The sequence below is a fragment of the Paraburkholderia sp. 2C genome, from assembly GCF_054589215.1.
Genome location: NZ_BAAILL010000068.1, coordinates 1 through 92,589, shown reverse-complemented (window position 1 = coordinate 92,589; position 92,589 = coordinate 1). Strand labels below are relative to the sequence as shown.

At 64.2% G+C, this 92,589-nt stretch carries 77 protein-coding genes, 1 pseudogene and 1 riboswitch; of the genes and pseudogenes, 44 read left to right on the top strand and 34 right to left on the bottom strand.

Features of this window, described 5'->3' with window-relative positions; all coding sequences use genetic code 11:
- From ACYPXD_RS31315 to ACYPXD_RS31305, 3 genes are all read left to right on the top strand, one after another.
- Positions 1-466: hypothetical protein (locus ACYPXD_RS31315; protein ID WP_459721235.1), on the top strand; the 466-nt coding region annotated here is incomplete at its 5' end.
- 128 nt (positions 467-594) lie between these two features.
- Complete coding sequence (locus ACYPXD_RS31310) at positions 595-1,029, top strand: CHRD domain-containing protein (RefSeq protein WP_459721232.1); 435 nt, start codon at positions 595-597, stop codon at positions 1,027-1,029.
- A 199-nt stretch (positions 1,030-1,228) separates the two neighbouring features.
- Positions 1,229-2,161: an alpha/beta hydrolase gene (locus tag ACYPXD_RS31305; protein ID WP_459721229.1), complete on the top strand. Its 933-nt coding sequence runs from the start codon at positions 1,229-1,231 to the stop codon at positions 2,159-2,161.
- On the opposite strand, the gene ACYPXD_RS31300 is transcribed toward ACYPXD_RS31305, so the two are convergent.
- Positions 2,158-3,000: an EcsC family protein gene (locus tag ACYPXD_RS31300; RefSeq protein WP_459721224.1), complete on the bottom strand. Its 843-nt coding sequence runs from the start codon at positions 2,998-3,000 to the stop codon at positions 2,158-2,160. The genes ACYPXD_RS31305 and ACYPXD_RS31300 overlap by 4 nt on opposite strands.
- A gap of 140 nt (positions 3,001-3,140) precedes the next feature.
- On the opposite strand from ACYPXD_RS31300, the gene ACYPXD_RS31295 reads away from it, so the two are divergent.
- Both ACYPXD_RS31295 and ACYPXD_RS31290 read left to right on the top strand, forming a co-directional pair.
- Positions 3,141-4,736, top strand: a complete 1,596-nt coding sequence (locus tag ACYPXD_RS31295) for an MDR family MFS transporter (RefSeq protein ID WP_459721221.1) — start codon at positions 3,141-3,143, stop codon at positions 4,734-4,736.
- A 77-nt stretch (positions 4,737-4,813) separates the two neighbouring features.
- Positions 4,814-5,278 carry a MarR family winged helix-turn-helix transcriptional regulator gene (locus ACYPXD_RS31290; RefSeq protein WP_459721217.1) on the top strand — a complete coding sequence of 155 codons (465 nt, stop codon included), beginning with the start codon at positions 4,814-4,816 and terminating at the stop codon, positions 5,276-5,278.
- A 54-nt stretch (positions 5,279-5,332) separates the two neighbouring features.
- Here ACYPXD_RS31290 and ACYPXD_RS31285 read toward each other — a convergent pair whose 3' ends face one another.
- Positions 5,333-6,610, bottom strand: coding sequence for an amino acid deaminase (locus tag ACYPXD_RS31285; protein ID WP_459721214.1), 1,278 nt, complete (start codon positions 6,608-6,610; stop codon positions 5,333-5,335).
- A gap of 205 nt (positions 6,611-6,815) precedes the next feature.
- Here ACYPXD_RS31285 and ACYPXD_RS31280 point away from each other — a divergent pair, with 205 nt between their 5' ends.
- From ACYPXD_RS31280 to ACYPXD_RS31270, 3 genes are read left to right on the top strand one after another with little or no spacing between them, the layout of a single operon-like run.
- Positions 6,816-7,706, top strand: coding sequence for a MurR/RpiR family transcriptional regulator (locus ACYPXD_RS31280; protein WP_459721207.1), 891 nt, complete (start codon positions 6,816-6,818; stop codon positions 7,704-7,706).
- A gap of 3 nt (positions 7,707-7,709) precedes the next feature.
- On the top strand, positions 7,710-9,224 hold the full coding sequence (locus ACYPXD_RS31275; protein ID WP_459721204.1) for an N-acyl-D-amino-acid deacylase family protein: 1,515 nt from the start codon (positions 7,710-7,712) through the stop codon (positions 9,222-9,224).
- Between the two features lie 35 nt (positions 9,225-9,259).
- Positions 9,260-9,646, top strand: coding sequence for a RidA family protein (locus ACYPXD_RS31270; RefSeq protein ID WP_459721202.1), 387 nt, complete (start codon positions 9,260-9,262; stop codon positions 9,644-9,646).
- A gap of 122 nt (positions 9,647-9,768) precedes the next feature.
- Here the strand turns inward: ACYPXD_RS31270 and ACYPXD_RS31265 are convergent, their stop codons facing one another.
- Positions 9,769-10,710, bottom strand: a complete 942-nt coding sequence (locus ACYPXD_RS31265; protein ID WP_459721195.1) for a helix-turn-helix domain-containing protein — start codon at positions 10,708-10,710, stop codon at positions 9,769-9,771.
- A gap of 318 nt (positions 10,711-11,028) precedes the next feature.
- On the opposite strand from ACYPXD_RS31265, the gene ACYPXD_RS31260 reads away from it, so the two are divergent.
- A complete protein-coding gene (locus ACYPXD_RS31260) occupies positions 11,029-12,189 on the top strand; it encodes an NAD-dependent formate dehydrogenase (protein WP_459721191.1) in 1,161 nt (386 codons plus the stop codon).
- A gap of 300 nt (positions 12,190-12,489) precedes the next feature.
- Here the strand turns inward: ACYPXD_RS31260 and queF are convergent, their stop codons facing one another.
- The 3 genes from queF to ilvA are packed head-to-tail and all read right to left on the bottom strand — an operon-like array spanning position 12,490 to position 15,781.
- Positions 12,490-13,314, bottom strand: a complete 825-nt coding sequence (gene queF / locus ACYPXD_RS31255) for an NADPH-dependent 7-cyano-7-deazaguanine reductase QueF (RefSeq protein ID WP_459721188.1) — start codon at positions 13,312-13,314, stop codon at positions 12,490-12,492.
- Positions 13,311-14,219 carry a 5'-nucleotidase gene (locus tag ACYPXD_RS31250; RefSeq protein WP_459721183.1) on the bottom strand — a complete coding sequence of 303 codons (909 nt, stop codon included), beginning with the start codon at positions 14,217-14,219 and terminating at the stop codon, positions 13,311-13,313. The genes queF and ACYPXD_RS31250 overlap by 4 nt, the downstream gene beginning before the upstream one ends.
- 38 nt (positions 14,220-14,257) lie before the next feature.
- A complete protein-coding gene (gene ilvA, locus ACYPXD_RS31245; protein WP_459721180.1) occupies positions 14,258-15,781 on the bottom strand; it encodes a threonine ammonia-lyase, biosynthetic in 1,524 nt (507 codons plus the stop codon).
- Between the two features lie 637 nt (positions 15,782-16,418).
- Between ilvA and ACYPXD_RS31240 the strand changes: the two genes are divergently transcribed.
- The 17 genes from ACYPXD_RS31240 (at position 16,419) to ACYPXD_RS31160 (ending at position 38,262) form a co-directional block, all read left to right on the top strand.
- The gene (locus ACYPXD_RS31240; RefSeq protein WP_459721176.1) at positions 16,419-20,555 is read left to right on the top strand and encodes a DUF3683 domain-containing protein; all 4,137 of its coding nucleotides are present in this window, start codon (positions 16,419-16,421) and stop codon (positions 20,553-20,555) included.
- Between the two features lie 34 nt (positions 20,556-20,589).
- Positions 20,590-21,018: an HIT family protein gene (locus ACYPXD_RS31235; RefSeq protein ID WP_459721173.1), complete on the top strand. Its 429-nt coding sequence runs from the start codon at positions 20,590-20,592 to the stop codon at positions 21,016-21,018.
- A gap of 7 nt (positions 21,019-21,025) precedes the next feature.
- Positions 21,026-21,448, top strand: coding sequence for a gamma-butyrobetaine hydroxylase family protein (locus tag ACYPXD_RS31230; RefSeq protein WP_459721170.1), 423 nt, complete (start codon positions 21,026-21,028; stop codon positions 21,446-21,448).
- An 88-nt stretch (positions 21,449-21,536) separates the two neighbouring features.
- Entirely contained in the window at positions 21,537-22,268 is a 732-nt protein-coding gene (ubiE, locus tag ACYPXD_RS31225) for a bifunctional demethylmenaquinone methyltransferase/2-methoxy-6-polyprenyl-1,4-benzoquinol methylase UbiE (RefSeq protein ID WP_459721166.1), read from the top strand.
- 38 nt (positions 22,269-22,306) lie between these two features.
- Positions 22,307-23,311: a Tim44 domain-containing protein gene (locus tag ACYPXD_RS31220; RefSeq protein ID WP_459721162.1), complete on the top strand. Its 1,005-nt coding sequence runs from the start codon at positions 22,307-22,309 to the stop codon at positions 23,309-23,311.
- Positions 23,312-23,480: 169 nt separating this feature from the next.
- Entirely contained in the window at positions 23,481-24,125 is a 645-nt protein-coding gene (locus ACYPXD_RS31215; protein ID WP_459721159.1) for a ubiquinone biosynthesis accessory factor UbiJ, read from the top strand.
- Between the two features lie 15 nt (positions 24,126-24,140).
- A complete protein-coding gene (gene ubiB, locus ACYPXD_RS31210; protein ID WP_459721156.1) occupies positions 24,141-25,721 on the top strand; it encodes a ubiquinone biosynthesis regulatory protein kinase UbiB in 1,581 nt (526 codons plus the stop codon).
- Between the two features lie 283 nt (positions 25,722-26,004).
- Complete coding sequence (locus ACYPXD_RS31205; protein ID WP_459721790.1) at positions 26,005-26,433, top strand: FmdB family zinc ribbon protein; 429 nt, start codon at positions 26,005-26,007, stop codon at positions 26,431-26,433.
- 84 nt (positions 26,434-26,517) lie between these two features.
- Positions 26,518-27,177: a DUF502 domain-containing protein gene (locus tag ACYPXD_RS31200; protein ID WP_459721153.1), complete on the top strand. Its 660-nt coding sequence runs from the start codon at positions 26,518-26,520 to the stop codon at positions 27,175-27,177.
- 64 nt (positions 27,178-27,241) lie between these two features.
- A complete protein-coding gene (gene aspS / locus ACYPXD_RS31195; protein ID WP_459721150.1) occupies positions 27,242-29,047 on the top strand; it encodes an aspartate--tRNA ligase in 1,806 nt (601 codons plus the stop codon).
- 154 nt (positions 29,048-29,201) lie between these two features.
- Positions 29,202-29,690, top strand: a complete 489-nt coding sequence (nudB, locus tag ACYPXD_RS31190; protein WP_459721146.1) for a dihydroneopterin triphosphate diphosphatase — start codon at positions 29,202-29,204, stop codon at positions 29,688-29,690.
- The gene (gene clsB, locus ACYPXD_RS31185; protein WP_459721143.1) at positions 29,687-30,946 is read left to right on the top strand and encodes a cardiolipin synthase ClsB; all 1,260 of its coding nucleotides are present in this window, start codon (positions 29,687-29,689) and stop codon (positions 30,944-30,946) included. The genes nudB and clsB overlap by 4 nt, the downstream gene beginning before the upstream one ends.
- A 213-nt stretch (positions 30,947-31,159) precedes the next feature.
- Positions 31,160-31,765: a TetR/AcrR family transcriptional regulator gene (locus ACYPXD_RS31180; RefSeq protein WP_459721140.1), complete on the top strand. Its 606-nt coding sequence runs from the start codon at positions 31,160-31,162 to the stop codon at positions 31,763-31,765.
- 62 nt (positions 31,766-31,827) lie between these two features.
- Positions 31,828-33,615, top strand: a complete 1,788-nt coding sequence (locus ACYPXD_RS31175; protein ID WP_459721137.1) for an acyl-CoA dehydrogenase C-terminal domain-containing protein — start codon at positions 31,828-31,830, stop codon at positions 33,613-33,615.
- Between the two features lie 129 nt (positions 33,616-33,744).
- Positions 33,745-36,195, top strand: a complete 2,451-nt coding sequence (locus ACYPXD_RS31170) for a 3-hydroxyacyl-CoA dehydrogenase/enoyl-CoA hydratase family protein (protein WP_459721134.1) — start codon at positions 33,745-33,747, stop codon at positions 36,193-36,195.
- A 22-nt stretch (positions 36,196-36,217) separates the two neighbouring features.
- Positions 36,218-37,426 (top strand): acetyl-CoA C-acyltransferase, encoded by a 1,209-nt coding sequence (locus ACYPXD_RS31165; RefSeq protein ID WP_459721129.1) that lies wholly within the window; start codon positions 36,218-36,220, stop codon positions 37,424-37,426.
- A gap of 71 nt (positions 37,427-37,497) precedes the next feature.
- Positions 37,498-38,262 carry an enoyl-CoA hydratase gene (locus ACYPXD_RS31160; protein ID WP_459721126.1) on the top strand — a complete coding sequence of 255 codons (765 nt, stop codon included), beginning with the start codon at positions 37,498-37,500 and terminating at the stop codon, positions 38,260-38,262.
- A 78-nt stretch (positions 38,263-38,340) separates the two neighbouring features.
- Here ACYPXD_RS31160 and fdhD read toward each other — a convergent pair whose 3' ends face one another.
- Positions 38,341-39,177, bottom strand: a complete 837-nt coding sequence (fdhD, locus tag ACYPXD_RS31155) for a formate dehydrogenase accessory sulfurtransferase FdhD (protein WP_459721123.1) — start codon at positions 39,175-39,177, stop codon at positions 38,341-38,343.
- A gap of 142 nt (positions 39,178-39,319) precedes the next feature.
- On the opposite strand from fdhD, the gene ACYPXD_RS31150 reads away from it, so the two are divergent.
- On the top strand, positions 39,320-39,796 hold the full coding sequence (locus ACYPXD_RS31150) for a nitrate reductase associated protein (protein ID WP_459721120.1): 477 nt from the start codon (positions 39,320-39,322) through the stop codon (positions 39,794-39,796).
- 199 nt (positions 39,797-39,995) lie between these two features.
- Positions 39,996-43,121, top strand: a complete 3,126-nt coding sequence (locus ACYPXD_RS31145) for a sensor domain-containing protein (RefSeq protein ID WP_459721117.1) — start codon at positions 39,996-39,998, stop codon at positions 43,119-43,121.
- 58 nt (positions 43,122-43,179) lie between these two features.
- On the opposite strand, the gene ACYPXD_RS31140 is transcribed toward ACYPXD_RS31145, so the two are convergent.
- Positions 43,180-43,575, bottom strand: a complete 396-nt coding sequence (locus tag ACYPXD_RS31140) for an acyl-CoA thioesterase (protein WP_459721114.1) — start codon at positions 43,573-43,575, stop codon at positions 43,180-43,182.
- Positions 43,576-43,818: 243 nt separating this feature from the next.
- Between ACYPXD_RS31140 and ACYPXD_RS31135 the strand changes: the two genes are divergently transcribed.
- On the top strand, positions 43,819-45,735 hold the full coding sequence (locus tag ACYPXD_RS31135) for an ABCB family ABC transporter ATP-binding protein/permease (protein WP_459721109.1): 1,917 nt from the start codon (positions 43,819-43,821) through the stop codon (positions 45,733-45,735).
- Positions 45,736-45,871: 136 nt separating this feature from the next.
- Here the strand turns inward: ACYPXD_RS31135 and murU are convergent, their stop codons facing one another.
- Both murU and ACYPXD_RS31125 read right to left on the bottom strand, forming a co-directional pair.
- Positions 45,872-46,609 (bottom strand): N-acetylmuramate alpha-1-phosphate uridylyltransferase MurU, encoded by a 738-nt coding sequence (gene murU, locus ACYPXD_RS31130; protein WP_459721106.1) that lies wholly within the window; start codon positions 46,607-46,609, stop codon positions 45,872-45,874.
- 8 nt (positions 46,610-46,617) lie between these two features.
- Complete coding sequence (locus ACYPXD_RS31125) at positions 46,618-47,694, bottom strand: aminoglycoside phosphotransferase family protein (protein WP_459721103.1); 1,077 nt, start codon at positions 47,692-47,694, stop codon at positions 46,618-46,620.
- Positions 47,695-47,923: 229 nt separating this feature from the next.
- On the opposite strand from ACYPXD_RS31125, the gene ACYPXD_RS31120 reads away from it, so the two are divergent.
- The 7 genes from ACYPXD_RS31120 (at position 47,924) to gloA (ending at position 57,951) form a co-directional block, all read left to right on the top strand.
- Complete coding sequence (locus ACYPXD_RS31120; protein WP_459721100.1) at positions 47,924-50,293, top strand: LPS-assembly protein LptD; 2,370 nt, start codon at positions 47,924-47,926, stop codon at positions 50,291-50,293.
- A 97-nt stretch (positions 50,294-50,390) separates the two neighbouring features.
- On the top strand, positions 50,391-51,767 hold the full coding sequence (locus ACYPXD_RS31115; protein ID WP_459721097.1) for a peptidylprolyl isomerase: 1,377 nt from the start codon (positions 50,391-50,393) through the stop codon (positions 51,765-51,767).
- A gap of 21 nt (positions 51,768-51,788) precedes the next feature.
- On the top strand, positions 51,789-52,811 hold the full coding sequence (gene pdxA, locus ACYPXD_RS31110) for a 4-hydroxythreonine-4-phosphate dehydrogenase PdxA (protein WP_459721091.1): 1,023 nt from the start codon (positions 51,789-51,791) through the stop codon (positions 52,809-52,811).
- Positions 52,812-52,842: 31 nt separating this feature from the next.
- On the top strand, positions 52,843-53,712 hold the full coding sequence (gene rsmA, locus ACYPXD_RS31105) for a 16S rRNA (adenine(1518)-N(6)/adenine(1519)-N(6))-dimethyltransferase RsmA (RefSeq protein ID WP_459721088.1): 870 nt from the start codon (positions 52,843-52,845) through the stop codon (positions 53,710-53,712).
- 285 nt (positions 53,713-53,997) lie between these two features.
- A complete protein-coding gene (locus ACYPXD_RS31100; protein WP_459721085.1) occupies positions 53,998-56,121 on the top strand; it encodes a YadA family autotransporter adhesin in 2,124 nt (707 codons plus the stop codon).
- A gap of 201 nt (positions 56,122-56,322) precedes the next feature.
- Entirely contained in the window at positions 56,323-57,477 is a 1,155-nt protein-coding gene (locus ACYPXD_RS31095; protein ID WP_459721082.1) for a porin, read from the top strand.
- 87 nt (positions 57,478-57,564) lie between these two features.
- Complete coding sequence (gene gloA, locus ACYPXD_RS31090; protein WP_459721079.1) at positions 57,565-57,951, top strand: lactoylglutathione lyase; 387 nt, start codon at positions 57,565-57,567, stop codon at positions 57,949-57,951.
- Between the two features lie 11 nt (positions 57,952-57,962).
- Here gloA and ACYPXD_RS31085 read toward each other — a convergent pair whose 3' ends face one another.
- The 12 genes and pseudogenes from ACYPXD_RS31085 to ACYPXD_RS31030 form a co-directional block, all read right to left on the bottom strand.
- Positions 57,963-58,820 carry a M48 family metallopeptidase gene (locus ACYPXD_RS31085; protein WP_459721076.1) on the bottom strand — a complete coding sequence of 286 codons (858 nt, stop codon included), beginning with the start codon at positions 58,818-58,820 and terminating at the stop codon, positions 57,963-57,965.
- Between the two features lie 65 nt (positions 58,821-58,885).
- Positions 58,886-59,644: a lysophospholipid acyltransferase family protein gene (locus ACYPXD_RS31080; RefSeq protein ID WP_459721073.1), complete on the bottom strand. Its 759-nt coding sequence runs from the start codon at positions 59,642-59,644 to the stop codon at positions 58,886-58,888.
- A gap of 40 nt (positions 59,645-59,684) precedes the next feature.
- Entirely contained in the window at positions 59,685-60,377 is a 693-nt protein-coding gene (gmhB, locus tag ACYPXD_RS31075) for a D-glycero-beta-D-manno-heptose 1,7-bisphosphate 7-phosphatase (protein ID WP_459721788.1), read from the bottom strand.
- Positions 60,275-62,362 (bottom strand): annotated as a pseudogene (gene glyS / locus ACYPXD_RS31070) (glycine--tRNA ligase subunit beta); the annotation flags it as partial. The gene gmhB and the pseudogene glyS, both read right to left, overlap by 103 nt.
- Positions 62,363-62,379: 17 nt before the next feature.
- A complete protein-coding gene (gene glyQ / locus ACYPXD_RS31065; protein WP_459721070.1) occupies positions 62,380-63,387 on the bottom strand; it encodes a glycine--tRNA ligase subunit alpha in 1,008 nt (335 codons plus the stop codon).
- Between the two features lie 163 nt (positions 63,388-63,550).
- Positions 63,551-65,377 (bottom strand): apolipoprotein N-acyltransferase, encoded by a 1,827-nt coding sequence (gene lnt, locus ACYPXD_RS31060; protein WP_459721065.1) that lies wholly within the window; start codon positions 65,375-65,377, stop codon positions 63,551-63,553.
- A 216-nt stretch (positions 65,378-65,593) separates the two neighbouring features.
- Positions 65,594-66,490 (bottom strand): HlyC/CorC family transporter, encoded by an 897-nt coding sequence (locus ACYPXD_RS31055; protein WP_459721061.1) that lies wholly within the window; start codon positions 66,488-66,490, stop codon positions 65,594-65,596.
- A gap of 342 nt (positions 66,491-66,832) precedes the next feature.
- The gene (locus ACYPXD_RS31050) at positions 66,833-67,561 is read right to left on the bottom strand and encodes a gamma-glutamylcyclotransferase (RefSeq protein ID WP_459721058.1); all 729 of its coding nucleotides are present in this window, start codon (positions 67,559-67,561) and stop codon (positions 66,833-66,835) included.
- A 129-nt stretch (positions 67,562-67,690) separates the two neighbouring features.
- A complete protein-coding gene (gene ybeY / locus ACYPXD_RS31045; protein ID WP_459721055.1) occupies positions 67,691-68,152 on the bottom strand; it encodes an rRNA maturation RNase YbeY in 462 nt (153 codons plus the stop codon).
- Positions 68,149-69,267, bottom strand: coding sequence for a PhoH family protein (locus tag ACYPXD_RS31040; RefSeq protein ID WP_459721051.1), 1,119 nt, complete (start codon positions 69,265-69,267; stop codon positions 68,149-68,151). The genes ybeY and ACYPXD_RS31040 overlap by 4 nt, the downstream gene beginning before the upstream one ends.
- Positions 69,268-69,316: 49 nt before the next feature.
- Complete coding sequence (gene miaB, locus ACYPXD_RS31035; protein WP_459721046.1) at positions 69,317-70,693, bottom strand: tRNA (N6-isopentenyl adenosine(37)-C2)-methylthiotransferase MiaB; 1,377 nt, start codon at positions 70,691-70,693, stop codon at positions 69,317-69,319.
- A 192-nt stretch (positions 70,694-70,885) separates the two neighbouring features.
- Positions 70,886-71,872, bottom strand: coding sequence for a LysR family transcriptional regulator (locus tag ACYPXD_RS31030; RefSeq protein WP_459721784.1), 987 nt, complete (start codon positions 71,870-71,872; stop codon positions 70,886-70,888).
- 130 nt (positions 71,873-72,002) lie between these two features.
- On the opposite strand from ACYPXD_RS31030, the gene ACYPXD_RS31025 reads away from it, so the two are divergent.
- The 4 genes from ACYPXD_RS31025 to ribB all read left to right on the top strand — a co-directional run bounded on the left by ACYPXD_RS31025 (position 72,003) and on the right by ribB (position 75,834).
- A complete protein-coding gene (locus ACYPXD_RS31025) occupies positions 72,003-72,407 on the top strand; it encodes a VOC family protein (protein WP_459721043.1) in 405 nt (134 codons plus the stop codon).
- Between the two features lie 68 nt (positions 72,408-72,475).
- Complete coding sequence (locus ACYPXD_RS31020; RefSeq protein ID WP_459721040.1) at positions 72,476-73,645, top strand: MFS transporter; 1,170 nt, start codon at positions 72,476-72,478, stop codon at positions 73,643-73,645.
- Between the two features lie 243 nt (positions 73,646-73,888).
- Positions 73,889-74,626 (top strand): helix-turn-helix domain-containing protein, encoded by a 738-nt coding sequence (locus ACYPXD_RS31015; RefSeq protein ID WP_459721037.1) that lies wholly within the window; start codon positions 73,889-73,891, stop codon positions 74,624-74,626.
- Between the two features lie 110 nt (positions 74,627-74,736).
- A riboswitch (FMN riboswitch) is annotated at positions 74,737-74,941 on the top strand.
- 122 nt (positions 74,942-75,063) lie between these two features.
- Entirely contained in the window at positions 75,064-75,834 is a 771-nt protein-coding gene (ribB, locus tag ACYPXD_RS31010; protein WP_459721034.1) for a 3,4-dihydroxy-2-butanone-4-phosphate synthase, read from the top strand.
- Positions 75,835-75,961: 127 nt separating this feature from the next.
- Here ribB and ACYPXD_RS31005 read toward each other — a convergent pair whose 3' ends face one another.
- The 3 genes from ACYPXD_RS31005 to glpD form a co-directional block, all read right to left on the bottom strand.
- On the bottom strand, positions 75,962-76,648 hold the full coding sequence (locus tag ACYPXD_RS31005; RefSeq protein WP_459721031.1) for an HAD family hydrolase: 687 nt from the start codon (positions 76,646-76,648) through the stop codon (positions 75,962-75,964).
- Positions 76,645-78,147 (bottom strand): glycerol kinase GlpK, encoded by a 1,503-nt coding sequence (gene glpK / locus ACYPXD_RS31000; RefSeq protein ID WP_459721028.1) that lies wholly within the window; start codon positions 78,145-78,147, stop codon positions 76,645-76,647. The genes ACYPXD_RS31005 and glpK overlap by 4 nt, the downstream gene beginning before the upstream one ends.
- Positions 78,148-78,403: 256 nt before the next feature.
- Positions 78,404-79,996 (bottom strand): glycerol-3-phosphate dehydrogenase, encoded by a 1,593-nt coding sequence (gene glpD / locus ACYPXD_RS30995; protein WP_459721026.1) that lies wholly within the window; start codon positions 79,994-79,996, stop codon positions 78,404-78,406.
- A 216-nt stretch (positions 79,997-80,212) separates the two neighbouring features.
- Between glpD and ACYPXD_RS30990 the strand changes: the two genes are divergently transcribed.
- Positions 80,213-80,572 carry a hypothetical protein gene (locus ACYPXD_RS30990; RefSeq protein WP_459721023.1) on the top strand — a complete coding sequence of 120 codons (360 nt, stop codon included), beginning with the start codon at positions 80,213-80,215 and terminating at the stop codon, positions 80,570-80,572.
- A gap of 222 nt (positions 80,573-80,794) precedes the next feature.
- Here ACYPXD_RS30990 and ACYPXD_RS30985 read toward each other — a convergent pair whose 3' ends face one another.
- Positions 80,795-80,992: a hypothetical protein gene (locus ACYPXD_RS30985; protein WP_459721021.1), complete on the bottom strand. Its 198-nt coding sequence runs from the start codon at positions 80,990-80,992 to the stop codon at positions 80,795-80,797.
- A gap of 330 nt (positions 80,993-81,322) precedes the next feature.
- On the bottom strand, positions 81,323-82,102 hold the full coding sequence (locus ACYPXD_RS30980; protein ID WP_459721018.1) for a DeoR/GlpR family DNA-binding transcription regulator: 780 nt from the start codon (positions 82,100-82,102) through the stop codon (positions 81,323-81,325).
- Positions 82,103-82,553: 451 nt separating this feature from the next.
- On the opposite strand from ACYPXD_RS30980, the gene ACYPXD_RS30975 reads away from it, so the two are divergent.
- Positions 82,554-83,381 carry a ferritin-like domain-containing protein gene (locus ACYPXD_RS30975; protein ID WP_459721015.1) on the top strand — a complete coding sequence of 276 codons (828 nt, stop codon included), beginning with the start codon at positions 82,554-82,556 and terminating at the stop codon, positions 83,379-83,381.
- A gap of 164 nt (positions 83,382-83,545) precedes the next feature.
- Positions 83,546-84,082, top strand: coding sequence for a hypothetical protein (locus ACYPXD_RS30970; protein ID WP_459721012.1), 537 nt, complete (start codon positions 83,546-83,548; stop codon positions 84,080-84,082).
- A gap of 97 nt (positions 84,083-84,179) precedes the next feature.
- On the opposite strand, the gene ACYPXD_RS30965 is transcribed toward ACYPXD_RS30970, so the two are convergent.
- The 4 genes from ACYPXD_RS30965 to ACYPXD_RS30950 all read right to left on the bottom strand — a co-directional run bounded on the left by ACYPXD_RS30965 (position 84,180) and on the right by ACYPXD_RS30950 (position 88,792).
- Positions 84,180-85,832 (bottom strand): DEAD/DEAH box helicase, encoded by a 1,653-nt coding sequence (locus ACYPXD_RS30965; RefSeq protein ID WP_459721009.1) that lies wholly within the window; start codon positions 85,830-85,832, stop codon positions 84,180-84,182.
- Between the two features lie 205 nt (positions 85,833-86,037).
- The gene (gene trhA, locus ACYPXD_RS30960) at positions 86,038-86,658 is read right to left on the bottom strand and encodes a PAQR family membrane homeostasis protein TrhA (protein WP_459721006.1); all 621 of its coding nucleotides are present in this window, start codon (positions 86,656-86,658) and stop codon (positions 86,038-86,040) included.
- An 82-nt stretch (positions 86,659-86,740) separates the two neighbouring features.
- A complete protein-coding gene (locus ACYPXD_RS30955; RefSeq protein WP_459721003.1) occupies positions 86,741-88,039 on the bottom strand; it encodes a c-type cytochrome in 1,299 nt (432 codons plus the stop codon).
- A gap of 21 nt (positions 88,040-88,060) precedes the next feature.
- Positions 88,061-88,792 (bottom strand): c-type cytochrome, encoded by a 732-nt coding sequence (locus ACYPXD_RS30950; protein ID WP_459721000.1) that lies wholly within the window; start codon positions 88,790-88,792, stop codon positions 88,061-88,063.
- A gap of 568 nt (positions 88,793-89,360) precedes the next feature.
- Between ACYPXD_RS30950 and ACYPXD_RS30945 the strand changes: the two genes are divergently transcribed.
- On the top strand, positions 89,361-90,290 hold the full coding sequence (locus ACYPXD_RS30945) for a CopD family protein (protein WP_459720997.1): 930 nt from the start codon (positions 89,361-89,363) through the stop codon (positions 90,288-90,290).
- Between the two features lie 56 nt (positions 90,291-90,346).
- Here ACYPXD_RS30945 and ACYPXD_RS30940 read toward each other — a convergent pair whose 3' ends face one another.
- From ACYPXD_RS30940 to dgoD, 3 genes are all read right to left on the bottom strand, one after another.
- Entirely contained in the window at positions 90,347-90,544 is a 198-nt protein-coding gene (locus ACYPXD_RS30940) for a YodC family protein (RefSeq protein ID WP_459720994.1), read from the bottom strand.
- A gap of 82 nt (positions 90,545-90,626) precedes the next feature.
- Positions 90,627-90,929: a hypothetical protein gene (locus ACYPXD_RS30935; protein WP_459720990.1), complete on the bottom strand. Its 303-nt coding sequence runs from the start codon at positions 90,927-90,929 to the stop codon at positions 90,627-90,629.
- 303 nt (positions 90,930-91,232) lie between these two features.
- Positions 91,233-92,468 (bottom strand): galactonate dehydratase, encoded by a 1,236-nt coding sequence (gene dgoD / locus ACYPXD_RS30930; RefSeq protein WP_459720987.1) that lies wholly within the window; start codon positions 92,466-92,468, stop codon positions 91,233-91,235.
- Between the last annotated feature and the right edge of the window lie 121 nt (positions 92,469-92,589).

Genomic DNA, 92,589 nt, shown 5'->3' with positions numbered 1-92,589 from the left:
CGCGGCGGACGGGCATCGCCGGCCGCCGCGCGAGCGCGCGTCGGTTGCCCACAGCGATGCCGCTTCAAAATCCCCCGTCGCGGCGCCGGCCAATACGGAAAGCCGCGTTGCATTCGCGGAGCCGTTCGTGCCTGTCGATCTCGTGCATCTGACGCGCATCTGGGGCAGCGAATCGACCGTCAAAGCGTTGCTCGATTCGTTCGTCTCGTCGGTCCGCGACGACGTGCGCGCGCTGCCGCCGCTGCTCGAAGACCCGGACGTCGACGCTTTGCGCGCCTGGCACCATCGCGTCGCGGGCGCGGTCGGCGTGCTGCAATATCCGCCGCTCTTTAGCGTGCTCGAAGACTATCGCCGCGGCATCGCCGGCAGCGAACCCGAGCGTCTGCGCGCCGATGGCCTTGCGCTCGTGCGCAAGTGCAACGCAATGCTCGACGGCATCGAAGGGCAAGCGGCACTGCTTGCCTAGCGCGGCACGGCAAACTGCGCTTCCATCGCATGTCGCGGAACGCGCGCGCGACACTGCCATATGCGTGTCGTCGAATTCAACTAGTATGTCCGCACACGTTCGATACGGACACGGATTCGGAGATAACGATGATGGCCATTCGTAAGTTGAAGCTGGCTGCAATGTTGTTCGTACTTGCCTCGAGTGCCGCATGGGCGGATAGCGTTGCGCTGAAGGCCGATCTCGAGCCGTCGAGCGAAGTGCCGCCGCGCGTGAGTCACGGCCACGGCATGTTGAACGCCACCTTCGATACGACGACGAGTTCGCTGCAATGGACGGTTACCTATGAAGGCTTGTCCGGACCCGCGACGGCCGCGCACTTTCACGGCCCGGCGCCGGTCGGCCAGAATGCGTCGATCGTCGTTCCGATCGACAAAAAGGCGCTGGCGAATCCGATCAAAGGTTCGGCGACGCTCACCGAACAGCAGGTGACGGACCTGATGGCCGGGCAGTGGTACTTCAACATCCACACCGCGCAGAATCCGATGGGTGAAATCCGCGGGCAGGTGATGCCGGCGAATTGAGCGCCGCGAACCCTGCATCGCAACGCCGTCAAAAGGACCGGCAAACGAACCTGCAAAAGAACCGGCAAACGAGCCGCCTCGTTTTGATCTGACGCGGTTCTTTCTTCCTGCCGGCAGTTTCCGTTGCGCTTCGCTGCCGACCTACCCATCGCGAACGCACGTACCATATATCGATGTCCTGTCGATGGAGCGTGCCCCGATGAGTTGGCAAAGCGCATTGGCCTGCTGGATTCTGCGCCGGCAGTTTCTGCCGCACACGCAGCATGCCGACGTCAGTGCCGAACACGCACGCGCCATGACCGCGAGACGCGTCTGGTCGCCGCGTGTGCCGCGCGGCTGGCGGTTGCGTGAGCAATACGAAGAAAGCGACTGGCCGCTGCACGGCGAATGGCTCGATCCGGATGCCGCAGTCGGCTCGGCGCGCGTGCCGACCATCCTCTATCTGCACGGTGGCGGCTATTACTTCTGCTCGCCGCGCACGCATCGCGCGGTGTCGTTCGGCCTTGCGACGCGCACGGGTGCGCGTGTCTTTTCGCTTGACTACCGGCTCGCGCCCGAGCATCGCTTCCCCGCTGCGCTCGACGATGCGATTGCCGCGTACCGCCGCCTCATCGCGGCGGGCGCCTTGCCGCAAACGGTTGTGATGGCGGGCGATTCCGCCGGCGGCGGCCTCGCGCTCGCAGCGCTTGTCGCGTTGCGCGACGCGGGCGATCCGCTGCCCGCCGGCGCACTGCTGTTTTCACCCTGGACCGATCTCGCCGCAACAGGCGCGTCGATCAGCGCGAACGACGGCGCGGACCCGATGTTCAGCGGCGCTTCGATTGCCCGAGCGGCAAAACTTTATCTTGGCGACACCGCCGCGACGCATCCCTATGCATCGCCGCTCTATGCGGACATGCAAAAGCTGCCGCCGCTTTTCATTCAGGCCGGCAGTACCGAAGTGTTGCTCGACGACGCGCGGCGCGTCGCCGCGCGTGCGACGCAAGCGGGCGTCGCGGTCGAATTCGAGGTCTGGCCGAAGGTGCCGCACGCGTGGCACCTGTGGACGCCGTTCATGCCCGAAGCGCGTCGCGCGCTCGACGATGCCGCGCATTTCGTGCGTCGCGTCACGCCGTTGCGCGACGGTGCTTAGGCGCGAGGCGAGGTATCGATCGCCTGATACGCTGACCGCACCGCGTCCAGTCCATACCGCCGCTCGAGCCGCCGCACCGTGAAGTGGCCGTGCGCGATGTGCTGAAAGTGGTCCATGAACACGGTGTTGACCATCGCGCCCAGCACCGCGCCGATCGCCGGAATCGACTTTGCCGCGACCTGTTCGCTGACCTGCACCGAGAAGCGCGACGCGATTGTGTTCAACAGACGCAGCAGCGCCGCCGATCCATGCGACGTGAACCCCTTCGATGTGATTTCCGACGATGCCTTCGACACGGCCTGCGCCAGCGCACCGCGCATGATGAAGTAACCGTAGTCGGCATCGTCGTCGGCTTTCGACGTGCCGCCCATGCCGAGCACGGTCAGGCACTGCAGCTGCGTATCGATCGACGCGAGATCTTCGCCTTCGCTGCGCGCGATATCGCAGATCGAGCGGAACATCAGCGTCGTCGTGACCGGCAGTTCGACCGGCAACGCGAGCATGCCGAACGCGCCGCCCGCGGCGCCTGTCGTCGCCACCGCGAACTTGTGCAGCAGATTGCTCGGCTTGTCGCTGGCCGCGAGCGGCACCGCACGGCCCAACGTGCGCAGCGCGATCTGCAGGCACTTGCGCAACGCCGCCTGCGTCGCGTCGTTGACCTTTTCGTTCGCGGCGGCCGGTATCTTTGAGATCAGCTTCTCGATCGGTGAGCCGACGATGCCCGCGAGCTTCATCGCGAGCGCCGGGCTTTCGAGCTCGTGCTTCGCGCGCCGCAGCGCGTTCAGGTCGTCGGACGACAGCGTTTCTGCTTCAGACGATTCAGTTGAAATCGGATCCATGTCACTCCTCGAGACAGGCGGATAGCGGGCACGTGTGGATGTGTCTGCGCGACATCGCCGCCAGGTTCCCCGCAAGATTAGAGCCTGTCGGCATGGTATGATTCCGTATCGTTGACAAGTCAACAGTTGCGCCGACAAAAATGGCTGTCCACACCGCCGCTCACCATTCGAGTGGGCAAGTTTTACCGTTCCGGGAATCGCTGCTCGCGATGCTCGGCGTGTCGTTTGTCTCCATGCTCGTCGCGCTCGACCAGACCGTGGTCGGCACCGCGCTGCCGACCATCGTCGCGGAACTCAGAGGCTTCGAGCTCTACGCGTGGGTCGCCACCTCGTATCTGCTGACCTCGGTCATCACCGTGCCGATCTTTGGGCGCCTCGGCGACTACTACGGACGCAAGCCGTTCGTCATCGCGTCGATCGTCGTGTTTACCGGTGCGTCGGTGCTGTGCGGTGCCGCCAACAGCATGCTGTTTCTGGTGCTCGCGCGCGGCCTGCAAGGTATCGGCGGCGGCATGCTGGTCGGCACCGCGTTCGCGTGCATTCCCGACCTCTTCCCCGACTCGGTCGTGCGTTTGCGCTGGCAGGTGTTGATGAGCACAGCGTTCGGCATCGCGAATGCGATCGGGCCGTCGCTCGGTGGTTTTCTCACGCAGTATTACGGCTGGCGTTCGGTGTTTTACGTGAACATTCCGGTCGGCCTGATCTCGCTGTTCTTTGTGTGGCGCTATTTGCCGCATCTGCGGCACGTCAAGCACGAGGGCAAGATGCGGCTCGACTGGCCCGGTGCGTTGCTGATCGCGCTTGCGCTCGGAAGCTTGCAGCTCTTTGTCGAGATGCTGCCGAAACACGGCTTCAACTTTTCGTCGGGCACGTTGCTGGCCGTCAGCGTCGCGTCGTCGTATGCGCTATGGCAATGGGAAAAACGCTTCCCGCAGGCGATTCTTCCTGCCGACATGTTCAAGAACCGGAGTCTCAACGCGCTCTTCGTGCTGGCGGTGCTAGCCGGCTTCTCGATGTTCTCGATTCTGTTTTACGCGCCGTTGCTGTTTCAGGGCGGTTTCGGCATGACGCCGAACGAGGCGGGACTGGTCATTACGCCGCTGGTCGTGTTTATTACGATCGGCAGCATCGCGAATGGACGGGTCGTTTCGCGTGTGCGCAACCCGAACCTGATGCTGTATATAGGCTTTGTGCTGTTGAGCGTCGCGTGTCTCGGCGCCGCGATTTCGATGCGCACGATGCCGCACTGGCTGCTCATGATGTTGATGGTGCTGGCGGGTCTGGGCCTCGGCTTCGTGTTGCCGAACCTGACGATCTTCGCGCAGCAGACCGCGGGCCGCGAGCACTTCGGCATTGCCACCGCGCTGCTGCAGTCGCTGCGGATGATCGGCGGCATGATGGGCACGGCGATCACCGGCACGCTGGTTACGCAGATGTACACGCGCGGTGTGCGCAATGCGCTCGAGAACGATAATGCAAGCCACTGGTACAACGCGCTCGGCGATCCGCAGATCCTGATCGATCACGGCGCGCAGGCGAGCCTGCTCGATCAGCTGCATCGCGCGGGCCACGACGGCGCGATTCTGCTCGAAGCGGCGCGCGGCTCGCTGGTCCACGCGATCCATATGGGCCTCGCGATTGCCACGCTGGTTGCGTTCGTGTCGGTCTGGCAAAGCCGGCGCGTGCCGCCGGTGAAGCTGACGCGCAAGCTCGAACCGACGGTCGCCGCGGAATGACCGGTCGATTGGCGCGCCGCATTGACGTGCATGGACGCGCATTGATCTATCTATGACTTGAGTCGGGTAGCCACTACATGGAAGAACAGGACCGGATCGCGATCCTTCATCAGTTTGGCCGCACGTATCGCGCGTTCATGTCGGCGTTCGAGGCGCAGGTCGGGCATCCGATGCCGCGCTGGCGGATCATGCTCGCGTTGTACGAGCAGGACGGCGAGTCGTCGCAAAAGCGGCTTGTCGAAAAGTTGCGCGTCGATCCGGGCGCGCTGACGCGGCAGTTGAAATCGCTCGAAGCGCTTGGCTGGATCGAGCGCAGCATGGACGCGCGCGACAATCGCGTCACAAACGTGCGGCTCACCGACGACGGCCGCGCGACGATCGAGGCGAGCCTGCCGAGCCGCAACGCGTTTCTGCACGAGACGATGGCAACGCTGCCCGACGACGCGCTCGCGGCATTGTCGAGCGCGCTGGGCATGCTTGAAGCGCGTATCGGCGAAGTGGCGGCAGGGGTGCCGGCACGGGCAGCTGAAACTGGCAACTGATCTGGCAACTGAGCTGGCAACCGAAGCGGGCTACCGAACCGGCAACCGAGCCGATCAGAAAAACGTCTCGATCACTTCCGTCACGCGATACGACCGATCGACGACGAGCACCTGGCGCCACTTGTCGAAAGTCAGGCACGGATGCGAGATGTCGAACGCGATCATGTCGCCGACTTTCAGATCGGCACCCGCGGGTATGCGCATATAGGCGTGCTGGTCCATCATATTGAACACTTCCCAGCCTTCGCCGGCGGCGACATCGCGCGGCGCCGTATTGCCGGGCCGAAAGTGGCGCGCCGGTTCCGGCAGCCCGGAATCGAACGCCGCATCGCGCTTGCCGAAGCCGATGATCGCGCGGTCCGGTTCGGGAATCGACTGCACGTAGGCCCACAACTGCAGCGCGGGCAGCAGGCCTTCGCCCATCTTTTTTGCCACCGGATTGCGCGCGAAGATGTCGGTCTGCGCCTTGCGATAGACGCCGACGTCATGCGTCAGATAGCAGCCGGGCCGCAACACGATTTCGATCTGGCTTGCGTCGGCCGCTTGCGCAAACTCTTCGGCGACGACGTCGTACCACGCGGACCCCGCGCCCGACAGAATGGCCGGCGTGCGCGCGAAGCGCTTCGCGTCAAGCAGCGCGCGCGTCGTCGCGACCGCGGCGCGCAAGAACGCGCGCACCTGCGGCTCTTCCTTCAGCACGCCCTCATAAAGTTCGATACCCGCGAGCTGCAGCGAATCGGGGTAGCGCGCGATCGCGTCGAGCACGGCTTTCAGTTGCGCGCCGTCGCGCACGCCGGTGCGGCCGCCCGGCACGCCGAGCTCGATCAGCACGTTCAGCTCCTTGCGCACCGAACCGAAAAACTGGCCTAGCTGCTCGACGCCGTCGACCGAATCGACGAGGCAGTAGAACTCGAAGTCCGGATCGCTGAGCAGTTCGGCGACCATCAGCATGTTGCGCTTGCCGACCAGCTGATTGGCCATCAGCACTCTTGAGATGCCGCCATGATAGGCGGCGCGCACCTGATGCGCCGTGGCGAGCGTGATGCCCCATGCGCCGGTTTCGATCTGCTTGCGAAAGAGTTGCGGCGCCATCGTGGTCTTGCCGTGCGGCGCGAGCTTCACGTTGTATTCGGCGACGAACGCCTGCATCCATTTGAGGTTGTGTTCGACGCGATCCGCGTAGAGCACGGCGGCCGGCAGACTCACATCTTCGTCGAGCAGATTCCATTCGAGACGGCCCGCGTCCGTCAGCTGGATGCTGGTGCCCGGAACATTGCCGAGCCCTTTACTGAATGGATCGATCGTTGGACCCTGATAGTTTGTAACTTTCATCTCGTGCTACTCCATCGTGCGGTTCGTCCTGCAGTTATCGCGCAGTGATTATGTGGTTCTACAGCAGCCAAGTTGACTTCGACATGTTACAGAAAGTACGATGCCCCGGAGCAATGTTATTTATTATCAACGTCCCTCTTGCGCGGGCCAGTGCGTGTGTCATGCGGCACTGCATTCTGCTTGTGTTGACTTTCAGCGACCTTCAATGAACTCCAGCGCCGAACCGCTCGCATTCGATATCGTCGCGCGTATCGCCGAATGCGCGCCCGAATTGCGCTGCGCCGAACGCAAGGTTGCCGCATTGATTCTCGACGATCTGACCGGCGCATCGCATGCGAGTATCGGCGAAATCGCGCAACGTGCGGACGTCAGCATTGCAACCGTCACGCGCTTTGCAAAAGCAACCGGTTGCCGCGATGTGCGCGAACTGAAACTGCGGCTCGCACAGGCGGCTGCGGTCGGCCAGCGCTTCTTGCCGCGCGGCGCGCCGGCCGCCGCGCCCGAGCCGATCGCCACGCGCGTGTTCGACGAAGTGCAGACCGCGCTCACGCACAATCACCAGTTGCTGCTGCAAGCGCCGCTCGCCGACGCGGCTGCCGCGTTGCGCGCCGCGCGCATGATCTACGTGTACGGCATGGGCGGCGGTTCGACCGCGCTCGCCGACGAGATGCGCTTTCGGCTCGTGCGACTGGGCCGGCCGGTCGCGACGTATCAGGACGGCCTGCTGCAGCGCATGGTGGCGAGCACGGTATCACGCGATTGTGTCGTGATCGCGTTGTCGGCCACCGGGCGCGTGCCCGAAATGGTCGACAGTTGCCGGCTAGCGCGCAGCTATGGCGCGACGCTTATTGCATTGACCGCGCCCGCGTCGCCGCTGGCGAAGCTCGCGGACTGGCTGATTCCGATCGTTGCGTTCGAAACCGATTTCATCTACAAGCCGTCGTCGTCGCGTTACGCGATGCTGCTGGCGCTCGACGTGCTCGTCACCGAACTCGCGGTCAGTCAGGGCGACGAAAGCCGCGAACTGCTGCGCCGCATGAAGCACGCGCTCGATGCGCATCGCGGCGGCGGCGAGCGTCAACCACTAGGAGACTGACCCATGCACTCGCATCCCGAAGCGGCGGATACGCTGATCGTCGACGTGCAGCTCTATGACGGCACGGGCGCGCCGCCGGTGCAGCGCGACGTTGCGCTGCGCGACGGGCGCGTCGCCGCGATCGGCAACCTGTCGAACTGGCTCGCGGAAGAAGTAATCGAAGCGAACGGCCGCGCGCTCGCGCCCGGTTTCATCGACGTCCACACGCACGACGATACTCACGTGATTCGCGCGCCGCAGATGCTGCCGAAAATCTCGCAAGGCGTGACGACGGTGATCGTCGGCAACTGCGGAATCAGTGCGTCACCGGTTACGCTGAAAGGCGATCCGCCCGACCCGATGAATCTGCTCGGCGCGCGCGACGCGTTCCGCTATCCGACGTTTGCCGCGTATGTCGAGGCGGTCAATGCGGCGCGACCGTCGGTCAATGTCGCGGCGCTGATCGGCCATACCGCGTTGCGCAACAACCAGATGGACCGGCTCGATCGCGCGGCGAGCGCGCCGGAAATCGAACAGATGCGCGCGCAACTAAAAGAAGCATTGGCGCATGGCGCGCTCGGCCTCAGTTCGGGCCTCGCGTACGGTTCCGCATTCGCCGCGCCGACCGAAGAGGTGATGGCGCTGGCCGAGCCGCTCGCCGAAGCGGGCGCGCTGTACACGACGCATATGCGCACCGAGTTCGACGCGATTCTCGATGCGATGGACGAGGCGTACCGCATCGGCCGCCATGCGCGCGTGCCGGTGGTGATCTCGCATCTGAAATGCGCGGGGCCGACGAACTGGGGGCGCAGCGGCGAAGTGCTCGCATCGCTCGAAGGCGCGCGGCGTATGCAGCCGGTCGGTTGCGATTGCTATCCGTACAGCCGCAGTTCGTCGACGCTCGACGTCAAGCAGGTGACCGGCGATATCGACATTACGATTACGTGGTCGACGCCGCATCCGCGGATGGCGGGCAAGCTGATCAAAGACATCGCGAACGAGTGGGGCGTCACGCAGCAGGAAGCGGCGAGGCGCCTGCAGCCGGCCGGCTCCGTCTATCACAACATGTCCGAAGACGACGTGCGGCGCATCCTGTCGCACCCGGCGACAATGATCGGCTCCGATGGCCTGCCGAACGATCCGCTGCCGCATCCGCGCCTGTGGGGCGCGTTTCCGCGCGTGCTCGGTCACTATGCGCGCGATCAGCAACTGATTTCGCTCGAAGAAGCGGTGCGCAAGATGACGAGCCTGTCGGCACGCCGCTTCGGATTGACGCAGCGTGGCGAAGTGCATGTCGGCTATCACGCCGATCTCGTGCTGTTCGATCCGGCGCGCGTGCGCGATGCCGCGACGTTCGACAAGCCGCAGCAAGCGGCCGACGGCATCGACGCGGTGTGGGTGAACGGCGTGCTGTCGTATCGCGACGGCGCGCCGACCGGCGAGCGCGCCGGTCGATTTGTCGCGCGCGGTGCGCGGCCCCTGGCGACTGAAGCGGACCAGACGGCCGGAAAGGGCGATCAGTCGCCGCGCGATTTTTAAACCGTATCTGACTATCTTTTCGAAGGGAGTGGGCGATGAAACGTTATGGCGTTGAGGGCGGTAAGGGAACGGGCGGTCAGCATATGCCGTTTGCTCGCGCGGTCGAAGCGGACGGCTGGCTCTATGTGTCCGGGCAGACGCCGATGGAAAATGGCGAAGTGATCAACGGCGGCATCGTCGAGCAGTCGCACAAGGCGCTGCAGAATGTGTTCGCGATCCTGAAGGAAGCGGGCTATAGCGCCGAGCATGTCGTGCGTTGCGGCGTGTGGCTCGATGACCCACGCGACTTCGCATCGTTTAACAAGGTGTTTCGCGAGTATTTCGGCGAGCATCCGCCGGCACGCGCGTGCGTCGTGTCGAGCATGGTGATCGACTGCAAGGTCGAAGTGGATTGCGTTGCATATAAGGCGCCGCAGCGCTGATCGATGCGCATTGGCGAGTCGCGTCGAGGGACTTCGATCGCGGTGCGGCTCGCTGGTGCGCGGGTGCGAATGTTTTTGTGCCGGCCGCTGCCGGTTCCACTCAAATCCCGCGCGTATTCCACTTATATGCCGCAATTCAAGCTGCGCTGACACTCGCGCCATCGCCCCGGCGACCGGCCGTCGAGTTCCTTGAATACCGCGGTGAAATGCGCTTGTCCTTGAAATCCCACCGCAAGCGCGACGTCGACAATCGGAATGCCCTGCATCAGTAGCGTTTTGGCACGCTCGATGCGCCTCATCCGCAGAAAGCTGTGCGGTGTACATCCCATCGCAAGCCGGAATTGCGCTGCAAAGTGCATGCGGCTCAAGCCCGCATGCCGCGCAATATCTTGCAGCGTGATCGGTTCGGCGAGGTTCGCGTCGATATAGTCGACCACGCGCCGCATACGCGGCTCCGAAAGACCGCGTGCGTCCGATGCGCCGGGCCGCTCGTGCGCATAGCGCGACAGCACGTGATGCAGCACCTCCTGCACGATGCCGTTGACGGAAACGACGTTATCCTGACGGTCGTCGTTGCGCGTGGCGGCGAGTGTCCGCGCGATCGGCACGAGCGCGGGGTCGACGCGAAAGGCGGGGTCTTCGAGCCGCAACGCCGACGCGTTCGCGCGCAGACTGCCGTATGCCGATTCGACGAGATCGCTCGGCAGAAACAGATGAATCGCTTCGTTGGCTCCGCGAAAACTGCATGTCACCTGTTCGCCGGGCGCGGTCAGCTGCACGCCGCCCGGTCCGCCCGTGCCGCGATCAAGCAGGCGACCGTTCTTGTAGCAATCGACGGTTGCCTTGCCGAGCAGAATGCTGACCGTGTAATGCCGATCCGACATTGGCGCGGTCAGTTCGCGCCGGACGACACGCTCGTCGCTCCAATGCCCGATCACGACGTCGCTTACCGGTGCGGGGTTCGTGCCGAGCGGCATTTCTCGCCAGCTGTGTTCGTCTGCGAGAACCTGTTGCAGCGAAGAATGCGCACCCGATGCGCGGACGTGCTTGCCGTCGGTCTGCATGAATCTGTCTCCTGAGCCCGAATTCGCCCGGAACTGGAAAATAAGCGGAATTGCAAATTGGAAGACATAGCGAAATATACGGAGAAATATAACGCTAAGTTTTCCCTTGCATGCTGAAAATTAGCGTTTGCACGAATCCCGCTTCGCATTGCGCGCGATTCCATTGCCAGTCAAGGCCATCGGGCATGTCGATCGATTTGTCCGCGGGCGCAACCGTGCGTTTCCGAAATCAATCGCTCAGCTCAAGCCCGCAGACTAGCCACGCAGTGCAGCCGGCACTGATCCGATATCGGACATATCCCATTGAAGGAGATAAGAATGGCCAAGGTTCTATGCGTGCTCTATCCGGACCCCGTTACGGGCTACCCGCCGAAGTACGCACGCGATAGCGTTCCGCAGATCAAGGGTTATCCGAACGGACAGACCGTGCCGACGCCGGAAGGCCCGCTCGGCTTCAAGCCGGGCGAACTCGTCGGCTGCGTGTCGGGCGAACTGGGCTTGCGCAAATATCTGGAGAGCCACGGGCATGAACTGGTCGTGACGAGCGACAAGGACGGCGCCGATTCGACGTTCGACCGCCATCTGCCCGACGCCGATATCGTGATTTCGCAGCCGTTCTGGCCGGCGTACCTGACGCCCGAGCGCATCGCGAAGGCGAAGAAGCTCAAGCTCGCGCTGACGGCTGGCATCGGCTCCGACCACGTCGATCTGAAAGCCGCCGCGAAACATGGCGTGACGGTCGCCGAAGTGACGTTCTCGAACAGCATCAGCGTCGCGGAACACGTCGTGATGATGACGCTGTCGCTCGTGCGCAACTATTTGCCTTCGCATCAGTACGCGGCGAACGGTGGCTGGAATATCGCCGATTGCGTGAGCCGCAGCTACGACATCGAAGGCATGCATTTCGGCACGATCGCGGCAGGCCGTATCGGCCTCGCGGTGCTGCGTCGCATGAAGCCGTTCGACGTGCATCTGCACTATTACGATCCGCATCGTCTGTCGCCCGAGATCGAGAAGGAATTGAATGCGACGTACCACGAAACGCCGATGTCGCTCGTCAAGGCGTGCGACGTGATCAATCTGCAGATGCCGCTCTATCCGTCGACCGAGCATATGTTCGACGACAGGATGTTCGACCTCATGAAGCGCGGCAGCTATCTGATCAACACGGCGCGCGGCAAGCTGTGCGATCGCGACGCAGTGGTGCGCGCGCTCGAGTCGGGCAAGCTTGCCGGTTACGCGGGCGACGTCTGGTATCCGCAGCCGGCGCCGGTTGATCATCCGTGGCGCCGCATGCCGTACGAAGGGATGACGCCGCATATCTCGGGCAGTTCGTTGTCCGCGCAACATCGCTATGCCGCCGGTACGCTCGAGATTCTGCAATGCTTCTTCGAGAAACGGCCGATCCGCTCGGAGTATCTGATCGTCGACGGCGGCAATCTGGCGGGCACGGGCGCCGGCTCGTACAAGCTGGACTGACGGCTTTTTCGTCGGAATGTCGGGCAAGTCCTGCAAGCGAATCAGGGACGCCCGATAGTGTTTATGCGCGGCTTATGCGACTCTACGCGTCGCCGGCCCAGCCGCAGGGGAAAACTGACACGGCGTATTCGATGCGCGAGCATCGGGCGGGTACGCCGTGTCAGCGTCGATAAGGTGTGGGCCGGCGCCTTGTTGCAGTCTCGCTTGTAGGTCCTTCTGCAGGCCCTTGCGCAGGCCCTTGCGCAGGCCCTTGTGTAAGCCCTTGTGTAAGCCCTTGTACAGGCCGTTTCTAGCGCCGCGTTACTGCCGCGCGGTGCGCAGATTGTCCGGCATCGGCAGATTGAAATTCGTGCGGAACGGATTGATATCGAGCCCGCCGCGCCGCGTATAGCGCGCGTAGATCGCGAGCTTCACGGGCTGACACGCGCTCAGCAGATCGACAAACATCTTCTCGACGCACTGCTCGTGAAACCCCGTGTGGTTCCGGTACGAGATGATGTAGCGCAGCAGCGACGCCTGATCGATTTGCGGTCCGACGTAATGAATCTGCACGCTGCCCCAATCGGGCTGGCCGGTGACCGGGCAGTTCGACTTCAGCAGGTTCGAATACAGCGTTTCTTCAACGGGCGCTTCGCCGTGCGCGGCTTTGAGCAGCGATGCGTCGGGCAGGTAGATATCCGTGTCGAGATCGAGCCGGTCGAGCGACAGCCCGTCGAATTCCTCGAGCCCGAGCTTGCCGAATTCTGCCGCGCCGGACAGATGCACCGAAACCGTCGCGCCGCACGATGCCGAGACGTCGCGCCTGATCGTATCGCGCACGACGTCGATCGAATCGAACTGCGTCTGCGCGAACGAGCCGAGATACAGCTTGAACGACTTCGATTCGACGATATTCGGTGAATCGGCCGGCACATAAAACGTGGCGATCGCGATCTGCGGCTTGCCGCGCGCGTTGAGCCAGGAAAGCTCGTACGCATTCCAGATGTCGGTGCCGAAGAACGGCAGGCGCGCCGTGATGCCGATCTGCTCGCGCGCGTTGCTGCGCGCAATCGGAAAGAGCAGCGAGGCGTCGTACTGTTCGGTGTACGTGGCGGGCTTGCCGAGCGGGGATTGGTCGGGTGTCATGATGCGTTCACGATGCCGCTGACGACATGCCCGGTTGCGGTGACGCCGTGCGCCCGGGCCGTATCGCAGTAGCGAATTTGATCGTCGAAGAAAAAGTCGGGCTCGAACTCGCGCAGAAACGCGCCTTTGTCGAGGCCGCCGAGGAACATCGCTTCGTCGATTTCGATGTTCCAGGCCATCAGGGTGCGGATCGCGCGTTCATGCGCGGGCGCGGAACGCGCAGTGACGAGCGCGGTGCGGATGCGCATCGGCGCGGCATCGTCGGCGAGTTTTTGCAGGCGGTGCAACGCTTCGAGGAGCGGCTTGAGCGGCCCGTCGGCAAGCGGCAAATCGCGGTTGTCTATCTCGTGACCGACGAACGCCTGCAAGCCGTCCTGCTGAAACACGCGCTCCGCTTCGTCGGAAAACAGTACGGCGTCGCCGTCGAACGCAATGCGGATTTCGTGCGGATACTTGTTCGCCATCCGGGCCGATTCGGGCAGCACGCGCGCGGCGGGAAAGCCGGCCGTCAGCGCATCGCGCACGTCGTGCTGATTCGCGGATAGAAACAGCGAGGCGTTCAGCGGGTGCAGATAGCCGAACGGCGCGCGGCCGCGAGTGAACACGCCGCGCTCGATGGCCAGCCCGTGCTCGCGCGCCGAACTGAACGCGCGCAATCCGCTGATCGGATCGCTGCGCGACAGGATCACCACTTCAACCTGCCGCGTACCCGTGTTTAGCGCAAGCAGTTTGCGGATCAGCGGAAACGCGACGCCGGGCTTCGCCGGTACATCGAGGCGCGCGCGCTGCAGCGCTTCGTATGCGCGCAGGTCGCCTTCCTCGTAGACGCGGTTTTCCTCCTCGAAGTCGAACAGCGCGCGCGACGAGATCGCGACCACCAGTTTGTCTTCGAGCGTGAAAGCCATCGTCAAAGCGCCATGATGAATGGTTGGCCGCCGTCCGGTCAGCCAAGGAACAGACGGTACACCGGGTTTGCGGTTTCTTCCCAATGTGGATAGCCGAGCGTCGCGAGAAAACGCGCGAATTCCGCGTCCTCGCTTGCCGGCACCTGGATGCCGACGAGAATCGAGCTGTAGTCCGCGCCCTGATTCCGATAGTGGAAGAGACTGATATTCCAGTTCGGCGCCATCGACGACAGAAACTTCATCAGCGCACCGGGCCGCTCCGGAAACTCGAAGCGGAACAGGCGCTCGTGGTGCGCGAGCGGCGAGCGGCCGCCCACCATATAACGGATGTGCTGCTTCGACAGTTCATCGCCGGTCAGGTCGACGGTGGCGAAACCGTGCGCCTCGAGCGAACCCGCGATGCGCGCGGACTCGTCGCGGCTCCTGATCTGCACGCCGACGAAAATGTGCGCGGATTTCGCATCGGCGATCCGGTAGTTGAACTCGGTGACGCTGCGCGTGCCGATCAGCTCGCAAAAGCGCTTGAAGCTGCCGCGCTCTTCGGGAATCGTCACCGCGAAGACTGCTTCGCGCGCTTCGCCGACTTCCGCGCGTTCGGCAACGAAGCGCATGCGGTCGAAGTTCATGTTCGCGCCGGACGTGACCGCGATCAGCGTCTGGTTTTCGATGCCTTCGCGCTCCGCGTATTGCTTCGCGCCGGCCACCGCGAGCGAGCCGGCCGGTTCGAGCACGCTGCGCGTGTCCTGGAATACGTCCTTGATCGCGGCACACAGGGCATCTGTATCGACCGTCAGGACTTCGTCGAGATATTGCTGGCAGAGCCGGAACGTCTCTTCGCCGACCAGCTTCACGGCCGTGCCGTCCGAAAAGAGGCCGACTTCGTTGAGCGTCACGCGCTTGCCCGCCTTGATCGACTGCGCCATCGCGCAGGAATCGTCCGTCTGCACGCCGATCACCTTGATCTCGGGGCGCACTTCTTTCACGTATGCGGCCACACCGGCCGCGAGCCCGCCGCCGCCGATCGGCACGAAGATCGCGTGAATCGGACCTTGATGCTGGCTCAGCACTTCCATCGCGACCGTGCCCTGGCCGGCGATCACATACGGGTCGTCGAACGGATGAACGAAGGTCAGACTGTGCTCTTCCTGCAGTCGCATCGCATGCGCATACGCATCGCTGTACGATTCGCCGGCCTGCACGACTTCGACGGTCGGCCCGCCGTGCGCGCGCACCGCATCGACTTTCACTTGCGGCGTCGTAACCGGCACGACGATGATCGCCTTCACGCCGAGACGCGCAGCCGACAGCGCCACGCCTTGCGCATGATTGCCCGCCGACGCCGTAATCACGCCGCGCGACAGCGCCTCCGCCGGAATATGCGCCATCTTGTTGTACGCACCGCGCACCTTGAACGAGAAGACCGGCTGGTTGTCCTCGCGCTTCAGATAAATCGCGTTGCGCATCCGGGCGGACAGGTTCCGCGCATGTTCGAGTTCGGTCTCCCGGGCGACGTCGTAGACGCGCGCGGTCAGGATTTTCTTCAGATAGTCGTTGGAAGCCATGCGGTTCACGGCGCGATGCGCTGAATAAGACGGGAAAACGTCAATGATAGCGCCATCCGCGCGGGCTCAGACCGGTTAGCCAGGGTGAGCGGCACGCGGAATGCGCAGTCTGTCCCGCAGTGGGACCGTGGTTAGCCGCAATGACACTGCGCAGCGAACCCGCTGCCGGTCGGACCGACGCGTCGGCCGGAAATCCGACCGGACGGTCGGCAAATGGGCGTCCGGGCGGGCGCTTCGGGTCGCCGCGCCGGCGCCCCGAAGCGGGCGCAAATGCCCATGGCGCCGTCACGGAGGCGTCAACGCACGCAGGGATCATGCGGTAGAATCGTGTTTTGGATCAAGGATCGGAAGATGCACTGGCAGCCTCGGATCGCCCACCTGTTGCCCATCCCGCACGAGTCCCGGCCCGCGCGAGTCTCCACCAGCGAGAGGCACGTGCGGCATGCACGATCGTGTAGCGGTATCTGAGCCAGCGAAGCAGCCGGCGTGAGTGTGTCCGCCGGCGGGTTTGGCCAGCCGCGGCTTCGCCTAATAGAAGAATTTCCAGCATTGCGCCCCACGCGCATCGTCAGCCGATGCCGTCGCCTCATGAGAATCGCGGCGGCTCCCGTTGGCTGACACACCGAGTCGTCCAACCATGAACGCACCTCAAGTATTCGACCCGCACGGCGCCGCTCACACAGTGGCTACCGATCCCGCCCCGCGCCTGCGCGAAATTCCCTACAACTACACGTCGTTTTCCGATCGCGAGATCGTGATCCGCCTGCTCGGCGACGAAGCGTGGGCTGTGCTCGACGAATTGCGCAACGAGCGCCGCACCGGCCGCTCGGCGCGCATGCTGTATGAAGTGCTCGGCGATATCTGGGTCGTGCGCCGCAATCCGTATCTGCAGGACGATCTGCTCGACAACCCGAAGCGCCGCCGGCTGCTGATCGAAGCGCTGCATCACCGGCTGGCCGAGATCGAGAAGCGCCGCCGCGCCGACCTGACCGCGCATCACGACGACGCCGGCGTCGATCGCGCGGCGCGTGTCGAGTCGCTGGTGGCCGCGGCGCGTCGCGCGGTCGATGCGTTCGCTGACGAATTCGAACGCAGCGCCGAACTGCGCCGCCGCGCGACGCGCGAGCTGGGCCGCCGCACGCAGAAGGACAACATCCGCTTCGACGGTCTCGCGCGCGTCTCGCACGTGACCGATGCGACCGACTGGCGCGTCGAATATCCGTTTGTCGTGCTGACGCCCGACAGCGAAGATGAAATCGCAGGCCTCGTGAAAGCGTGCTTCGAGCTCGGGCTCACGGTGATTCCGCGCGGGGGCGGCACCGGTTATACGGGCGGCGCCGTGCCGCTTACGCCTTTCTCCGCGGTCATCAATACCGAGAAGCTCGAGAAGCTCGGCGCCGTCGAACTCACCGATCTGCCGGGCGTCGCGCGCAAGGTGGCGACGGTCTACTCGGGCGCGGGCGTCGTCACGCGCCGCGTGACCGAAGCGGCCGAACAGGCCGGCTATGTGTTCGCGGTCGACCCGACGTCGCTCGACGCCTCGTGCATCGGCGGCAACATCGCGATGAACGCCGGCGGCAAGAAAGCGGTGCTGTGGGGCACCGCGCTCGACAATCTCGCGTGGTGGCGGATGGTCGACCCGGAAGGCAACTGGCTCGAAGTCACGCGGCTCGATCACAACCTCGGCAAGATTCACGACATTCCCGTGGCGCGCTTCGAACTGAAGTGGTTCGACGGCGAACATGCGCCAGGCGAAAAGCTGCTGCGCACAGAGTCACTCGAGATCGAAGGGCGGCGCTTCCGTAAGGAGGGCCTCGGCAAGGACGTGACCGACAAATTCCTCGCCGGCCTGCCGGGCGTGCAGAAGGAAGGCTGCGACGGGCTCATCACGTCCGCGCGCTGGGTGCTGCACAAGATGCCGGCGCATACGCGCACTGTGTGCCTCGAATTCTTCGGCCAGGCGCGCGAAGCGATTCCGAGCATCGTCGAAATCAAGGATTACCTGTTTGAGACGTCGCGCGAAGGCGGCGCGATTCTCGCGGGCCTCGAGCATCTCGACGAGCGCTATCTACGCGCGGTCGGCTATGCGACGAAGAGCAAGCGCAATGCGTTTCCGAAGATGGTGCTGATCGGCGATATCGTCGGCGACGATGCCGATAAGGTTGCGGCCGCCACCTCCGAAGTGATCCGCATGGCCAACGGCAAGAGCGGCGAAGGCTTCGTGGCGGTGAGCGCCGAAGCGCGCAAGCGCTTCTGGCTCGATCGCAGCCGGACGGCCGCGATCGCGAAGCACACGAATGCGTTCAAGATCAACGAAGACGTCGTCATTCCGCTGAACCGGATGGGCGAGTACACGGACGGCATCGAGCGCATCAATATCGAGCTGTCGATCAAGAACAAGCTGCAACTCCTCGATGCGCTCGAAGCGTTCTTCAAGGCGGGCAAGCTCCCGCTCGGCAAGAGCGATGACGCCAACGAAATTCCGAGCGCCGAACTGCTCGAAGACCGCGTGCAACATGCGCTCGAATTGCTGAATCAGGTGCGCGCGCGCTGGACGTTCCTGCGCGACAAGCTCGATCTGTCGTTGCGCGAAGCGCAGCACTATCTGGTCGGACTCGGCTATGCGCCGCTCGCGGAGAAGTTCGCGGATCGCGTCGACGAACAGCCGGGCGTGACCGTATTCGACGTCACGCAGGACCGCACGATACGCGTGTCGTGGAAACAGGAAATCCGCGCGGAATTGCGGCAGATTTTCAACGGCGGCGAGTTCAAGCCGATCCTCGACGAAGCGCAGGCCATTCACAAGCGGGTGCTGCGCGGCCGCGTATTCGTCGCGCTGCACATGCACGCGGGCGACGGCAACGTTCACACGAACATCCCCGTCAACTCGGACAACTACGAGATGCTGCAGGACGCGCACACCGCGGTCGCGCGCATCATGAAACTCGCACGCTCGCTCGACGGTGTGATTTCCGGCGAGCACGGCATCGGCATCACGAAGCTCGAATTCCTCACCGACGACGAGATCGCGGAGTTTCGCGCCTACAAACAGCGCGTCGACCCGCAAGGACGCTTCAACGCGGGTAAGCTGCTCGAAGGCGCGGACCTGCGCAACGCCTACACGCCGAGCTTCGGCCTGATGGGCTACGAGTCGCTGATCATGCAGCAGTCCGACATCGGCGCGATCGCCGATTCGGTAAAGGACTGCCTGCGCTGCGGCAAATGCAAGCCGGTGTGCGCGACCCACGTGCCGCGCGCGAATCTGCTGTACAGCCCGCGCAACAAGATTCTCGCCACGTCGCTGCTGGTGGAAGCGTTCCTCTATGAAGAGCAGACGCGCCGCGGTGTATCGATCAAGCATTGGGACGAGTTCAACGACGTCGCCGATCACTGCACCGTCTGCCACAAGTGCGCGACACCGTGTCCGGTCAAGATCGACTTCGGCGACGTGACGATGAACATGCGCAACCTGCTGCGCAAGATGGGCAAGAAGAAGTTCAACCCGGGCAACGCGGCGGGCATGTTCTTCCTTAATGCGACGAACCCGCAAACCATCAATCTCGCGCGCACCGCGATGATGGGCGTCGGCTACAAGGCACAGCGCCTCGGCAACGACGTGCTGAAAAAGCTCGTGAAGAAGCAGACCGCGCATCCGCCCGCGACCACCGGCAAGCCGCCCGTGGTCGAGCAGGTGATCCATTTCATGAACAAGAAGATGCCGGGCAATCTGCCGAAGAAGACAGCCCGCGCGCTGCTCGACATCGAAGACAACAAGATCGTGCCGATCATCCGCAACCCGAAGGCGACCACGGTCGATTCGGAGGCGGTGTTCTATTTCCCGGGTTGCGGCTCGGAGCGCCTCTTTTCGCAGGTCGGCCTCGCGACGCAGGCGATGCTGTGGGAAGCGGGCGTGCAGACCGTGCTGCCGCCGGGCTATCTGTGCTGCGGCTATCCGCAGCGCGGCTCGGGCCAGTACGACAAGGCCGAGAAGATCGTCACCGATAACCGCGTGCTGTTCCACCGCGTCGCGAATACGCTGAACTATCTCGACATCAAGACCGTGGTCGTGTCGTGCGGCACGTGTTACGACCAGCTTGCCGGCTACGAATTCGAGAAGATTTTCCCGGGCTGCCGGATCATCGATATCCACGAATTCCTGCTCGAAAAGGGCATCAAGCTCGACGGCGTGAAGGGCACGCGCTACATGTATCACGACCCGTGTCACACGCCGATCAAGACGATGGACCCGGTCAAGCTCGTCAATGAACTGATGGGCTCCGCGCAAGACGGTTACAGGATCGAGAAGAACGACCGTTGCTGCGGCGAGTCGGGCACGCTCGCGGTGACCCGGCCGGACGTGTCGACGCAGGTGCGTTTTCGCAAGGAAGAGGAAATCCGCAAGGGTGCGGCGAAGCTGCGCGGCATTCCGCTCGTCGCCGAAGCGGGCGCGAACGCGATCAATATGGCCAATGCGGCCGCGGGCGCGGCCGGTGCGGCGCCGGGCTCGGTGCTGAAGGCCGGCGACGGACCGCAGCCGGGCGGCAGGAACGGCGCGAACGGTGCGCTCAGCGGCGCCCCGAACGGCGCAACGGATGTGAAGATTCTGACCAGCTGCCCGTCGTGCCTGCAAGGTCTGTCTCGCTATAACGAAGACGCCAACATCGAAGCGGATTACATCGTCGTCGAAATTGCGCGGCACGTGCTCGGCGAAAACTGGATGGCCGACTACGTCGCCCGTGCGAACAATGGCGGAATCGAGCGCGTGCTGGTCTAATTGCAAGCATGACGGTATGCGCTCGAGGGCGACGATGGACTGTATCTTCTGCCGCGAAGACGGCGGCGACATTTTGTGGAAGGACGACACCTTGCGTGTCGTCCTGGCCGACGAGCAGGATTACCCCGGCTTCTGCCGTGTTATCTGGAACCGGCATGTGGCCGAGTTCTCCGACCTGGCCGACGCGGAGCGCGACCGTGTGATGCGCGCCGTGAACGCCGTGGAACGCGCGATGCGGCGCGTCATGAAGCCGGTCAAGATCAACCTGGCGAGCCTCGGCAACCAGGTGCCGCATGTGCACTGGCATGTGATTCCGCGCTTTTCCAACGACGCGCATTTTCCGCTGCCGATCTGGGCGCCGCGTCAGCGGACCGTGTCGGAGGCCATGCTGTCGCAGCGCCGCGCGCAGGCTACGTTGCTGCGCGACGCGGTGCGCAGCGAAATCGAACAGGCTCTCGCGTGAGGTAACCATGAGCGGATTGACTCCCGACACCCCGGTGCCGACCGGCGTCGTCGTGCACGCGGTGTCGCGCGTGCTGGAACTGCAATATGCAAACGGCGTGTCGTATCGCGTGCCGTTCGAGCTGCTGCGCGTGTACTCGCCGTCGGCGGAAGTGCGCGGCCACGGGCCCGGCCAGGAGACGCTGCAAACGGGCAAGCGCGACGTGATGATCACGGCGCTCGAAGGCGTCGGCAACTATGCGTTGCAGCCCACGTTCTCGGACGGCCATTCGACGGGCATCTATTCGTGGGATCTGCTGTGGGATCTCGCGACGTGCCAGGACGAACGGTGGCGCGAATATCTCGATACACTCGCGGCCGCCGGCGTCGACCGTGACGCGCCGATGGCCGCCGCGCCCGCGGGCGGCCACGGCCACGGGCATTGTCACTAATACTGACACTGACACGGGCTGATACCATTCGCCCGGCCGCCGCTGCGATGCGGCGCAACAATCGTCAAAAAACGCGAGGACAAGCGCGATGAGCAAAACCCACTTCGGCTATCAGACGGTCGACGAACAGGACAAAGCGGCGAAGGTGGCGGGCGTGTTCCACTCGGTCGCCTCGAACTATGACCTGATGAACGACCTGATGTCCGGCGGGCTGCACCGCGCCTGGAAGGCGTTCACGATCTCGCAGGCGAATGTGCGGCCGGGCTTCAAGGTGCTCGATATCGCGGGCGGCACCGGCGATCTGTCGAAGGCTTTCGCGAAGCAGGCCGGCCCGACCGGCGAGGTCTGGCATACCGACATCAACGAATCGATGCTGCGCGTGGGCCGCGACCGGCTGCTCGATAAAGGTGTCGTCACGCCCGCGCTGCTTTGCGACGCGGAAAAAATCCCGTTTCCGGACAACTACTTCGACGTGGTCACGGTGGCCTTCGGCTTGCGCAACATGACGCACAAGGAGGCCGCGCTCGCGGAGATGCGCCGCGTGCTGAAGCCGGGCGGGCGTGTGCTCGTGCTCGAGTTTTCCAAAGTGTGGGACCCGCTGAAGAAGGCTTACGACCTATATTCATTCAAGGTGCTGCCGTGGCTTGGCGATCGTTTCGCCAAAGACGCGGAAAGTTATCGCTACCTTGCCGAATCGATCCGGATGCACCCGGACCAGGAAACTTTAAAAGCGATGATGGAACAAGCGGGCATTGACGGCGTCAAATATTACAATCTGTCAGCTGGCGTGGTAGCCTTGCACACCGGGACAAAGTATTAGCGTCCCTAACCGCTCGTTTTTAAAAGGAATTGTCAGAAATGTCCGAATCGAAGCTGTTGTATAATCGTAAGGTTTCGCGGCCTTGGGCGCGCAGAATCGGGCTGCTGGCAATGGTCGGATTGCTCACCGTCGGCACGCTCGCGTCGCTCGATGCCGAGGCGAAGCGGATGGGCGGCGGGCGCAGTTTCGGCCGGCAATCAAACGACTCGTCGATGATGCAGCGGCAAACCACGCCGCCGCCGTCTCAACAGCCGGGGCAGGGGCAGAACGCGCAGATGCAGCGCGCGCAGCCGGCGCCGGCGCCTACTCCCGCACCGCAGCCTAACCGCTCGCGCTGGCTCGGTCCGATCGCGGGCCTCGCGGCCGGTCTCGGCATCGCGGCGTTGCTGTCGCACTTCGGTCTCGGCGAAGCGTTTGCCGGCGCAATGGCTAACTTCATCGTCATCGCGCTCATTGCGATCGTGGCGATCTGGCTAATCCGCAAGTTTCTCGGCCGCAAGCGCGATGCAAACGCGCCGGCTTATGCGGGCGGTTCGCCCACGCTCAACGCGGGCGGCACCGGCTACTCGCAGGAGCCGCGCTATACGGCGCCGCCGAGCGGGCAGTATCTTGAACCGCAAGGTAATCCGCTGAGCACGCCGCGCGTCGAGGCGGCGCCGTCGGTGCCGGCGAACTTCGACACGGACGCGTTCCTGCGTAACGCGAAGGTCTACTTCGTGCGTCTGCAGGAAGCCTGGGACGCGGGCAATATGGCCGACATCCGCGAGTTCACCACGCCTGAAATGTTCGCGGAAGTGAAGATCGACCTCGACTCGCGCGGTTCCGAGCGCAACCAGACCGACGTCGTGCAATTGAACGCGGAACTGCTCGGCGTCGAAGACCGCGCCGAGGAATATCTCGCGAGCGTGCGCTTCTCGGGGCTGATTCGCGAGACGGTCGGCGGCGCGGCTGAGCCGTTCGTCGAAATCTGGAACCTGTCGAAGTCGACGAAGACCGGCGAAGGCTGGCTGCTCGCCGGCATCCAGCAGGTCACGCATCACTGAGCCGTGGCCGGTTCCCTGCAATGATAGCGAGCGGGCCGCGGTGGCTTCGGCCAACGCGGCCCGAGTCAACAAATAGGCCGTTCGGCTGAAGCGGCTGGAAAGGGAACGGACGTTACAATAGGAACCCGCGCAGGCAAGCCGCCTGCGCGGGTTTTTTCATTCCAACACGATGACCCTAGCCGCCAAGCCCTTCGCTGCTGCCGTCAACCATCTGCTCGCCCGCGAATCGTGGGCTCGCGAGCGCCTCGCTCCCTATGCCGGGAAGATTGCCCGGCTATTGTGCGTTCCTGTGGAAATGATCCTGCTCGTGCAGCCGGACGGCTATGTGGCCGCCGTCGACGAAAGCGCGGCGCCCCAGGTCGATGTCACGGTGTCGGTGCCTGCCGATGCGCTGCCCGTGTTTCTGCAAGGCGGTCAGGCCGCTGTGATGAAGCATGTGAAGATCGAAGGCGACGCGGAGTTCGCCACCTTGATCGCGAAGCTCGCCGAGCATCTGCGCTGGGAACCCGAAGAGGATCTCGCGCGGCTGATCGGCGACGGACCCGCGTGGCGGGTCGCGTCGCTCGCGCGCTCGGCAAGCGAGCAGGCGCTCCGTACCGGGCGCAACCTGCTCGACTCGGTCGCCGAATACCTGCTCGATGAAGACCCGCAGCTCGTGCGGCGCAGTGCGCTCGACGGCTTCAACGCCGAACTCGCGCGCGCCCGCGATGCGCTTGCGCGCGTCGAAAAACGCATCGAGCGTCTCGAACAGAAGGTCGAAGCCCGCGGCAATGCCGCACCGGGCGCCGCCGCCAATACGCGCGGCACGCGCTAGTCACCGGGCTCAACCATGCGTTTTCTGCGCTTTCTCAAGATCTTCTTTACCGTCATACGCTTCGGACTCGACGAGATGATGCTGAGCCGCATCAACGATCGTCGCGTGCGACTGTTGCTGCGCGTAACGACCATCGGCCGCAAGTTCGACGACCCGCCCGGGCTGCGGCTGCGGCTTGCGCTCGAAAGCCTTGGACCGATTTTCGTGAAGTTCGGCCAGGTGCTGTCGACGCGCCGCGATCTGCTGCGCCCCGACATCGCCAACGAACTCGCGAAGCTGCAGGACCAGGTGCCGCCGTTCGACTCCGATGTCGCGATCTCGATCATCGAGCGGTCGCTCGGCGCGCCGGTCAATGTGCTGTTCGACGACTTCGAGCGCGTGCCGGTCGCGAGCGCGTCGATCGCGCAGGTGCACTTCGCCACCGTGAAGGCTGGCCAGCACGCGGGCAAGTCGGTGGCGATCAAGGTGCTGCGGCCGAACATGCTGCCCGTGATCGATTCGGACCTCGCGCTGCTGCGCGACATCGCCGTGTGGGCGGAGCGGCTGTGGGCCGACGGCAAGCGCCTGAAGCCTCGCGAAGTGGTGGCCGAGTTCGACAAATATCTGCACGACGAACTCGACCTGATGCGCGAGGCCGCGAACGGCAGCCAGCTGCGGCGTAACTTCGCGGGCCTCGACCTGCTGCTCGTGCCGGAAATGTACTGGGAGTTCTGCACGCCCAATGTGCTCGTGATGGAGCGCATGGTCGGCGTGCCGATCAGCCAGGTCGAGACGTTGCGCGCGGCGGGCGTCGATATTCCGAAGCTCGCGCGCGAAGGTGTCGAGATTTTTTTCACGCAGGTGTTTCGCGACGGCTTCTTTCACGCGGACATGCATCCGGGCAATATCCAGGTGAGCCTCGACCCCGCTCACTTCGGGCGCTATATCGCGCTCGACTTCGGCATCGTCGGCGCGCTGTCGGACTTCGACAAGAACTACCTCGCGCAGAACTTCCTCGCGTTCTTCAAGCGCGATTATCACCGCGTCGCGACGCTGCACCTCGAGTCGGGCTGGGTGCCGCCGAACACGCGCGTCGAGGAACTCGAAAGCGCGATCCGCGCGGTCTGCGAGCCGTACTTCGACCGCGCGCTGAAAGACATATCGCTTGGCCAGGTGCTGATGCGGCTTTTCTCGACGTCGCGGCGCTTTAACGTCGAGATCCAGCCGCAGCTCGTGCTGCTGCAGAAGACGATGCTCAATGTCGAAGGCCTCGGCCGTTCGCTCGACCCCGAGCTCGACCTGTGGAAGACGGCGAAGCCGTATCTCGAACGCTGGATGAACGAGCAGATCGGTTTGCGAGGGTGGTACGAGCGGCTCAAGATCGAGGCGCCGCAGTGGAGCAAGACGCTGCCGCAATTGCCGCGCCTTGTGCACCAGGCGCTTGCGCATCGGCATGACCCGCAGCAGCGCGGCATCAACGACGAAACGATTCGCCAGATTCTGCTCGAACAGAAACGCACGAACCGGTTGCTGCAAGGGCTGTTGATGTTCGGCGTCGCGGTCGGCGTCGGCGCCGTGCTCGCGCGTGCGTGGATCGCGCTCGCGTATGGCGGCTGAGCGGGCGGTACGCGGCAACAGCACTTGATTCCGCTGCCCGCCGCCCCCATTTGGCGGCAAGGTAACGTGGTACTTCGCATGGTGCCCGGCGCGGTACTCCGCGCGGTACGTCGTGCCGTGCGCCGAAGCGTTGCGCTCAAAGCTCGCTTCGGTGCGCTCCTTCAACGGCGCGCGCTTGCATTCATCGCGCCGGCCGACGCCCGATTTCGGGGGAGTTCAGACCGTTTGCGGCTATAATTCAAGGCTTTGCAAGCGCTTCCAAGATTTCTGTAGGGACAAGGTCATGCCGATCTACGCTTATCGCTGCGAGTCGTGCGGCTTCGGGAAAGACGTGCTTCAGAAGCTGAGCGACGCTCCGTTGACACAATGCCCGCAATGCGGGGCCGATACATTCCGCAAGCAGGTCACTGCCGCCGGTTTTCAATTGAAAGGCTCGGGCTGGTATGTGACGGATTTCCGCGGCGGTAATGCGTCTAACGGGTCCGGTAACGGTTCGAATGCATCCGGCAAGAACGGCGATGGCGAAGGCAGCAGTGCCGGCGGATCGTCCGAAGGCGGCAAGTCCGGTTCGTCCGACAGCGCCGCGGCCGCGTCCTCGAAGCCGGCCGCAACGCCGGCCGGCGGATCGAACGGCGGGTCGGGGTCCTCGACCGGTTCGGCGACCGGGTCTGGAACCGGGTCGTCCACATCGGGCAGCGCAAGCAGCAGTTAAGCAATACCCAAGCGGTCTTGCTGCCCGAACGGGTGGCGGCCACGCCGCGCGAGGCAACGTCCGCGCGGATTTCTGGCGAAGCCAATGACGACGAAAAAGACGACGCTCAAATCGGTATTCCTGACCGGCCTGCTGGTGCTGGTGCCTCTTGCCATCACGCTGTGGGTGCTCGGTCTCATCATCGGAACGATGGATCAGACGCTGTTGCTGTTGCCGCAGGCATGGCGTCCCGAAAATCTGTTCGGTTTCCGTCTGCCGGGTCTCGGCGCGGTGCTGACGCTCGCTTTCATCTTCGTCGTCGGGTTATTGACGCAGAACTTCGTTGGGCAGAAGCTCGTCAGCTGGTGGGAACTGATCGTCGCGCGTATCCCTGTGGTCGGTCCGCTTTACACGAGCGTGAAACAGGTGTCGGACACGCTGCTGTCTTCAAGCGGCAATGCATTCCGCAAGGCGCTGCTGATCGAATACCCGCGCCGCGGTTCGTACACGATCGCATTCCTGACTGGCATTCCCGGCGGCGATGTGGTCAATCACCTGAAGGAAGATTTCGTGAGCGTCTATGTGCCGACCACGCCGAACCCCACTTCGGGTTTCTTCCTGATGGTGCCGAAGAGCGAAGTGATCGAACTCGACATGACGGTCGACGCGGCGCTCAAGTACATCGTTTCGATGGGCGTCGTCGCGCCGGCTGCGCCGCAGCCGGTCACGCCGGCGCGCCGCACGCCCGTCGAGCCACCCATGTAATGCCGGTGCGCGGCGCTCAAGACGGCGCGCACCGTTTACCCACGCAAAACGAAAGACAAACATCATGTCGATGAGATCTGAATACTGCGGTCTGGTGACCGAACACCTGCTCGGCCAAAGCGTGTCGCTGTGCGGCTGGGTGCAACGGCGCCGCGACCATGGCGGCGTCATCTTCATCGACCTGCGCGACCGGGAAGGCCTCGTTCAGGTCGTGTGCGACCCCGACCGCGCCGAGATGTTCAAGACCGCCGAAGGCGTGCGCAACGAGTTTTGCGTGCAGATCAAGGGCCTCGTGCGCAACCGCCCGGAAGGCACGACGAACGCGGGCCTGAAGAGCGGCAAGATCGAGGTGCTGTGCCACGAGCTGATCGTGCTCAACGCATCGGTCACGCCGCCGTTCCAGCTCGACGACGACAACCTCTCCGAAACCACGCGCCTCACGCACCGCGTGCTCGACCTGCGCCGCCCGCAGATGCAGCACAACCTGCGCTTGCGCTATCGCGTCGCGATGGAAGTGCGCAAGTATCTCGACGCGCAGGGCTTCATCGATATCGAAACGCCGATGCTCACGAAGAGCACGCCCGAGGGCGCGCGCGACTACCTCGTGCCGTCGCGCGTGAACGCGGGCCAGTTCTTCGCGTTGCCGCAATCGCCGCAGCTTTTCAAGCAGCTGCTGATGGTCGCGAACTTCGACCGCTACTACCAGATCACGAAGTGCTTCCGCGACGAAGACCTGCGGGCTGACCGTCAGCCGGAATTCACGCAGATCGACTGCGAAACGTCGTTCCTGCGCGAGCAGGAAATTCGCGACCTGTTCGAAGCGATGATTCGCCACGTGTTCAAGGAAACGATCGGCGTGACGCTGCCCGATCCGTTCCCGGTCATGCAGTACTTGGAAGCGATGCGCCGCTTCGGCTCGGACAAGCCGGATCTGCGCGTGAAGCTCGAATTCACCGATCTCACGGATGCCGTGAAGGACGTCGAATTCAAGGTGTTCAGCGCGCCGGCCAACACGAAGGACGGCCGCGTCGCGGCGCTGCGCGTGCCCAAGGGCGGCGAACTCTCGCGCGGCGATATCGACAGTTACACCGAGTTCGTGCGCATCTACGGCGCGAAGGGCCTCGCGTGGATCAAGGTCAACGAAGTCGCGAAGGGCCGTGACGGTCTGCAAAGCCCGATCGTCAAGAACCTGCACGATGCGGCAGTGGCGGCGATCATCGAGCGCACGGGCGCGCAGGACGGCGACATCATCTTCTTCGCGGCCGATCGCGCGAAGGTCGTCAACGATAGCCTGGGTGCGCTGCGCCTGAAGATCGGCCACTCCGAGTTCGGCAAGGCGAATGGCCTCGTCGAGTCGGGCTGGAAGCCGCTGTGGGTGATCGACTTCCCGATGTTCGAGTACGACGAGGAAGAGAACCGCTACGTCGCCGCGCACCATCCGTTCACGAGCCCGAAGGACGAGCACCTCGAGTTTCTCGAAACGGACCCGGGCCGCTGCCTCGCGAAGGCGTACGACATGGTGCTGAACGGCTGGGAAATCGGCGGCGGCTCGGTGCGTATCTATCAGGAAGACGTGCAGAGCAAGGTGTTCCGCGCGCTGAAGATCAACGCGGAAGAAGCGCGTCTGAAGTTCGGCTTCCTGCTCGACGCGCTGCAGTACGGCGCGCCGCCGCACGGTGGTATTGCCTTCGGCCTCGACCGTATCGTCACGATGATGGCCGGCGCCGACTCGATTCGCGACGTGATCGCCTTCCCGAAGACGCAGCGCGCGCAAGATCTGCTCACGCAGGCGCCGAGCGAAGTCGACGAACGGCAACTGCGCGAGCTGCATATCCGTCTGCGGCAAGCGGAGCAGAAGGCGCCGCAATAAGCGCAGCGCCGACCCGCATAGTGGCCCCGAAGCCACGCACGAAAAAGGCGCTCGATAGCGCCTTTTTCGCTTTTTGCGTTACATTCGCGGTGAAGCCTGCTTGCCATTGCAGATCGATCGACCTGCGTCGCCGACGCGTTACGACTGACGACCCATGCCGAAACCGCCGAAGATTCCCGAATCCGTGCTTGTCGTGATCCATACGCCCGAGCTCGACGTGCTGTTGATCGAGCGGGCCGATCGTCCCGCGCTGTGGCAGTCGGTGACCGGTGCGCGCAACCATCTCGACGAGCCGTTCGCGGAAACGGCCGCACGCGAAGTAGGCGAGGAGACCGGCATTGTCGTCGGCTCCAGCGAGGTGCCGCGCGAGGCGCTTATCGACTGGCATCACCATATCCAGTTCGAGATTTTCCGCGAGTGGCGGCATCGCTACGCCGAAGGCGTGACGGTCAACACGGAGCACTGGTTCAGCCTGCAAGTGCCGCGCCGCCTCGAAGTGACGCTCGCGCCGCGCGAGCACACCGCGCATATCTGGCTGCCGTACCAGGACGCGGCGAAGCAATGTTTCTCGTGGTCGAACCGTGACGCGATCCTGCAACTGCCCGAGCGCGTACGCCGACTGAACACGGGGCGCGGCGCATGAGCGGCGGCCACCGCCGTCTCGCCCACTTTGGACAGACGCTGCTCGGCCGGCGCTATCTGTCGCGTTATCGTTTCACGACCGGCAACGACGTGCGGCTCTTCACGTCCGGCAACCAGTATTTCGCTGCGCTGATCGAACGCATCGACGCGGCGACGCATATCGTCACGCTCGAAACCTACATCTTTGCCGACGACGACGCGGGCCGCGACGTTTCCGCAGCTCTCCTGCGCGCGGCGAAACGCGGCGTCTGCGTGCGCGTGATCACCGACGGCATCGGCACCGCGCGCCTGCCGATGTTCCACGACTGGATCGCGGCCGGCATCGAGCATCGCATCTACAACCCGCATCTGTTTGGCCGCTTCGGCTTCTCGCGCACGCACCGCAAGCTTGCGGTGGTCGACGACACCTACGCGTACTGCGGCGGCATCAATATCGTCGACGACTACGACCAGAACGGTACGCAGCTGCCTTTTCCGCGCTGGGATTTCGCGGTCGAACTGCGCGGCCCGGTCGTCGCCGACGTGCGCGTCGCGTTCGATCTGCAGTGGCGGCGCATCCGCATCGGTCACCGCCCGAAACCGTCGCCCGACACCGACGGCGCGGCCAATGCGCAGGCGGTCACCGACCAGTTCGTGCGGGCGCGCCGCCGCATCCGCACGGGCGACGTCCGCGCGGCGGCCGAGCCGTCGGTCGCGTTCGTCGCGCGCGACAATATCGTGAACCGCCGCGCGATCGAAAAGGCGTATCTGACCGCGATCGGCCAGGCGCGCGACGAAGTGCTGCTCGCGAACCCGTATTTCATGCCGGGCCGGAAGCTGCGGCGCGCGCTGATCTATGCCGCCGAGCGCGGGGTCGACGTGCGGCTCGTGGTCGGCAGAAAGGAGTTCGCCATACTCGACTATGCGGTGCCGTTCCTTTACCGCTCGCTGCTGCGCGCCGGCGTGAAGATCGCCGAATACGAGAAGACCATGCTGCACGGGAAGGTGGCCGTGGTCGACTCCAACTGGGGCACCGTCGGTTCGTCGAACCTCGACGCGCTGAGCCTCATGCTCAACAACGAGGCCAACGTCGTGCTCGTGCTGCATCAACAGCTCGACCAGCTACGCGGCGCGATTCTCGCCGCGTTTGCGGAATCGCGCGGCATCGACGTGGCGCATTACGAAGCGCGGCCGTTGTCGGAACAATTCGTCAACTGGTTCGCGTATCAGGGCTACCGGGCCCTGATGAAGCTGCTCACCGTCGGCGGATACGACTAGCCGCCGGATCTCACCCGCAAGCGATGCCGGAAAACAACCAAAAATGCAGACAAATAACTCTAAAAAATTGGCATCACGCTCCAAACGGATGACGCAAAATTGAAAACCTGGTTAGAAACCCGTTTCTAATAAATTCCTTGTTTCGCGGACGACTGCAAACAATAATAGTACGTCCGTTCGATTTTTGTTTCATCCCATCAGACGGTAATAGCTATGCGAAAAGGCGAACAGACGCGAGCCGCCATTCTCGATGCGGCGCTGGATCTCGCAAGCCGTGACGGCCTCGAGGGTCTGACGATCGGCTTGCTGGCCGAGCGCATGCAGATGAGCAAGAGTGGCGTGTTCGCGCATTTCGGGTCGCGCGAAGATTTGCAGGTCGAAGTGGTGCGCGAATATCACCGCCGCTTCGAGGACGAGGTGTTCTTCCCGAGCCTGCGCGAGCCGCGCGGTCTGCCGCGTTTGCGCTCGATGATCTCGCGCTGGATCGAGAAGCGCATCCAGGAAGTCACGACCGGCTGCATCTATATCAGCGGCGCGGTCGAATATGACGACCGGCCCGACAACCCGGTGCGCGAGCAACTGGTCTCGAGCGTGACGATGTGGCGGGCGGCGCTCACGCGCGCCATTTCGCAGGCGATCGACGAAGGGCATCTGCGCGCGGAGACCGATCCGCAGCTGATGCTGTTCGAACTGTATAGCTTTACCTTGGGTCTGCATCATGACGCGCGCTTTCTGCATCTGCCCGATGCCGTGCGTCTGACGTGGGCCGCGCTGGAAAAACTGATCGTTTCGTATCAAAGCGAGGGTGCAAGCCGTTAGCGGCCTGCAAGGTTGCAGCGCCGGCAGCGCCCTCGGGCCAACCATCTGCATCGGAGACACACATGGGACAGTACGCCGCGCCGTTGCGCGACATGCAATTCGTGCTGCACGAGCTGCTGAACGTCGAAGACGAAGTCAGGCAGATGCCGAAGCATGCGGAGCTCGATGCCGACACGATCAACCAGGTGCTCGAAGAAGCCGGCAAATTCTGCTCCGAAGTGTTGTTCCCGCTGAACCAGAGCGGCGACAAGGAAGGCTGCACCTATGCGGGCGACGGCGTCGTCACCACGCCGGCGGGGTTCAGGCAGGCCTATCGGCAATACGTCGAAGCGGGCTGGCCCGCGCTCGCGTGCGACCCGGATTATGGCGGCCAGGGGCTGCCCGCATTCGTCAACAACGCGCTCTACGAAATGCTGAACTCGGCGAACCAGGCATGGGCGATGTATCCGGGCCTGTCGCACGGCGCCTACGAATGTCTGCATGCGCACGGCACGCCGGAGCTGCAGCAAACCTATCTGCCGAAGCTCGTGTCGGGCGTGTGGACCGGCACGATGTGTCTGACCGAGGCGCACTGCGGCACCGATCTCGGCATCCTGCGTACCAAAGCCGAGCCGAACAGCGACGGTTCGTATGCGATCACCGGCACGAAAATCTTTATCTCGAGCGGCGAGCACGACATCGCCGAAAACATCGTGCATCTCGTGCTTGCGCGGTTGCCCGATGCGCCGATGGGCACAAAAGGCATTTCGCTCTTTGTCGTGCCGAAATTTTTGCCGGACGAAGCGGGCGAGCCCGGCGAGCGCAATGCGGTCAAATGCGGCTCGATCGAGCACAAGATGGGCATTCACGCGAATGCAACCTGCGTGATCAATTTCGACAATGCGAAGGGCTGGCTCGTCGGCGAGCCGAATAAAGGCCTGAACGCGATGTTCGTGATGATGAATGCGGCACGCCTGGGCGTCGGCATGCAAAGTCTCGGGCTCACGGAAGTTGCGTACCAGAACGCGCGCGTCTACGCGAAAGACCGTCTGCAGATGCGCGCGCTGAGCGGCCCGAAAGCGCCTGAAAAAGCGGCCGACCCGATCATCGTGCATCCGGACGTGCGCCGCATGCTGCTGACGCAAAAGGCCTACGCCGAAGGCGCGCGCGCATTCTCGTACTGGGCCGCGCTGCAAATCGACAAGGAACTGTCGCACAGCGATGCCACAGTACGGGCTGAGGCCGCGGATCTGGTCGCGCTGCTGACGCCGATCCTGAAGGCGTTCCTGTCCGACAACGCGTTCGAGGGCACCAATCTTGCGCTGCAGGTGTACGGCGGTCATGGTTTCATTGCCGAGTGGGGCATGGAGCAGTACGTGCGCGACTCACGCATCAACATGATTTACGAAGGCACGAACGCGATCCAGTCGCTCGATCTGCTCGGCCGCAAGGTGTTGGGCGACATGGGCGCGAAGCTGAAGAAGTTCGGCAAGCTCGTCACCGACTTGATCGACGAAGAAGGCGTGAAGCCCGAGATGCAGGAATTCGTCAATCCGCTCGCCGATATCGCGGACAAGGTGCAGAAGCTGACCATGGAGATCGGCATGAAGGCGATGCAGAACCCCGACGAGGTCGGCGCGGCGGCGGTGCCGTATCTGCGCACGGTCGGGCATCTGGTGTTCGCGTATTTCTGGGCGCGCATGGCACGCATCGCGTTGGACAAGCAAGCGTCGGGCGATCCGTTCTACAAGGCGAAGCTTGCCACCGCGCGCTTTTACTTCGCGAAGCTGCTGCCCGAGACGGCGTCGACGATCCGCGCGGCGCGCGCGGGCGCGAAGACGCTGATGGAAATCGACGAAGCGATGTTCTGACCGCTTGTCCGAACGCTTTCAGGATTCGCGCGCGAGACGCATCGCACGCAACCGAATCGCGCGACAGCCGCGTCGCCTGTCCGGCACGGCCTGTCCACGCAACATGGCATGACTCTCCGGAGAAACGACGTGAGCAATCTGATCATTCGCAAGGTGGCCGTGCTCGGCGCCGGCGTGATGGGCGCGCAGATCGCCGCGCACCTCGTGAACGCGAAGGTGCCGGTGCTGCTATTCGATCTGCCGGCCCGCGAAGGCGCGAAGAACGGCATCGTGCTGAAGGCGATCGAGAACCTGAAGAAGCTGTCGCCGGCGCCGTTCGGCGTGAAAGACGATGCGCAGTTCATCGAGCCGGCGAACTACGACGACGACATCGACAAGCTCGCTGAATGCGACGTTGTGATCGAAGCGATTGCCGAGCGCATGGACTGGAAGCACGACCTGTACAAGAAAGTGTCGCCGCATATCGCGCCGCATGCGATCTTCGCGTCGAATACGTCGGGTCTCTCGATCACCGAACTCTCGCAAGGCTTTTCCGACGAACTGAAAGCGCGCTTTTGCGGCGTGCACTTCTTCAATCCGCCGCGCTACATGCATCTGGTCGAGCTGATTCCGACCGCGCACACGCGGCCCGAGATTCTCGATCAGCTGGAAACGCTGCTGACGAGCGTGGTCGGCAAAGGCGTCGTGCGCGCGAAAGACACGCCGAACTTCATCGCGAACCGCGTCGGCATCTTCTCGATTCTCGCGACGATCGCGGAGGCCGCGAAATTCGGCCTGCGCTACGACGAAGTCGACGATCTGACCGGCAGCCGCCTCGGCCGCGCGAAGTCGGCCACGTTCCGCACAGCGGACGTGGTCGGCCTCGACACGATGGCGCACGTGATCGAAACGATGCAGGACCATCTCGCCGGCGATCCGTTCTTTCCGGTCTACGAAACGCCTGCGGTGCTCGCCGGGCTTGTGAAGAACGGCGCGCTCGGCCAGAAAACCGGCGCGGGCTTCTATCGGAAGGACGGCAAGGCGATCAAGGTGCTCGATCCGCAGGCGGGCGACTACGTCGAAAGCGGCGCGAAGGCCGACGAACTGATCGGCCGTATCCTGAAGCGGCCGCCCGCCGAGCGCCTGAAGCTGCTGCGCGAATCGGACCACAAGCAGGCGCAGTTTCTGTGGGCGATCTTCCGCGACGTATTCCACTACATCGCCGTGCATCTCGAATCGATTGCCGATAACGCGCGCGATCTCGACTTCGCAGTGCGCTGGGGCTTTGGCTGGAACGAAGGGCCGTTCGAAGCCTGGCAGACGGCCGGCTGGAAGCAGGTCGCCGAATGGGTGCGCGACGATATCGCGGCCGGCAAGACGCTCTCGGATGCGCCGCTGCCCGCGTGGGTGTTCGAAGGCGCGGTGGCGGAAAAGGGCGGCGTGCATACGGCCGAAGGTTCGTGGTCGCCGGCGGCGAAGCGCTTCGTGCCGCGCTCGTCGCTGCCCGTGTACGACAAGCAGGTATTTCGCGCGCCGCTCGCGGGCGAGTCTGGCAATGAGGCGGCTCGCGATCCGGCCACCTACGGCAAGACGCTGTTCGAAACCGACGGCGTGCGCGCATGGGTCGACGATCGCCCGGGCGAAGACGACATCGTCATCGTGTCGTATAAGAGCAAGATGAACACGATGGGCCCGGCTGTGCTCGACAGCATCGTGCAGGCCATCGAGCTTGCCGAGAAGGATTACAAGGGCGTCGTGATCTGGCAACCGACGTCGCTGAAGCTCGGCACGCCGGGCGGTCCGTTCTCCGCCGGCGCGAATCTCGAAGAGGCGTTGCCCGCGTTCATGAAGGGCGGCGCGAAAGGCATCGAGCCGTTCGTGAAGAAATTCCAGCAGACCATGCTGCGCATCAAATACGCGAACGTGCCAGTGATCCCGGCGGTCTCCGGCATCGCGCTCGGCGGCGGCTGCGAGTTGATGCTGCAAAGCGCGAAGCGCGTGGCGCACATCGAAAGCTATATCGGTCTGGTCGAATTCGGCGTCGGGTTGCTGCCCGCGGGCGGCGGCCTGAAAGAGGCCGCATTGCGTGCGGCCGAAGCGGCGAGTCTGGTCGGCGCGAGCGGCAGCGATCTGCTGAAGTTCCTGCAAAAGCCGTATGAATACGCGGCGACCGCGAAGGTCTCGGGCTCCGCGCTCGAAGCGCGCGCGATGGGCTATCTGAAGCCGACCGACACGATCGTCTTCAACGTGTTCGAACTGCTCGACGTCGCGAAGAAGGAAGCGCGCGCAATGTCGGCGGCCGGTTATCGGCCGCCGCTGCGCGTGACGCAGGTGCCGGTCGCCGGCCGCTCGGCGATCTCGACGATCAAGGCGCAACTCGTCAATCTGCGCGACGGCCGCTTTATCAGCGAGCACGATTATCTGATCGCGAGCCGCATCGCCGAAACGATTTGCGGCGGCGACGTCGAAGCGGGCAGCCTCGTCGACGAGGAGTGGCTGCTCACGCTCGAGCGCCGCGCGTTCGTCGAACTGCTCGGCACGCAGAAAACGCAGGAACGGATCATGGGCATGCTGCAAACCGGCAAGCCGGTGCGCAACTAGGCGGCGGACCAAGGAGCGAACAATGAGCACGAGCAACAGGCAATTGCAGGACGCATATATCGTCGCCGCGGCGCGCACGCCGATCGGCAAGGCGCCGCGCGGCGTCTTCAAGAACACGCGCCCCGACGAGCTGATGGTGCACGCGATCCGCGCGGCGGTCGCGCAGGTACCGGGGCTCGATACGGGCGTGATCGAAGACGCGATCGTCGGCTGCGCAATTCCCGAGGCGGAGCAAGGGCTCAACGTCGCGCGCATGTCGGCGCTGCTGTCGGGCTTGCCGAATACGGTCGGCGGCGTGACGGTGAACCGCTTCTGCGCGTCGGGCCTCACCGCGCTCGCGATGGCCGCGGACCGCATTCGCGTCGGCGAGTCGGACGCGATGATCGCGGGCGGCTGCGAGTCGATGACGATGGTGCCGATGATGGGCAACAAGCCGTCGCTGTCGCCGCATATCTTCGATCGCGGCGAGGATGTCGGTATCGCTTATGGCATGGGCCTCACGGCCGAGCGGGTCGCGGAACGCTGGAAAGTGAGCCGCGAAGCGCAGGACCAGTTCGCGCTGCAGTCGCATCAGCGCGCGCTGGCGGGGCAGCAGGCGGGCGAGTTCAAGGACGAGATCGCGCCGTACACGATTGTCGAGCGCTTCCCCGATCTCGCAACCGGTGAGGTGCGCGTCAAGACGCGCGAAGTGTCGCTCGACGAAGGCCCGCGCCCCGATACCTCGCTCGAAGGGCTCGCGAAGCTGCGTCCCGTGTTCGCGAACAAGGGCTGCGTGACGGCCGGCAACAGCTCGCAAACATCTGATGGCGCGGGCGCGTTAATCGTCGTCTCCGAGAAGATGTTGAAGCAGTTCAACCTCACGCCGCTCGCGCGCTTCGTCAGCTTCGCGGTGCGCGGCGTGCCGCCGGAGATCATGGGCATCGGGCCGAAGGAAGCGATCCCGGCCGCGCTGAAGGCTGCGGGTCTCAAGCAGGACGATATCGACTGGATCGAGCTCAACGAAGCATTCGCCGCGCAGGCGCTTGCCGTGATCCAGGACCTCGGGCTCGATCCCGCGAAGGTGAACCCGATCGGCGGCGCGATTGCGCTCGGGCATCCGCTGGGCGCGACCGGCGCGATCCGCGCGTCGACGGTCGTGCATGCGCTGCATCGTCGCAAACTGAAGTACGGGATGGTGACAATGTGCGTCGGCACCGGGATGGGTGCGGCGGGGATTATCGAGCGGGTGTAGGTGGGTCGCGGCGGCATGCGAAGGCCGCCGTCGTTGTCACCGCAACGTGCCGTATCGCACCAGGAGTCAGCATGGACATTGAGATCGAACGCACCGGCAATCTAACGACCATCGCGATCAACCGCCCCGGCAGGAAGAACGCGCTGACGGCCGCGATGTACCAGACGATGGCGGACGCACTCGCCGACGCGCAATCCGACGACACCGTGCGCGCCATTCTGCTGCGCGGCAGCGCCGGCAACTTCTGCGCGGGCAACGATCTCGAGGACTTCCTAAAGACGCCGCCGGTCGGCGAGGACGCGCCCGTGTTCCGCTTCCTGCGCGCGATCAGTTCGGCCGAAAAGCCGATCGTCGCCGCGGTGGCGGGCGCGGCGGTCGGCATCGGCACGACCATGCTGCTGCACTGCGATCTCGTCTATGCCGCCGATACCGCGGCGTTTGCATTGCCGTTCACGCAGCTGGGGCTCTGTCCGGAAGCGTCGTCGTCATTGCTGCTGCAACGCGTCGCCGGCTATCAGGGCGCGGCCGAGAAGCTTCTGCTGGGCGAAGCGTTCGATGCCCACGAAGCGCTGCGGATGGGCTTTGTGAATCGGGTATTGCCGGCCGCGGACATCGACGCATTCGCGCTGCAGCAGGCACAGAAACTCGCTGCGCTGCCGCCTGCGTCGCTGCGCGTAACCAAGTCGCTCATGAAGCGCGCAAGCCAGCACGAGATACAAACGCAGATGACCGACGAGGCCGTGCACTTCGCGAAGATGCTGCTCGCACCGGCCGCGCGCGAGGCGTTCAACGCGTTCTTCGAAAAGCGCAAGCCGGATTTCCGCTCGGTGTCGTAGCGCCTTGTCGCGGGTGAGCGGCCGTGCTGGCACGCTGTGCTGCTCGCGCGCTACCGCCGCGGCCGCCGCGGCGATCCGTCACACCGTCTCATAGTCGACGTAACTGTTCTCGCGGCAAAAGCTGACAAGCCGTATCCCCGCTTCCCGTGCAATCGAAATCGCCAGCGACGACGGCGCCGAGATCGTCGCGACCATCGGCACGCCGACGCGCGCCGCTTTGCGCACGAGCTCGTAGCTCGCGCGGCTCGACAGAAACACGAAACCGTCCTTCGTATCGGCGCGATCGAGCACGAGCTGACCGATCAGCTTATCGAGCGCGTTGTGACGGCCGACGTCTTCGAACGCATGGCGGATCGCGCCGCTCGCATCGCACCACGCGGCCGCGTGCAGCCCGCCGGTGAGCCGCGTCAAAGCCTGATGCGCGGGCAGTTCGCGCGCCGCACGCGCAATTGCGTCGGGCGCAAGGCGCTGCAGGAAGCCGGTATCGGGCACGCGCTCCGGCTGCAGATCGAGCAGATCGATGCTCTCGATCCCGCACACGCCGCAGCCGCTCCGGCCCGCCAGCGCGCGACGCTTTTCCTTCAGCGCGACGAAGGCCTGCTGCACGACGGTCAATTGCACCTCCGCATACGGCAGCTTGCTGTCGGCATTGCCGTTTTCATGCAGTTCGACCTCGATGTCCTGAATGTCGGCGTTGCGGTCGACAATCCCTTCGGACACCGCAAAGCCGACCGCGAACGCTTCGAGATCGCGCGGCGTGCACATCATCACCGCGTGCGAAATGCCGTTGAAGACGAGCGCAACCGGCCACTCCTGGCCGACATGGTCGTCGACGGTTTCGATCGCGCTGCCGCGATGCCGGCGCACCGGCTGCCCGATCGTGCCGGGCTGCCCGGCGGTTTCCAGTGGATTCAAGCGTTGCTCCTCGTGGCCCATCGTATGCCATGCGTGGCCTGTGACTGGCTTGTCGCCAATAAGGTTCTAAAATACCTCAAGCCGGCGTTGGCTGCGCAGGCCGCCATCCGTCACATCCGGCCCCCACTTCCGAGGATTCGCCATGGGACTGAACGAAGCGCCTCTGCTCTTTGACTTCGAAGTCGAGTCTTCGGAGAACCTGACCTTCATACCGATGTGCGTGCGCTTCAATCTCGATCGTTTCGGGCTGCGCATTTCGCTGTCGCAATGGCAGATGCTGCCGCACGAAGACCGCGCGTTGCTCGCGCGCTTTCCGGTCGAGGACGACGCCGCGATCGAGCCGAATTTCGATCATGCGCTCTTCGAAATGATGCGCACGCACGCGAACGTCGAACCGGACTGGTTCACGCCCGAAGATGCCCCCGCCTGGCGCAATACCGGGGCGGTGCCCGACGGCGTCGTGCATCAGGCAAACGTTGCACAGCTCGCCGCGCCGAGCGCCGACCAGTGGTCGCGCCTGGAGCCGTTCAAGCGCTACGTGCTGGCCAAACTGTCGCGCAAGCCGGAAGGGAACCACGATTTCGTGCCCGCGATGAAGGAATTCGGCCTCGCGCGCTGAATTCGTCGCATTTTTCTGCTTTTTTGCTGCTCCACCCTCAACCTGTTCCGAACCTTGCCGTTATCCAAGGGTTGGCGCGGAAAGGTGCCATATCATGCGTGACGCCGGGTGCTGTATCGTAGCGTCCGGCTGCCCGCAGGAACTGATCGATCGATATTGGCCGATGCGCTGCCCGCAGGACGAACGACCTTCGGAACCCATGAATTCAATTCTCTCGAAGCGGCTCCTGATCAATCTTGCGATCGTCACCGCGGCGGTCGGCGCGAACGCTTTTATCGCGTACACGCAGATTTGCGCGCAGCGCGACGTCGACGCGCGCACGATCCGTTCGACGGGCATCCGGCAGAACCTCGATGCGTATCGCGCGCAGATCGAAGACAGCCTCGCGCTGCTCGGGCATTACCAGACAGCCGGTGTGGCGGTGCCGGCCGATGCGGCCGGCAAGATGAGCACATCGACGGCACGGCTCGAAGAGACGCTGCGCACGCAGCTCGCCGACGATCCGTCGATGTTCGCGATGTTCGGCACGCTCACCGCCGACAGCGGCGTGTTGAAGAAGAGCATCGCGGATGCGTTATCGCGCGCGCAAAACGATGCGTCGGCCGACGGCGAAGCCGGTTCGCGCGCATGGGCCGCGACCGCGTACACGCGCCTCGGTATGGACGTCGACCGGCTCGAGTCGGGCCTCGCCGCGTTGCGCCGGCGAGAAGACATCGCGCTCGAAACGAGGCTCGCCGAATCGACGCGCGACACGCAGCGCGCGACGCTGCTGCTCGTCTTCACGATGCTGGCCGGCAGCGCATTGCTGATCTACACGTTCGGCTCGCGCGAAACGAAGGAGCGCGAACGGTTGCGTGTCGCGCGGGCGCTGCGGCGCCACGACGAGCGCTTTCGCGGCCTGTTCGACGAGCATCCGGTGCCGATGTATATCTTCGATCGCGAGTCGTTGCGCTTTCTCGCGGTGAACGCGGCCGCGGTCCATCAATACGGCTATTCGGAAGAAGAGTTTCTCGAAATGACGATCCGCGCGATCCGCCCGTCGAGCGAGATCACGCGCCTCGAATCGCACCTGCAGCGCAGCGAAGCCGCGCCGCGCACGGGCCGCACGGTCGCCGGCATCTGGCATCACCGGCGCAAGGACGGCTCGATCATCAACGCGGACATCTCGTATCACCCGCTCACCTTCATGAGCCGCTCCGCGATGTTCGTGCTCGCCGCCGACGTGACCGATCAGATCAACGCGGAGGCTGAGGCGCAGCGCTCGAACCAGATGCTCGAGACGGTGATCGACAACATCCCGCAGCGCGTGTTCTGGAAGGATCGCGAATCCCGCTATCTGGGCTGCAACATGGCGTTTGCGCGCGACGCGGGACTTGCCTATCCCGAACAGGTGGTCGGCAAGACCGACGACGATCTGCCGTGGCGCGACTTCGCCGACGACGTGCGCCGGCACGACGCCGAAGTGGTCGTGTCGGGCGTGCCGAAGATGAACTACGAGTTCGATATGATCGTCGATGGCGAATTCCGCACGACGATCACGAGCAAGCTGCCGTTCACCGACAGCGACGGCCGCGTGATCGGCGTGCTCGGTTCGTACACCGACATCACGCAACGCAAGCGCGCCGATCTCGCGCTGCGGCTGCAGAGCCGCGCGCTCGACGCGAGCGTGAACGCGATTCTGATCACGGGGCCCGCCGAAGGCGGCAATGTGATCGAGTACGTGAATCCGGCGTTCAAGCGGATCACCGGCTACGACCCGGCCGAAGTGATCGGCCAGGATTGCCGCCTCCTGCAGCGCGACGACCGCGACCAGGAAGGCATCGCGGCGATCCGTCAGGCGCTCGCGGCGAACCGCGAAGTGAGCGCGGTGCTGCGCAACTATCGCAAGGACGGCGCGCTGTTCTGGAATCAGCTGTATGTCGCGCCGGTACCGAATCCCGATGGTGAAACGACGCACCATATCGGCGTGATCAACGATGTGACCGCGCTGATCCGCTACCAGGAGCAGCTCGAATATCAGGCGAACTACGATGGCCTGACGCGCCTGCCGAACCGCAATCTGCTGCGCGACCGGCTGCAGCATGCGCTCGTCGTCGCGCAAAGGCATCAGAACGGCGTGGCCGTCGTGTTTATCGATCTCGACGGCTTCAAGAACGTCAACGATAGCCTCGGGCACAGCGTCGGCGACCGGCTGCTTGCCGTGGTCGCGGACCGGCTCGCGCGCTGTGCGCGCGCCACCGATACGGTCGCGCGACATGGCGGCGACGAATTCGTCGTCGTGCTGTCCGATACGTCCGATGAGCAGTCGCTGATCGCGTGGATGGAGCGCGTGCGCGCGAGCATTTCGGAGCCGGTGTGGCTCGACGGCACCGAGCTGTACGTGGGCTGCAGCATGGGCGCGAGCCTGTTCCCGCAGGACGGCGAGGACGCCGAAACGCTGATGAAGAAGGCCGACCTCGCGATGTACCGTGCGAAGGATATGGGTCGCAACACGTTCCAGTTCTATCAGCCGGAGATGAACGCGAGCGCGGGCGCGCGCATGAATCTCGAGCGCCGGCTGCGCCGCGCGTTGCGCGACAACGAATTCCTGCTGCACTACCAGCCGCAGGTCGATATCAACAGCGGGCAGATCGTCGGTGTCGAGGCGCTCGTGCGCTGGCGCGATCCGGAAGTCGGCCTCGTGCCGCCGTCGTCGTTTATTCCGGTCGCCGAAGAAAGCGGCCTGATCGGGCCGCTCTCGGAATGGGTGCTGCGCGAAGCGTGCCGGCAGAACAAGGCCTGGCAGGACGAAGGTTTGCCGCCCGCGCGGGTTTCGGTGAATCTGTCGGCGCGCCACTTCCAGCAGCGCAATGTCGCGAAACTCGTCAAGCAGGTGCTCGCGGAAACCGGCCTCGAGCCGCAATACCTCGAGCTCGAACTGACCGAGAGCACGATCATGCGCAATGCCGAAGAAGCGGTGACGATGCTGAACGAACTGCACGCGCTTGGCATCGGACTCGCGATCGACGACTTCGGCACCGGCTATTCGAGCCTGAGCTACCTGAAGCGCTTCCCGGTCGACCGGCTGAAGATCGACCGCTCGTTTGTATCCGACATCGGCGTATCGAACGACGACGAGACCATCACATCGGCAATCATCGCGCTCGCGCATTCGCTGAAGATGCAGGTGATCGCGGAAGGCGTCGAGACGTCCGCGCAGCTCGATTTCCTGAAAGAGCGCGCGTGCGACGAGATGCAAGGGTTTTTCTTCGCGAAGCCGCTGCCGCGCGATGCGATTCCGGGCATGCTGCAACAGGGCGCTGGCGCCGCGCCCGTTAGCGCGTAGCGGGTGCGGGGTTGGTACGGGGTTGGTGCGTGGTTGGTGCGTAGTGAGCGCGTAGCGGTTAGTCGAGCGGCGGCAATGCGCGCGGCCGGCGGTCGCTATCGGTTGCGACATAGGTCAGGGTTGCTTCGGTAACCTTCACCACTTCCTGCGCGATGCTCATCCGCTGCGCGTACACCTCGACCGAAACCGTGACCGACGTGTTGCCGGTTTTCACGATGTCCGCATAAAAACTCAGCAGATCGCCGACGAACACCGGCTGTTTGAACACGAACGAGTTGACCGCGATCGTCGCGACGCGTCCGTTCGCGCGCCGGCTTGCCGGAATCGAACCGGCGAGGTCGACCTGCGCCATGATCCAGCCGCCGAACACGTCGCCGTGGACGTTCGCGTCGGAGGGCTGCGGCATCACGCGCAATGCGCAGGACTTCTGCGGGAGCTGGTTCGGATCGGTCATCGGGAATCCATCGGAAGAGCGAGCCGGCATCGGGAATCCACGCGCAGCGAGGCAAGCCGGCTTCTGCGACAATACAGGGATCACGAATTGTACGGGAAAGCGCACACCCGGGTCAGGCGTGCCGTGCGAACGGCGCACTGCGCGGCTAACACTAGCCGGTTCATCGGCAAACGGCCATTCGTCGCGCGCTTCTCATTGCGCATTTTCGTTGCTTTTCCCGTTGTATTTTCCCCCCATAAAACGATGCGCCGTCTCGCCCCACTCCGAGAGCCCGCGCCGATCTCGAACCAGCCGCGTAACGACTGGCAGACGATCGTGTCGCTGCTGCCTTACCTCGCCACCTACAAGTGGCGCGTGGCGTTCGCGCTTAGCTGTCTGATCGGTGCGAAGGTCGCGAACCTCGGCGTGCCGATCGTCATGAAGCGCATCGTCGACAGCCTCGCGTCGGTCCAGCATCTGACCGCGCTCGGGCGTGCCGACCACGCGCCGGGCGTCGTGCTGCTAAGCGGCGTGGGTCTGCTCGTGGTTGCGTATGCCGTGGTGCGGCTCTCGACGTCGCTCTTCACGGAGCTGCGCGAAATCCTCTTTTCGAAGGTCACCGAAAGCGCGGTGCGGCAGCTCGCGCTGAAGGTGTTCCGCCATCTGCATGCGCTGTCGCTGCGGTTCCATCTCGAACGGCAGACGGGCGGCATGTCGCGCGATATCGAGCGCGGCACGCGCGGCATCACGCAGCTCATTTCGTATTCGCTGTACAGCATCCTGCCGACGCTCGTCGAAGTCGGCCTCGTGCTCGGATTCTTCGTCGTGAAATACGAGGCGTACTACGCGGTCGTCACGCTGATCGCGCTGGCCGCGTACATCACGTACACGGTGAAAGTGACCGAATGGCGCACGCACCTGCGACGCTCGATGAACGAACTCGACTCGCGCGCGAATTCACGCGCCATCGATTCGTTGCTGAACTTCGAGACCGTCAAGTATTTCGGCAACGAAGAATGGGAAGCGCGGCGCTACGACGAAAACCTCAGGCACTATCGCGCGGCCGCGATCAAGTCGCAGAATTCGCTGTCCGCGCTCAATTTCGGACAGCAGGCGATTATCGGCACCGGGCTCGTGTTCATTCTGTGGCGCGCGACGCAAGGCGTGATGGCGGGGCGGCTTACGCTCGGCGACCTCGTGCTGATCAACACGTTCATGCTGCAGCTGTATATTCCGCTCAATTTTCTCGGCGTCGTGTATCGCGAGCTGAAGCAGAGCCTGACCGACATGGACCGCATGTTCACGCTGCTCGGTGCGCCGCGCGAAGTGGCCGATGTGCCGCAGGCGCCGGCGCTCGCGGTGAGCGGCGCGGAAGTGCGCTTTAGCGGTGTCCATTTCGGCTACGAGGCCGCGCGGCCGATCCTGCACGACGTGAGCTTCACGATTCCAGCCGGCACGACGACAGCCGTGGTCGGCCACAGCGGCTCGGGCAAATCGACGCTCGCGCGGCTGCTGTTCCGCTTCTACGATCTCGACCGCGCGAGCGGCGGTTCGATCACAATCGACGGCCAGGACATTCGCGACGTCACGCAGGACTCGCTGCGCGCGGCGATCGGCATCGTGCCGCAGGACACCGTGCTCTTCAACGACACGATTTACTACAACATCGCGTATGGCCGGCCCGAGGCGAGCCGCGACGAAGTCATTGCGGCCGCGCGGGCGGCGCACATTCACGATTTCATCGACAGCCTGCCGCGCGCCTACGACACGCCGGTCGGCGAACGCGGGCTCAAGCTGTCGGGCGGCGAGAAGCAGCGCGTCGCGATCGCGCGCACGCTGCTGAAGAATCCGCCGGTGCTGCTATTCGACGAAGCGACGTCGGCGCTCGACTCGCGCTCCGAACGCGCGATCCAGCACGAGCTCGACCAGATCGCGCGCGAGCGCACCACCCTCATCATCGCGCACCGGCTGTCGACGGTCGTCCACGCGCAGCAGATTATCGTGATGGACCGCGGACGCATCGTCGAGCGCGGCACGTATTCGGAGCTGATCCGGATGGGTGGGCTGTTTGCGCAGATGTGGGCGCTGCAACAGCAGCGCGCGGAACAGGCGAAAGAGGTTGATGCGCAAGACGCCGCGGATGCCGCCGAGCACGTGAGCGACGACCGGGTTGCGCGGTAGGCCGCACCTCGGTTCTTGCCGCGGCTTGCACCTCGGTTCGAACCGCAGTTTGCCCCGCGGTTCGCCCCGCAGTTTGCCCCGCAGTTCGCCCCACAGTTCGCAAGATAATCGCGCTATTCGAGTCGATCCGCGCCGGCTACGCGGAGCCCGCGCCCCGCAACGCCCGATCGAGCGCCTGCAACTGCGCGGGCGTGCCGACATTCTCCCAGCGCCCTTCATACAGTTCGCCGCTTGCGCGGCCTTGCGCGATCGTCTCGCGATAGTAGGGCGTGAGCGCGCGCCGCGTGCCGCGCGGCAGATCGCGAAACATCCGCGTGTCGTACAACGCGATGCTGCCGAACGTCAGGCGCGGCGCGCCATCGAGCGACAGCGCACCGTCACGCAGCACGAAGTCGCCGGTCGGATGAAACGCCGGGTTCGGCACCATCACGAGATGCATGCCGGGCTCCGGTTGCTTTGCGAGACGAGCGGCATGGGCGTGCAGCATCGCGTAGTCGAAGTCGGCGTAGACATCGCCGGCCACACCGACGAACACCTCCGCGCGGCCCGCGTGTTCGAGCAAAGGCAGCGCCTGTGCGATCCCGCCGGCTGTTTCGAGCGCCTCGCCTTCGGCCGAATAGCGCAGTTGCACGCCCCAGCGCGAGCCGTCACCCAGTACGGCTTCGATCCGCTCGCCCAGCCACGCATGGTTGATCACGATCTTACGCAGGCCCGCGGCCGCCAGCCGTTCGATCTGCCAGACGATCAGCGGTTTGCCGCCCGCTTCGAGCAGCGGCTTCGGGCAGGTGTCCGTCAACGGACGCATCCGTTCGCCACGGCCCGCCGCGAAGATCATCGCCGTGGTCAACGTCGGTTGGGTGGCCGGTGTTGTCATCGGTCAGGTCAGAACGTGTAGCCGACTTCGTTCGCGCGGCCTTCGAGGTCGTCGAGCAGCTTTGCAAACGGCGCGAGCGGCGCGTAGCGCTGCGCGACCTTGCGCGCGTAGTCGATAAAGCGCGGCAGGTCTTTCAGATAGTGCGGCTTGCTGTCGCGATAGTTGATCCGGCAGAACAGGCCGAGCACCTTGATATGCCGTTGCAGGCCCATCCATTCGAGTTGCCGGTAGAACTCGCCGAAGTCCGCGTCGACGGGCAAGCCCGCTTTTTTCGCGTGCTCCCAGTAGTACGCGAAGCAGTCGAGCTCGAAGGCCTCGTCCCAGCTCAGGAACGCGTCCCGCAGCAATGACGCGACGTCGTAGGTGATCGGCCCGTACACCGCGTCCTGGAAGTCGAGCACACCCGGGTTCGGACTCGCGATCATCAGGTTGCGCGGCATGAAATCGCGCAGCATGTACACGTGCGGCTGCGCACTGGCGCTCGCGACGAGCAGCGCAAACGTGCGATCGAGCACGCCGCGTGTGGCGGCGTCGACTTCGCGGCCCAGATGACGCGTGATGAACCATTCGGGCATCAGCTCCATTTCGCGGCGCATGAATGCTTCGTCGAACGGCGGCAATTCGCCTTCGCGTGAACTGAGCTGCCAGCGGATCAGCGTGTCGATCGCGTCGCGCATGAGCCCGCGCGCGTTGCCTTGGTTGAGCGCGGTCAGATACGGCTCGGTGCCGAGATCGGTGACGAGCATGAACCCGGCGTCGAAATCCACTTCGAGTACGCGTGGCACGTGCACGCCGGCCGCTTCGAGCAAGCGCGCCACCTGTACGAACTCGCGGCATTTCTCGGGCGGCGGGGCGTCGACGGCGATGACCGTGGTCGCGGCTGCCACGCCGCCCACATTCGCCGCCGCGCTCGCGCCAAGCCGGAAATACCGGCGAAAGCTCGCGTCAGCGGAGGCGGGAGCGAGCGTGCCGAGGTCGAGACCGTAGCGTCCGGCGTGGCTGCGAAGCCAGGCGGTCAGCCGTTCGAGGCGGGCGGAATGGGTGCTAACGGTGGAAGAGGAGGCGGGCGCGGGGCTCGGCGTCATGAAAATCGGGGCTGAAAACGGGATAGAGAACGTCTTGCCATATAATACCCCACGACTTTTTTGACGCGGCTCGCGCCAGCCTTCGCATAACTCGTTTGACCGCCCGCCTCACCGCTGGAATAGATCGAACAATTTGCGCAACGCACTCCACCGGTCGCCGGGGGCGCTTGTGCAGGCGGTAACTGTGACTGCATGAGCTGATGGTGGGGCCGATTCGCCAAACGAATACATGCCGCCTAGAAAGCATTTCCCTTACCTATCTTCTTGCGACGGCTTGCCGCGCACGAGGCGGCTCGTCGCGGCACTCGTTGCCGTGCCCGGTCTCTTTCCTGCGCTTTCGCACGCCCAGCTCGCGGGCGAGGCGGCGCAGGCGCAGCCGCTCGGCAACTCGCCATGGGACCTACGGCTGTCCCCGCAACTCGAAGACCGGACCGTGCCGACCGGCGAGCGCGCCGCGACCTTCGTACTCGGCGATTCGACCACCGGCACCGCCGATCGCGACATGGCGGCGAAAGGTTCGGCCGAAGTGCGTCAGGCCAATTCGATCATCAAGGGCGACGCGCTGCACTACGATCAGGATACCGACATGGCCGACGCGTACGGCCATGTGCGTGTCTTCGGCAGCGGCGCGCTGTTCGTCGGCCCCGAGGCGCACCTGAAAGTCGAGTCGAATGAAGGTTTCATGACCGCGCCGAAGTATCGCTTCACGATGACGGGCGGTTCGGGCAGCGCGGAACGTGTCGATCTGCTCGATAACGAGCGCTCGGTGTTTTCGCACGCAACCTACACGGCATGCTCGTGCGAGAGCGACCCGGCGTGGTACATCAAGGGCACCGAGTTCGATTTCGATACCGGCGCCGAGGAAGGCGTCGCGCACAACGGCGTGCTGTTTTTTCAGGGCGTGCCGATCTTCGCGAGCCCGTGGATGTCGTTCCCGCTGTCGGGCGATCGCAGGAGCGGTTTGCTGCCGCCGACGTTCTCGGTGAGTTCGAACAACGGCTTCGAGCTGTCGCTGCCGTATTACTTCAACATCGCGCCGAACCGCGATCTGACGATCACGCCGCGGATCATCTCGCGGCGCGGCGTGCTGACGGACGTCAACTACCGGTACCTGTCGCCCACGTATAGCGGGTCGTTCACGGGCCAGTTCCTGCCCGACGACGCAATCACGAAGACGAACCGCTACGCGCTGTATATCCAGCACAACCAGAACTTCGGCAACGGATTCGGCGGCTACGTCTACTACAACAAGGTATCGGACAACACGTATCCGGAGGATCTGGCGTCGTCGACGAACCAGTTCCTCAACGGCACGCAGCTGCTGTACCAGCAGGAAGCCGGCCTCACGTACAACAACGGTCCGTGGTCCGTGCTCGCGCGCGAGCAGCACTGGCAGACGCTGCAGGGTTCGACGCCGCCGTATGGCCGCGAGCCGGAGCTGAAGGTCACGTACACGAAGTTCAACGTCGACGGCTTCGACTACGGCGCGACGGCCGACTACTCGCGCTTCCGCATCACGGCCGACAACATGACCGAAGGCGACCGCGTCGTCTTCGATCCGTACCTCGCGTACTCGGTCGTCGGGCCCGGCTACTTCGTCACGCCGAAGGTGCAATGGCACTTCGCGTCGTACAACCTGAGCAACCTCGGCACGAATTCGGTCGCGGGGCAGCCGAAGAATTTCACCGAATCGATTCCGACGTTCTCGTTCGATACGGGGCTCATCTTCGACCGGTCGGTGCGGATCTTCGGCACCGACTATATCCAGACGCTCGAGCCGCGGCTGTATTACGTGTACACGCCGTTCCGCAATCAGAACGACGCGCCGCTCTTCGATACGGCCGATTCCGACTTCGGCCTCGCCGAAATTTTCCAGCCGAACACATTCGTCGGCGAAGACCGTATCGCCGACGCGAACCGCGTGACCGCGGCGCTGACGACGCGCTTCATCAACGCGGCGACCGGCGACGAACGCGCGCGTTTCGTGATCGCGCAGCAGTACTACTTCACGGATCAGCGCGTGACGCTGCTGCCGGGCCAGTCGGAAACCACGGCGCGCCATTCGGACCTGATCGCCGGTGCGTCGTTCAAGCTCGGCTATGGTTTCGCGCAGGAAACCGCGTTCCAATATAATGCCGACAACAATCAACTGGTGAAGTCGAGCATCGGCTTCGGGTTCAGTCCCGAAACCGGCAAGGTGATCAACCTCGGCTATCGTTACACGCGCGCCAACACGACGCTCGAAAACCAGCCGATCAACCAGATCCTGATCTCGGGGCAATGGCCGCTGACGCACCGCGTGTTCGCGGTGGGCCGCGTCAATTACGACCTGCAAGGCCACCGGCTCGTCGACGGCCTCCTCGGCATGCAGTACGACGCCGATTGCTGGACGCTCGGCGTCGGCGTGCAGAAGTACGCGAACGGCGTCAACACGCAGGGCCTCGCAACGTCCGCAACGCGTTTCCTCGCGCAGTTGACGTTGAAGGGCCTGTCGAGCGTCGACAACGGCCTCGTGTCCGCGTTCCGTACGAGCGTCGCTGGCTATTCGCCGCCGCCGCCGCCACCGCCGCCCGAATCGCGGTTCAACAATTTTGAATGACCGGTTTTGCGCGCTTATAAAATACGACGATACGGGCGATCATGTCATGGGCGGATAATGCCCGCGGCACCGAAGCCCGACATCATTTGGAGTATCTGTGGGAATCATGAAAAAGCTTCGTTCGGCATCGTTCGCGACCGGGTTCGCGGCTGCCGTGTTCTTTATGCTGGTGGGCCCCGCGCACGCGCAGGCGCTCGATAGCGGCAGCGGCCAGACGGTCGATACGATTGCTGCTGTGGTCAACAATGGCGTGATTACGCAGCGCGAGCTCGATGAGCGCACGGGTCTCATCACGCGCCGTCTGAACCAGCAGCACGCGCCGATTCCGCCCGCGGATCAGCTGCGCCAGCAGGTGCTGAACCAGATGGTGCTCGAACGTATCCAGCTGCAGAAGGCGCGCGAGGACAACATCACCGTCGACGACGCCACCGTGCAGCGCACGCTCGAGCGTCTCGCGCAGGCGAACAACATGACGCTCGCCGTGTACCGCTCGCGCATCGAGGCCGAAGGCGTGCCCTGGGCGACGTTCAGCGGCGACGCGAAGACCGAGCTGATTCTGCAGCGGCTGCGCGAAAAGGAAGTGGACAGCAAGATCACGGTGTCGGACGCGGAAGTCGCGAACTACATCGCCAGCCAGCGCGGACCGAGCTCGGGCAGCACAAGCGATCTGCGCTTCGAGCATATCTTCCTGAACGCACCGCTGAACGCGTCGCAAACCGATATCGAAGCCGCGCAGAAGAAAGCTGACGATCTGCTGAAGCAGGCAACGAGCGGCAGCGGCGATGATTTCGAAAAGCTTGCAAAGTCGAACTCGCAGGCACCGGACGCGAAGAAGGGCGGCGACATGGGCTTTTTGCCGCCGTCGAAGCTGCCGCCCGAATTCGTCACGGCGGCTTCGACGCTGCGTGCGGGCCAGGTGAACCCGTCGGTCATCCGCACGAGCGACGGCTTCGAGATCGTGCGGCTCGTCGACCGCCGCTCGGGCGGGCAGACCATGACCGGCGATTCGGCACGGCTCGTGCAAACGCACGTGCGTCATATTCTGCTGCGCGTCGGCGACGGTCAGTCGGAGCCGCAGGCACGCGAGAAGCTGCTCGAGATCAAGAAGGAAATCCAGGATGGCAGCGGCGACTTCGACAAGTTCGCGCGCACCTATTCGCAGGATGGCTCCGCGTCGCAGGGCGGCGACCTCGGTTGGGTCAGTCCCGGCGAGACGGTGCCTGAATTCGAGCGCGCGATGAATAACCTGCAGGACGGCCAGATCAGCGATCCGGTGCGCACCGAATATGGTTACCACCTGATCCAGGTGCTGGGTCGCCGCGAAGCCGAAGGCTCGGTCGCGCAGCAGATGGACCTCGCGCGCCAGGCGATCGGCCAGCGCAAGGCGGAGCAGGCTTACGCGGACTGGCTGCGCGAACTGCGCGATACGGCGTATGTCGACTACAAGTCCGCGCCCGGCAGTTCGTTGCAGTAACTCATTGCCATCACGGAAGTCATGACGACCGACACCTCGCCTGCTGCATCCGCTTCGCCGCGTTCCGCGTCGCTGAACATCGCGATCACGACCGGCGAGCCGGCAGGCGTGGGTCCCGAGTTGACCGCGCAGGCACTGGCGGCAGCCGGCGCGCACTGGCCCGACGCGCACTTCACGGTGCTCGGCGACGCAGCGCTGCTCGCCGAGCGCGCGCAGGCGGTCGGCGTCGACTGGAATGCGTTGCAAGGGCGGCGCGTCGAGGTGCTGCATCACGCGCTTGGCGTGCCGTCGCGGGCCGGCAAACTCGACGCGGCAAACGGCCGCTATGTGCTGGCGCTGCTCGATGCCGCGATCGACGGCGCCGTGGCCGGCCGGTTCGATGCGATCGTCACCGCGCCGCTGCAAAAGAGCACGATCAACGACGCCGGCGTGCCGTTCACCGGCCACACCGAATATCTGGCCGAGCGCACGCACACGCCGCACGTCGTGATGATGCTCGCCGGCACGGGCCAGCGTCCGCTGCGCGTTGCGCTCGCGACCACGCATCTGCCGTTGAAGGATGTCGCGGCGGCGCTCACCATCGACGGTATCGTCGATACGCTGCGTATCATCAGTCACGACTTGCGCCATCATTTCGGCCTGCCTGCGCCGCGCATTCTCGTCACCGGCCTCAATCCGCATGCGGGCGAGAACGGCTACCTCGGCCGCGAGGAAATCGACGTGATTACGCCGGCGCTCGCGCAGGCGAACGCGCAGGGCATCGATGCGCGCGGTCCGTATCCGGCCGATACGCTGTTTCAGCCGCGCTATCTGACCGAAGCCGACTGCGTGCTCGCGATGTTCCACGACCAGGGCCTTCCCGTGCTGAAGTACGCGACCTTCGGCGAGGGCATCAACGTCACGCTCGGTCTGCCGATCATCCGCACGTCTGTCGATCACGGCACCGCACTCGATCTGGCCGGCACGGGCCGCGCCGACGCCGGCAGCCTGATCGCCGCGATCGATACCGCGGTGTCGATGGCGCGCCATCGGCGCGGCGCCTGATTGCCGGCCGCACTTTTCTATTCCGATTTCGATGTCATCGACGAGACCGCATCCCAGCCGGCAACACCAGGGCCATTTCGCGCGCAAGCGGTTCGGGCAAAACTTCCTCGTCGATCTCGGCATCATCGATTCGATCGTCGATCTGATTCGCCCGCAACGCGGCGAGCGCATGGTCGAAATCGGGCCGGGCCTCGGCGCCTTGACCGAGCCGCTGATCGAACGGCTCGCCACGCCCGAATCGCCGTTGCATGCGGTCGAACTCGACCGCGATCTGATCGCGCGGCTCAAGGAGAAATTCGGCGAGCGTCTTCAGTTGCATGAAGGCGATGCGCTGGCATTCGATTTCAGCACGCTGGCGGCGCGTGGTGTTTCAACCGATACGGCAAGCGATGCGCGCGAACGCAAGCCGTCGCTGCGCATCGTCGGCAATCTGCCGTACAACATCTCGAGCCCGCTGCTGTTTCATCTCACGACCTTCGCGCGCGATGTGATCGACCAGCACTTCATGCTGCAGGACGAAGTGGTCGAGCGGATGGTGGCCGAGCCGGGCAGCAAGGCGTTCGGCCGTCTGTCGGTCATGCTGCAGTACCGGTATGTGATCGACAAGCTGCTCGATGTGCCGCCCGAATCGTTTCAGCCGCCGCCGAAGGTCAATTCGGCAATCGTGCGGATGATCCCCTACGCGCCGCACGAATTGCCCGACGTCGACGAAACGGCGCTCGGCGAAGTCGTGACCGCTGCGTTCTCGCAGCGACGCAAGATGCTGCGCAATACGCTGTCCGCGTATCGCGACGCAGTCGATTTCGATGCGCTCGGCTTCGATCTCGCACGGCGCGCCGAAGACGTGCCGGTCGACGAGTATGTGCGCGTCGCTCAGGCGTTATCGGCTTCGCGCGGCTAGGCGAAAATCGCCTGTTGGTTCATCTTTCTATCCTGTCCGCGTGACATCGCGGACTAAGTTGAATTCGAGGTTTTTCGGACTGGTCCTATAAGGGCGCGCGTCTGCACGTTTCTATACTTCAGCGCATTCGTTCAACTTAATTAGGATTAGAAAATGAATGCCAACCGTCCGCTGATCCGATGTGCTGTTACGCCGATTCGCACTGCCGTGTGCGAAAACTTTAACAGTCGGCCGCGCCAGCCGGCACCGCGCGCAAGGTTCGCGACCGGCATCGCTGCGATTGCGTTGGGAACCGCTGGGCTGACTGCCGCGGGCCCCTTATTCGCCAGCGCGATTACGATCAACGATACCGACAAGGCAACCGGGCAAAACTGTACGACGACGAATGCCGGCAGCGGCACATGGTCGGTCGTCGGCGGCTGCTTTGCGAATGCCGGGGTGAAGGATGCTGCGCATAATCTGGCGGAGACCGTGGTCGGCGCGTACGGTTATGTGCCGGCCAACGTGAGCTTTGCGACCGGCTTCGGCTTCAGCACACAGACGTACGCCTATTTCGGCAGCGCGGTCGGCGCGGCTGCCTATGTCGCGAGCGGCGCGCGGAACAGCGTCGCGCTCGGCACCGGCTCGGTCGCGACGGAAGCGAACACCGTGTCGCTTGGCCGTGTCGGCGACAATCCGCTGAAGGGCACTTATAGCGACGGCGGCGACGGCAATTCATCGGATACTGCCGCGCTCAATCAGAATCTGACGGGCACGCTGACGCGGCGGCTCACCAACATGTCGGCGGGTATCAACGACACCGACGCGGTCAACGTCGCCCAACTGAAGGCGGCCGGCTTGACCGTCGACACGTCCGGCAGTCCGACCAACGCATTCGTGGCGTACGACGACCTGACGCGTAGCAAGGTGACGCTTGCGGGCGGCACGGCGGGCACGACGATCACGAACGTCAAGGCGGGCGCGGTCAACCCGGGCAGCAAGGACGCGATCAACGGCGCGCAGCTCTACGGTTCGGCGAGCAGCATCGCGGCCGCGCTCGGCGGCGGCTCGGTCGTCGTTGCGGACGGCAGCGTGACGATGCCGCGGTACACGGTCGGCGGCGACACGGTCATTGGTGTCGGCGGTGCGGTCGATGCGCTCGATCAGCGGATCACGGACACGTCCGCCGCGGCTGCCGGCATTTCGGCGAAGCTCAAATACGTCAAGTTCGGCGACACAACGGCGCTGGATGCGACCGCGTCGGGAGAGAATTCGGTCGCAATCGGCGGGTACGCGCAGGCGACCGGCGACAACGCGCTGGCGATCGGCGCAAACGCGCGTGCGACAGCCGTCAGTGCGATTGCGATCGGCGCGGGATCGTCAACCAGCCAGGCCAACACATTCGCAGTGGGCTCGAATACCGCGAAGCGTCGCATCGTCAATGTCGCGGACGGCGTGAATTACAGCGACGCCGTGACGTTCGGCCAGATGAACGCGGCAATCGCGGCGGCGCTGCCGGGCGGCACCAGCACGGGCGGCAACAATGGACTGCTGCGCGGCGCGGCGCTCAGGGCGGGCGTCGATGCCGCGGGGCAAGTCGATGCGGCCGACATCATCGCTTACGACAGCTCGGCCCATGACCGTGTCACGCTCGGCGGAGCCGGCACGACGACGCGCGTGGCGCTGTCGAATCTCCAGGACGCGGATCTGAGCGCGACGAGTACCGATGCGGTCACCGGCGCGCAGCTATACGCGACGAACGAACAGCTCGCGATGCTCGGCCAGACCGTGCAGAACTACCACGCAAACGGCTCGACCGCGATTGCATCGAGCACCGTGAGCGGACCTGCTGTCGCGAGCGGCTCGAACTCGTTTGCGGCCGGCGGCGGGGCGAGCGCGACCGGCAACGATTCGACCGCGCTCGGCGACCGTGCGCAGGCGTCGGGCGCCGCTTCGGTGGCGCTCGGTTCGCAGGCGAATGCAGCGGCGAACAATTCGGTTGCGCTGGGCGCCAATGCGGTGGCGAATCGCGAGAACACCGTGTCGGTCGGCACGGCGGGCGGCGAGCGGCAAATCGTCAACGTCGCCGCGGGCGTGCAGGGTACCGATGCGGTCAACGTCAATCAACTGAATGCCACGGTCGCGAACACGAACCAGCAGATTTCCGGCTTGCAAGGGCAGATCAACAACGTCGCGAAAGGCGCGAATGCGGGCACCGCGGCGGCGATGGCGGTCGCAGGCTTGCCGCAGCCGACGCAGCCCGGCAAGACGATGGTCGCGGTTGCCGGTGCGCGCTACGGCGGCCAGTCGGGCGCCGCCTTCGGTGCGTCGTATGTGACGCAGAACAACAAGTTCGTCGTGAAGCTGTCGGGCAATACGAGCACTAACGGCAATGTCGGTGTGGTGGCGGGCGCGGGTTTCCAGTGGTGATCGCCGCGCCGCGGCGGCAGCCTTCAGCTTGAGTTGGCGAAGTCGCGATATTTACATTTTTCGCACATTCCCCCTTACGTCAGGCATCATGCTGCGGACTCCGTAGTCTGCTTTCAGTCTGCTCCGACGTTTCTCCGCCGTTCGAAACCGATTCAGGCCGCATGAGCGCGTTCCGACCGACGCGCCATACAAGGAGACGGCATGGTGAAGGCCCGAAGGGGGATCCGTTTCCTCGCGCCGTCCGCCGTACCGACGGCGCTGGCCGCGATCGCGCTCATGTTCGCGCTCGCCGCGTTGCCGGCGCACGCGCAGTCGAGCGTCACACTGTATGGAATCGTCGACGAAAGCGTTCGCTATATGACGCACACGAACAAGGCGGGCGATTCGACGGTCGGCCTCGGCAACGGCGGCATGAGCGAGAGCCGCTGGGGGCTGCGCGGCACCGAGGAGCTGGGCGGCGGCTGGTCTGCGTTCTTCCGGCTCGAAAACCGCTTCTACATCAACTCCGGACAGAGCGACACGACGCTGCCGTTTATCAACGAAGCGCAGGTTGGCGTGCAATCGTCTTCGTATGGACGGCTCATCTTCGGGCGGCAGCCGAACGTGCTGATCGAAGGCATCACGATCGGCGGCTACGGCAGCAACCCGTGGATCCCCTACGATTTCAGTTTCCAGCCGGAAGTCACGATGTCAGGCGGCATCTGGACCAGCAATCAGGTGCAGTATCAGGCGCGAAGGGACGGCCTGATGTTCGCCGCCGCGTACGCGTTCGGCGGCGTCGCAGGGCACACATCGTATGGCTCGCAGTTCGGCGCGGCCGCTGCGTATGCGCCGAAGGGCGGCCCGCTCAACCTGGGCGGCGCCTATGAGCAGACGCGCGATTCGGTGAACGGCAGCACCGCGAAGGCGTGGACGTTCGGCGGTTCGTACCTATGGGACGGTACGCGGGTTGCGCTCGGTTATATCGTCAATCGCAACGATCCGGGTTTTTCGAATTTCGCTAACGGACCGTTTACGGCGCCCGTGCTCGCCGCGCTCAAATACACCGATTTTTCGCGGCGCCGCATGATACTGGGCGGCATCACGCAGGCGCTCGGCGACGCGTGGCATCTCGCGGTCAACGTGTGGCGCACGCTGCAGGACGGCAAAACTCCCGCGCAGGACGGCTCCGCCTGGCAGTACCAGTTCGTCGCCGACTACAACCTTTCGAAGCGCACGGATGTTTATGTCGAAGCGGACTATGCGCTGTATCGTGGCGATCTGATCGGCGCGCAGCTGCAGGGCGTCAATGGTGTCGGGCTCGCGCAGAAGAGCACGCAGATCGGCCTGATGGCGGGCCTTCGGCATCTTTTTTGACGCGTAAGCGGGCGGCCCGCCCCTCAGCGAACACCCGGCTTTTTCGGTACATTTACGTCCTCGACACCCCGCAATCAGGAGCTCACGATGCGCTTTCTCCACACCATGCTTCGCGTCGGCAATCTCGATCGCTCGATCAAGTTCTACACCGAACTGCTCGGCATGAAAGTGCTGCGCCGCCAGGATTATCCGGACGGCAAATTCACGCTCGCCTTCGTCGGCTACACGGACGAGCGTGAAGGCACGGTCATCGAATTGACGCACAACTGGGACACCGAGTCGTACGACCTCGGCAGCGGCTTCGGCCATCTCGCGATCGAAGTCGAAGATGCGTACGCCGCGTGCGAAAAAATCAAGGCGCAGGGCGGCACGGTGGTGCGCGAAGCCGGCCCGATGAAACACGGCACGACGGTGATCGCATTCATCGCCGACCCGGACGGCTACAAGATCGAGTTCATCCAGAAGAAGTCGTAACCGGCCCGCACTCAGAGCGCCGGCAGCAACTCGGGCGGATGGTGCTTGAGCGTCTGCCGCGCTTCGCGGAACTCGGGAAAAATCGATTCGACCGTTTGCCAGAAGCGCGGGCTGTGGTTCATCTCGCGCAAGTGCGCAAGTTCGTGTGCGACGACATAGTCGATGATCGACACCGGGAAGTGAATGAGCCGCCAGTTCAGGCGAATCTTACCGTCGCTCGAGCAACTGCCCCAGCGCGTCGCCGCCGATGAAAGCGCGTACGCGCGGTAGTTCACGCCGAGTTTTTCCGCGTAGACATCAAGGCGTTCGCCGAACAGGCGCTTCGCCTCGCTTTGCAGCCAGCCTTGCACGCGGTCCTTGATCTGCTGCGGGTCGGCCTGCATCGGCAGCGGCAGCGCGAGCGTTGCCGCTTTTTCATCGAAAAGCAGCGTGCCGTTCGGCGCGCCAAGCGTCACGCGCACCGGGTGGCCGAGATACGGCACCTGCGCGCCATCTTTCCAGTCGACGCGCGGCAACGCACGCTGTTCGACACGCGTCTGCCATTCGGTGAGCTTGTTAAATATCCAGCGCTGTTTTTCGGCGATCGCGGTTTCGATGTCGGTCAGCGTGACCCAGCGCGGCGCGGTGATCGTGAGCCCCGTGCTGTCGATCGCGAAGCCGATCGAGCGGCGCGACGAACGTTTCAGATGGTAGTAGAGCGAACGCGCGCCAAGCGTAACGTGGCGCAACTTCGTGCCATCGGGCGCAAGCGGCACCGCCGGTTTTTGCGGCGACGGCGATTCGGACAGGCCGGGCGCTTCGAAGAGCGGCAGATCGAGTTGCCGGCTATCGAGCGCCGCGGCGGGTTGCGGCTTGGAAGACTTCTGCATCGGACTCGCTTCACGCTAATACGCCGTCTCGATGACAAATACGACGAAGAGGCGGCGTGCGCGCGTCAGATTTGCGCGGCGGCAGGCGCGTTGTGCCCGGCGCCATAAGCGGCAGGATCGATGCGTCGCATCTCGGCTTCGATCCATGTTTCGACGCGCATGTTCACTTCATCGGGCGTGAGCCCGCGCGTGTCGATCGGCTTGCCGATCGACACCGTGACTATACCCGGATATTTGATAAACGAGTTGCGCGGCCACACACGTCCCGCGTTATGGGCGATCGGCACGACAGGCGCGCCGGTCGCGATCGCGAAGCGCGCGCCGCCGGTTTTGTACTTGCCTTGCTTGCCGGTCGGCGTGCGCGTGCCTTCGGGAAACATGATGACCCATGCGCCTTCTTGCATGCGCCGCTTGCCTTGTCTCGTCACCGACGCAAATGCGTGCTTGCCTTCCTTGCGGTCGATATGAACCATCTTCAGCATGCCGAGCGCCCAGCCGAAAAACGGCACGTACAGCAGTTCGCGCTTGAACACATAGCAGAGCGGCCGCGGCATCAGTGCGGGGAAGGCGAGCGTTTCCCACGCGGACTGATGCTTCGATAGCAGCACGGCCGGGCCATCGGGCAGATTCTCGAATCCCTGCACCCGATGACGGATGCCATTCAAGCCGCGCAGCACCACGAGCACGGATTTGCACCAGCCGACCGCCATCCAGTAGCGGCCGTCCGCGCGCATGAACGGAAATGCGATAAAGCACGCCGTTGCATACGGAGCCGTGAAGACGATGAAAAAGACGAAAAGCAGCAGGGAGCGTATAAAGCGCATCGGTCGGTTCAACGGGTAACGGTGATGCGCACGACGCGCATCAATCCTGTTCTTCGGCGAGGAAGTCCAAAGCAAACGCGCGCAGGTCGTCGTGAATGCGCGTGCCTTCGGGCAGGCCGCCGGCAGCGAGCGTTTTTTGCCCCTTGCCGGTCAGCACCAGATGCGGCGTGAAGCCGAGCGCCGCGCCCGCCTGCAGATCGCGCAGCGAGTCGCCGACCGCGGGCGTGCCTTTCGGATCGACGTCGTAACGCTCGGCGATCATCTTCAGCATGCCGGGCTTCGGCTTGCGGCATTCGCACTGATCTTCGGCCGTGTGCGGACAGAAGAAGATTGCGTCGATGCGCGCCCCGACCATGGCCGCCATCCGATGCATCTTTTCATGCATCGCGTTCAACGCGGCCATGTCGAAGAGGCCGCGACCGATGCCCGACTGGTTCGTTGCGATCGCAATGCGGTAGCCGGCCTGATTGAGCCGTGCGATCGCATCGAGACTGCCGGGCAGGGCGACCCATTCGTCCGGCGACTTGATGAACGCCTCGGAATCGACGTTGATCACGCCGTCCCGGTCGAGCACCACGAGTTTCTTTGTGCTTGCCATGATGTGGGCACTCAGGCGGCGAGCCGCGAAATATCGGCGACGCAGTTCATCTGCTGGTGCAGTGCGCCGAGCAGGGCGAGCCGGTTCGCGCGCAACGCCGGGTCTTCGGCGTTGACCATCACGTCGTTGAAGAATGTGTCGACTGGTTCGCGCAGCGCCGCGAGCGCCGACAGCGCGCCCGTGTACTGCCGTTCCGCGAGCTGCGACTGCACACGCGGCGCGACCTGCTCGAGCTGCGCGTGCAGCGCTTTTTCGGCGCTTTCGACGAGCAGTGCCGTCTGCACGATGGCCGGCGCGCCGTCGGCCGCTGCGCCTTCGGACTTCTTCAGGATATTCGAAATCCGCTTGTTGGCGGCCGCGAGCGATGCCGCTTCGGCAAGTGCCGCGAATTCGCGCACGGCGTCGAGGCGCGCGACGATATCGTCGAGGCGCGCCGGATTCAGCGCGAGCACCGCGTCGATTTCGCCCGCGCCATAGCCGCGCTCGCGCAACAGACCGCGCAGGCGATCCATAAAGAATTCATAGAGCGCGGCCGTCGAATCGGCGACGCCCGGCAGCGCGGCGAACTGCTTGTGCGCGGCGCGCAGCAATTCGACGAGATCGACCGGCAATTGCTTCTCGACCAGAATGCGCAGCACGCCGAGCGCATGGCGGCGCAGCGCGAACGGGTCTTTTTCGCCGGTCGGCTGCAGGCCGATGCCCCAGATGCCGACGAGCGTCTCGAGCTTGTCCGCGAGCGCGACGGTCGTGCCGGTCGCGGTGGCGGGCAGCGCATCGCCGGAGAAACGCGGCTGATAGTGTTCCGAGCACGCGAGCGCGACTTCTTCGGGCTCGCCGTCGTGGCGCGCGTAGTACGTGCCCATCGTGCCTTGCAGCTCGGGGAACTCGCCGACCATGTCGGTTAGCAGATCCGCCTTCGCGAGGCGCGCGGCGCGTTTCGCGAGCGCGACGTCGGCACCTGTCGTTGCCGCGATCTCGCCGGCGAGCGCTTCGATACGCTCGACGCGCTGCAGCGTCGAACCGAGCTTGTTGTGATAGACGACGTTCGCCAGCAGCGGCACGCGGTCCGCGAGCGGCTTCTTCTTGTCCTGTTCGAAGAAGAATTTCGCATCGGCGAGACGCGGGCGCACGACACGTTCGTTCCCCTCGACGATGTCGTCGGGCGTGTCGGTCTCGATGTTCGAGACGATCAGAAAGCGCGAGCGCAGCTTGCCGTTCGCATCGGTGAGCGCGAAATACTTCTGGTTTGTCTGCATCGTGAGAATCAGGCATTCCTGCGGCACCTGCAGGAATTCGTCCTCGAAACGGCATGCGTAGACAACCGGCCATTCGACAAGCGACGTGACTTCGTCGAGCAGCGCGTCGGGCATCACGACCTCGTCGCCGTTCGCATGCGCGAGCAGGTGCGAGCGGATCACGGCCTTGCGGTCGGCGAAGTTCGCGACCACGTGACCGCGGTGACGCAAGGTTTCCGCATACGCCTTCGCATGCTGGATCTGCACGAAGCCCTCGGACAGGAAGCGGTGGCCGAGCGTCGTATCGTCGGCATCGATGCCGAACGCGCTGACGGGCACGATCTGGTTGTCGTGCAGAACCGTCAGGCGATGCACGGGGCGCACGAACTGCACGTTGGTGCCGTCCGGACGCTGGTACGTCATGACCTTCGGGATCGGCAGCTTCGCGAGCGTTTCGTCGAGCGCGGCCTGCAGGCCTTCCGCGAGCGTCGCGCCGGGCGCCGCATAGCGCAGGAAGAACGCTTCGGCCTTGCCGTCCGACGCACGTTCGAGATCGCTGACCGAAAAGTCGGGAAAGCCGAGCGCGGCGAGTTTCTTCGCAAGCGGCGCGGTGGGCTGACCGTTCGCATCGAGCGCGACCGACACCGGCAGCACCTTCTCGCGCACGTGCTTTTCCGGCGCGACCGCGCGCACGTTGTTGACGGTAACCGCGAGGCGCCGCGGCGTCGCATAGCGCTCGAACGACAGCTCGCCTTCGATCAGATCGCGCGCCGCGAGGCGCTGCGCAATACCTTCGGCGAATGCGTCGCCGAGGCGCGCCAGCGCTTTCGGCGGCAGCTCTTCGGTCAACAGTTCGACGAGCAGGGTGGCGTGTTGGGAATGCATGATGTGTTCTTGTCTCGTCAGTCTTTGTCGAACTTCGGCTCGAGCTTCAGCGACGGCGCCCAGGCCGGTTTCGCGGCTTCCTGTTCGTCGGTTTCGAGGCCGGGCACCGCGTGCACCGGATTGCCGAGCATCGGGAAGCCGAGCTTTTCGCGCGAATCGTAATAGGCCTGCGCGACGAAGCTCGACAGATTGCGGATGCGGCCGATATACGCCGCGCGTTCGGTGACCGAGATCGCGCCGCGCGCATCGAGCAGGTTGAACGTGTGACCGGCCTTCAGCACGAGCTCGTACGCGGGCAGCGGCAGGTGCGCTTCGATCATCCGCTTCGCTTCGCTTTCGTAGCTGTTGAAGAACGTGAACAGCAATTCGACGTTCGCCTGTTCGAAGTTATACGTCGACTGTTCGACTTCGTTCTGGTGATACACGTCGCCATAGGTGAGGCGGCGCGTTTCGGGGCCGTTCGGGCCTTGTTCTTCCCACTCGGTCCAGACGAGGTCGTAGACGTTTTCGACCTTTTGCAGGTACATCGCGAGACGCTCGAGCCCGTACGTGATTTCGCCGAGCACCGGTTTGCAGTCGAGTTTGCCGACCTGCTGGAAGTACGTGAACTGCGTGACTTCCATGCCGTTCAACCACACTTCCCAGCCGAGGCCCCATGCGCCGAGCGTCGGATTTTCCCAGTCGTCTTCGACGAAGCGCACGTCGTTCTGCTTCAGATCGAAGCCGAGCGCTTCGAGCGAACCGAGGTACAGGTCGAGGATGTCTGCAGGGGCCGGCTTCAGCACGACCTGGTACTGGTAGTAGTGTTGCAGGCGGTTCGGGTTCTCGCCGTAGCGGCCGTCCTTCGGACGGCGCGACGGCTGCACGTAGGCCGCGCGCCACGGCTCCGGGCCGATTGCGCGAAGGAACGTATGGACGTGCGAGGTGCCGGCGCCGACTTCCATGTCGATCGGCTGGAGCAGCGCGCAACCCTGCTTGTCCCAGTAGGACTGCAGCGTCAGGATGATTTGCTGAAACGTGAGCATGAAGTGCCTTTCCGGCGGGAAGTGCGGCGCGCATTCGAACCGCCGCGGGACCGACCGCTGCATACTCCGGTCCGGCGGCGGGCCGTCGCGCGGCCCAGTGCTAAAACCTTGAATTTTACCGGATTGGCGTTGCGTTGAGACTTTGCGTGCCGCTCAGCCCGGTTCAGTTGACGGGGTCGTTGCGGTTTGCATCATCGTGCGCGGCCTGGTTCGCGTGCTTATCGGCGTGCTTACCGGCGTGTTTGTCGCCGTGCTCGTTGCCATGTTCGTCGGCTTGCTTGCCGGCGTCCTTGCGGCGGCGGTCCGCGCGCGACGGGCCGAACGCGAACCCGAACGCGAGCAGAAACAGCGACGCCGCGAGCACCGTGTTGTTGCCGCTCGCGATGTACGGGGTGTCGCCGGCCATGCCCTGAATCGTCACCTCGAGCGAGCCTTCGGTGAACGTCGGCAGGCGCGCGATGACCTTGCCGTGGTCGTCGATGGCGGCGGTTACGCCGGTGTTGGTCGCGGCCAGCATCGGCCGGCCCGTTTCGAGCGAACGCATGCGCGCCATCTGCAGATGCTGGTCGAGCGCGATCGTGTCGCCGAACCACGCGAGATTCGTCACGTTGATCAGTATGCCGGCCGGCGTCGGGTTCTCGCGGATCGTGCGCGCGATCTCTTCGCCGAAAATATCCTCGTAGCAGATATCGACCGACACCGCCTGGTTATGCACGAAGAATGGCTTTTGCACCGCTGCGCCGCGCGCGAAATCGCCGAGCGGGATGTTCATCAGGTTGACGAACCAGTGGAAGCCCCACGGCACGAATTCACCGAACGGCACGAGATGATGCTTGGCGTAGTGGTACACGCTTTTATCGTTCGGCGTGATGCCGTAGAAGCTGTTCGTATAGTCGACCACCTGACCGTCCGGCGTGATCGTGCCGCCGATCGCGCCGAACAGGATCGACGAGCCGGTCGAATCGGCAAAGCCGCGGATCGTTTCCGCGAACGCGACGGGGATGTCCTGCGCAAGCACCGGAATCGCGGTTTCGGGCGTGACGATCAGGTCGGCGGGCTTCGCGATGATCATCTTCTGATATTCGGCGATTTCCTCGATCACGCTCGCTTCTTCGAATTTCATGTCCTGTTTCACATTGCCTTGCAGCAGGCGCACGCTTAGCGTGGCGTTCGCCGGATGCGTCCATGACGCGAGCGGCAGCAGCAAGCCGGCGGCGATCAGTGCGATGGCAATGGCCGCGGGCGCGACGATGCGTGCGGGGCCCGTTCGTGCGGCGGGCGGGTTGCCGCGTGGATCATGGTTCGTCGCACCACGGCGCTTGCCATTGCCGCGCACGCGCAGCAGCGCCTGCGCAATCAATGCAGCCGTCAGCGCGAGCACCCAGCCGACGCCATACGCACCCGCGAGCGCCGCAAAGCCCGCAAACGGCCCGTCGACTTGCGGATAGCCGCTCGCGAGCCAAGGAAAGCCGGTGAACACCGTGCCACGCAGCCACTCGCCGAGCGCCCATGCGCTCGCGAATGCGAAGGCGCCATGCCACGTCGGCGCAAACGGCGTGTCGTCGGCTTTGCCGTTGCGCGCGTGTCCCGCGCAGAACGACCACAAGGCCGCCGAAAACGCCGGGTATAGCGCGAGATAGATCGAGAACAGCACGACTGCACCGCCGGCCAGCGGCGCGGGCATGCCGCCATAGACGTGCATGCTCACATACAGCCACCAGATGCCCGTCACGAAGTTGCCGAAGCCAAACGCGAAGCCGGTCAGCGCGGCGCTCTTCCAGCCGGTCGCGCGCGTCAGCCACGCATAGAAGAAAACGAAGACCGCGAGTTCGAGCCAGCCGCCATGCGGCGTCGGCGCGAACGACAGCGTGTTGAGGGCGCCCGCGGCGAGCGCCGCGAGATAGTGCCAGCGCGGCAACGCGCGGCCGCCTGCTGCCGCGTCGTTGGGTGTCACGCCACGGGGCAGACGGGAAGGGATCGGGTCGGCCATGTTGCGTTCGTTATGGTGGTGTAGCGTTACGTGCGGTTTATGTGCGGTTTATGCGGGCTACGTGCAGTAGCGTGCGGCGGCGGCTTCCCGCTTACATGCCCCGACTGCTTTCTCTTGCGGCGAGGATCGCGGCCACGGCGTGCGGACTATATACGCGCCGCGCGCGTTCGGCTGCCGCAGCATTGCGGCGCTTGCAGACGGATCCGCAAAGCGCGGTCAGGTTCCCACGTGCTGGGCATCGCGTTCGCGCTGGCCCGCGAGCGGATCCTTGCGCACGAGCAGCATATGAATTTGCCGCGCGTCGGCGCGCAGCACTTCGAAAATCAGGTCGCCCAGCCGCACCTTTTCGCCGCGATGCGGCACGCGCCCGAAGTGATGCGTGACGAGCCCGCCGATCGTATCGTTTTCTTCGTCCGACAGGTGCGTGCCGAATTCTTCGTTGAACTGCTCGATTTCGGTCAGCGCGCGCACGCGGTAACGTCCGTCCGGCGATGCGATGATATTGCCGCTTTCCTCGTCGAAGTCGTATTCGTCCTCGATATCGCCGACGATCTGCTCGAGCACGTCCTCGATCGTGATCAGCCCCGCGACGCCGCCGTATTCGTCGACGACGATCGCGATGTGATTGCGGTTCACGCGAAAGTCGTGCAGCAGCACATTGAGGCGCTTCGATTCCGGAATGAACACCGCGGGCCGCAGCATGCCGCGCACGTCGAATTCTTCTTCCGCGTAGTAGCGCAGCAGGTCTTTCGCGAGCAGCACGCCGATCACGTTGTCGCGATTGCCTTCGTAGACCGGGTAGCGCGAGTGCGCTTTTTCGAGCATGAACGGGATGAAGTCGGCGGGCGCATCGGCGATGTTGATCGCGTCCATCTGTGCGCGGGGCACCATGATGTCGCGTGCGGAGAGTTCCGAGACCTGGAACACGCCTTCGATCATCGACAGCGAGTCGGCGTCGATCAGGTTGCGCTCGTGCGCATCCTGCAGGATTTCGAGGAGTTCGCCGCGTGAGTCGGGCTCTGGCGAGATGAAGTCGGTCAGTCGCTCGAGCAGTGAGCGCTTTTCGGTGGGTTTGTCGCTGGCGGATCGTCGACTGGGATACGTGTCGTTCATGGTAGTGCGCCCGGCTCGTGCCCGGCGCGCTGTTGCAGAGTGTTAAGGATACACCACGCGCATGGCCCATCCGTGTCCCGCCCGGCACGGCCGTATGGCGGGCCGAGGCTGGCCGGCGCGTGACCTGGTTTGGCCCCGGCAGGGCCGCCGGTCGGCGCGCACCGGAGAGTCGGAGGATTCTGCACGGGCGTTCGCCGCGATGCTCGCGGTCGTGCTTGCGGGCGGTGCGTGTTTTTATCGTAACGGATAAACCCGCGGCGTGAGGTGAAGAAATTTAATGTGTGGCCACCGCCGTCGCGGTGCAAGCCGCCGGCCGATGCCATTTTTGCGCGCCGGGGCGCTTTACGTCGGGGTCCGTTCGCCGGGCCCGGTTGCCGGAGTGGCGGCCCCCGCGGCCTGGGCTTGCTGTGCTTGCCGTTCGCAGCGCGCGAGCAGCGCTTCGAGCGCGCGGTCGGGCATGCCGCTTTTGCGCAGTGCGTCGACGGTGCGGCTCACGTAATCGAGCGTCGTGCCATAACGGCCGCATGCGCAGTCGAATACGGTGCGCACGATTTCGTCGGAAAGTTTGCCCGTATAGCTGGGCACGTCGCGGCGCATCACGAACGCAAGCGCGTCGACGCGCCGTCCGTCCGCGAGCACGCACGGCAGCCATGCGGGACGGTATGAACCCATTGCCATTTCGCGGCGCCACAGTGCTTCGAGGTGCGGGATCGAGCCTTCCGCCGCGAGGCGAAACGCGATGCCGCTGCACGAACCGCCACGGTCGAGCGCGAGCACGAGGCCCGGTTGCTCCGGCGTGCCGCGATTCACGCGCGACCACAGGTAGAGCCCACGGTGGTAGCCGTGCACGCGCGAGCGGACGGCTTCGGCGGTCGGCAAACCGGGGTTCCAGATCAGCGAGCCGTAGCCGAACAGCCAGAGGTCGCTCGCGCGGTCCCAGCGTGAGAGCGTTTTATCCATCGACGCACGCAATTCGTCGTCCGAGAGCAGCCGCGATTCGCCGAGCGCCGGCGGATAGCCGGGGCCGTCGGGCTGAGTGCGCGGTGTGGGGTCGGGATGGCGGGCAGTCACGGTGCGTTCCGGATAAGCGGCGCATAAGGGCCGCAATCAGACGTGTGTCGCCGCAGGGCGTCGACCATGACAGCACGACGGCGAAACGCGGCATCAGGCGCGGTTTGACACGCCGTTGCCGCCGCGGGTTCAGCGGTAAGGGTCCGGAAAACCGAGCCCGGCCAGCACGTCCTTTTCGATCGCTTCCATCTCCTGCGCATCGGCATCGTTCTCGTGATCGTAGCCCTGAGCGTGCAGGGTACCGTGAACGATAAGGTGCGCATAGTGCGCGGCAAGCGGCTTATGCTGTTCGGCTGCTTCCTTTTCGACGACCGGACAGCAGAGGATCAGATCGCCGCTGACCGGGTCGTCTTCCGACTCCGCGTACGCAAAGGTCAGCACATTGGTCGCGTAATCCTTGCCGCGATAGGTGCGGTTCAGGGTGCGGCCTTCTTCCGCGTCGACGAAGCGCACGGCCAGTTCCGCGTCGGCGAAAAGCGCCGCCTTGATCCAGCTTGCGACGGTTGTGCGCGGCAGCAGTGCCTTGTGCTCGGGCCATGCTTTCGCCGCGGGAAACTGCAGGTTCAGCGAAAGTTTCGGTGCACGGCTCATTCGGCTTTGGCGCCTGCTCGAGCCTGCGCCGGCGCGGCCGCTTTGTCTTCTTTCTTCGAGTGCGCGTCGTACGCTTCGACGATGCGCGCGACGAGCGGGTGACGCACGACGTCCGCGCTCGTAAAGCGCGTCAGTGCAATGCCGCGCACGTTCGACAGCACCTGCTCCGCTTCGATCAGCCCGCTTTTCTGGCCGCGCGGCAAGTCGATCTGGGTGGTGTCGCCGGTGACCACGGCCTTCGAGCCGAAGCCGATACGCGTGAGGAACATCTTCATCTGCTCGGGCGTCGTGTTCTGCGCCTCGTCCAGGATGATGAACGCATGATTCAGCGTACGGCCGCGCATATAGGCGAGCGGCGCGATCTCGATCATCTGGCGTTCGAACATTTTCGCGGTCTTGTCGAAGCCGAGCAGGTCGTAAAGCGCGTCGTAGAGCGGCCGCAGGTACGGATCGACCTTCTGCGCGAGGTCGCCCGGCAGAAAACCGAGCCGCTCGCCGGCTTCGACCGCGGGGCGCGTGAGCACGATGCGCTTCACCTGATCGCGCTCGAGCGCGTCGACCGCGCAGGCAACGGCAAGATAGGTCTTGCCGGTGCCAGCGGGTCCGACGCCGAACGTGACGTCGTGCGCGACGATCTGCTTCAGATATTCGCGCTGCGCGGGCGTGCGGCCGCGCAGATCGGCGCGGCGCGTATAGAGCTTCGGACCGTATTCTTCGTCGTCTTCGGCGGCGACGTTCGCCGGTTCGTCGAACGGATGATCGGGGTCGCCGCGAAAGCGTGGATCCAACCCGCGCGCGTCCGCTTCGCCATCGCCGTTCGGGCGGCCGTTGTTGCCCGCGGTGTTTGCCGGATGCCGCGATTCGACGAGCGCGAGCTGGATATCGTCGACCGACAGTGGATCGCGCGCGCTGTTGTAGAAGTTTTCGAGCGCATTCAGCGCGACTTTCGCGCCGCGGCCGCGAATGCTGATGCGGTGGCCGCGACGTTGCAGCGTGACGTCGAGCGCCTGTTCGATCTGCCGCAGGTTTTCGTCGAGCGGGCCGCAGAGGTTGGCGAGCCGCGCGTTGTCATCGCGCGGTGCAGTGAATTCCAGTTGTTGCTGAGTGGTCTTCAAGGCGATGGTTCGATCCTGTCGGTGCGCGGCGCGGTGTGCCTGGCGTCGCTCAGTGAGTGGTCTCGGGGGAGTGTTCGTGCGCGAGCACGAGTTCGCCCCTTAACGAATGTGGGTACGCACGGACGATTTTCACGTCGATCATTTGTCCGATCAGCCGCGCATGCGATTCGAGCGGCGCCGGGAAATTGACGACGCGGTTGTTTTCGGTGCGGCCCGCGAGTTCGGTGGTCGGATCCTTGCGCGCCGGCCGTTCGACCAGAATGCGCTCGACCTTGCCGACCATCGCCTCGCTGATGCGCGCGACGTTCTGCTCGATGGTCGCCTGCAAATGTTGCAGCCGTTGCAGCTTGACCTCGCGCGGCGTGTCGTCGTGCAGATTCGCCGCGGGCGTGCCCGGACGCGGGCTATAGATAAACGAGAAGCTCGTGTCGTAGCTCATGTCGTGAACGAGCGACATCGTCTTCGCGAAATCGTCTTCGGTTTCGCCGGGGAAGCCGACGATGATGTCCGTCGACAGCGACAGGTCCGGACGGATCGCGCGCAGCTTGCGGATCACGGACTTGTACTCGAGCACCGTGTAGCCGCGCTTCATCGCCATCAGGACGCGGTCGGAGCCGTGCTGCACGGGCAGATGCAGGTGGCTCACGAGCTTCGGCACCTTCGCGTAGGTATCGATGAGCCGCTGCGTGAATTCTTTCGGATGCGACGTGGTGTAGCGGATGCGCTCGATGCCGGGGATGTCGGCGACGTATTCGATCAGCGTCGCGAAGTCCGCGATGTCGCTCGAGCCGGCGGTCAGTGCCCCGCGATAGGCGTTGACGTTCTGCCCGAGCAGCGTCACTTCGCGCACGCCCTGGTCGGCGAGGCCCGCGACTTCGGTCAGCACGTCGTCGAGCGGGCGCGAGACTTCTTCGCCGCGCGTGTACGGCACGACGCAATAGCTGCAGTACTTGCTGCAGCCTTCCATGATCGACACGAATGCGCTGGGGCCCTCGACACGCGCGGGCGGCAGATGGTCGAACTTTTCGATCTCGGGGAACGTGATGTCGACTTGCGGACGGCCGCTTGCGCGGCGCGCGTCGATCATCTGCGGCAGACGGTGCAAGGTTTGCGGGCCGAATACAAGGTCCACGTACGGCGCGCGCGAAACAATCGACGCGCCTTCCTGGCTCGCGACGCAGCCGCCCACGCCGATCAGCAGATTCGGGTTCGCTTCTTTCAGTTCGCGCACGCGGCCGAGGTCGGAGAAGACTTTTTCCTGCGCTTTTTCGCGGACCGAGCACGTGTTGAACAGAATGACGTCCGCGTCTTCCGGCGTGTCGGTTTTCACGAGTCCTTCAGCGGCGCCGAGTACGTCGACCATCTTGTCGGAGTCGTACTCGTTCATCTGGCAGCCGAAGGTCTTTACATAAACTTTCTTGGTCATCTAGGTTCGCCGTTCGCAGTGGTTGACCTGGGGGCGCGGTTCAAATTGAAGTGGGGTGCAAACGCGGGCCTGGTCCGCAGGCGGCAATTGAAGGGCTATTCAGGGCGCATTCAGGGCGCATTCAAGGCCATTCGGCCGCAATTCGGTATGCAATCGGGGCTGAAGGGGGCGTGTTTGCAGTGTAGTCCGCTATTATAGCCGTTCACCGAGCGCCTTTTCCGGCGCTGGTTTGGGCGCGCCATCCGGGGAATCCGGATAGCCGCAGCGCGCTTCGAGTTCGGCCAGGGCGCGCGTGAAACGCCCGGCCAGAAAATCGAGCAGCACACGCACGCGCGGCGCCATAAAGCGGTTGCGATGGTAAAGCGCGTGCAGCGGCGCGTCCGGATAGCGCCAGCCGGGCAGCAGCACGCGCAGGCCGTCCGAACGCAGATCCGCCTCCACATCCCACATCGATTTCACGACGATTCCGTAACCGCGCAGCGCCCATTCGCGGGCGACGGCGCCGTCGTTCGTTTCGCGCGCGGCGTCGAGCGGCACCGTGTAGACCTCGACCTCGTCGCCGCGCGTAAAACGCCATTCGTTGACGGGGCCGGACGCGGTTGAAAGCACAATGCAGTGAAAGCGCGCGAGGTCGCGCGGATGCTCGGGCTGGCCGTGGCGCTCGACATACTCGGGCGACGCGCACACGACGCGCGGATTCGGCGCAAGCCGCCGCGCGACGAGCGAACTGTCGGGCGGCACGCCGAAGCGGATGGCGAGGTCGATGTCTTCCTGCACGAGGTTCGACAGCGAATCGGACAGCGTGAGGCCGAACGTCACGTCCGGGTACAGCGCGTTGAATTCGTCGAGCCAGTGCATCAGCAGATTGCGGCCGAAATCCGACGTCGTCGAAATGCGTACCTTGCCGCGCACGACGTTCTGGCCCGCCTGCAGCGCCATCTGTGCGTCGTCGAGCGCGCCCAGCGCCTGACGGCAGCCCTGCAGGAACAGCCGGCCTTCGTCGGTGAGCCGCAGTTGCCGCGTCGTGCGTTCGAAAAGTCGCGCCTTCAGGCCGCTTTCGAGTTTCGCGAGGCGCGCGCTGGCGGCCGCGGGCGTCAGGCCCAGCTTGCGTCCCGCGGCGGAAAGGCTGCCCAGTTGCGCGGCTTCGACGAAGAGCCGGATGTCGCCGAGATTGTTGATCTCTTCCATGGTCTTCAGACCGATCTATATTCAAAAAATTTTTGAGAATCCTTCAAATGTTAGGTCAATTCTCAAAGCGACGCTTTGCGCTCACAATGCGTCGCATCGGTGAAAACCCTGGAGCGCTGCCATGCATCTCGACCATGCAACGATCGTGACGCCCGATCTCGATGCGGCGCGCCGTTTCTTTGTCGATGTCGTCGGTCTCGTCGACGGTGCGAGGCCGCCGTTTCGCGTCGACGGCGCGTGGCTGTATGCGGATGGGCGAGCGGTGATTCATCTCGTCGATTCGACGTTGCCCGCGGCTTCGCCCGATGAACCCGCGCCCGGCCGCGTGGCGCCGCGTATCGACCACATCGCGTTTGGCGTCGACAGCCGCGACGCGTGGCGCGCACTCATCGCGCGCATGGAGGCTGCGGGCGTCGCCTACCAGCGCAGTGAAGTGCCGCTCACGCAGCAAGTGCAACTGTTCGTCGCGCTGGCGCCCGGCGTCGTCATCGAATTCGTGACGGCTGCGCAAAACGCGGTCTCGTGAGTCAAGCGATGCGTCGTGCGTGGCCAAATCGCCTGACCTGATCCGAGTCATCCCTGGAGCATCTGGAAATGCCTATTCCGCTGTTAGCGCTGGCCATCAGCGCGTTTGCCATTGGTACGACCGAATTCGTGATCATGGGGCTCTTGCCCGAAGTCGCGAACGATCTCGCGGTGTCGCTGCCGTCGGCCGGCCTGCTTGTGAGCGGCTATGCGCTCGGCGTCGCGGTCGGTGCGCCGCTGCTCGCCGTCATCACGAGCCGCATGCCGCGCAAGATTGCGCTGCAATTGCTGATGGGCGTGTTTATCGTCGGCAACGTACTGTGCGCGATCGCGCCCAGTTACGGTGTGCTGATGGTCGCGCGTGTCGTGACGTCGTTTGCGCACGGGTCGTTCTTCGGCATCGGCGCGGTGGTGGCCGCATCGCTTGTGCCGCTGGAAAAGCGGGCAAGCGCGATTGCGCTGATGTTCACGGGCCTGACGCTCGCGAATGTGCTCGGCGTGCCGTTCGGGACATTTATCGGTCAGCAGTTCGGCTGGCGCGTCGCGTTCTGGATCGTCAGCGCTCTCGGCGTGCTGTCGCTTGCGGGCGTGACCGCGCTCGTACCGAACCGGCATGACAGCGGACCCGCGAACCTCGCTCACGAAGTGCGTGTGCTGAAGGAGCCGCAGGTGTGGCTCGCGCTTGCGATGACGGTGCTGGGCTTTGGCGGCGTGTTCGTCGTGTTCACGTATATCGCGCCGATTCTCGAACAGGTCAGCGGCTTCACGCCGCATGGCGTGACGCTGATTCTCGTGCTGTTCGGTGTCGGGCTCACGGTCGGCAACACGATCGGCGGCAAGCTGGCGGACCGCTCGCTGATGCCGTCGCTGATGGGCATTCTCGCCGTGCTCGCGGTCGTGATGGCGGTGTTCGCGCACACAAGCCATGCACAGATCACCGCGGCGGTGACGGTGTTCGTGTGGGGCATCGCGGCGTTTGCGACGGTGCCGCCGCTGCAGATGCGCGTGGTCGAGAAGGCGGCGGCTGCGCCGAATCTCGCTTCGACGCTCAATATCGGCGCGTTCAATGTCGGCAATGCGGCCGGTGCGTGGCTGGGCGGGCTCACGATCGGGCATGGATATGGGCTCGATGCGCTGCCGTGGGTCGCGGCGGCGGTTGCGATCGCGGCGCTTGTGCTGACCTGGGTGGCAGCGCGGATCGATGCGCCCGCAACGGTTGTGCAGCGTGCGCGCGTTTGAGTGAAGAAGCGGGGCGGCGGCAGTTGACGGTCGCTGCGCGACAGATGCGTGTGCGTGGGCGCGTGCGTGTCACCGCCGCATTGGCGACCGCGCGTTCCATGTTGCGCTCTTCGCGAGCAAGCATCTGACCGCGAAGCTGATATCGGTGTGACGATATCTTGGTTAGGCTTGGTGCTCGCCGATGCTAGGCTTGCCTCCGGTCATGCTTGCGCCGCGCGAACGCGGCGCGCAAGGAGGTAGGTCATGCATTCCCCGCTTGCGCTTGTGCGCGATCCGCGCGATTCCGGCACGAGATCAGCCGATGTTCACGGGCCGACGGCCGCGGAGCCGGCCGCTGTTGAAACCGTCGCCGTGGCGGCGTCCGCCGTGGAAACGCCAGGCGCCGAAACGATCGATGCGCTCGAACAGCTAGTCGGCGTCAACCTCGCGCGTTTGCGCTCGGAACGGCAGTTGTCGCTCGATGCGCTGGCGCGCCTGTCCGGCGTCTCGCGCGCGATGCTCGCGCAGATTGAATCGGCACGTAGCGTGCCATCGATCAAGGTGTTGTCGAAGATCGCGGCTGCGCTGAAGGTATCGGTGTCGGCGTTTTTGCGCCGTTACGCGGTGCACGGCTTCGAGCATTTACCGGCCGATCGCGCGGCGCGGCTTTTGACGTCGAACGGGCGCTTTGCGACGCGCGCGCTGTATCCGGATGCCGAACCGGCGGCGGCCGAGTTCCACGAATTGCGCATTGCGCCGCTGCATACGGAGCCGGGCACGCGGCGCGCGCCGGGCACGACGGTCAATCTTGTCGTCAGCGAGGGGACGCTCGAGATCAGCGTGCACGACCGGCGCCAACTGCTCGCGACCGGCGATGCGATCGTGTTCGACGCCGATCAGCCGCATACGCTGCGCAACCCCGGCGATACCGAGGCGCGCGCGTTTCGCGTGATCGTGAATCCGGAGACGCCGCCGCGCTGGGACGTGGGGCACGCGGTGTAAGCGGCAGGGAGCCTGCGCATCCAGCCGCGCATGGACCTGATAAGCAGGTCCAGCACGATATCGGCGATTGTTGTATTCTTTGCCCGCCGGAATAATCGCTCCGGCAATCAGTACGTCTTCAGGGCGGGGTGAAATTCCCCACCGGCGGTATGCAGACGGTGTCGTGCCATCCTGAGCGTCAGGCGCACACCAGTCTGCGAGCCCGCGAGCGCTCGCATGAACGTGTTTTCAAGGCAGTTCGAAGCACGTGCGAGGTCAGCAGATCTGGTGAGAGGCCAGAGCCGACGGTTAGAGTCCGGATGGAAGAAGATGTGCAGATAGTCATCTGTTCGTCCATTGCCGTTTGCGTAGCGATATCGCGCATCGTCTGGACGCGTTTGTCTGTTTGCAATGCCCTGAAACGTTTTTCGCCCGAACCTTTGCGAGGAGCGTTTCACATGTCCTTTACCGCCCAATCCGCCGCGGTTTCGACCGCAGTTTCCACCGCGGTTTCCACTTTCCCCGAGCCCGCAATCCGAGCCGACGACGCGCTCGCCGATCTGCCGTTGCCGCCCGCCGATGAAATCCCGCCGCGCATTGCCGGCGCGCTGCAGGCGTTGCGCGATGGCCGCGCCGTCGTGCTGCAGGACGATGACGATCGCGAGAACGAAGCCGATCTGATCGTCGCCGCCGAGCGCCTGAGCACGGAGATGATGGCGCTGCTGATCCGCGAATGCAGCGGCATTGTCTGCCTGTGCCTGACCGACGCGCGCATTCGCGCGCTCGAATTGCCGCCGATGACGACCAACAACGAGAGCCGCAACGGCACCGCGTTTACGGTATCGATCGAGGCGCGCGACGGCGTGTCGACGGGCGTTTCCGCCGTCGACCGCGTGACGACGATCCGCGCCGCGATCGCGGACACCGCCAAGCCTGCCGACATCGTGCGGCCGGGCCACGTGTTCCCGCTGCGCGCGATGCCGGGCGGCGTGCTCGCGCGGCGCGGCCATACCGAAGGCACGGTCGACCTCGTGACACTCGCGGGCCTCCAGCCTGCAGGCGTGCTGTGCGAGTTGATGAACGCCGACGGCACGATGATGCGCGGCGCCGATGTCGAGCGCTTCGCCGCGCAGCACGCAATGCCGATGCTGACGATTGCGGAACTCGTCGAGTTTCGACAGGCGCTGGCGGCGGCTCGCGAGTTGACGGAAGAGGCGGCTGAGGCTTGAGCGTTGATGGCGCGAGGCACGTGTTTTACGAAGCACGCGTGCTTCGGCTGTGCGATCGCGTCACGCTGCGCCGCACCGCACCGCACCGCACCGCGCCGCACCGCACCGCACCGCACCGCACCGCACGTTACGACTGCACATCCCCAAACGCGCCTCGCATTCCCGCTTCGACGAGCGCCGGTAACTCGCTCATGTGCGACATGATTCGCGTGATGCCCATCTTGCGCAGCACATCCGCATAGCCGTCGGGGATGTGACTCGCGCCGACGAACGCGATCGTCTTCATGCCGGCCGCGCGCGCCGCACTGAGGCCCGACACGCTGTCTTCGATGACGAGGCAGCGCGCCGGGTCGACGCCCAATTGCCGCGCGGCGAACAGATACACGTCCGGGAACGGCTTGGGCCGCGCGACCTGCTCCGCGCTGAAGATGCGCGGCGCGAAGAGTTCGGTAAGACCGGTGCGCTCCAACGAGGTCGTGACCCGCGCGAGGCGGCTATTCGACACCACCGCGGCCGGCAACGGCACGCGATGCAGTGCATCACGCACGCCGCCGATCGCGCTCAACGATCGCGCAAGCTCGGCTTCGACCTGCCGGTCGACGGTCTTCACGAAGTCCGCGGGCAACGTGATGCCGAATGCCGCTTCGACGCTTTCGAGGAAGCGCGCGGTCTTCTGGCCAAACGCGGTTTTGACGATCGCGTCGAACGACAACGCCGGATACATCGCGGAGAGCGTGCTGTGCATCACACGGTCGGCAATGACTTCGCTGTCGACGAGCACGCCGTCGCAGTCACAGATGAGATGGTCGATCATGCCGCGTCGTCCGCCCATGCCTTCGCCGCGCGCACCGCGCGCTGCCAGCCCGCGAGACACTGATCGACCTCCGCCTGCCCCATTGCCGGCGAAAAGCGGCGCTCGAGCTGCCATTGGCTTTGCAGCGCATCGATGTCCTTCCAGTAGCCGACCGCGAGCCCCGCGAGATAGGCGGCGCCGAGCGCCGTCGTTTCGCTGACGCGCGGGCGCACCGCATCGACGCCGAGCATGTCGGCCTGAAACTGCATCAGCAGGTTGTTCGCGCACGCGCCGCCGTCGACACGCAGTTCGCCGATGCGCATGCCCGAATCCGCTTCCATCGCCTTCAGCACGTCGACCGACTGGTATGCGATCGAATCGAGCGCGGCGCGTGCGATATGCGCGGACGTCGTGCCGCGCGTGACGCCGAACAGCGAGCCGCGCGCGCGGGCGTTCCAGTGCGGCGCGCCGAGCCCGGCAAACGCCGGCACGAGATAGACGCCGTCGCTGTGCGGGACGCTGTCCGCCAGCGCTTCGATTTCGGCGGCGCTGCGAATCAGGCCGAGGCCGTCGCGCAGCCATTGCACGACCGCGCCGCCGATAAAGATGCTGCCTTCGAGCGCATAGTCGACGCGCTCGCCGATCTGCCACGCGATGGTCGTGACGAGGTTGTTCTTCGATTCGATCGGCTGATTGCCGGTGTTCATCACGAGAAAGCAGCCGGTGCCGTACGTGTTTTTCACCATGCCCGATTGCGTGCAGAGCTGACCGAAGAGCGCGGCATGCTGATCGCCGGCGATGCCCGCGAGCGGGATGCTCGACGCGAACACGGTGGATTGCGCGGGCCCGTACGCCTCGGACGATGGCCGCACTTCGGGCAGCATGCTGCGCGGAATATCGAGCGCCGCAAGCAGTTCGTCGTCCCATTGCAGCGTGTGGATATTGAAGAGCATCGTGCGCGACGCGTTCGTGACGTCGGTGATATGCAGACTGCGCTTCGTGAAATTCCACACGAGCCAGCTATCGACGGTGCCGAACGCGAGCTTGCCTTGCCTCGCCTTGTCGCGCGCGCCTTCGACGTTGTCGAGAATCCAGCGGATCTTGGTCCCCGAAAAATACGAATCGATCGGCAAGCCGGTCCTGGCGCGTACGGTTTCTTCGAGCCCCTGCGTTTTCAGCCGATCGCAGAAGTCGGCCGTGCGGCGATCTTGCCAGACGATCGCGTTGTACACGGGCTGGCCCGTCTCGCGGTCCCAGACCACCGTCGTTTCGCGCTGGTTCGTGATGCCGATGGCCGCGATTGCCGAACCGTTGACGCCCGCGCGCGTGACGGCTTCGGCGGCCACGCCCGCCTGCGTCGACCAGATTTCGTGCGGATCGTGCTCGACCCAGCCCGGCCGCGGATAGATCTGCTCGAATTCTTTTTGCGCGGTCGATACGACGTTGCCGTTGCGGTCGAACAGCATCGCGCGGGAACTCGTGGTTCCCTGGTCGAGCGCGAGGATGTATTGATCCGGCATGTGTCTCTTCTCCGTGGTGGGGATGCGTCGCTGGCGCGCGGGTTTTTATACCACTCTGGCGCGAGGCCCGGCGCCAGGCTTTGTTGCCGCGCTCAGTCGCCAGCTCGCAGTGTTCAGGCTCAGTTGCCAGGTGCAGTGTTCAGGCTCAGTCGCCAGGTGCAGTTGCCAGGCGCAGTTGCCAGGTTCGGCACGACCTTCGCGCGCGGCATTCAGTGCCCCTGAGGCCCAATTGTTGCACGCGGGCCGCGCACTGTGATCAGATGGGCGCGTTATGGATGTGCCGCGCGGGCGTCTCGCGTGCGAACCACGCATCGATGTCGCGTGACACCGAGTCGCGCGTGCCCGGCTCGACATGCAGCCCGAGCTTGGTGCGGCGCCACAGCACATCGTAAGCGCTGCGTGCCCACTCGACCTCGCGCAGATAGCGCAATTCGGCTTCGTAGAGATCGGGCGTGAACGCATGCCCAAGCTCCGCGAGCGACTGCGCATTGCCGACCACAAGCGCGGCACGCGTGCCGTACGCGCGCGCGTATCGATGCGCAAGGCGTGCCGGCAACCATGGATGCTGTTGCGCAAACTGCACGGCAAAGCGGGCGAAATCGGCGTGCGGAATATCGCCGCCGGGCAGCGGCGCGCCAGCCGTCCACGCGGACGCCGGAGCGCCGAGCGCGCGCGTGAGTTGATCGAGCGCCTCTTCGGCGAGCTTGCGAAACGTCGTGATCTTGCCGCCGAACACCGATAGCAGTGGTGCGGCATCTGTCGGCGCATCGAGTTCGAGCCGGTAGTCGCGCGTGACAGCGGATGGGTTGTCCGCAGTCTCGTCTTCGAGCAACGGCCGCACGCCCGAATACGACCAGTACACATCGCGTGGCGAGATCGGTTGCCTGAAGTAGCGGTTAATCGACTCGCACAGGTACTGCGTTTCTTCCGCCGTAATCGCGACCTGCGATGGATCGCCGCGGTATTCGATGTCGGTCGTGCCGATCAGTGTGAAGTTTTGCTCATACGGAATCGCGAAGATGATGCGCTTGTCGGGATTCTGAAAAATATAGGCATGGTCGTGTTCGAAGAGCCGTCGCGTGACGATATGACTGCCCTTGACGAGCCGCACCGCGTAAGCGGGCTTGTGATTTGCGCCGTTGTTCTGATCGTGATTTGCCGCCTGATCTGTCGTGCGCCCGAGCGCCGCCTGCAGCAATTCGCCGACCCACGGACCCGCTGCATTTGCGATGGCGCGGGCCTGTACGTCGAGCGTCGTGCCGTCGGCCTGCAGCAGCCGCGCGTTCCATAAGCCATTCGCACGCGTCGCGCTAACGAGCTTCGTACGCGTCAGCACGCGTGCGCCGCGTTCGCTTGCGTCGAGCGCGTTGAGCACAACGAGCCGCGCATCGTCGACCCAGCCATCGGAGTAGACAAAGCCGCGCTGAATGGATGCGATAAGTGGCGCGCCGGCCGGATGCGTGCGCAGATCGATGCCGCGCGAGCCCGGCAACAGCTCGCGACGCGCGAGGTGATCGTAGAGAAAGAGGCCCGCGCGAATCAGCCACGCGGGCCGCAGATTCGGCATATGCGGCATGACAAAGCGCAACGGCCACATGATGTGCGGTGCGGCGCGCAGCAGCGTTTCGCGTTCCTGCAAGGCCTTGCGCACGAGCGCGAACTCGCGGTATTCGAGGTAGCGCAGGCCGCCATGAATCAGCTTGGTGCTGGCCGACGACGTATGCGCGGCGAGGTCGTCCTGCTCGCATAGCAGGACCGATAGCCCACGCCCGGCCGCGTCGCGCGCAATGCCCGCGCCGTTGATGCCGCCGCCCACCACGAGCAGATCGAAAGGAGACGCTTGTGCCACCGGTTTGCCCCTCGGGTTGTCCTCGTGTTTTCGCCTGAAGAAAGCTGATCGAAAACTGTATTTTCGTTTTCGAACTCTAATGAACACGTTCGAAAAAGTAAAGTTCGTCCGGCGTCACGCTGCGGTGATTTGCACGACTGGTGGCGCGCGGCGGCGCGTCGGACGATACTCTTGGCACCAGCTATGTCGAGGTGAAGAAAGATGCGTGGAATCGGGATGATCGGGGCCGCGGCGCTGCTCGCGGGATGCGTGAGCACGCCGAGTCTGACGGGCACGCCGGGCGCGCCGTCGTTCGCGGCGCTGCAGCAGATGTGCGGCCAGCAAACGGTGGACTATGGGCAGGACTCGCAGAACGTCTACGTGACGTTTTTCGATGCGTATGTCGCGCATAAGCGCGGCGGCTTGTCGCAGGAGAATTTCTGCGCGTTCCAGCAGTCGATCGCGCAGCACTACACCGAGCTCGGCACGAGCGGCGATCGCGACGCGCGCAATCGCTGGGTCGCGTTCTTCAACGACCAGCGTGCAAAGGCGATCACGTGGCGCTCGACGGTGGACTCGACATTGCGCTCGGGTTGATCGAAGAATCCGTGCGCGTCGCATGAGCCGTCGGCGCACCCGCCGGCGGCTAGTTCGACCGCGCCGACCGCGCCGACAGCGAACGGAAAGACACGCATAAGAAAACGGTCAGGCGGCAGGTGCCGCATGACCGTTCGTGAATCTGTGCCGTTTGCGCGCTCGTTGCGAACGCGCGCATAGATTCAAGGTGCCGGCCGGCAATGTGTTGTCATTGCCGGGTATCTATGAAAACCGCTTGATGGCTCTGAGTGCGGAATCGCCGCTTTCGGTAATGCGCCATTGCTGCCGGCCCGACGCGAGTCGTTCGAGCTGGACGAGTTGCCGTTCGAGCAGCGCGTCGAGTTCTTCGCGCTCCATATCGACCTGATTCGGTGCGTCCTTCACGAGCAACAATGTGGCGAATTCATGCGGACTCAGCATCGTTTCTCTCCATTTCAGCGTACTCGGACTGCCATTGCGACGGCGCCGTAAGGCTTGGCTCACGGGCTGGCGATCCGGCTTGCGATCCTTATGGGATCAGGCATGAGGCTTAGCTTTCGTGGCCGTCGCGCTCGATAAGCACGTCGGGGAACTGGAGTTTAGTCAACGGCCGCACGAACTCCAAATCCGCCCCAGTAAATTTTCCATTTGACAGCGGAAAGCGCCGCAGGCGGTCTGGGCCTGCGCGCGACTTCACGATTTCACTGCAGGTTTCGCGTGCGGCGCAGCATCGTGTGCGCGCCACGCAACCTGCATTCCCGTGCGTTTCCGCTATTCGGCGACGAATACCTGCGTGCCCGCGGCCGCGATCGTCTCGGCCATCGCGGCGGGCGGCGCCGCGTCGGTGAAAAGCGAATCGATCTGGTTCAGATGCCCTTGGCGCACGAGCGCCGGACGGCCGAACTTCGAATGGTCGGCGGCCAGAAAAACCGTGCGCGAATGCTCGATGATCGCTTCGGCCACGCGCACTTCGCGCGTATCGAAGTCGCGCAGCGTGCCGTCGGTCTCGATGCTCGACGTGCCGATGATCGCGAAGTCCACCTTGAACTGCCGGATGAAGTCGATTGCCAGTTCGCCCACGATGCCCTTATCCCACGGCCGCACGATGCCGCCCGTGACAAGCACTTCGCAATCGGGATAGCCGCTCATCATGCTGGCCACGTTCAGGTTGTTCGTGATCACGTGCAGGCCGCGATGCCGGTTCAGTGCGCGCGCAACTTCTTCGGTCGTGGTGCCGAGGTTGATAAAGAGCGATGCCTGATCGGGAACGTGTGTGGCGACGAGTGCGGCGATACGGCGCTTCTCGTCGTGAAACATCCGTTGCCGCGCGCTGTACGACACATTCTCCGAACTCGTCGGCAGGCTCGCGCCCCCGTGATAGCGGCGCAGCAAATTGATGTCGGCAAGCCAGTTCACGTCGCGCCGGATGGTCTGCGGCGTGACGTCGAAGTGGGCGGCGAGGTCATCCACGGTAACGAAGCCGTCGCGCTGGACCCACTCGAGCAATTCCTGTTGGCGTGCGTTCAGCGTGAGGCGCGGGTCTCGGGTCATGGCTTGTCGGTTGATCCGCGCAGGGGCGCGGCGGGCAAGGGTTGGCTTGCGCGTATTGTAAGGCGTCCGCTCGATATGCCGTCCGATGCGCTGCGCCATGCACCGACATGCAACGGACGATGCCCCTGCGAGTCTCATGCGCGCTGGTCTTCACCGTTCTTTACAGCGCTAAACCCGCGGGAGGCAAGCACGCGTATTGCGCGCTGCCACAAAGCCACGTTGCGGTGCCTCAATGGATTGATTGATCACAGGAACCTGAAGTCATCCGGCATGGTCTGTGCTGTGTGTTCTGCACTTTTGTGAATCTGCGGCTAAGATGAAAGTAAAAATAAATCGTTCACTTCAGGATATCGTGCATTTTGGGAGAAAAGGCGCTAGACGACCGGTCATCGCGCTCGCGATTTGGGCATGCTTCGTTCAACGAGACGATCCAGTTTAGGGAGCACCACACATGCAGACTAAAACGATCCATGTCATGCCCTGGCGAATCGAAGACATCGACATGAGCCGAATCGACTACCCACGCGCGGTCGCCAACGAGGATCTGCTGCTGCTGCTGTGCGCGGCTTCTTTTATCGAAAGCGGTACAGACCTCTACACAAGCAACCTGAGCAGCTTCTTCAACGACGATCCGGAAGTGTCGGCATGGCTCAATACCGAATGGGAGCCGGAGGAACTGCAGCACGGCCGCGCACTGAAAACCTATATCGCGCATGTGTGGCCCGAGTTCGACTGGGACACCGCGTTTCGCAACTTCTTTAACGAGTATTCGAAAACGTGCACCGTCGAAGAGTTCGAAAAGACGCGCGCGCTCGAAATGGTTGCGCGTTGCGTGGTCGAGACCGGCACGGCAACGCTTTATCGCGCGATTGGCGCTTGCTCGGACGAACCGGTGCTCAAGCAGATTACCGACAATATCCGCACCGACGAAGTGCGGCACTACAAGCACTTTTTCAGATACTTCAAGAAGTACAACCGCATCGAAGGCAACGGAAGGCTGGCGGTGCTCGGCGCGCTGATGCGCCGCGTGATGGAGATCAAGAACGAAGACTCCGAGATCGCGCTGCGCCATGTGTTCGCCATCCGCTATCCGGAGCGCGTCGCCGATCCCGCGTATAACAGGGAGCTTGCAGCGCGCGTGAACAAACTGGTGCGTCGCAACCTGTCTGCCGAAATGTGTGTGAAGATGCTGTTGAAGCCACTCGATCTGCCGGCGAAGATCCAGCCCGGCGTGCACTATCCGCTCGAGAAGATCGCGCAGCACGTGTTCTTTCGTTGAGTGCGGCGAGTGAGCGGATCAGTTGATGTTCCGCGTCGGCGTTGTGCGTTAATAGGCGGCCCGGGTGCCGCTAGCCTGATCGGAATGGCCCGCGCGAGCGGGCCATTTGCTTCAGTGGCGTTGCTTTCGTTCGCGCGTTCGCACGCATCGACGGAGATTGCTCAATGACCGGTTCCGCAGTTCCAAAGCACACGCAGGATCTCGACGTATTCGACGAATGGCCCGACGGCCTGCGCGCATTCTTCGACGGTACTTCGCTCGCCGCGAAAATCGGCTTCACGGCGTCGCTCGTGACGACCGACGCCAATGGACATTTGCGTACGTCGCTGCTCGGTACCGGCGAGCTCTATGCGCCCGATTCGCGCAGGCTGTGCCTGGCATTGTGGCCGCAGGCGCGCGCGGCACGAGCGCTTGCGCAGAACCGGCGAGCGGCGCTCACTTTCGTATTCGACGAAGCGTTCTATCAGGTGCAGCTGGCATTCGAGCCGCTGGCTGTCGTGGACGGCGCGGAGGACGAGCTGAAGACGTTGGGCGGGCTCGTCTGTTTCAGCGGGTCGATCGAGGCGGGCGAGGCGCAGCGCGTGCGCTATGCGCGCATCACGAGCGGCATGACGTTCGAGCTCGCGGAAGGGAAGGACACGACCCTCGAACGCTGGATAGCGCAGGTTGAGTATCTGAAGAAGGCGGCGGCGCGGGGGTAACGCGCGAGCGCTAGCCCGCCGCAGCCGTCGCGCGCGCCGCGGTTTTATCCGCTGCCGTTCTATCCACCGTCGCGCCGGAAGCGCGTTCGCTCCAGATTCAGTCGCCGCGACGCGTATCGCGCGACGGATTGCGCCGCTTCGGCGCCGCATCGCTGCGCGGCTTATTGCCGCCGAGCAGCGCGCCCGGATTGCCGCCCTGCTTGCGCGGCGCGTGCGCGGCGCTGTGCTCGTGCGTGGTCGCACGCGGCTTTTCATGCGCGCGCGCCGCGTCGTGGCGCGGACTGTCCTTGCGCGCTTGAGCCGGCGCCGCATGCGCCGGTCTTGCGGTTTGCGGCTTGGCCGGTTGTTGCGGATGCGGCTTGCCGCCGGCCTGCTGCTTGCGCTGCTCATTGCGCTGGTCAGCCTGCTGATGCTTTTGTTGCGCCTGTTGCTGTCCGCCGGCCGGCTTGCCCGCCCGCTGCTGCGCAGCGCCCGCGCCGTCGCGCTTCTGCGTGCCTTTCTGCGCGCTCGCCGCGGAACCGCGCCCCGCGCCCGCCTCCCGCGGCTCGCGCGGCGGCCGCGCGCCGCCGCCCTGACCGCGTCGCTGGATCGGCTCGGGCCGCGCATTCGGATCGGGCTCGAAGCCCGCGATCACTTCCTGCGGCACCGCGCGCTTGATCAGCTTCTCGATGTCCTTCAGCAACTGCAATTCATCGACGCACACGAGCGACACCGCTTCGCCCGTCGCGCCCGCACGGCCCGTGCGGCCGATCCGGTGCACGTAGTCTTCGGGCACGTTGGGCAGATCGAAGTTGACCACATGCGGTAGCTGGTCGATATCGATACCGCGCGCGGCGATATCGGTCGCGACAAGCACCTGCAGCGTGGCATCCTTGAATTCGCTCAACGCGCGCGTGCGCGCCGACTGGCTCTTGTTGCCGTGAATCGCGAGCGCGCTGATGCCGTCCTTCGTCAGTTGCTCGGCAAGCCGGTTCGCGCCATGCTTCGTGCGCGTGAAGACCAGCACCTGAAACCAGTTGTGCTGCTTGATCAGATGCGTGAGCAGCTCGCGCTTGCGATCGCGATCGACCGGGTGCACCTTTTGAGCGACCGTCTCGGCCGTGGTATTGCGGCGCGCGACTTCGATCAATGCCGGCGAATTGAGCAGATTGTCGGCCAGCGCCTTGATCTCGTCGGAGAACGTGGCGGAGAACAACAGGTTCTGGCGTCTCGCCGGCAGCTTCGCGAGCACGCGCTTGATATCGTGAATGAAGCCCATGTCGAGCATGCGGTCCGCTTCGTCGAGCACGAGTATCTCGAGACGCGACAGATCGATCGTCTTCTGCTGGATGTGATCGAGCAGGCGCCCCGGCGTCGCGACGACGATATCGACACCGCGCTTGAGCGCATCGATTTGCGGATTGATGCCGACGCCGCCGAACATCACGGTCGACTTCACCTTCAGATATTTGCTATATGCGCGCACGCTTTCCTCGACCTGCGCGGCGAGTTCGCGTGTCGGCGTGAGGATCAGCGCGCGCACCACGCGCTTCGCACTCGCCGCAGCCGATGCGCTCGTGGACAGCCGTTGCAGGATCGGCAGCGTGAAGCCGGCGGTTTTACCGGTGCCCGTCTGCGCGCCGGCGAGCAGGTCGCCGCCGTTCAGCACGGCGGGAATCGCTTGTAACTGGATCGGAGTAGGGGACGTGTAGCCGAGTTCTTGAACAGCGCGGACCAACGGTTCGGACAAGCCGAGAGAATCAAAAGACATAAGCTCTTCGTAATGCGGATGTGGCGAACGGTGGTTACACAATGACCGGTTCATCCAGCGGGCTCATGCAGCAACCCGGTCGACGCCGTTCGCGAGAAATCGGCGGCACGCACGTTGCATGCCGAATGCTTCAACGCGCTAAGCAGACACGTCGACTGGCGTTAAGTTGCATGTATCGTCATATATCACAGGGCGGCAACGGCCGTTATGCGACATAGCGTGCGACGCTGACGAATTGGCACAGACTGCCGGCGAGCACGAACAGGTGCCAGATACCATGTCCGTGCCGGATGCGCTCGTCGTTGACGAAGAAGTAAATACCGGCGCTGTAAATGACACCGCCCGCGACGAGCCATGCGGTGCCCGCAGCGGGCAGTGCTTCGATGAGCGGCTCGATTGCGACGAGCCCGAGCCATCCCATCAGCACGTACAGCACCATCGATACGCTGCGAGTGCGCCGCCCGAGCGTGAGTTCCTGCATGATGCCGAGCGCCGCGAGTCCCCAGACGACACCGAATAGCGACCAGCCCCACGGCCCTCGCAGTGTAACAAGCGTGAACGGGGTATAGCTGCCCGCGATCATCAGATATATCGCCGAATGATCGCATTTCTGCAGCACGCTCTTCACGCGCGGCGCACGCACGCTGTGGTAGAGCGTCGAGATTGCGTACAACACGAACAGCATTGCGCCGTAGACGCTAAAGCTGACCACCTTGTACGCATCGCCGTCGAGGGCGCCGAGCGTAACGAGCGCTGCAAGTCCCACTGCCGACAGCAACGCGCCGACGAGATGGGTGATGCAGTTCAGACGCTCGCCGATTGGCACGGCGTTTCTCCCCGAACGACCAAAAACAAAAGGCGCGGCCCGCGTTTCTCCGATGGCCGCGCCCTGCTACATCCTGCGTCGCTTAGTCGAGCGGCGCCGAACGCAGTTCGCTGACCTGTTGCGGCGACACCGGCGTACCGTGGTTGCCCCACGACATCCGGATGTATGTCACAACCGCAGCCACTTCCTGATTCGACAGTGCTTGCGCGAACGGCGGCATGCCGTACGGCTTCGGATTGCCGAACGTGCTTGGCGGATAACCGCCATTCAGCACCATCCGGATCGGGTTGACCGCCGACGGCATCTGGATGGACTGGTTGTTCGCGAGCGGCGGGAACGACGGCGGCATGCCGAGGCCGTTTTCCGCGTGACACTTCGCACAGTTGTCAGCGTAGATCTTCTGGCCTTGCTTCAACAGTTCGCTACCGAACTGTTGGCTCGTTTCCAGCTGCATGTTCTCCGGCGCTTCGTCCTTCTGCGGGATCGTCTTCAGGTACGTCGACATCGCGTGGATATCGTCGTCCGACATGTACTGCAGGCTGTTGTGCACGACTTCGGCCATCGGGCCGAACACCGCGCCGCGCTCCGACACGCCGGTCTTCAGCAGACTGGAGATTTCCTTGATGTCCCAATCGCCGAGGCCCGCTTCCTTGTTCGACGTCAGCGACGGCGCGTACCAGTTCTGCAGCGGGATCAGACCGCCCGCGAAGGCCGCCGAATTGACCGGGCCGCCCATTGCGTTGATCGACGTGTGGCACATGCCGCAGTGGCCGAGGCCTTCGATCAGATACGCGCCGCGGTTCCATTCGACCGACTTGGTCGGATCGGGCTTGTATTCGCCTTCGCGGAAGAACAGCGTGCGCCAGCCGATCAGCAGGTTGCGGTTGTTGAACGGGAACTTCAGCTCGTGCGGCCGGCTCGGCTCATGCACCGGCGGCACCGAGCGCAGGTACGCGTAGATCGCGTCCGAGTCGGCGCGCGAGACCTTCGTGTAGCTCGTGAACGGGAAGGCCGGGTACAGCAGGCTGCCGTCCTTCGAACGGCCCGTGTGCATCGCGCGGAAGAAGTCGTCCGACGACCACTTGCCGAGGCCGTATTCGTCGTCCGGCGTGATGTTCGGCGTGAACAGCGTGCCGAACGGCGTCGCCATCGGCAGGCCGCCGGCAAAGGTCTTGCCGCCGCGTACCGTGTGGCACGCGATACAGTCGCCGGCGCGGGCGAGATACTCGCCCTTCTTGATCAGCGCGGCCTGATCGGCTGGCGTGGCCGCCATTGCGGCGCCGTTGTGCAGGTTGTCGCCGCCCGACCAGAGGACCGGAACAAGCGCGGCGGCTGCAACAATCACGACAGCCGAGAGGGCGAACAGGGACTTGCGTTTCATTTGATGGTCTCTCCCGGTGCCTTATTGCGGTTCGCTGCCGCAGGCAAGCGGAGTCTTCAACGAGTTGGCCGGGGCCGGCACAGGGTTTTGCGGGGCCTGCTGCGTGGCGAGCCAGGAGGCGACGGCGTTCACGTCGTCGTCGGTGAGACGCGTGGCGATGGTGTGCATGCAGTCAGGCGCGATCGCGTGACGCGTGCCCGAACGCCAGGCGCCGAGCTGCGCGCTGATGTAGTCGGAGTGCAGGCCGACGAGGCCGGGGATAGCCGGTTCCATACCGGTGAGCGCCTTGCCGTGGCAGGCCGCGCAGGCGGGAATCTGCTTGCCCGGATCGCCGTTCAGCACGATCTGGCGGCCGCGCTCGAGCGTGGCGTCGGAGACGTTCGGCTTGTTGGGCGGCGGATACGGCGGACGTTGCTGCGAGAAGTACGTGGCGATCTGATGCAGGTAGTCGTCCGAGAGGTACGTGACGAGGTAGTTCATCGGCGGGTACTTGCGGCGCCCTTCGCGGAAGTTCTTCAGCTGGTTGTACAGGTAATCCGCCGGTTTGCCCGCAAGACGCGGGAAGTAATCGTTGTCGGTGCCCTGGCCATGCGTGCCGTGACATGCCGTGCAGCCCTGCACGCGCGCTTCCATCGTATCGGGGGCTTTGGGCTGAGTCTGCGCTTTCGCAGCGCTATAGACGCCTGCACTGCCAATCAACAGAAGCGCCAGCAGCGGGCGGAAAATGCGTCTTGAAGACACGCGTAACTCCATGAAATCGGGGACCTGACCGAGCTTCGAGCTGGCTCGGTATAAAGACAACTCATAGACAACTGAACGACCACTGGCGGCAGCGGGCGCTGCGGCGACGCAGCATTCTATCATCGATGATTGATGGTGACTATTTGCCACATAGGCCAAAGTTCAGGCGCTATAGCGCTATGCGACAGTTTGACGCAATGGTTTGTCGACGACGGTTCGCGGGCCTGCCTCGCACTCGTGTGTTTCTGCGATGCCCCCGAAGTGTCCGTCAAATACGCGTGCCGTGTCGGCGAAGCGTGCAATGCCGCGTGTCAAGGCCTCGGCAGCGGGCAACGCTTCCTTTAAGATGGCACGTTTTCGCCGGGCCCCCTGTGTTCCCCGCGGCGTTCCCTCGGCGCACTCGCCCGCCCACCCACAGCCTCGATCCTTTCAATCCGCCTTTGATGAAGCCATCCGCCGTCGCACGCCCCGTTGATCCGCATGCCGCCGTCGCTTGCCCTACCGGCGCGTTGCGCGTCCCCACCCGCGCCTTGCTTTGCACCTCGCCTTGCACTTCAATCGGCGCCTCAGGCAGCCTCGTATGACAATGAACGGACTCTGGATCGGGCAGGTCGCCCTCGCCGCGCTGATGAACGTCGCGTTCGCCTTCGCGGTCGGCGCCGCGCTGCTTGCCGCATGGCTCGCCAAAGACGCGCAGGCCAAGGTCGCGCCCGCGCGGCCCGCGTGGTTGCGCGCGCAACGGTCGATGCAGACCGCGGCGGTCGTGCTCGTGCTTGCCGACCTCGGCTGGCTGCTATACGCGTCCGCCTCGATGGGCGGCGTGAGTCTGCCTGCCGCGCTCGGCGTCGTGCCGACCGTGCTCTCGCAGACGCACGTGGGCTATGCGTGGTCCGTCGCGTTTGGCGGCGCGGTGCTGTTGCTGCTGACGTCGCTGGCGAGCCACGCCGGCGTATTGCGCAACGCGCTGCTGTGGCTCGCGGTGATCGCGGTCGCGGCCGGCAAGGCGTCGCTCGGCCACGCGGCCGATGCGGGAACCCTGTCGCCGGCGGTCGGCGTGCAGACGCTGCACGTGCTGGCCGCAACCGTATGGGGCGGTCTCGTACTCGCGGCGGGATTGGCGGTGGTGCCGGCGCTCGGCGCGTCGGTGGCGCGCGGCGTGCTGATTCGCACGGCGACGCAGGTGTCGAACATGTCGTTCGCGGCGGTTGTGTTCGTGCTGCTAACGGGCGTCTTCAACGCGGTGCGCGGTGCGGGCGGCACCTTTGTCGCGATCGAACAGACCACGTGGGGCCATGTGTTGACGCTGAAGCTCGCGCTCGTTGCGCTCGCCCTCGTGCTGGGCGGGTTGAACCGCTTTTCCGCCTTGCCGAGACTGCGCCGTACGGCGTCGACTATGGACGCGCACACGTTTGCGAGTCTGCTTCATCTCGAAGCGCTGCTGATGATCGGCGTTTTCGCGGCTGCGGCAGCGCTTGCCGATAGCGTGCCGGGGTTTATCGCGCTGGGCTAGGCGAGGCCGCCCCTGAGCGCTTGCATCACGCGCGTATCAGGCGTGTCAGATGTGATTCACGCATGAGCCACGGGCTCGAGCGTCGCGGCGTCGAACATCCCTTGCTGCGGCTTCCCGGACGCGTCGAGCCATTCGCAGATGAGCCAGATGCCCGGCGCGAACGCGACCGGTCCGACCCAGGTGGCCGTCATCGGGCGGCCGCCCGATTTCAGCGTAAAGACATCCCCGGTTTGGTACGGCGTAGTGTGCGGCACGATATCTCCTTGTTGTTCTTTCGTGTGACGTCGTTGCTGTTGTTGCACCTGCCTGGTTGCACCTGTCCGCTGCGCGCAAAACCTATTCGAAGCCGAGCCGATGACTGAGAATCGGCGCGCAAAAAAGCGCGATCGCGCAGCCCGCGGCCTTGCCCTCGAGTTCGGCGGACGCGGCAGAAGCGTTATACACGTGCACGAGCAGATCGAATAGCTGTGGAATGCAATACAGAACCGCAGCGCCCACGAAGCAACGTTCCACAATTGCAATGCGCCAGCCGCGTTCGTACGCGACAGCCGCGACAATCACGCGTAGCACGCCGAACAGAACGAGCGCGCCGACGGCCGCCTGCTGGCGAATCAGATAGTCGGGAAGGAATTCGGTCATGGCTCGCCGTCGCTGTGAAGTCGTATCGCAGACCGTTCAGCAAAAGCCAAGCCAGCATGCTCGCGCGTCTCGCGAGCGTGCCGCAAAGCGTTGTGCGGCAAGGCATCGGTAAAATGTGGCCGGCGATCAGACGCACGCGTCATGCCGCGGGTGACGGCCGCCACGCCGGAAATGTTACGTTCGCGAAACATCGCGCGAAAAAACGCGCGCGTCGCGTTGCGCAAATGAAAACGCCGCCCGGTCAGTTACTGCACAGGCGGCGTTCCGATCATCGCAATGGGCTGGCGGTGCTTATCGTGGCAGTTACCACTCGGCGACGCTGCCGTCCGTGTGACGCCACACAGGGTTGCGCCAGCGGTGGCCGACCTTCGCCATCTCGCGCACCTTCTCTTCGTTCACTTCGACGCCGAGGCCCGGGCCCTGAGGAATCGACACATAGCCGCCTTCGTACTTGAAGACTTCCGGGTTCCGGATGTAGTCGAGCAGGTCATTGCCCTGGTTGTAGTGGATGCCGAGGCTCTGTTCCTGGATGAACGCGTTATAGCTGACCGCATCGATCTGCAGGCACGTGGCGAGCGCGATCGGCCCGAGCGGGCAGTGCAGCGCCAGCGCGACATCGTATGCTTCGGCCATCGAAGCGATCTTGCGGCATTCGGTGATGCCGCCCGCGTGCGATGCGTCCGGCTGGATGATGTCGACGTAGCCGCCCGCGAGAATGTGCTTGAAGTCCCAGCGCGAGTACAGACGCTCGCCGAGCGCGATCGGCGTGCTCGTCTGGTTGACGATATCGCGCAGCGCCTCGACGTTCTCGGACAGCACCGGCTCTTCGATAAACATGAGCTTGAACGGATCGAGTTCTTTCGCGAGCACTTTCGCCATCGGCTTGTGCACGCGACCGTGGAAGTCGACGCCGATGCCGACATTCGGACCCACCGCCTCGCGCACCGCACGCACGTTGTCGATCACGCCTTGAACCTTGTCGAAGGTGTCGATGATCTGCAGCTCTTCGGAGCCGTTCATCTTCACGGCCTTGAAGCCGCGCTCGACAACCGCGCGCGCGTTGTTCGCCACGTCGCTCGGCCGGTCGCCGCCGATCCACGAATACACCTTGATCCGGTCGCGCACCTGCCCGCCGAGCAGCGTGTGCACGGGCACGCCATGAAATTTGCCCTTGATGTCCCACAGCGCCTGGTCGACGCCGGCGATCGCGCTCATCGTGATCGGGCCGCCGCGATAGAAGCCCGCGCGATACATGACCTGCCAGTGATCTTCGATCAGGCGCGGGTCTTTGCCGATCAGGTAGTCGGACAGCTCGTCGACGGCCGTGGCGACCGTATGCGCGCGCCCTTCGACCACAGGCTCACCCCAGCCGACGATGCCTTCGTCGGTTTCGATCTTCACGAAGCACCAGCGCGGCGGGACGATGAAGGTTTCGATGCGGGTGATTTTCATGGGGCGTCTCCTGGGAAGCCTGTGGATGCGGTGAATTGGGTGAGGCCGGGGTGAAGTCGGGGTGAGGCCGATGGCTCGGGGAGCCATATGCTACAACATAATCGCGTTTAAATACTATTAATAGTATTATTTGGGACGCGTTGGCGTGGGCCATCGCTTGCCTTGTTTGCGCTGTCGGGTCCGGCCAGGCGCTGAAGTGCCTGGCCGG

Coding starts and splice junctions, on each gene's coding strand:
- ACYPXD_RS31310 (WP_459721232.1), top strand. CDS start 595: ATGATGGCCATTCGTAAGTTGAAGCTGGCTGCAATGTTGTTCGTACTT.
- ACYPXD_RS31305 (WP_459721229.1), top strand. CDS start 1,229: ATGAGTTGGCAAAGCGCATTGGCCTGCTGGATTCTGCGCCGGCAGTTT.
- ACYPXD_RS31300 (WP_459721224.1), bottom strand. CDS start 3,000: ATGGATCCGATTTCAACTGAATCGTCTGAAGCAGAAACGCTGTCGTCC.
- ACYPXD_RS31295 (WP_459721221.1), top strand. CDS start 3,141: ATGGCTGTCCACACCGCCGCTCACCATTCGAGTGGGCAAGTTTTACCG.
- ACYPXD_RS31290 (WP_459721217.1), top strand. CDS start 4,814: ATGGAAGAACAGGACCGGATCGCGATCCTTCATCAGTTTGGCCGCACG.
- ACYPXD_RS31285 (WP_459721214.1), bottom strand. CDS start 6,610: ATGAAAGTTACAAACTATCAGGGTCCAACGATCGATCCATTCAGTAAA.
- ACYPXD_RS31280 (WP_459721207.1), top strand. CDS start 6,816: ATGAACTCCAGCGCCGAACCGCTCGCATTCGATATCGTCGCGCGTATC.
- ACYPXD_RS31275 (WP_459721204.1), top strand. CDS start 7,710: ATGCACTCGCATCCCGAAGCGGCGGATACGCTGATCGTCGACGTGCAG.
- ACYPXD_RS31270 (WP_459721202.1), top strand. CDS start 9,260: ATGAAACGTTATGGCGTTGAGGGCGGTAAGGGAACGGGCGGTCAGCAT.
- ACYPXD_RS31265 (WP_459721195.1), bottom strand. CDS start 10,710: ATGCAGACCGACGGCAAGCACGTCCGCGCATCGGGTGCGCATTCTTCG.
- ACYPXD_RS31260 (WP_459721191.1), top strand. CDS start 11,029: ATGGCCAAGGTTCTATGCGTGCTCTATCCGGACCCCGTTACGGGCTAC.
- queF (WP_459721188.1), bottom strand. CDS start 13,314: ATGACACCCGACCAATCCCCGCTCGGCAAGCCCGCCACGTACACCGAA.
- ACYPXD_RS31250 (WP_459721183.1), bottom strand. CDS start 14,219: ATGGCTTTCACGCTCGAAGACAAACTGGTGGTCGCGATCTCGTCGCGC.
- ilvA (WP_459721180.1), bottom strand. CDS start 15,781: ATGGCTTCCAACGACTATCTGAAGAAAATCCTGACCGCGCGCGTCTAC.
- ACYPXD_RS31240 (WP_459721176.1), top strand. CDS start 16,419: ATGAACGCACCTCAAGTATTCGACCCGCACGGCGCCGCTCACACAGTG.
- ACYPXD_RS31235 (WP_459721173.1), top strand. CDS start 20,590: ATGGACTGTATCTTCTGCCGCGAAGACGGCGGCGACATTTTGTGGAAG.
- ACYPXD_RS31230 (WP_459721170.1), top strand. CDS start 21,026: ATGAGCGGATTGACTCCCGACACCCCGGTGCCGACCGGCGTCGTCGTG.
- ubiE (WP_459721166.1), top strand. CDS start 21,537: ATGAGCAAAACCCACTTCGGCTATCAGACGGTCGACGAACAGGACAAA.
- ACYPXD_RS31220 (WP_459721162.1), top strand. CDS start 22,307: ATGTCCGAATCGAAGCTGTTGTATAATCGTAAGGTTTCGCGGCCTTGG.
- ACYPXD_RS31215 (WP_459721159.1), top strand. CDS start 23,481: ATGACCCTAGCCGCCAAGCCCTTCGCTGCTGCCGTCAACCATCTGCTC.
- ubiB (WP_459721156.1), top strand. CDS start 24,141: ATGCGTTTTCTGCGCTTTCTCAAGATCTTCTTTACCGTCATACGCTTC.
- ACYPXD_RS31205 (WP_459721790.1), top strand. CDS start 26,005: ATGCCGATCTACGCTTATCGCTGCGAGTCGTGCGGCTTCGGGAAAGAC.
- ACYPXD_RS31200 (WP_459721153.1), top strand. CDS start 26,518: ATGACGACGAAAAAGACGACGCTCAAATCGGTATTCCTGACCGGCCTG.
- aspS (WP_459721150.1), top strand. CDS start 27,242: ATGTCGATGAGATCTGAATACTGCGGTCTGGTGACCGAACACCTGCTC.
- nudB (WP_459721146.1), top strand. CDS start 29,202: ATGCCGAAACCGCCGAAGATTCCCGAATCCGTGCTTGTCGTGATCCAT.
- clsB (WP_459721143.1), top strand. CDS start 29,687: ATGAGCGGCGGCCACCGCCGTCTCGCCCACTTTGGACAGACGCTGCTC.
- ACYPXD_RS31180 (WP_459721140.1), top strand. CDS start 31,160: ATGCGAAAAGGCGAACAGACGCGAGCCGCCATTCTCGATGCGGCGCTG.
- ACYPXD_RS31175 (WP_459721137.1), top strand. CDS start 31,828: ATGGGACAGTACGCCGCGCCGTTGCGCGACATGCAATTCGTGCTGCAC.
- ACYPXD_RS31165 (WP_459721129.1), top strand. CDS start 36,218: ATGAGCACGAGCAACAGGCAATTGCAGGACGCATATATCGTCGCCGCG.
- ACYPXD_RS31160 (WP_459721126.1), top strand. CDS start 37,498: ATGGACATTGAGATCGAACGCACCGGCAATCTAACGACCATCGCGATC.
- ACYPXD_RS31150 (WP_459721120.1), top strand. CDS start 39,320: ATGGGACTGAACGAAGCGCCTCTGCTCTTTGACTTCGAAGTCGAGTCT.
- ACYPXD_RS31145 (WP_459721117.1), top strand. CDS start 39,996: ATGAATTCAATTCTCTCGAAGCGGCTCCTGATCAATCTTGCGATCGTC.
- ACYPXD_RS31140 (WP_459721114.1), bottom strand. CDS start 43,575: ATGACCGATCCGAACCAGCTCCCGCAGAAGTCCTGCGCATTGCGCGTG.
- ACYPXD_RS31135 (WP_459721109.1), top strand. CDS start 43,819: ATGCGCCGTCTCGCCCCACTCCGAGAGCCCGCGCCGATCTCGAACCAG.
- murU (WP_459721106.1), bottom strand. CDS start 46,609: ATGACAACACCGGCCACCCAACCGACGTTGACCACGGCGATGATCTTC.
- ACYPXD_RS31125 (WP_459721103.1), bottom strand. CDS start 47,694: ATGACGCCGAGCCCCGCGCCCGCCTCCTCTTCCACCGTTAGCACCCAT.
- ACYPXD_RS31120 (WP_459721100.1), top strand. CDS start 47,924: ATGCCGCCTAGAAAGCATTTCCCTTACCTATCTTCTTGCGACGGCTTG.
- pdxA (WP_459721091.1), top strand. CDS start 51,789: ATGACGACCGACACCTCGCCTGCTGCATCCGCTTCGCCGCGTTCCGCG.
- rsmA (WP_459721088.1), top strand. CDS start 52,843: ATGTCATCGACGAGACCGCATCCCAGCCGGCAACACCAGGGCCATTTC.
- ACYPXD_RS31095 (WP_459721082.1), top strand. CDS start 56,323: ATGGTGAAGGCCCGAAGGGGGATCCGTTTCCTCGCGCCGTCCGCCGTA.
- gloA (WP_459721079.1), top strand. CDS start 57,565: ATGCGCTTTCTCCACACCATGCTTCGCGTCGGCAATCTCGATCGCTCG.
- ACYPXD_RS31085 (WP_459721076.1), bottom strand. CDS start 58,820: ATGCAGAAGTCTTCCAAGCCGCAACCCGCCGCGGCGCTCGATAGCCGG.
- ACYPXD_RS31080 (WP_459721073.1), bottom strand. CDS start 59,644: ATGCGCTTTATACGCTCCCTGCTGCTTTTCGTCTTTTTCATCGTCTTC.
- glyQ (WP_459721070.1), bottom strand. CDS start 63,387: ATGCTCACGTTTCAGCAAATCATCCTGACGCTGCAGTCCTACTGGGAC.
- lnt (WP_459721065.1), bottom strand. CDS start 65,377: ATGGCCGACCCGATCCCTTCCCGTCTGCCCCGTGGCGTGACACCCAAC.
- ACYPXD_RS31055 (WP_459721061.1), bottom strand. CDS start 66,490: ATGAACGACACGTATCCCAGTCGACGATCCGCCAGCGACAAACCCACC.
- ybeY (WP_459721055.1), bottom strand. CDS start 68,152: ATGAGCCGTGCACCGAAACTTTCGCTGAACCTGCAGTTTCCCGCGGCG.
- miaB (WP_459721046.1), bottom strand. CDS start 70,693: ATGACCAAGAAAGTTTATGTAAAGACCTTCGGCTGCCAGATGAACGAG.
- ACYPXD_RS31025 (WP_459721043.1), top strand. CDS start 72,003: ATGCATCTCGACCATGCAACGATCGTGACGCCCGATCTCGATGCGGCG.
- ACYPXD_RS31020 (WP_459721040.1), top strand. CDS start 72,476: ATGCCTATTCCGCTGTTAGCGCTGGCCATCAGCGCGTTTGCCATTGGT.
- ACYPXD_RS31015 (WP_459721037.1), top strand. CDS start 73,889: ATGCATTCCCCGCTTGCGCTTGTGCGCGATCCGCGCGATTCCGGCACG.
- ribB (WP_459721034.1), top strand. CDS start 75,064: ATGTCCTTTACCGCCCAATCCGCCGCGGTTTCGACCGCAGTTTCCACC.
- ACYPXD_RS31005 (WP_459721031.1), bottom strand. CDS start 76,648: ATGATCGACCATCTCATCTGTGACTGCGACGGCGTGCTCGTCGACAGC.
- glpK (WP_459721028.1), bottom strand. CDS start 78,147: ATGCCGGATCAATACATCCTCGCGCTCGACCAGGGAACCACGAGTTCC.
- ACYPXD_RS30990 (WP_459721023.1), top strand. CDS start 80,213: ATGATCGGGGCCGCGGCGCTGCTCGCGGGATGCGTGAGCACGCCGAGT.
- ACYPXD_RS30985 (WP_459721021.1), bottom strand. CDS start 80,992: ATGCTGAGTCCGCATGAATTCGCCACATTGTTGCTCGTGAAGGACGCA.
- ACYPXD_RS30980 (WP_459721018.1), bottom strand. CDS start 82,102: ATGACCCGAGACCCGCGCCTCACGCTGAACGCACGCCAACAGGAATTG.
- ACYPXD_RS30975 (WP_459721015.1), top strand. CDS start 82,554: ATGCAGACTAAAACGATCCATGTCATGCCCTGGCGAATCGAAGACATC.
- ACYPXD_RS30970 (WP_459721012.1), top strand. CDS start 83,546: ATGACCGGTTCCGCAGTTCCAAAGCACACGCAGGATCTCGACGTATTC.
- ACYPXD_RS30965 (WP_459721009.1), bottom strand. CDS start 85,832: ATGTCTTTTGATTCTCTCGGCTTGTCCGAACCGTTGGTCCGCGCTGTT.
- ACYPXD_RS30955 (WP_459721003.1), bottom strand. CDS start 88,039: ATGAAACGCAAGTCCCTGTTCGCCCTCTCGGCTGTCGTGATTGTTGCA.
- ACYPXD_RS30950 (WP_459721000.1), bottom strand. CDS start 88,792: ATGGAGTTACGCGTGTCTTCAAGACGCATTTTCCGCCCGCTGCTGGCG.
- ACYPXD_RS30945 (WP_459720997.1), top strand. CDS start 89,361: ATGACAATGAACGGACTCTGGATCGGGCAGGTCGCCCTCGCCGCGCTG.
- ACYPXD_RS30935 (WP_459720990.1), bottom strand. CDS start 90,929: ATGACCGAATTCCTTCCCGACTATCTGATTCGCCAGCAGGCGGCCGTC.
- dgoD (WP_459720987.1), bottom strand. CDS start 92,468: ATGGCTCCCCGAGCCATCGGCCTCACCCCGACTTCACCCCGGCCTCAC.